The sequence below is a fragment of the Winkia sp. UMB3158 genome, from assembly GCF_030217145.1.
Classification (GTDB): Bacteria; Actinomycetota; Actinomycetes; order Actinomycetales; family Actinomycetaceae; genus Winkia; species Winkia anitrata.
On sequence record NZ_JASONH010000008.1, the window covers coordinates 1 to 99,010 of the forward strand.

General features: G+C 54.6%; 94 protein-coding genes, 2 tRNA genes, 1 other RNA gene and 1 riboswitch. Of the genes, 26 read left to right on the top strand and 71 right to left on the bottom strand.

Translation table 11 applies throughout. From position 1 onward, the window contains the following. Positions 1-209, top strand: a 209-nt coding sequence (locus tag QP400_RS09070; RefSeq protein ID WP_285444631.1) for a hypothetical protein, incomplete at its 5' end; no start/stop codon positions are given. Between the two features lie 211 nt (positions 210-420). Here QP400_RS09070 and tyrS read toward each other — a convergent pair. The 7 genes from tyrS to pheS form a co-directional block, all read right to left on the bottom strand. Next, complete coding sequence (gene tyrS, locus QP400_RS09075; protein WP_004806341.1) at positions 421-1,683, bottom strand: tyrosine--tRNA ligase; 1,263 nt, start codon at positions 1,681-1,683, stop codon at positions 421-423. Between the two features lie 90 nt (positions 1,684-1,773). Continuing rightward, positions 1,774-3,177, bottom strand: a complete 1,404-nt coding sequence (gene argH, locus QP400_RS09080; RefSeq protein ID WP_004806340.1) for an argininosuccinate lyase — start codon at positions 3,175-3,177, stop codon at positions 1,774-1,776. A gap of 9 nt (positions 3,178-3,186) precedes the next feature. Then, entirely contained in the window at positions 3,187-4,419 is a 1,233-nt protein-coding gene (locus QP400_RS09085; RefSeq protein WP_040315060.1) for an argininosuccinate synthase, read from the bottom strand. 13 nt (positions 4,420-4,432) lie between these two features. Next, on the bottom strand, positions 4,433-4,942 hold the full coding sequence (locus QP400_RS09090) for an arginine repressor (protein WP_004806336.1): 510 nt from the start codon (positions 4,940-4,942) through the stop codon (positions 4,433-4,435). 119 nt (positions 4,943-5,061) lie between these two features. Next, positions 5,062-5,568, bottom strand: a complete 507-nt coding sequence (locus tag QP400_RS09095; RefSeq protein ID WP_004806334.1) for a flavodoxin domain-containing protein — start codon at positions 5,566-5,568, stop codon at positions 5,062-5,064. Positions 5,569-5,685: 117 nt separating this feature from the next. Then, positions 5,686-8,241, bottom strand: coding sequence for a phenylalanine--tRNA ligase subunit beta (gene pheT, locus QP400_RS09100; protein WP_004806332.1), 2,556 nt, complete (start codon positions 8,239-8,241; stop codon positions 5,686-5,688). Continuing rightward, entirely contained in the window at positions 8,241-9,317 is a 1,077-nt protein-coding gene (gene pheS / locus QP400_RS09105; protein WP_004806330.1) for a phenylalanine--tRNA ligase subunit alpha, read from the bottom strand. Before pheS ends, pheT begins: the two co-directional genes overlap by 1 nt. A 101-nt stretch (positions 9,318-9,418) precedes the next feature. Between pheS and map the strand changes: the two genes are divergently transcribed. After that, positions 9,419-10,306: a type I methionyl aminopeptidase gene (gene map / locus QP400_RS09110; protein WP_004806328.1), complete on the top strand. Its 888-nt coding sequence runs from the start codon at positions 9,419-9,421 to the stop codon at positions 10,304-10,306. A 12-nt stretch (positions 10,307-10,318) separates the two neighbouring features. Beyond that, entirely contained in the window at positions 10,319-11,065 is a 747-nt protein-coding gene (gene ppgK, locus QP400_RS09115) for a polyphosphate--glucose phosphotransferase (protein WP_004806327.1), read from the top strand. Positions 11,066-11,108: 43 nt separating this feature from the next. Here ppgK and rnpB read toward each other — a convergent pair. The 3 genes from rnpB to QP400_RS09130 form a co-directional block, all read right to left on the bottom strand. Continuing rightward, an RNA gene (gene rnpB / locus QP400_RS09120) (RNase P RNA component class A) lies at positions 11,109-11,458 on the bottom strand. 37 nt (positions 11,459-11,495) lie between these two features. After that, positions 11,496-12,230: a zinc ribbon domain-containing protein gene (locus QP400_RS09125; protein WP_004806325.1), complete on the bottom strand. Its 735-nt coding sequence runs from the start codon at positions 12,228-12,230 to the stop codon at positions 11,496-11,498. A 9-nt stretch (positions 12,231-12,239) separates the two neighbouring features. Beyond that, positions 12,240-13,106: a Nif3-like dinuclear metal center hexameric protein gene (locus QP400_RS09130; RefSeq protein ID WP_065420872.1), complete on the bottom strand. Its 867-nt coding sequence runs from the start codon at positions 13,104-13,106 to the stop codon at positions 12,240-12,242. A 103-nt stretch (positions 13,107-13,209) separates the two neighbouring features. Between QP400_RS09130 and QP400_RS09135 the strand changes: the two genes are divergently transcribed. Both QP400_RS09135 and QP400_RS09140 read left to right on the top strand, forming a co-directional pair. After that, positions 13,210-14,568, top strand: a complete 1,359-nt coding sequence (locus tag QP400_RS09135; protein ID WP_004806320.1) for an NAD(P)/FAD-dependent oxidoreductase — start codon at positions 13,210-13,212, stop codon at positions 14,566-14,568. Between the two features lie 9 nt (positions 14,569-14,577). After that, positions 14,578-15,339 carry a YaaA family protein gene (locus QP400_RS09140; protein WP_004806317.1) on the top strand — a complete coding sequence of 254 codons (762 nt, stop codon included), beginning with the start codon at positions 14,578-14,580 and terminating at the stop codon, positions 15,337-15,339. Here QP400_RS09140 and QP400_RS09145 read toward each other — a convergent pair. After that, positions 15,319-16,641, bottom strand: a complete 1,323-nt coding sequence (locus tag QP400_RS09145; protein ID WP_004806315.1) for an APC family permease — start codon at positions 16,639-16,641, stop codon at positions 15,319-15,321. The genes QP400_RS09140 and QP400_RS09145 overlap by 21 nt on opposite strands. A 103-nt stretch (positions 16,642-16,744) precedes the next feature. Here QP400_RS09145 and QP400_RS09150 point away from each other — a divergent pair, with 103 nt between their 5' ends. Beyond that, on the top strand, positions 16,745-18,190 hold the full coding sequence (locus QP400_RS09150; protein WP_004806313.1) for an LssY C-terminal domain-containing protein: 1,446 nt from the start codon (positions 16,745-16,747) through the stop codon (positions 18,188-18,190). Here the strand turns inward: QP400_RS09150 and hisC are convergent. From hisC to QP400_RS09165, 3 genes are all read right to left on the bottom strand, one after another. After that, a complete protein-coding gene (hisC, locus tag QP400_RS09155; protein ID WP_004806311.1) occupies positions 18,182-19,243 on the bottom strand; it encodes a histidinol-phosphate transaminase in 1,062 nt (353 codons plus the stop codon). The two genes, QP400_RS09150 and hisC, sit on opposite strands and share 9 nt — an antisense overlap. A gap of 152 nt (positions 19,244-19,395) precedes the next feature. Then, positions 19,396-19,469 (bottom strand) — tRNA-Val (locus QP400_RS09160). Between the two features lie 46 nt (positions 19,470-19,515). After that, entirely contained in the window at positions 19,516-19,926 is a 411-nt protein-coding gene (locus tag QP400_RS09165) for a DUF3052 domain-containing protein (RefSeq protein WP_004806309.1), read from the bottom strand. A 221-nt stretch (positions 19,927-20,147) separates the two neighbouring features. Between QP400_RS09165 and aceE the strand changes: the two genes are divergently transcribed. Next, positions 20,148-22,895, top strand: a complete 2,748-nt coding sequence (aceE, locus tag QP400_RS09170) for a pyruvate dehydrogenase (acetyl-transferring), homodimeric type (protein ID WP_004806308.1) — start codon at positions 20,148-20,150, stop codon at positions 22,893-22,895. A gap of 227 nt (positions 22,896-23,122) precedes the next feature. Here the strand turns inward: aceE and QP400_RS09175 are convergent, their stop codons facing one another. The 24 genes from QP400_RS09175 to QP400_RS09290 all read right to left on the bottom strand — a co-directional run bounded on the left by QP400_RS09175 (position 23,123) and on the right by QP400_RS09290 (position 45,534). Continuing rightward, positions 23,123-23,443: a hypothetical protein gene (locus tag QP400_RS09175; RefSeq protein WP_004806307.1), complete on the bottom strand. Its 321-nt coding sequence runs from the start codon at positions 23,441-23,443 to the stop codon at positions 23,123-23,125. Next, positions 23,443-23,946 (bottom strand): DUF3145 domain-containing protein, encoded by a 504-nt coding sequence (locus QP400_RS09180; RefSeq protein WP_285462649.1) that lies wholly within the window; start codon positions 23,944-23,946, stop codon positions 23,443-23,445. The genes QP400_RS09175 and QP400_RS09180 overlap by 1 nt, the downstream gene beginning before the upstream one ends. Before the next feature lie 143 nt (positions 23,947-24,089). Then, positions 24,090-24,581: a peptide deformylase gene (gene def, locus QP400_RS09185; RefSeq protein ID WP_004806305.1), complete on the bottom strand. Its 492-nt coding sequence runs from the start codon at positions 24,579-24,581 to the stop codon at positions 24,090-24,092. Then, complete coding sequence (locus QP400_RS09190; protein ID WP_004806303.1) at positions 24,581-26,362, bottom strand: proline--tRNA ligase; 1,782 nt, start codon at positions 26,360-26,362, stop codon at positions 24,581-24,583. Before QP400_RS09190 ends, def begins: the two co-directional genes overlap by 1 nt. 56 nt (positions 26,363-26,418) lie before the next feature. Continuing rightward, positions 26,419-27,570 (bottom strand): flavodoxin-dependent (E)-4-hydroxy-3-methylbut-2-enyl-diphosphate synthase, encoded by a 1,152-nt coding sequence (gene ispG / locus QP400_RS09195; protein ID WP_004806302.1) that lies wholly within the window; start codon positions 27,568-27,570, stop codon positions 26,419-26,421. Positions 27,571-27,621: 51 nt separating this feature from the next. Beyond that, complete coding sequence (locus QP400_RS09200; RefSeq protein ID WP_004806301.1) at positions 27,622-28,884, bottom strand: M50 family metallopeptidase; 1,263 nt, start codon at positions 28,882-28,884, stop codon at positions 27,622-27,624. A 1-nt stretch (position 28,885) separates the two neighbouring features. Next, positions 28,886-30,055 carry a 1-deoxy-D-xylulose-5-phosphate reductoisomerase gene (dxr, locus tag QP400_RS09205; protein WP_048707026.1) on the bottom strand — a complete coding sequence of 390 codons (1,170 nt, stop codon included), beginning with the start codon at positions 30,053-30,055 and terminating at the stop codon, positions 28,886-28,888. Beyond that, positions 30,052-30,603 carry a DivIVA domain-containing protein gene (locus tag QP400_RS09210; protein WP_004806292.1) on the bottom strand — a complete coding sequence of 184 codons (552 nt, stop codon included), beginning with the start codon at positions 30,601-30,603 and terminating at the stop codon, positions 30,052-30,054. The genes dxr and QP400_RS09210 overlap by 4 nt, the downstream gene beginning before the upstream one ends. Further along, positions 30,600-31,784 carry a dual-specificity RNA methyltransferase RlmN gene (gene rlmN, locus QP400_RS09215; RefSeq protein ID WP_004806290.1) on the bottom strand — a complete coding sequence of 395 codons (1,185 nt, stop codon included), beginning with the start codon at positions 31,782-31,784 and terminating at the stop codon, positions 30,600-30,602. Before rlmN ends, QP400_RS09210 begins: the two co-directional genes overlap by 4 nt. Position 31,785: 1 nt before the next feature. After that, positions 31,786-32,658: a phosphatidate cytidylyltransferase gene (locus tag QP400_RS09220; RefSeq protein ID WP_285462650.1), complete on the bottom strand. Its 873-nt coding sequence runs from the start codon at positions 32,656-32,658 to the stop codon at positions 31,786-31,788. Between the two features lie 15 nt (positions 32,659-32,673). Further along, on the bottom strand, positions 32,674-33,231 hold the full coding sequence (gene frr, locus QP400_RS09225) for a ribosome recycling factor (RefSeq protein WP_004806285.1): 558 nt from the start codon (positions 33,229-33,231) through the stop codon (positions 32,674-32,676). Then, positions 33,228-33,962 (bottom strand): UMP kinase, encoded by a 735-nt coding sequence (pyrH, locus tag QP400_RS09230; protein ID WP_004806284.1) that lies wholly within the window; start codon positions 33,960-33,962, stop codon positions 33,228-33,230. Before pyrH ends, frr begins: the two co-directional genes overlap by 4 nt. Positions 33,963-34,033: 71 nt before the next feature. Beyond that, positions 34,034-34,876: a translation elongation factor Ts gene (gene tsf / locus QP400_RS09235; RefSeq protein ID WP_004806283.1), complete on the bottom strand. Its 843-nt coding sequence runs from the start codon at positions 34,874-34,876 to the stop codon at positions 34,034-34,036. A 14-nt stretch (positions 34,877-34,890) separates the two neighbouring features. Continuing rightward, complete coding sequence (gene rpsB, locus QP400_RS09240) at positions 34,891-35,757, bottom strand: 30S ribosomal protein S2 (protein ID WP_004806280.1); 867 nt, start codon at positions 35,755-35,757, stop codon at positions 34,891-34,893. 237 nt (positions 35,758-35,994) lie between these two features. Further along, positions 35,995-36,459 carry a M23 family metallopeptidase gene (locus QP400_RS09245; protein WP_081499169.1) on the bottom strand — a complete coding sequence of 155 codons (465 nt, stop codon included), beginning with the start codon at positions 36,457-36,459 and terminating at the stop codon, positions 35,995-35,997. Between the two features lie 76 nt (positions 36,460-36,535). After that, entirely contained in the window at positions 36,536-37,444 is a 909-nt protein-coding gene (locus QP400_RS09250; protein WP_004806278.1) for a tyrosine recombinase XerC, read from the bottom strand. Between the two features lie 12 nt (positions 37,445-37,456). After that, entirely contained in the window at positions 37,457-38,572 is a 1,116-nt protein-coding gene (gene dprA / locus QP400_RS09255) for a DNA-processing protein DprA (protein WP_004806276.1), read from the bottom strand. After that, positions 38,565-40,091, bottom strand: a complete 1,527-nt coding sequence (locus QP400_RS09260; RefSeq protein WP_048707024.1) for a YifB family Mg chelatase-like AAA ATPase — start codon at positions 40,089-40,091, stop codon at positions 38,565-38,567. The genes dprA and QP400_RS09260 overlap by 8 nt, the downstream gene beginning before the upstream one ends. Continuing rightward, positions 40,088-40,432, bottom strand: coding sequence for a YraN family protein (locus QP400_RS09265; RefSeq protein WP_004806270.1), 345 nt, complete (start codon positions 40,430-40,432; stop codon positions 40,088-40,090). The genes QP400_RS09260 and QP400_RS09265 overlap by 4 nt, the downstream gene beginning before the upstream one ends. Before the next feature lie 86 nt (positions 40,433-40,518). Further along, positions 40,519-40,818 (bottom strand): DUF2469 domain-containing protein, encoded by a 300-nt coding sequence (locus QP400_RS09270; protein ID WP_004806268.1) that lies wholly within the window; start codon positions 40,816-40,818, stop codon positions 40,519-40,521. 7 nt (positions 40,819-40,825) lie between these two features. Next, a complete protein-coding gene (rnhB, locus tag QP400_RS09275) occupies positions 40,826-41,503 on the bottom strand; it encodes a ribonuclease HII (protein WP_004806265.1) in 678 nt (225 codons plus the stop codon). Next, on the bottom strand, positions 41,500-42,192 hold the full coding sequence (lepB, locus tag QP400_RS09280) for a signal peptidase I (protein WP_004806264.1): 693 nt from the start codon (positions 42,190-42,192) through the stop codon (positions 41,500-41,502). Before lepB ends, rnhB begins: the two co-directional genes overlap by 4 nt. Positions 42,193-42,260: 68 nt before the next feature. Beyond that, positions 42,261-44,198, bottom strand: coding sequence for a DNA primase (dnaG, locus tag QP400_RS09285; RefSeq protein ID WP_004806262.1), 1,938 nt, complete (start codon positions 44,196-44,198; stop codon positions 42,261-42,263). 43 nt (positions 44,199-44,241) lie between these two features. Next, positions 44,242-45,534: a deoxyguanosinetriphosphate triphosphohydrolase gene (locus QP400_RS09290; RefSeq protein ID WP_004806261.1), complete on the bottom strand. Its 1,293-nt coding sequence runs from the start codon at positions 45,532-45,534 to the stop codon at positions 44,242-44,244. Between the two features lie 108 nt (positions 45,535-45,642). Between QP400_RS09290 and QP400_RS09295 the strand changes: the two genes are divergently transcribed. Continuing rightward, positions 45,643-46,893 carry an alpha-amylase family protein gene (locus tag QP400_RS09295; protein ID WP_004806258.1) on the top strand — a complete coding sequence of 417 codons (1,251 nt, stop codon included), beginning with the start codon at positions 45,643-45,645 and terminating at the stop codon, positions 46,891-46,893. Here the strand turns inward: QP400_RS09295 and dusB are convergent. The 5 genes from dusB to QP400_RS09320 all read right to left on the bottom strand — a co-directional run bounded on the left by dusB (position 46,890) and on the right by QP400_RS09320 (position 53,158). After that, positions 46,890-48,098 (bottom strand): tRNA dihydrouridine synthase DusB, encoded by a 1,209-nt coding sequence (gene dusB / locus QP400_RS09300; protein ID WP_285462652.1) that lies wholly within the window; start codon positions 48,096-48,098, stop codon positions 46,890-46,892. The genes QP400_RS09295 and dusB overlap by 4 nt on opposite strands. Continuing rightward, positions 48,092-49,474 carry a glycine--tRNA ligase gene (locus QP400_RS09305; protein ID WP_004806255.1) on the bottom strand — a complete coding sequence of 461 codons (1,383 nt, stop codon included), beginning with the start codon at positions 49,472-49,474 and terminating at the stop codon, positions 48,092-48,094. The genes dusB and QP400_RS09305 overlap by 7 nt, the downstream gene beginning before the upstream one ends. Positions 49,475-49,562: 88 nt before the next feature. Next, positions 49,563-50,441, bottom strand: a complete 879-nt coding sequence (locus QP400_RS09310; protein WP_004806254.1) for a sugar ABC transporter permease — start codon at positions 50,439-50,441, stop codon at positions 49,563-49,565. Next, positions 50,442-51,968, bottom strand: a complete 1,527-nt coding sequence (locus QP400_RS09315) for an ABC transporter permease subunit (RefSeq protein ID WP_101485668.1) — start codon at positions 51,966-51,968, stop codon at positions 50,442-50,444. It abuts the gene before it with no gap. After that, on the bottom strand, positions 51,965-53,158 hold the full coding sequence (locus tag QP400_RS09320) for a sugar ABC transporter substrate-binding protein (protein WP_004806250.1): 1,194 nt from the start codon (positions 53,156-53,158) through the stop codon (positions 51,965-51,967). Before QP400_RS09320 ends, QP400_RS09315 begins: the two co-directional genes overlap by 4 nt. Positions 53,159-53,280: 122 nt before the next feature. On the opposite strand from QP400_RS09320, the gene QP400_RS09325 reads away from it, so the two are divergent. From QP400_RS09325 to QP400_RS09345, 5 genes are read left to right on the top strand one after another with little or no spacing between them, the layout of a single operon-like run. After that, on the top strand, positions 53,281-54,198 hold the full coding sequence (locus tag QP400_RS09325) for a metal ABC transporter substrate-binding protein (RefSeq protein WP_004806248.1): 918 nt from the start codon (positions 53,281-53,283) through the stop codon (positions 54,196-54,198). After that, positions 54,183-54,971 (top strand): metal ABC transporter ATP-binding protein, encoded by a 789-nt coding sequence (locus QP400_RS09330; protein WP_004806246.1) that lies wholly within the window; start codon positions 54,183-54,185, stop codon positions 54,969-54,971. Before QP400_RS09325 ends, QP400_RS09330 begins: the two co-directional genes overlap by 16 nt. Then, positions 54,964-55,893 (top strand): metal ABC transporter permease, encoded by a 930-nt coding sequence (locus QP400_RS09335; protein ID WP_004806243.1) that lies wholly within the window; start codon positions 54,964-54,966, stop codon positions 55,891-55,893. The genes QP400_RS09330 and QP400_RS09335 overlap by 8 nt, the downstream gene beginning before the upstream one ends. Next, positions 55,832-56,227 (top strand): Fur family transcriptional regulator, encoded by a 396-nt coding sequence (locus QP400_RS09340; RefSeq protein WP_004806241.1) that lies wholly within the window; start codon positions 55,832-55,834, stop codon positions 56,225-56,227. The genes QP400_RS09335 and QP400_RS09340 overlap by 62 nt, the downstream gene beginning before the upstream one ends. Before the next feature lie 17 nt (positions 56,228-56,244). Next, positions 56,245-56,748, top strand: coding sequence for an SNARE-associated domain-containing protein (locus QP400_RS09345; RefSeq protein WP_004806239.1), 504 nt, complete (start codon positions 56,245-56,247; stop codon positions 56,746-56,748). Here QP400_RS09345 and QP400_RS09350 read toward each other — a convergent pair. Together QP400_RS09350 and recO are read right to left on the bottom strand one after the other, a co-directional pair. Continuing rightward, entirely contained in the window at positions 56,745-57,506 is a 762-nt protein-coding gene (locus QP400_RS09350) for an isoprenyl transferase (protein WP_004806237.1), read from the bottom strand. The two genes, QP400_RS09345 and QP400_RS09350, sit on opposite strands and share 4 nt — an antisense overlap. Then, positions 57,503-58,237, bottom strand: coding sequence for a DNA repair protein RecO (gene recO, locus QP400_RS09355; RefSeq protein WP_004806235.1), 735 nt, complete (start codon positions 58,235-58,237; stop codon positions 57,503-57,505). Before recO ends, QP400_RS09350 begins: the two co-directional genes overlap by 4 nt. A gap of 161 nt (positions 58,238-58,398) precedes the next feature. On the opposite strand from recO, the gene QP400_RS09360 reads away from it, so the two are divergent. Continuing rightward, complete coding sequence (locus tag QP400_RS09360) at positions 58,399-59,907, top strand: peptide MFS transporter (protein WP_004806233.1); 1,509 nt, start codon at positions 58,399-58,401, stop codon at positions 59,905-59,907. A gap of 42 nt (positions 59,908-59,949) precedes the next feature. Here QP400_RS09360 and leuA read toward each other — a convergent pair whose 3' ends face one another. From leuA to ribD, 12 genes are all read right to left on the bottom strand, one after another. Next, positions 59,950-61,716, bottom strand: coding sequence for a 2-isopropylmalate synthase (leuA, locus tag QP400_RS09365; protein WP_004806231.1), 1,767 nt, complete (start codon positions 61,714-61,716; stop codon positions 59,950-59,952). Between the two features lie 162 nt (positions 61,717-61,878). Further along, positions 61,879-62,829 (bottom strand): GTPase Era, encoded by a 951-nt coding sequence (era, locus tag QP400_RS09370; RefSeq protein ID WP_081499172.1) that lies wholly within the window; start codon positions 62,827-62,829, stop codon positions 61,879-61,881. Between the two features lie 26 nt (positions 62,830-62,855). Next, positions 62,856-64,124, bottom strand: a complete 1,269-nt coding sequence (locus QP400_RS09375) for a hemolysin family protein (protein ID WP_004806228.1) — start codon at positions 64,122-64,124, stop codon at positions 62,856-62,858. Beyond that, positions 64,121-64,576, bottom strand: a complete 456-nt coding sequence (gene ybeY / locus QP400_RS09380) for an rRNA maturation RNase YbeY (RefSeq protein WP_004806226.1) — start codon at positions 64,574-64,576, stop codon at positions 64,121-64,123. Before ybeY ends, QP400_RS09375 begins: the two co-directional genes overlap by 4 nt. Next, positions 64,566-65,444: a PhoH family protein gene (locus QP400_RS09385; RefSeq protein ID WP_101485665.1), complete on the bottom strand. Its 879-nt coding sequence runs from the start codon at positions 65,442-65,444 to the stop codon at positions 64,566-64,568. Before QP400_RS09385 ends, ybeY begins: the two co-directional genes overlap by 11 nt. Before the next feature lie 112 nt (positions 65,445-65,556). Then, positions 65,557-66,312 carry a 16S rRNA (uracil(1498)-N(3))-methyltransferase gene (locus QP400_RS09390; RefSeq protein ID WP_004806222.1) on the bottom strand — a complete coding sequence of 252 codons (756 nt, stop codon included), beginning with the start codon at positions 66,310-66,312 and terminating at the stop codon, positions 65,557-65,559. Beyond that, positions 66,309-67,412 carry a molecular chaperone DnaJ gene (gene dnaJ / locus QP400_RS09395; protein ID WP_004806220.1) on the bottom strand — a complete coding sequence of 368 codons (1,104 nt, stop codon included), beginning with the start codon at positions 67,410-67,412 and terminating at the stop codon, positions 66,309-66,311. Before dnaJ ends, QP400_RS09390 begins: the two co-directional genes overlap by 4 nt. Positions 67,413-67,424: 12 nt before the next feature. Beyond that, a complete protein-coding gene (gene hrcA, locus QP400_RS09400) occupies positions 67,425-68,432 on the bottom strand; it encodes a heat-inducible transcriptional repressor HrcA (protein WP_004806218.1) in 1,008 nt (335 codons plus the stop codon). A 102-nt stretch (positions 68,433-68,534) separates the two neighbouring features. Next, positions 68,535-69,002, bottom strand: coding sequence for a 6,7-dimethyl-8-ribityllumazine synthase (gene ribH / locus QP400_RS09405; RefSeq protein WP_004806217.1), 468 nt, complete (start codon positions 69,000-69,002; stop codon positions 68,535-68,537). Then, positions 69,002-70,264, bottom strand: a complete 1,263-nt coding sequence (locus QP400_RS09410) for a bifunctional 3,4-dihydroxy-2-butanone-4-phosphate synthase/GTP cyclohydrolase II (protein ID WP_004806216.1) — start codon at positions 70,262-70,264, stop codon at positions 69,002-69,004. Before QP400_RS09410 ends, ribH begins: the two co-directional genes overlap by 1 nt. Beyond that, positions 70,257-70,847, bottom strand: coding sequence for a riboflavin synthase (locus QP400_RS09415; protein ID WP_004806215.1), 591 nt, complete (start codon positions 70,845-70,847; stop codon positions 70,257-70,259). Before QP400_RS09415 ends, QP400_RS09410 begins: the two co-directional genes overlap by 8 nt. Positions 70,848-70,851: 4 nt before the next feature. Continuing rightward, a complete protein-coding gene (ribD, locus tag QP400_RS09420; RefSeq protein WP_004806214.1) occupies positions 70,852-71,853 on the bottom strand; it encodes a bifunctional diaminohydroxyphosphoribosylaminopyrimidine deaminase/5-amino-6-(5-phosphoribosylamino)uracil reductase RibD in 1,002 nt (333 codons plus the stop codon). 53 nt (positions 71,854-71,906) lie between these two features. Continuing rightward, positions 71,907-72,025, bottom strand: a riboswitch (FMN riboswitch). Positions 72,026-72,112: 87 nt separating this feature from the next. On the opposite strand from ribD, the gene QP400_RS09425 reads away from it, so the two are divergent. Beyond that, a complete protein-coding gene (locus QP400_RS09425) occupies positions 72,113-72,970 on the top strand; it encodes a DUF3097 domain-containing protein (RefSeq protein ID WP_004806209.1) in 858 nt (285 codons plus the stop codon). Here the strand turns inward: QP400_RS09425 and hemW are convergent. The 4 genes from hemW to QP400_RS09445 form a co-directional block, all read right to left on the bottom strand. After that, a complete protein-coding gene (gene hemW / locus QP400_RS09430; protein ID WP_196793453.1) occupies positions 72,967-74,127 on the bottom strand; it encodes a radical SAM family heme chaperone HemW in 1,161 nt (386 codons plus the stop codon). The two genes, QP400_RS09425 and hemW, sit on opposite strands and share 4 nt — an antisense overlap. After that, complete coding sequence (gene trmB, locus QP400_RS09435; RefSeq protein WP_101485664.1) at positions 74,120-74,848, bottom strand: tRNA (guanosine(46)-N7)-methyltransferase TrmB; 729 nt, start codon at positions 74,846-74,848, stop codon at positions 74,120-74,122. Before trmB ends, hemW begins: the two co-directional genes overlap by 8 nt. 35 nt (positions 74,849-74,883) lie before the next feature. Further along, on the bottom strand, positions 74,884-76,734 hold the full coding sequence (lepA, locus tag QP400_RS09440) for a translation elongation factor 4 (protein ID WP_004806203.1): 1,851 nt from the start codon (positions 76,732-76,734) through the stop codon (positions 74,884-74,886). Positions 76,735-76,803: 69 nt separating this feature from the next. Beyond that, the gene (locus QP400_RS09445) at positions 76,804-78,660 is read right to left on the bottom strand and encodes an acyltransferase family protein (protein ID WP_081499167.1); all 1,857 of its coding nucleotides are present in this window, start codon (positions 78,658-78,660) and stop codon (positions 76,804-76,806) included. 253 nt (positions 78,661-78,913) lie between these two features. On the opposite strand from QP400_RS09445, the gene rpsT reads away from it, so the two are divergent. From rpsT to QP400_RS09460, 3 genes are all read left to right on the top strand, one after another. Further along, complete coding sequence (gene rpsT / locus QP400_RS09450) at positions 78,914-79,180, top strand: 30S ribosomal protein S20 (protein WP_004806199.1); 267 nt, start codon at positions 78,914-78,916, stop codon at positions 79,178-79,180. A gap of 101 nt (positions 79,181-79,281) precedes the next feature. Continuing rightward, entirely contained in the window at positions 79,282-79,983 is a 702-nt protein-coding gene (locus QP400_RS09455) for a Rossmann-like domain-containing protein (RefSeq protein WP_004806198.1), read from the top strand. Continuing rightward, a complete protein-coding gene (locus QP400_RS09460; protein ID WP_004806196.1) occupies positions 79,980-80,327 on the top strand; it encodes a hypothetical protein in 348 nt (115 codons plus the stop codon). The genes QP400_RS09455 and QP400_RS09460 overlap by 4 nt, the downstream gene beginning before the upstream one ends. Here the strand turns inward: QP400_RS09460 and QP400_RS09465 are convergent. The 5 genes from QP400_RS09465 to QP400_RS09485 all read right to left on the bottom strand — a co-directional run bounded on the left by QP400_RS09465 (position 80,324) and on the right by QP400_RS09485 (position 85,458). Next, positions 80,324-81,304: a diaminopimelate dehydrogenase gene (locus tag QP400_RS09465; RefSeq protein WP_004806195.1), complete on the bottom strand. Its 981-nt coding sequence runs from the start codon at positions 81,302-81,304 to the stop codon at positions 80,324-80,326. The genes QP400_RS09460 and QP400_RS09465 overlap by 4 nt on opposite strands. Positions 81,305-81,382: 78 nt before the next feature. Beyond that, entirely contained in the window at positions 81,383-82,348 is a 966-nt protein-coding gene (gene holA, locus QP400_RS09470) for a DNA polymerase III subunit delta (RefSeq protein ID WP_004806193.1), read from the bottom strand. A 3-nt stretch (positions 82,349-82,351) separates the two neighbouring features. Beyond that, the gene (locus QP400_RS09475; RefSeq protein ID WP_160309223.1) at positions 82,352-83,722 is read right to left on the bottom strand and encodes a ComEC/Rec2 family competence protein; all 1,371 of its coding nucleotides are present in this window, start codon (positions 83,720-83,722) and stop codon (positions 82,352-82,354) included. Between the two features lie 56 nt (positions 83,723-83,778). After that, a complete protein-coding gene (locus QP400_RS09480) occupies positions 83,779-84,438 on the bottom strand; it encodes a ComEA family DNA-binding protein (protein ID WP_004806189.1) in 660 nt (219 codons plus the stop codon). An 87-nt stretch (positions 84,439-84,525) separates the two neighbouring features. Further along, positions 84,526-85,458, bottom strand: a complete 933-nt coding sequence (locus QP400_RS09485) for an aldose 1-epimerase (protein ID WP_004806187.1) — start codon at positions 85,456-85,458, stop codon at positions 84,526-84,528. Between the two features lie 124 nt (positions 85,459-85,582). Between QP400_RS09485 and QP400_RS09490 the strand changes: the two genes are divergently transcribed. The 5 genes from QP400_RS09490 to QP400_RS09510 are packed head-to-tail and all read left to right on the top strand — an operon-like array spanning position 85,583 to position 90,750. Then, the gene (locus QP400_RS09490) at positions 85,583-86,677 is read left to right on the top strand and encodes a DUF7847 domain-containing protein (protein WP_004806185.1); all 1,095 of its coding nucleotides are present in this window, start codon (positions 85,583-85,585) and stop codon (positions 86,675-86,677) included. Then, entirely contained in the window at positions 86,678-87,346 is a 669-nt protein-coding gene (locus QP400_RS09495; RefSeq protein ID WP_004806181.1) for a DUF4129 domain-containing protein, read from the top strand. Further along, positions 87,343-88,518, top strand: coding sequence for a DUF4350 domain-containing protein (locus tag QP400_RS09500; RefSeq protein ID WP_004806180.1), 1,176 nt, complete (start codon positions 87,343-87,345; stop codon positions 88,516-88,518). The genes QP400_RS09495 and QP400_RS09500 overlap by 4 nt, the downstream gene beginning before the upstream one ends. 13 nt (positions 88,519-88,531) lie before the next feature. Continuing rightward, on the top strand, positions 88,532-89,461 hold the full coding sequence (locus QP400_RS09505) for an AAA family ATPase (RefSeq protein ID WP_101485809.1): 930 nt from the start codon (positions 88,532-88,534) through the stop codon (positions 89,459-89,461). Beyond that, positions 89,458-90,750, top strand: a complete 1,293-nt coding sequence (locus tag QP400_RS09510) for a DUF58 domain-containing protein (protein WP_004806178.1) — start codon at positions 89,458-89,460, stop codon at positions 90,748-90,750. Before QP400_RS09505 ends, QP400_RS09510 begins: the two co-directional genes overlap by 4 nt. An 8-nt stretch (positions 90,751-90,758) precedes the next feature. Here QP400_RS09510 and QP400_RS09515 read toward each other — a convergent pair whose 3' ends face one another. Next, positions 90,759-92,060: a L,D-transpeptidase gene (locus QP400_RS09515; protein ID WP_285462655.1), complete on the bottom strand. Its 1,302-nt coding sequence runs from the start codon at positions 92,058-92,060 to the stop codon at positions 90,759-90,761. Between the two features lie 122 nt (positions 92,061-92,182). Continuing rightward, the gene (locus QP400_RS09520) at positions 92,183-93,178 is read right to left on the bottom strand and encodes a stage II sporulation protein M (RefSeq protein ID WP_004806176.1); all 996 of its coding nucleotides are present in this window, start codon (positions 93,176-93,178) and stop codon (positions 92,183-92,185) included. Positions 93,179-93,212: 34 nt separating this feature from the next. On the opposite strand from QP400_RS09520, the gene QP400_RS09525 reads away from it, so the two are divergent. Then, a complete protein-coding gene (locus QP400_RS09525) occupies positions 93,213-94,001 on the top strand; it encodes an RDD family protein (protein ID WP_048707004.1) in 789 nt (262 codons plus the stop codon). 78 nt (positions 94,002-94,079) lie between these two features. Here the strand turns inward: QP400_RS09525 and QP400_RS09530 are convergent, their stop codons facing one another. Then, positions 94,080-96,971: a leucine--tRNA ligase gene (locus QP400_RS09530; RefSeq protein WP_004806173.1), complete on the bottom strand. Its 2,892-nt coding sequence runs from the start codon at positions 96,969-96,971 to the stop codon at positions 94,080-94,082. A 125-nt stretch (positions 96,972-97,096) separates the two neighbouring features. Between QP400_RS09530 and QP400_RS09535 the strand changes: the two genes are divergently transcribed. Next, positions 97,097-97,534, top strand: coding sequence for an HIT family protein (locus QP400_RS09535; RefSeq protein WP_004806171.1), 438 nt, complete (start codon positions 97,097-97,099; stop codon positions 97,532-97,534). Here the strand turns inward: QP400_RS09535 and QP400_RS09540 are convergent. Beyond that, entirely contained in the window at positions 97,527-98,186 is a 660-nt protein-coding gene (locus QP400_RS09540) for a metal-dependent transcriptional regulator (RefSeq protein ID WP_101485663.1), read from the bottom strand. The two genes, QP400_RS09535 and QP400_RS09540, sit on opposite strands and share 8 nt — an antisense overlap. Then, on the bottom strand, positions 98,187-98,771 hold the full coding sequence (locus QP400_RS09545) for a vitamin K epoxide reductase family protein (protein WP_004806168.1): 585 nt from the start codon (positions 98,769-98,771) through the stop codon (positions 98,187-98,189). It abuts the gene before it with no gap. Positions 98,772-98,936: 165 nt separating this feature from the next. Here QP400_RS09545 and QP400_RS09550 point away from each other — a divergent pair. After that, positions 98,937-99,009: transfer RNA gene (locus QP400_RS09550), tRNA-Lys, on the top strand. The last annotated feature ends 1 nt before the right edge of the window (position 99,010 follow it).

Here is a 99,010-nt window from a genome sequence, read left to right on the forward strand (position 1 = left end):
TTAAGCACGCCGTCAGCGTTCGTCCTGAGCCAGGATCAAACTCTCCAAACAAAAACATTCAGAAAACACCCCAAAAAGGGCAATCCCAACCAAAAAAACAAAAAAAGACCAAACACAACCAAAACAGTTGCGCAAAGCCCACACACAAAAAAGAGCAAAAACAAAAACACACTATCGAGAACAAAAACAACCACACCACGAACCTCTAGAATTAGAAGTTGGGACGCTGCAGTTCCGCAGCACGGGAATCTATCCTAGAAGAATTCCCTGAAGCTTGTCAAGTAGATTCTCGCAGAAGATTTATTCCCTTGTCCGTCGCGGCGAACCGCAACGGGTAATACTATAAGCAGCTACTACCCCAGAATACAAAATTCAGGCACGGTGAGCCTGAACACACCGCGCCTGAACTGGGGTAATACTCTATTCTGCCGTCGCTACAGCCAGATTTCGCTTCCCCTTGCGCACTAGCACCTTTCCGCCAGATAGCAGATCTGTTTCGGCGATCACATAATCGACGTCCTCTACCTTCTGATTATTCAGGTAAGCGCCACCGGACTTGATCGTCCTCCGGGCGGCTCCCTTCCCCTTCTCTAATCCTGTACCAACTAGAAGATCGACAATTGTGGAGGTGCCTACTTCAAGTTCAGTTGCCGGAAGGGACTCTGTAGCCGAAGCTAGAGTCGACGCATCGATCGATGCCAGATCGCCCTTACCCCACAGAGCTTCAGTAGCAGCAAGAACCTGATCCGTTACTTCATCGCCATGGACAAGTCGGGTTACGGATTCTGCAAGCTCCTTTTGGGCCGCCCGCAATTGAGGCTTCTCCGCAGTCAGCTTCTCTAGCTCTTCAATTTCCTCGCGAGACTTGAATGTAAACACCTTCAAGAAACGAATTACGTCTGCGTCCTCGGCAGTAAGCCAGAACTGATAGAAGGCGTAGGGTGACATCATTTCGGGATCTAGCCAAATAGCCCCGCCCTCAGATTTGCCAAACTTCGTTCCATCCGCCTTAGTAATGAGCGGCGTAGTCATAACGTGTACGGATTCGCCCTTCACCTTACGGATCAGGTCCATGCCACCGACCAAATTACCCCACTGGTCGTTGCCACCAGTCTCCAGGGTGCAGCCGTAGCGCTCAAACAGCTGCAAGAAGTCATTCGCCTGCAAAATCTGGTAGGAGAACTCCGTGTAGGAAATACCTTCTTCGGACTTTAAGCGCCTCGCTACCGCATCCTTCGAGAGCATGGCCCCCATGCGGAAATTCTTCCCCAGGTCTCTTAGCAGATCGATCGCCGAGAGCTCACTGGTCCAATCAAGGTTATTCACCATGACTGCCGCATTGTCGCCCTCGAAAGACAGGAAGTGAGCGATCTGACCGCGCAACCGCTCTACCCAACCTTCCACGACCTCGCGTGACTGGAGAGTACGCTCGCCCTTCATTCTAGGATCGCCAATGAGTCCGGTCGCTCCCCCGACAAGTGCAATCGGCTTATGCCCGGCATTTTGCAAATGACGCATCATAAGCACCTGCACCAGATGCCCGTGGTGGAGCGATGCAGCAGTAGGATCGAAACCACAATAGAAAGTGACAGGTCCCTGCGCCAGGGTCTTGCGCAGTTCTTCTAAATCCGTGTGCTGGGCGATGAGACCACGCCATTGCAGCTCGTCGATAATATCCGTCACTGTCATTCCTTCCAGAAAATGGTTTCTTATTCTCTTAGTAGTTTCTCGCATAGAAGTAGCTAAATGCCAACTCCACAGCAAAGATATTCGCTATTCGGCCCGAAAACACTTTGCCAGTTGCTTTGCCTCAAGCAACTGTTCTGCAACTCGACAAGGTGCTGTACCACCCACCCCATTACGAGAGGTCACCGAGCCTTTCGCGCTGAGTACAGCCCTTAGCTCGGGTGTCAAAGCAGGAGAAATAGTCTGGAATTCCTTATCCGTCAGCTCCCACAGCTCACGGCCGGTTGCATCAGCAAGTGCAACGCATCGCCCCGAAATGGAATGCGCGTTCCTAAAGGCCATACCTTGGCGCACCAGCCATTCAGCGACATCTGTCGCCAGCGAAAAACCCCGCGGAGCCAGGTAGCCCATTCGATCAGTATGAAGAGTCATCGTCCTAACCATTCCAGCCATAGCTGGCAACAGGACATCCAACGTGTCTATCTGGTCGAATACCGGTTCTTTGTCCTCTTGCAGATCCCGGTCGTAAGCCAGGGGAATTCCTTTCAATACAACCAGCAAGGTCTGCAAATCCCCAATAAGTCTGCCTGCCTTCCCGCGAGCAAGCTCAGCTACGTCAGGATTCTTCTTCTGCGGCATAATCGAGGATCCAGTAGAGAACGAGTCAGCAAGCGTGACATATCCGAACTCCACGGTATTCCAAGTAATTATCTCTTCTGCCAGGCGTGATAGATCAATACCTATCTGCGCGCAGATAAAAGAGAACTCCGAGACGACATCGCGGCTAGCTGTACCGTCTATGGAATTCTTGCAAGGAGCAGCAAACCCGAGTTCATCTGCAATATTCGAAGCATCCAGTCCCAAGGTATTGCCTGCAAGCGCCCCTCCCCCGTACGGAGAATATTGCGCTCGGCTATCCCAGTCTCGGAATCGGCCCAGATCACGCAGCAACGGCCAGACATGGGCTAGCAATTGGTGGGCTACCAATACGGGTTGAGCATGTTGCATGTGAGTGCGCCCCGGCATAATCGCGTCCCCAACACGCTCGGCCTGCTCAATTAGCGAGTCCACGAGATCCAGCACCCGTCCGTGAAGATGTGTTGCCTGCTCACGCAGATACATTCGGATCAGAGTAGCAATCTGGTCATTTCTGGATCTACCAGCACGCAGTTTCCCACCGAGCTCATCGCCCGCAATCTCAAGGAGCCCCCTCTCGAGGGCGGTATGCACGTCCTCGTCCGACGCCAGCGGAACAAAGGTGCCAGCTAGAACCCGCTCTCGCAATGTCAAAAGAGCTTCTTCCATCTGGGAGTGTTCTAAGTCAGTCAAGAGTCCTACTCGGTGTAGTTCCCTCGCATGCGCAAGTGAGCCAGCAATGTCGTAAGGTGCCAACCGCCAGTCAAAATGCGTAGATCGAGACAATGCGTCCAGTGCCTCAGAAGGCTGACCCGAAAATCTACCTCCCCATAGACTTATCTTCTTTTCTTGCATCGATGCACCCTACAAATTGCCTATACCGAAATCCACGCCGTGCCCAAACTTCACGTCACGAGCCGCAGCTAGCTTCGCCGGCAACCCGTAGATTTCAATGAACCCCTTAGCATAGGACTGGTCAAACGTATCCCCAGTCTCGTAAGTTGCCAGATTGAAATCGTAGAGCGAAGACTCCGAACGACGCCCAGTCACAGTAGCCCTACCCCCATGTAGTTGTAGGCGAATATCCCCAGTCACATAGGTTTGCGTGTCTTTGATAAAAGCATCCAAAGATTTCTTTAACGGACTAAACCACTGGGCGTCATAGACCAGCTCTGCCCAGCGCCGATCCACCTGTCTCTTGAATCGCGCCTGCTCGCGCTCGATGGTGACATTCTCTAGTTCTCTGTGAGCTTCGATCAGCGCGATCGCACCGGGAGCCTCGTAAATCTCTCTGGACTTGATGCCCACCAGGCGGTCCTCGACAATATCGATTCGACCTATCCCCTGGGCTCCCGCCCTGGTATTCAATTCCTGAATAATCTGAAGCGGATTCATTAGATTTCCGTCAATAGCAACGGGAATTCCCTTCTCGAATGAGATGACTAACTCGTCGGGAAGCGGCGGGTAAGTGGGATCATCCGTGTAGGTATAAACATCTTTAGTGGGCGCGTTCCACAGATCCTCCAAAAATCCTGTCTCTACAGCCCTGCCCCACACGTTTTGATCGATTGAGAACGGATTGTGTTTCGTTGTTTCAATGGGCAGCTGGTGCTCCTGGCCATATTCAATCGCCACGTCCCGCGTCAGTGCTAGATCCCGCACCGGAGAGATACAACTGAGATCGGGAGCCATAGAGGTAAAGGAGACCTCAAACCTAACCTGGTCATTTCCCTTGCCGGTGCACCCATGCGCCATCGTGTCAGCGCCAAACTGCCTAGCTGCACGAACAAGATGCTTCACAATTAGCGGCCTAGAAATGGCCGACACCAGCGGATATTTATCTTGGTACAACGCGTTTGCCTGCAGAGCAGGCATGCAGTATTCGGAAGCAAATTCTTCTTTAGCATCAGCGACGTAAGCTTCCACCGCTCCGCAATCCAACGCCCTCTGTCTGATTACCTCGAGGTCTTCCCCGCCCTGGCCGACATCGACTGCAACGGCAATAACCTCGGCTCCAGTTTGTTCACCAATCCAGCCGATCGCTACCGAGGTATCTAGGCCACCGGAATAGGCTAATACAATCCTTTTCTTTGACATCTCATACTCCCCCTCAATTTTCAGTTCCACGCGACTCTGCGAAATTCATTAGATATTGGGTCACTTCTTCGGCTTGCTCCGGATCGACACAGATGATGAGGACGGTGTCATCGCCCGCAACACAGCCCACCACGCCTTCAAGCATCGCCCCATCGATGGCAGAAGCAAGCAGCTGGGCAGCACCAGCAGGCGTCCTAAGAACCACCTGATGGGCCACGGCCGTAGCTGCCACCACTAGGTCTTGGCTCCATCGTCGGAGCCTCACTTCACCCGATTCTGTAGATACCTCTCCAGGCACAACCCGGGTAGTCGAGAGACCGTAAACATAGTCCCCCGATTCGTTACGAACCTTTGTCGCATGCATCTCGACCAGGTCTCGAGACAAGGTTGCCTGAGTAGTAGTGATTCCACGGGCCCCTAGAGCATCACGGAGCTCAGATTGAGATCCAATAGTTTCCGATGCAAAGATCTCGGCAATCGCTGCCCTACGCGCAGCTTTAGTTCCTGGCCTAACCTGTCCCATTCGCGTATCTCCTTCAGAAAGACTGTGCGCATAACTATACATTATTACGCATAATCATGACAATGAGGTTAAACCAAGGTGGACGGCCAAAGCCGCCCACCTTCGAGTATTACTAACTGCTAATTCTTCTTGGCTTCGAGCTCATCAAGCTTAGAAGCCACCTGCTGAGCCCACTTGCGGATGCGTTCCCACTCGCGGAAATCGCCCTCTAAAGCACCGCCAAGACGGGCAACGGTACGTTCACGCAAATTCAGCACAGTGGGATCCAACTTGCCCTTGAAGGTGACATAATCGATCGGTTCCATAGACAGAAGAACTGGCCCTACCCTGGAGGGATCTTGGACATTGCCCTTAGGAACCCCCGAAAGACCGACCGAGAATGCCCACATAGGCAATGTGCGAAGCTCTTCACCGAACTTCTTTGCAAAATCACCTGCCCCTTCGAGCCACTGAGTCATGTATACCGCACTACCCAAGACTACGGCGTCAATGCCGGATAGGTCGCGGACTTTACCTGGATCAACCCGTTTTGCCTCGTGACCTGCGTTTCGCAGCTCATCGACGATGACGTCACCGATTTCACCTGTGGAACCATGTTTTGTCGCAACTGCTACTAACGTCTTCATGCGTTAAGTATCGCTCCAAAGTTTCGATATTGCGTAATAAAAAGTCCCAATAAATGAAATTCCGCGCCCCCAGCCGGGGCGCGGAATCTTGCTCTTGGGTCCTCTTACCTAAGCAAACTAGCTACGAAGCTCAGCTCCAAACTTCTTGCCAGCCTTCTTCACTATTCGCTTACGCAAAGAAGCTGTTTCTTCCGCTGTCAGCGTGCGATCCGCAGCGCGCATCTTCATCGAGAAGGCAAGCGACTTCTTCCCTTCCCCAATGTTCGCACCACGGTAAATATCGAAGAGGCGTACTTCTTCACAAACATCACCAAGCAAAGTACGAATGAGCTGTGCTACGTCCTCGGCAGGAAGAGATTCATCCACTACGAGCGCAATATCTTCCTTCGAAGGCGGGAAGGTAGAGACAGCTTTAACCTGCTTAGGCTCTTGCGAAGCCTTCTGCAAAACAGCCGACAGGTCTAGCTCACAAGCAACTGCGCGGGCAGGCAAGTGATACTCAGTCACTACCTGCGGGTGCAATTCACCTGCTCGACCAATTTCCTTACCTTCTACACTCAGCCGTGCGACTCGGCCTGGATGGAACGGTTCGGGCAATTCGGCGAGTGCCTCAACGTCCATTTGCACCCCGGCAATGCGGCAAATACTGCGCGCCAGCTCAATTCCATCTGCCCAGTCAAAATTACGGACGCTCCCGAGAACACCGGTTGGCCCTGCCTGACCGGCAAGAATTATCCCGACGTGCTGCGGCTGGCTCGGTACCCCCTTGTGTAGGGCGGCAATGGTTTGCTCATCCGGCCTTTTATCTGCCCTTGGCAGTGACGCAGGCACAGTTCCCTTAGCGAAGTAGACCTTTCCTACCTCGAAGATTGCTAGAGATTCAGTGCCACGGGCGATATTCAGTTCCGCCACAGGCAGGAGCGAATCGAGAATTGAAGTACGCAGATAAGGATGATCAGCGGCCAGCGGGTTAGCAAGCTTCACCGCATCCCTGCGCGAATCCTGCTCCTCTAGGCGCTGCCTATCAAAAGCATCCCCTACGAACGGGTACGACAGCACCTGGGTAAGACCAGAAGCAGCGAGACCGTTTTGCACATCGCGACGGACAGCCTGAGAGAAAGAAAGGCCAGTTCCTGCCGGAGCATGCGGCACAATCGACTCAATCTTGTCGTAGCCATCCAAACGAGCGATCTCTTCTACCAAATCCGCCGGCCCGGTAAGATCGGGACGCCACGACGGCGCAGTAACACGAAGCTGGTCCCCATCCTGATCTACCTGCGCACCAATCATCTCGAGCAGCTCAGTTATTCGGCCAACACCGTAATCGACGCCCGTGAGCCTGGAAGGATACGACTGGCCCATAGCAATCGGGGTCGGCTCAGGAACGTTGTTCAGATCAGTAATATGACTGTCTGCTTCTCCGTGACCGTACTCGACCAACAGATCAACCGCGCGCTGAGCGGCTACCGCCTGCAGCTGTGGGTCCACCCCGCGCTCGAAGCGTTTTGCGGCTTCGGTAGGTAGCTTGTGCCGCCGCGAGGAGCGCGCAATAGACACTGCGTCAAAGTGGGCTGCTTCGAGCAACACATCGGTGGTGCCCTCCTCGACCTCGGTATCCGCACCACCCATCACACCTGCAATGGCAAGCACTCGGTTTCCCTGCGCACCGTCACAGATAAGTAGGTCTTCGGGATCCAATTCGCGCTTTACCTCGTCAAGAGTAGTTAGGCTCTCGCCTGCCTTAGCGCGACGCACGTGCAAAGCCTCGTCTACCTTAGACAGATCGTATGCGTGCATTGGCTGTCCAAGATCCATCATCACGTAGTTAGTGACGTCTACGGGCAAAGAAAGCGAGCGCATCCCAGCTACCTCTAGACGATGAACCATCCACTCAGGAGTCTTTGCCTGCGGATCGACGCCACGCACCACGCGCGTTACGAAACGATCGCAACCAATGTTCCCGCGAATGGGGTTCTGGTCCGAGATCTTTACGCTGAATCCCTTACCATCAGCCTCCGGCACGGGAGCAATACCTGGGTCCTCAAACGGCTGCCCTGTGGAATGAGAGTATTCCCTGGCAAGACCACGCATCGAGAAACAATAGCCCCTATCAGGGGTGACGTTCACTTCCAAGATCTCTTCGCCGAAGCCAAACAGATCCATTAACGACTCGCCTGGCTCAGGTATCTGCTCCGGAGAATAGCGTTCTGTAAGCACCAGAATGCCATTATGTTCATTCGAAAGCCCCAGCTCGCGCTCAGAGCAGATCATGCCGTCAGAGATGTGTCCGTAAGTCTTCCTAGAGCTAATAGAAAATGGACCCGGAAGGACCGCTCCAGGCAACACAACAGCAACCAGGTCACCCGGACCAAAGTTATGCGCGCCGCAGATGATCCCCCGCGAAGGCAGATCCGACGGTTCTTTGCCCTCACCGGGAGCGTCGTTGTGTACCCCGACGTCTACACGGCAGTAGTTGATAACCTTGCCGTTCTTCTGTTCCTTTGGCTCCTGAGTCAGCACCTTGCCCACTACCAGCGGACCCTGCACCTGCGAGGCATGGATCTCTTCTTCTTCGATACCCACCTTCACCAGATCAGCTGCAAGTTGAGCTGCATCTGTTCCTTCGGCGATCTTGGTGTGCTCGCCAAGCCAATCCAAAGTTACGTACGGCATCAATTGCCCCTTCCGGTAGTACCAAATTGACTCGAGAAACGGACGTCGCCCTCGACAATGTCATGCATGTCAGCAATTCCATGCTGCAGCATCAATGTACGCTCAATTCCCATGCCGAATGCGAATCCCGTATAGACGTCGGGATCGATACCGCAGGCGCGTAAGACATTGGGATTGACCATGCCACAACCGCCCCACTCGATCCAGCCGGCGCCCCCCTTCTTCTGCGGGAACCACAGGTCCATTTCGGCACTTGGCTCGGTAAATGGGAAGTATGAGGGACGCAACCGAGTCTTTGCCTCCGGGCCGAACATCGTCTTGGCAAAGTGGTCCAACGTCCCCTTCAGATGAGCCATAGTGATGCCCTTGTCAACTGCCAAACCTTCAACCTGGTGGAACACTGGCGTGTGAGTAGCATCCAGCTCATCGGATCGGAAGACCTTGCCTGGGCAGGCAACGTAAACGGGCGGCTCTTTATCGAGAAGCACTCGAGCTTGCACCGGGGAAGTATGAGTACGCATGACTAGGTTTCCCTCGCGCACAGATTGTCCGCCAATAGAGGTCCCATCGACGTAAAAAGTATCCTGCATCTGCCGGGCCGGATGATCAATATCGAAGTTGAGCGCGTCAAAATTGAACCATTCGTGCTCAATTTCAGGACCATCTGCAATATCCCACCCCATCGAGACGAAGAAGTCGGATATTTGTTCCATGAGCGTTTCTAGTGGGTGACGGGCTCCCGTTAGTGAACGGTCGGTAGGCACCGTAACATCCACTACTTCCTGTGCGAGTGCACGCTCTTCAGCCTCCCGCGCAAGTTCTTCATTCCTCTTAGCAAATGCACTTTGCACGGCGCCACGGGCTGCACCCATGCGCTTTCCCGCCTCGGCCTTTTGCTCCTTCGGCACCTCTCGCATCATGCGATTGGCCGACGCGATTGGAGAACCATCGCCAATATGTTGCGCCTTCAGAGCCTTCAATTCTTCTAGATCAGTAGCTGCTGCGAAAGCTTCCAGTGCTTCCTTAACCGCAGCCTCAATACCTGGCCCATCTAATGGGGTGAGCTGGCTAGTCATAAAAACTTTTCCTCCACCAAGTTCCTTTGCACACCAAGGTTACCGCGACAGGGGCCTGCTTATGAATTCAGTCCGCCCCTATGGGGCTTTAGAATGGGAGCATGAATAATCTTGCTAACCGTGCACCCTTAGGAAACACCAAGGCGGGCCAGCTTTCTCCGAGGCTCGCAGTACCCGGACACATTGAACGCCCTGAGTACATGTTCCATGATGGCCCAGAGGTCGTAACTGCCTCTGACACCAAGGATCCAGAGACCGTAGAGAAGATTCGAATTGCAGGACGCATCGCTGCCGATGCGCTCGCCGAAGCAGCCAAGGCCGTTGCCCCCGGTGTTACTACAGATGAGCTAGATAAAATAGCCCACCAATACATTATCGACCACGATGCCTACCCGTCCTGCCTGGGTTACATGGGATTCCCCAAATCTATTTGCACTTCAGTAAATGAGGTAATTTGCCACGGCATTCCGGATGATCGCCCACTCGAAGATGGCGACATCGTGAACCTCGATGTCACCGCCTACAAGAACGGAGTCCACGGCGATACCTGTGCAATGGTCGAGGTAGGTAATGTAGACGAGGAGTCTAGGCTACTAATCGAGCGCACAGAAAAAGCAATGATGCGCGGCATAAAGGCCGTAAAGCCGGGACGCGAAATCAACGTCATTGGAAGGGTAATTGAGTCTTACGCTAAGCGCTTCGATTACGGAGTAGTTCGCGACTATACCGGCCACGGAGTTGGGGAAGCATTCCATTCAGGACTAATCGTCCCCCACTACGATGCTTCGCCGGGCGCTAACGAAGTGATGGAAGTAGGGATGGTGTTCACCATCGAACCCATGCTCACTTTGGGTAGTATTGATTGGAAACAATGGGACGACGACTGGACAGTTGTTACAGCTGATCGTTCCCGCACCGCACAGTTTGAGCACACGATCGTTGTGACTGAGGACGGGGCCGAGATCCTGACCTTGCCGACGCAGAACTAGAAAGGGCAATCAATGGCGCTTGCATTCGGAGTTGACGTAGGCGGTTCCGGCATCAAAGGAGCTTTGGTAGACCTAGAAACCGGCGAGTTAGCCCAGGAACGCCAGAAGATTAAGACTCCGATTCCCGCGACGCCAAAAGCAGTAGCGGAAGTAATAGGCGAGCTAATTCGCAAGTGCGAAGTACCGGAGGGCACCCCGATTGGGGTTGCCTTACCGGCACCACAGCGCCACGGCACGGTCATGTTTATGGCAAATCTTGACCAGTCGTGGGTAGGTGTAAATGTCTGCGACGCAATCGAGAAGTACACCGGCTATAAGGTGAGATCAGTAAATGATGCGGATGCCGCTGGCTACGCCGAGGTCGCATACGGTGCCGCAAAAGATAATCATGGTGTTGTAATTGTGACCACTCTAGGCACCGGCATCGGTTCTGCCCTAGTAGTAGACGGAGTGCTAGTGCCGAACACCGAGCTCGGGCATATCGAAATTGATGGTCATGATGCTGAGCAAAAGGCTGCTGCCTCAGTACGCGAAAAGAAAAAGCTTTCTTGGGATAAATGGGCAAAACGGTTACAGAAGTACTACTCCACTTTGCAGATGCTCTTCACCCCTGACCTTTTCGTTGTGGGCGGCGGAGTATCACGACATCACGAGAAGTTCCTTCCGAAACTGGATTTGAAGACTCCCATAAAACCGGCCGAGCTACGTAATACTGCTGGAATAGTCGGCGCAGCGATCCTAGCTGCAAAAGACAAATAAAAATATGGGTTGTGGGGAACCTGCAGGTTCCCCACAACCCATATTTTTGAGCCGGCCTATAAGCCGGGTTCTGTACCTCATTGAGAGGCGACGGCCATCCATCTACCCCTGTCGTTGCCGACAGGATCTAGCAACCTACCTGCAAGGGTAAGCGGACCACCTTCCTTGCTACTTGGTCTTGCTCCGGGTGGGGTTTACCATGCCGCTTCAGTCACCTGCCGCGCGGTGAGCTCTTACCTCGCCTTTTCACCCTTACCTACTAGACGTTGTCTATAGGCGGTATTTTTTCTGTGGCACTAGCCCGCGGGTTACCCCGGGTGGCCGTTAGCCACCACCCTGTCCTGTGGAGCCCGGACTTTCCTCGACTCACGCCGCGACCGTCCGGCCGGCTCGTCCACACAGTTTACGCGCATGCAAGCCCCTGGCAAAGTCAGAGCTGCGGCAACCTGACAATAAGGTATTCGTACTCCTCGGAATAGATCAGCTCGTCCGGAGAAGCTGAACGAATTTCTTCCCACTCTGCCGGCGCGAAATCGATATGAGAATCAACCACATTGCGGCCCCGAACACAAACTATTCCAACACCACCGGTGCGTTCACGAATCCGTTCATATTCGGCAACCAAATCAGGATCAATGTTGCTGATCAGTTCCTCGCGCTTGTCCTCTAGATTGCCAATCTGCTCGTCCAGGTCGAGGCCAGATTCGCCGACCTTCTGCTCAAATTCCTGAATCCGTTCATCTAGCTGGGTAATCTTGGCGGTAGAATTATCCACCTGCTGTTGCAACTGTTCGGCCTGCTCCATGGCCTCGAGAGCGATGGCTTCCAACTCTGCGCGCCTTCTCGCGAGCTGATTTAGCTCCCCCTGCAATGAGGACAATTCCTTATGCGATGCCTCGCCTGAATCTAGGCGAGATTGCTGCAAATTCTGCCTGGAGACTACCTTCTCTACGTCTACTTCAGCATCACGTTGGCGCCGTTGTGCATCATGCGTACGCGTCTTTACAGATACTTGCGCCTCTACCAGGGATCGCCGCTCCTCCCTCAACTTCTGAATCTGTTCCAGCTCCGGGAGAGTTTTCTTCTGATGCCGCAATTTCGCGAGCTTCTGATCTATTTCTTGAACGTCTACAAGCTTAATCTGCTCCGATGCCGCTACCTTCATTGTTCCCCTCTATTCTGCTGGAAAATACTCGACCCATGGATCTGTAATGGTACGGGATACATATACCTGTATACCAAGTCCTACCTTTGCGAGTTCACCGGAAATGTCCTTCGCAGCTATTGGCAGCCATGGAAATTCAGTCGCGTAATGCGATCCGCAAAGTAAAGCACAGCCGCCGTCCTCAATATGTTCGGAGCTTGGATGGTGCCGCAAATCCGCTGTCAGATAAGCCTGCGCGCCAGAGCGCGCTGCCGCTTCAAGTAGGGAGTCGCCCGCGCCCCCTGAGACAGCAAAGGTTTCGATTCTTGTAGCCGGATCACCGGACATTAGGATTCCGGAGCTGCCCACCGGCAACACCCGTGCAGCTTCGCGCGCGAGCTGGGCAAGCTCTACCGGCTCAGGCAACCTGCCAACTCGGCCAAGCCCAAGAGTGGGATCATCCTTCGAAGGCGCGAGCGGCCTCGTCTCCCTCAAGCCAAAAGCCGCGGCGAGCGCATACGCCACGCCCCGCGACGCAGAATCAGCATTAGTGTGGGCGTTAGCCAACGCTATTCTATTCATTAGTAGATCAGTTACAGCCTTACCTTTATAATCTGTCGTTGCTAGGAAAGACGTGCCGCGCAAGTACAGCGGATGGTGGGTGATCACCATATCCACCTCGAGATCGATCGCCTCTTTGACAACTATCGGCACAGGATCGACTGCAAGTAGAATTTTTCGGACCGGCCAGTCCGGATCCCCCAGGATAAGGCCCACCTTGTCCCACTCTTCTTTGAGTTTATATGGATATAGGAATTCCATTACCTTAATTACATCTTGCACGCAACCGCGGTGGCCTTGCAGGTCAATAGCTAGTTCCGGTCGAGAAATATACATACTTACACCTTGCATTAATCCTACTCGAGCTGGCACAATCAAACCGCTGCGAGTGCTTACAGCCCAAAAGTAGCATGTTGATAAGTCCATAAAAGGAGTTCCCGTGGCAAAAGCTCACGTTGTCATTGTCGGTTCCGGATTCGGAGGCCTATTCGCGGCGAAAGCCCTCGCTAAAGAAGACGTAGCTATCACACTGATCGACAAGACCAGCCATCACCTATTTCAACCTCTGCTTTACCAGGTTGCAACCGGCATCTTGTCCCCTGGGCACATTGCCCCTTCAACTCGCGAGATTCTGCGGCGCCAAAAGAATGTGCGCGTATTGCTCGGATTAGTCGAAGACATCGACGCGAAATCAAAAACCGTAATTTGGCGAAACCACTCAAACCGTTACCACACCGACTATGACTATTTAGTTGTAGCAACTGGTGCTGGTCAGTCATACTTCGGCAACGACCAATTTGCTAAGTTCGCTCCGGGTATGAAAACAATCGATGATGCACTGGAGCTGCGCGCCCGAATCTTCGGAGCATTCGAACGCGCTGAACTGGAGGAAGATCCGGTAAAGCGACGTAGACTACTTACTTTCGTAGTCGTTGGCGCTGGTGCCACCGGCGTAGAGATGGCTGGCCAGATTCGCGAACTCGCATCTAGGACCCTCAAGAACGAATTCCGGAAAGTAAATCCGGAAAATGCGCGCGTTGTCCTAGTGGACGGCGCGCCCACCCCGCTGCCCGCATTCGGAGAGAAACTGGGAGGCGTAACCCGTAAAGAGCTAGAGAAACTTGGCGTCGAAATACGTATGAACCAAATGGTTACCGATGTCGATGCAGACTCGGTAACCATCAAAGACAAAGACGGCAACACCGAAGTTATAGAATCCATCTGCAAAGTTTGGGCAGCTGGCGTCAAGGGCTCTCCACTCGGCCAGAAACTAGCAGAAGCGACTGGTGTAGAACTGGACCGCGCAGGACGCGTAAAGGTAAACGACCGTCTACAAGTGCCTGGTTTCGAAGATATTTATGTGGTCGGAGACCTCATGTCTCGCGAAGGCGTTCCCGGAGTGGCACAAGGTGCGATTCAGTCCGGTCGGTACGTCGCCAAAGCTATAATCACCAAGCTCTCCGGTGGCGAACCAACCCCATTTGAGTATTGGGACAAAGGTTCAATGGCTACCATCGCAAAATTTAGTGCCGTAGCATCCATCGGGAAAGTCAAGTTCCACGGATTCCCAGCGTGGCTCTCCTGGTGCTTCCTGCACTTGCTCTACATCGCCGGGTTTAAGGCGCGAGTGGGAACTTTGCTGCACTGGCTCATCTCGTTCCTCTCCAATGGTCGTTCGTCGCGCACTACCACCAATCAGCAGCTAGTGGGCCGACTCGCCCTCGAGCGCTTCGGTAGCGGCGCCTCAGGAAAACTACTTCGCGGTGAAGACCTCAACCTGGACGGTAAGCGTAGCTAGAATCAAAACATGATCGTTCTGCTCCCTTCCTCAGAAGGCAAAAGCTCCCCCACTGGGGCCGACTTCGACCTAGATAGGATCTCTCCCTTCAATAGAGAGTTGAGGGCTGCTAGGGAGCAGGTTCTAGCAGAACTAATAGAAACCAGTGCGCGCCCGGACGCGCTGGAAGTGTTGGGGGTTGGTCCCCGCGCTGCCAGCGCGGTCGGAGCTAATACCAAACTAAGAACAGCAGCGACGGGTCCGGCCTATACTGTCTATTCCGGTGTCTTGTATGAAGCCGGAAATCTTGCTCAGGCAGCAGCCAATGTCGGCCCCCAGAGCCAGGTGGGTCTTTATGTCCAATCGGCACTGTTCGGCATAGTCGACCTCTTCAGTGCCATCCCCGCTTACCGCCTCTCGATAAACACAAAGCTGCCAACCCTAGGTAGCCTAGGTTCATTTTGGCGCGACCACTTGGCGAACCTCATGAATGCACAAATCGGCTCACAGACCGTCATAGACTGCAGATCTGCCGCATATGCAAAAGTATGGCCAGGCCCAGACCACAACCTCTTCAGCGTGGGAGTACGCGCGCTGCGAGATGGCCGCGAAAAAGTTATCTCACACATGGCAAAGAAATATCGTGGACTACTTGCTACTGCCCTCCTCGAAGAAGGCAAAGATCTGACCATAGACGAGGTCTTAGAGCTATCCCGAACCCTGCCAGAAATACGCGACGCCCGATTAGAAGAGCTGCCGCGGGCTACCGCACTAACTCTTCTTGTGAAATAGGCCGCGCCCAGCCCGCGCCAGTAGGCCCAGTACTGCCCATCCGGCGGCGATCAACAGTGCAGTGTGCGAAGCATCGATCAAAAGAACAAGAACAACTGCCATCCCCAGCACCGGTATCACTGCTGCGCGAACGCCCTCGCCCTTCGAAAAAGCATAGTAACCAATCACAGAAGCGTGAAGGAACAGGAAGGCAACCAGAGCACCAACTGTAACCATGGTTGAAAGCGTTTCCAAGCCTGAAGGCGACAAAGCAGCAAGCGTCGAAACCACCAACGTCACGCCCGCAGACAACAACGTTGCATTCTTAGGCACTCGTTCCTTCTGTTCTACCTCGCCAAGAAATGTAGGCAAGTCTCCCCCACGTCCCATTGCGTAAAGAAGACGAGACGCCGCAGCCTGGGCGACAAATGCTGAGAAAATCGGACCAACCGCCCTCATAAGGGTGATGGGCAGATGCAGCCATGTTCCTATCTGCCTATCCAGCATGTCGTAGAAAGCAGTCCCCTGTACCTCCGGATGGCTCCTTAGGAATTCAGGACTGTAGGGGCTAAGCAAAGACGCCAAATAGGTCTGCAGAATAAATAATGCAGCAGCAACAATTAGACACACCCCCAATGCCTTACCGACGTCCTTAGTATCTCCGGTAGTTTCTTCCGCAAAAGAGGCAATCGCATCAAAGCCCAAGAACGCCAAGGCCGCCACCGTAGCGGCCCCAAACATTCCAGACCAATCAAACCGACCAAAACCCGCAATAGGACTGCCAACGCTGCGCACTGCTCCACTAGTGCACAGGACGTAAATGGCGGAAGCCACGAAGGTTGCCAGCATGATTATTTCGACCACCAGCACCCACGTTCCAACCTTCGCAGCTAAGCGCACCCCCAACAGGTTCATCACGGTGATGGCCACAACCGCGCAAACTGTAAAGCCCCAGGTAGGAATTGCTGGGAATAACGCATTGAATGCTATTCCCATGAACAAGACCGCCATTGCCGGAATAAATAAGTAGTCAAGCGTAAGCATCCATCCGGATGCCAATGCCGGAAACTTCCCTAGCCCAGCTTGCGCATAGGCATAAACCGAGCCCGCCTTGGGAACAACATGCGACATCCGCGCATACGAATACGCCGTCGCCCCCATCCCAAGTGCCGCCACGGCAAAAACTAGCGGAGTAACCCCATCAGAACGGGCGTCTAGAACGCCGAAGGTCCCCATAGGCGCGGTAATGCCAATAAAAAGCATTCCATAAACCACAAGGTCACGGATCGAAAGAGAACGGCGAAGAGTGGGCTTTTCAGACATAGTTCAATTGTCCCGTTAGAACCGCAAATATCCAACTCTGTAGCAAGGCGAAGTACCTGCTAAGCACCTCTTTTCCTTGCACAATGCGCGATAAGATCAAGGAGTGTCTAAAGGTAAGCAACGCGTCCGCAATTTCCGACTCAAGCACACCAAGGCAGGCTTGATCGATAAAGTCTTCTTCATTCTTGCCTTCCTGGCCGGACTGTGGCTCAACATATTTCTGCTGATAGAGGTGTGGTCACGAGGTTGGTGGGCCATTCTGCTCGCCCTCCTTATATGGGGCGTCGCCTCCTACCTAACGCTGCCGCGGCTACACTCCATCCTCACAGATATCTACGTGCCAAATTATTTTATTGGGCGGGCAAAAACCTCTGACGGCCTATTAGGTGACCCAATCAACCTGGCGGCTCACGGATCCGCTCAACAGATTCACGCCGCGATGCGAAAAGCCGGATGGACTCTGGCTGACCCGATCACGGCCACCTCGGCTTGGAAGATGGTTCAATCAACACTGACGCGCAAGTCCTACCCGGAAGCCCCCATTTCCCCCCTCCATCTGTTCGAACGAAAACAAGATTTTGCCTACCAGCAAGAGGTAGACGGCAACCCGAAGGCCCGCCATCACGTGCGCTTCTGGGCGACTCCGAAAGACTGGTTGCTGCCCGGTGGTAAAAAAGTCGATTGGCTAGCCGGAGGTACATTCGACAAAGCCGTGGGTCTATCTATCTTCACCCTGCAGGTGACGCACAAGATCGACGAAGACACTGACATCGAACGCGACCACATCGTAGATACGGTCACGGAGGCTAATCCGAACGCCCAGGTTGATGTACTTGAAGACTTCTCAACCGGCTACCATTCTAGAAATGGCGGCGGAGACCAAATAAAAACCGACGGGAACCTCCCCATTATGGATCTGCGTGAAATCGAAGCCGAAGACATAGACCGGGAACGCGCCCGAAAAACTCTCGAAAACATGAAGGCCCAGGAAGCAGCCGGAGCAGACACGGATTCCTCGTTTATGGAGGCCTTCAAACTCCATGGAAAGCACTCCATCGGCGATGCGTCCAGACTCACGAAAGACCTCGCCAAGACCCGGCCGCTATCAGCATTTTTAGGGGTGCTGACTGTACTTGCCTCAGCCGCGATAGGGATTCTTACCTTTGCCTGGACTCTGTGGCACTGGGACCACTATGTGCACGCTGCAGTTGCAAATCAGATTCTAGACAAACTACCTGTCTCAGAAATTCACGAGGCAGCCCCCATGCTGGCTACAGCTGGTGCAGGGGTCATGGTGGTGCTACTGCTCGTCGAATTCCTGCTCTGTTGGCGAATGATGAACGGATCGGGCCTTGCCCGCCTTCTACTGATGGCTGTTATTTTGGCCCAGCTCGTTATGTTCTCAGTAGGCTACTTCCTGGCCTGGAAAGCAAACTTTGCTGTAATCGTCCTGCACGTGGGCCTACTGACTATTGCCCTAATGCAACTCTCCGAGCCCGATACAAGAAAGTTCGTATCGATGCGTTCCCTGGAAGCCCAGTCAGACTAGGAGATCGCCAACCAGAGCCAGAAAACGGTCGTTTTCTTCCGGTAAGCCAACAGAAACCCGCAGTCCCTCCGGGAACGGACGCAGCGCTACCCCACGCTCCAAACATTGGTCAGCAGCAGTAAAAGTCTCATCACGAAGAACTTCCTTAGGTAACCAAATGAAGTTGGCCTGAGACTGCCCCGATACCCCGAATGTGGCCAGCACCTTCAAGATCCTGTCCCTCTCGCCTCGGATCTTTTCTACAGATTGGGCAACTACCTTCTGATTAGCCATAGCTGCCTCAGCAAGCGCCTGCGCGGGCGCTGATACACCAAATGGTGTAGCAACCGCCGAGATAGCCCCTAGAAGCTCTTCGTCACCTACCAAATACCCAACGCGAGCACCGGCTAATGCATACGCCTTTGAAAAAGTTCTGCCAACGACCACATTCGGGAATCTCTTAAGCGAGCCAACGATGCTCGAATAGGAATCATCAGCAAAATCGATATAGGCCTCATCTACTAGAACCAGAACAGTGGGGTCTATTCTTTCAATGAAATCCATTAGCTCCGGTAAGGCTATAGCCGCACCTGTTGGATTATTCGGGTTGCAGATTATAACCGCTTTCGTGCGCTCCGAGAGAGCCGCGGCCATTGCATCTAAATCGTGCCTGCCCTCCACCAAAGGAACCGGCACGGCCGTAGCTCCCACAGTAGCGGTGGCTATCGGATAGGACTCAAACGAGCGCCACGGGTACACTACTTCGTCTCCCGGTCCTGCCACAGCGGCTAGACAATGAACAAGTAAAGCTGAAAGTCCAGTCCCGCAAAGAATCTGAGATGCAGACACTTCGTGGTGCTTTGCAATCACCTCGCGGAGGCTAGTACAGAACATATCCGGGTATCGATTTACCGATTCCACCGCTTCTTTTCCAGCGTGAACCACCAGCTGTTCGGGCAAGTATGGGTTCTCGTTGGAAGAAAGCTTCACCGGGTCTTGCCCCGGCGCCTTCTTCCCAGGCTGATAGCGCGGAAGAGTGCGGACCTGAGGAAGAACGTTTACTGTCAGTGTCATAGTTTCACCCTAGTTCGTCGGCCTTCCGACTAACGCACGAGTCCGCGCTTCGACCACTGCTAGCTGCCTACGCCCTGCCAAATACGACGGCAGAAATCTATGTAAACAAAAATGAAGAGCCTCGGCTGCACCGAGACTCTTCATTCTTACTGTGGGCCCAGAGGGACTCGAACCCCCGACATCCACGGTGTAAACGTGGCGCTCTAGCCAACTGAGCTATAGGCCCTGGAGCCACAACAATAACTTACTGTGGCCTCAAAAGGAAAATCCACTTATGCTCGATCGCGGGTCTGAACCCTAATTCCTGCCCAATCCGGAGCCACCACCACTGAGGAGGTAGCGTGCAGACCTGCCACCTGAGCTGCGCTTTCAATGGTAAACGGAGATACGTGGCCCGGCAGAGCAGACTTAGGTGTGATTACCCACACTACTCCAGGTCCGGCAAAATTTTGAGTGGCATCCACCAAACAATCGGTCAAGTCGTCTACTTCACCGTCGTCCTCGCGCCACCAAATAATGGCCCCATCGACGAGGTCCGCATAATCCTCATCTACTAATTCATTGCCAGTTTGCTCAGCAACTGCTTCACGCAGCGCCTCGTCGACATCTTGATCCCAAAGAAACTCTTGGACAATCTGACCGTCTTTGAAATCGAGCGGCTTTACAGCCGACTTCTGGGACACCTTTTTCTCCTTGAAACAATAAAACGGGTACGTGTCTGTGTTCACTTTACATTGTCACGCCCCCCAATGGGACATCTCACCCCCACTTGGGACACGAATATCATCCTTCCGGCCGAACTTTTCCGGGACTTATGGCACAATTCAAAGTGAACGAGGGACTTTTGTGCCCCTATCCGGCAAGGACGCCTCCTCGGGGTGTCCTTTTAGAGGAAAGAGATGACGTGCCCGAACAGAACCAGTCGAGCCCGCTTGTTGACGGTTTGTTAGTACAGATCCCTGACAACGATCCTGAAGAAACAAGCGAGTGGATTGAATCACTAGATGATCTGATCGAGGAGCGGGGTGCAAACCGCACGCGGTATGTCATGCTTGCAATGCTGAATGCAGCACGCCGCAAGAACGTGTCGGTTCCCGCATCCTTCACCACCCCATACATCAACACTATTCCAGCGCAGAACGAACCCTACTTCCCAGGCGACGAAAACACTGAACGCGCATACCGTCGCTGGATTCGCTGGAACGCGGCAGTACAGGTGACCAGGGCACAGCGCCCAGGCATTGGCGTCGGCGGCCACATTTCGTCCTACGCTTCTGTGTCCACCCTGTATGAGGTCGGCTTTAACCATTTCTTCCGAGGTAAGTCCCATCCCGGCGGAGGCGACCACATCTTCTTCCAGGGTCATGCCTCCCCCGGCATCTATGCGCGCGCATTCCTTGAAGGCCGCATCAGTGAAGAAGAAATGGACGGCTTCCGCCAGGAGGTTTCCACGCCCTCGGGACTGCCGTCCTACCCCCACCCAAGGCAACGTCCCGATCTTTGGGAGTACCCAACCGTGTCCATGGGATTAGGACCTGCAGAAGCAATCTACCAAGCTTGGTTCGACAAGTACCTGCACCTAAATGGCATCAAGGACACCTCTGAGCAGCACACCTGGGCGTTCCTTGGTGACGGTGAAATGGACGAACCGGAATCTAGGGGCATGCTCCAGACCGCCGCCGCCCAGAACCTCGACAACCTCACCTTTGTTGTCAACTGCAACCTGCAGCGACTAGACGGCCCCGTCCGCGGCAATGGCAAGATCATTCAGGAGCTGGAATCCTTCTTCAAGGGAGCCGGCTGGAACGTAATCAAGGTAATCTGGGGCCGTGGCTGGGACGGATTGCTCGCAGCAGACAAGGACCACGCGCTCGTACACCTGATGGACGAGGTACGTGACGGTGATTACCAGACTCTTAAGGCCAATGACGGCGCCTACGTGCGCGAGCACTTCTTCGGTCGCGACCCACGTACGAAGGAATTGGTAAAGAACTGGACTGACGAGCAGATTTGGGATCTTCGCCGCGGTGGCCACGACTACCGCAAGGTATATGCCGCCTACGATGCTGCTCTGAAGCACAAGGGCCGTCCTACCGTGATTTTGGCCCATACGATTAAGGGCTATGCACTCGGGGAACACTTTGCTGGGCGAAACGCAACTCACCAGATGAAGAAGCTTACCCTTGAGGATCAGAAGGCACTGCGCGACAGGCTACAGATCCCGATCACTGATGAGGAACTAGAGAAGGATCCGTACAAGCCTCCGTACTACATGCCTGACAAGGACGATCCAGCTCTTCGGTACATGCTCGAACGTCGCGAGGCCCTAGGCGGATACCTACCCTCGCGCCACCACGAAGATCCGCACCTTGAGCTTCCCGGCGATAAAGCCTACAAGATGATGACCAAGGGCTCTGGGAAGCAGAAGGTTGCTACCACCATGGCGCTGGTACGCCTCCTCAAAGAGCTCATGCGCGACAAGAACATCGGTAACCGCTTCGTTCCGATTATTCCGGATGAAGCACGTACCTTCGGCCTCGACGCTATGTTCCCGACCGCAAAGATCTTCAACGTTCACGGCCAGAACTACACGGCGGTAGATCACGACCTGATGCTGTCATACAAGGAATCCGCTCAGGGTCGACTAATGCACACCGGCATTAACGAAGCCGGTTCTGCTGCACTAATGCAGGTCGTTGGTACATCGTATGCAACCCATAACGTTCCGATGATTCCGTTCTACATCTTCTACTCGATGTTCGGATTCCAGCGTACTGGCGACCAGTTCTGGGCAGCGGGCGACCAGCTAGCACGCGGATTTGTGATTGGCGCTACTGCCGGTCGCACCACCCTAACTGGCGAGGGAACTCAGCACATGGACGGTCATTCGCCCGTCATTGCTGCAACCAACCCCGCCTTTGTCCACTACGATCCCGCCTACGCCTACGAAATCGGGCACATCTTCCGCGATGGCCTGCAGCGTATGTACGGAGATCCCGGCGACCGCGATCCAAACGTAATGTACTACCTAACCGTGTACAACGAGCCGATTGTGCAGCCTGCCGAGCCGGAAAACGTGGACGTCGAAGGCATTCTCCGCGGCATTTACAAGGTGGATGAGGCACCGGAAGATCGTCCCACCGTCAACCTGATGGCTTCTGGCGTTGCCGTGCCATGGGCCCGGCATGCTCGCGAACTACTGCTGAACGACTGGGGCATCGGTGCCAACGTGTGGTCAGTCACCTCATGGGGTGAACTCCGCCGAGATGGCATGGAAGCTAACCGGAAGAACTACCTGGATCCGGATCACTACACCAAGCCCTACGTGACACAGAAGCTCGAAAATACCGGTGGCCCATTCGTCGCGTCCACCGATTTCGACCACATGCTCCCGGATCTGTTGCGCGAATGGATTCCCGGAAGGTACTACACCCTCGGTGCAGACGGTTTCGGCTTCTCCGACACTCGCCCAGCCGCTCGTAGGCACTTCCTGATCGACGCGGAATCGATCGTAGTTCGGGCCCTACAGGCAATGGCTGACGACGGAATGATCGAACGCGACCTAATCCGTCAGGCCATTGAAAAGTATGACCTGATGAACGTCAATGCGACCTCGCATCGAGTTGACGATTCCGATGACTCGGTAGCCTAACGGCAAAGACAATTTGGGGGATGTTCCGCGGAACATCCCCCAAATTTTTGCCCAAATGCCGTGTCCTAAGTGGCTGCGTATTCGCGCCGCGGTACGAAGCTGGACTCGCTTCTTAAACGTTAAAATCTAGACGCCAGTATTGCCATCAAGATAGAGCCATAGGAATTCGTGCTTTCGCGAACCTTTGCAAAGAATAGCTACTAACTGTCGGAAACTGAGGAGCCGAACTACTTTTGATTACTGGCGAAAGCTCCGATCAGATCAGCAACGCTCTTCGCGCTATCTACATCTTTATCCATGGCTACATAGCCTTCATCTTCTACTCTCGCCACAACGGCCCAGAGCTGAAGGTCAGTAAGACCAAGAGATTCTAAGGTGTCGTCCTCTTCGACAACATGCCCCACTTCCCCGGCCAACGCCTGGCGAACTTGGGTTCGCAGTTCTTCACTGTGAGAAGTAGTTCGCCCGCTACCACCCTCGCCGGATTCACTGAAGTCTTCGTCCTGTAGTGCCGCGAGTTTAGCTAAAGCCTCTGCATCTAGTGCCATTACCCCACCCTATGCAACCAGCGGACGGGGGCTCCAGATCCTGCATACCGGAATGGCTCCAGCTCTTCGTCCCACGCTACGCCTAATGCGACGTCAAGTTTCTCCTGGAGCAAAGTAGCATCTCCCCCTGCCTCTTCCAGCGCCGCTCTAATCCTGTTCTCGGGTACAACAACATTCCCGGCGACGTCAGTTTGTGCATGGAATATTCCGAGGGACGGAGTATGCGACCAACGACCTCCATCTGCTCCAGCAGAAGCGTCCTCAGTCACCTCGTATCGCAAATGCTCCCACCCGCGCAGAGCAGACGCGAGTTGGACACCGGTGCCAGACTTCCCCGCCCAGCTGAATTCAGCACGGAAAGTGCCCTCTTGTGCGGGCTGTTCTGTCCAATCCATGGATACTTTTGTCCCCAACACGTCGGAGACAATCCACTCCACGTGAGGGCAGAGTGCACGCGGGGCTGAATGCACGAAAAGTACACCGCGCGAGAACGTTCCATTCATTTTGGACCTCCATAATACTGAGGGACGTCTTCCCCTACGACCTCAGGGTGATCCATTCGGCGGTGTGCAAAACTATTGAACACCACACCTATACGAAATAACAAGCCGGCACGCCGTTAGCAGCGTGCCGGCCCGAAAACTTCTTAGAGCCCCTGCTCGCGAAGTTCCTTCATCGCTTTCCGCCGGTATTTCTTAGACAACCGATCCAAGTACAGATGCCCATCCAGGTGGTCGCACTCGTGCTGAATGCAACGGCCCATTAGTTCTTCGCCCTCGACTACAACCTTCTTGCCATCAAGATCAATACCCTCTGCCCTGGCGTACCAGGCGCGCTCCGTTGGGAACCAGAGTCCGGGCACCGACAAACAGCCTTCGTCGCCATCTTGATATTCGTCCTCGGACAATTCCACAATCTTCGGATTCAAGATGTAACCGATCTCGCCATCAATATTCCAGCTGAAAGCGCGCACGCCCACACCAATTTGGTTAGCGGCGAGGCCAGCGCGGCCATCCATATCAACGGTCTCTAAAAGGTCCTCGACGAGTTCCTTGATCGAGTCATCAATATCAGTAATCGTCTCGCACTCAGTGCGCAAGATAGGGTCACCAACAACCCTAATGTCTCGAAGTGCCACTAGTCCTCCTTAGCGGAAATAATCGTGTAGGCGATTTTGTCCACGGCGTCTTCATAAGGCAGCTGGGTACGCTCACCAGTTGCTCTATTGCGCAGTTCCACTACGCCTTCTTTTTCGAAGTCTCGTCCGACGACAATCGAATACGGCACGCCGATCAGTTCCGAATCCTTGAACTTGACGCCCGCCGAGACCTTCTGCCGGTCGTCATAAATGACGTCTAGACCGCAACCATGCAATCCTTCGGCCAAGTTTGCAGCGGCTTCAAATACTCCTGCGTGTTTGCCAGTAGCCAATACGTGCACATCAAATGGTGCAATCGCGGGATGCCAGATCAACCCAGCATCGTCATGTCCAACTTCTGCCAGAGCTGCCAGCACACGAGAAACACCGATCCCGTAAGAGCCCATGGTCACGACCTGAGCCTTACCGTTCTGATCCAGAACTTTCAGGTCCAGTGCCTTGGCGTACTTGCGCCCTAGCTGGAAAATATGTCCAATTTCGATACCACGGGCCAACTCCAGTGGGCCAGATCCATCCGGTGCCTGGTCGCCCTCTCTGACCTCAGATGCCTCAATAAAGCCGTCTGCAACGAAATCACGACCATATACAAAGTCGTAATAGTGATAGCCGGCCTTATTACCACCAGTAATCCACGCGGAGCCTTCCGCGACATGCGGATCCAACAAGTATTTCGGACCAGTGGAATTGCCCTCGGCATCCTTCGGCGCGTTAGGGCCGCACACCGATGGCCCGATATAGCCGGGAACTAACCCCGGGAAAGCAGCCAGATCCTGCTCGTTAGCGAACTCAATTTCCGCAGGCGATAGAGCAGCCTCAACGCGACGAATGTCCACCTCTCGGTCACCAGGTATACCGATCACAATGACTTCGCGGTGACCGTCGGGATGCACTGCCGTTAGCGCCACGGATTTCAGTGTATCCGCCGCATCCCAGTCGCGGTCATCGCGACGGTAATGAGCATTAGAATAATCGACTAATGCTGCGATGGTGCCGGCACCCGGAGTTTCCTCCAAGTGTGCAGCAGGAGACTGTTCAGTAATTGGCTCCGGCCGAGGGGTCGTGACCGCCTCAACATTGGCGGCAAAACCACCTGCAGAACGCACAAACGTATCCTCGCCAATTTCGCAGGGGAACAAGAATTCCTCGCTACGAGAGCCTCCCATAGGGCCCGACATGGCCGAACAAATTACATACGGCAGATTCACGCGTTCAAAAATCCGCTGATACGCCTTACGCATAGACTCGTAAGACTTCTCTAGCCCCTCATCATCAATGTCAAAGCTGTACGCGTCCTTCATGACAAATTCTCGGCCGCGAATCAGACCAGCACGAGGACGAGCTTCGTCACGATATTTCGTCTGGATCTGGTACAGAGTAGCCGGCAAGTCCTTGTAGGAGGAGTACATGTCCTTCACCATCAAGGTGAACATTTCCTCGTGAGTCGGAGCAAGCAGCATGTCCGCGCCCTTGCGATCATTCAGCCTAAACAGGTTCGGGCCATATTCTTCCCACCTGCCGGTAGCCTCATAAGGCTCTTTCGGCAGCAGGGCAGGGAACAAGACTTCCTGGGCACCCGCCCGTTCCATCTCTTCGCGCACAATCGCTTCTAGCTTACGAAGCACACGAATCCCCAAAGGAAGCCACGTATAAACCCCCGGGGCTACCCTGCGGATATAGCCCGCGCGGACTAACAGCTTATGGCTTGCGACCTCGGCGTCGGCCGGGTCTTCACGTAAGGTTCGTACGAAATACGATGACATCTGAGCTAACACGCCTACAACTTTAGTAGACGTGGCCCAGATATAGCTACTTCGTCCTATACCAGGACTTGAACCCCTTCGCCTTCGCCCTCGGGCATGTCTTCGGCAAGCTTGTTGGCATACCGGATCAGTGTAGGCACAATATCGGTCTCGGGGACTGTCTCGACGACCTTTCCCTTAATAAAGATCTTGCCCTTTTGATTGCCGGAAGCCACGCCAAGATCAGCCTCACGAGCTTCACCCGGGCCGTTGACGACACATCCCATAACCGCTACTCGGAGCGGAACCTTCAAATCTTTCAATCCCTCTGTAACGGCATTCGCCAAAGTGTAGACATCCACCTGGGCACGCCCACACGACGGACACGAGACAATCTCGAGCGTACGGTCACGAAGACCCAGAGACTGTAGGATTTCAACCCCTACCTTTACCTCTTCAACGGGAGGAGCAGACAGGGAGACGCGAATCGTATCGCCAATGCCCTGGCGCAATAGTGCACCAAAAGCGGTAGCGGACTTAACCGTCCCCTGCAGAGCAGGACCCGCTTCAGTCACTCCAAGATGTAGCGGCCAGTCCCCCTTCGAAGACAGCAGCTCATAAGTCTTAATCATTGTGACCGGATCGTGGTGCTTCACAGAAATAGCAAAATCGTGGAAATCATACTGCTCAAAAAGCGACGCTTCCCAGACGGCGGACTCCACCATTGCTTCCGGAGTAGCCCCTCCATACTTCTTGTAAAGTTTCGGGTGCAAAGAACCTGCATTGACTCCGATACGCAGAGACGTCCCGTGGTCCCTAGCCGCCTTGACAATATCTTCAATCTGATCGTCAAACTTGCGGATATTTCCCGGGTTCACACGCACCCCTGCACAGCCGCCCTCGATAGCAGCAAAGACGTACCTGGGCTGGAAATGGATATCGGCAATAACCGGAATGTTTGACTTCTTCGCAATAATTGGAAGCGCTTCGGCGTCATCCGCAGACGGGCAGGCAACTCGCACAATATCGCATCCTGCAGCAGTCAACTCTGCGATTTGCTGCAAGGTACCGCCAATGTCGGTGGTCTTAGTAGTGCACATCGACTGCACCGTGACCGGAGCGTCGCCACCAACCCACAAATTACCTAGTCGGACCTTACGGGTCTTCTTCCGGGGGAAAACGTTCCGAACTTCTGGCATTCCTAAAGATACAGCTTCACTCACAGACATAAGTATGCCCAACTGAGGCTCAATTGTCGCCCGGCTTCGCCGCGAGCCATATCACGAAAGCTGAATCGGGACCACAAAATCTGCAACAACAAGAAGCACGGTAAGCAAAAGAAAAACTCCAAATACCCCGTACGTAAGTGGCATTAGGCGCGCAGTATCAACAGGTTGCGGCTTTTTCTGCCCCCGCATACGTGCCAAAAAATTACGCACACCTTCCCACAGCGCTCCTGCAATGTGCCCGCCATCAAGAGGAAGTAGTGGAATTAGGTTGAAAGCGAACAAAGCCATATTCACTCCGCCCCACAGGGAAATAAGCATAGCGATGCGGTCCGTTAACGTAACTTTTGCCGTGGAAGCTACGTCTCCGGCAATGTGTCCTACGCCGACCACAGAAACGACGCCATTCGGATCGCGCGGAGCTCCAGTAAAGACTGACTTGCTAACTTCAAATACCTGAACTGGCAGTTTCCCGATTACCGCTAAGGTTCCTGTGAACTGTTGCCACACACTCTGGGCTACCTGTGAGGCACTCAGACGTTTCCTGCTTGTCGCAGCGGTAATGCCAATAGGTCCATCACTAGGTATAGTCACTCTAACAGTTCTAGTATGACCGTCTCGGATAACTTCAAACGGGGTTAGCTGGCTACTGTGCGCCTTAATTTGCCGCGTAATATCTTGCCATGAATTCGTCGGGACTCCGCCTATGGAGGTTATCTTGTCCCCTGATCTCAAGCCCCCTTTGAAAGCCGCTTGGTGACAGGACGCATCACTACAGCTATCAACACTTGCCAGCGAAGTTTCAGGCACTGCAACCCCTATGCCTGCCAATGTAACCACCGCACAGCCAACGGCGAGCAATAGATTCACCAGGGGGCCTGAAAACATGACCACGATTTTTTTCGAGGCGGACAACTGCCAAAAGGCTTTGCGGCCATGCTGATCTAGCAGGTCAGCGGCAGAAGCCTCACGGGCCTCCTGGGCCAGTGTGAGGCGTACGTCCTGCTGCCGGCTTCTATCCATCAGTTCGTAGTCAGCAGCCCTAATGGGTTCACCGTCAATGGAGCCAATTACCTCATCGGCTCTAGCGGGTGGGAACATTCCTCCAATACGCACATAACCGCCCAGCAAAATAGCCTTTATGCCGTAGACAGTTCCACCAACTCGTTTAGCCCAGAGGGTGGGCCCAAACCCGACCATGTATTTAGGGACGGCCGCACCAAATTTCTTTGCGGGCAGCATATGTCCGCACTCGTGTAGAGCAACCGAGACGATGAGCCCGATTACTACGACAAGAACGCCAAGCAAGAAAGACATATCAGTTCAGTAGTTGTTTCGCTCTAGTTCGCGCCCAATTTTCAGCTTCATGAAGCTGAGCTAGATCAGGCTCGTCAACTCCTGAAAATTCCGCTACAACCTTTTGCACCGTGTCAACTATCGCCAGGTAGGGCACCTGTCCTGCCAAGAAAGCATCTACCAATACCTCATTCGCGGCGTTAAACACCGCGGGGTGGGCAGCGGAAGCTGCGACAGCCTGCCGAGCAATATCTATAGCAGGGAAGGTTTGACTATCGATCGGCTCGAAGGTCCAAGCACTAGCTTTATCCCACTGCAACGCCGGTGCCACTTCTACCAGTCTCTTTGGCCAGGTGAGGCCAAGGGCAATTGGAATCTTCATAGATGGAGGGGATGCTTGCAGCAATGTCGCACCGTCTTTGAAGGTGACCATGGAATGCACAATGGACTGGGGGTGTACTACAGGAATAATATTCTCGGGCGCGATATCGAAAAGAAGATATGCCTCAATCAGTTCGAGGGCCTTATTCACCAGGGTAGATGAATTAATAGTTACCACCGGCCCCATTGCCCACGTAGGGTGGTTCAACGCTTGCTGCGGGGTTACTGCCGAAAGTTCAGCCCGGCTCTTCCCCCTAAAAGGACCCCCGGAGGCGGTAAGAACGAGCTTGTCAACCTCTGAATGGCCATCCTGATTCTGGCTAGTAAGACCACGGTTATGGACTCCACCCGACAGCGATTGGGCAATAGCGGAGTGCTCAGAATCCACCGGAACAATCTGGCCCGGCCGCACCATAGCCGCTCGCACAAGCGAACCGCCAACCACAAGCGACTCTTTGTTAGCCAGTGCGAGCGTCGCACCACTTTGCAGAGCAGCGAGTGTAGATTCCAATCCCACGGCACCATTTATCCCATTTAGTACCGTTCCATTAGGAACAGCCTTAGCCGCACGAACTACTGCTTCAGCGCCGAAATCAACATTCGAGATGTCGGACAGCTTTTCCTTCGCAAGTGGGTTAGCTACTGCAACAAACGCAGGTTTGAACTCGTCAATCTGCCTACGCAACAGCTCTACATTAGAACCGCCACAGGCTAACGCTATGACTTCGAATTCACCAGGATGGGTCCTAATGACCTCCAAAGCCTGCGTACCGATGGAGCCCGTAGAGCCTAGTATTGATATCTGTTTCATTCTACCGACAGCAATATCTCAATAGCCCGATTCAGATAGGCGTCTACTACGCCCTCTTCATACGCTTTAGTACCGCGAGCATGCTTGAAGGTGACGCCCCTGATCTGATCGGCGGTAAGTACTTCCCCATCGTCAAAAAATGAAGCGATTCGATCTAGGAACTGATCGACCTGCTCGGCATCATAGCCCTTTCCAGAAGCAGGATGGTCAAAGCGCTCCCCCGCCGGACGCAGCAAGCGCGGGTAAAGCGTGGTAGCCCTCGAAGCTACCCGATCCAACCAGGCTTGTTGCCCGTTTACTGCCACGTGGTCGGCTCGGTCGCGTTTCACGAAGGCGGCTTCAAGTCTATCCAGAGCCCCATCTACGACCTCGGTAGCATATCCGCCACGAACCATAGAAAACCGGACTGCTCTAACCTCGGGAGAACTAAATTGCTCGGCCGGCATACCGCCCTCGTAGGCAGCCCGAGCTCTTTCAAAAAAGCTGTCTACCTCATTTTGGGTGTAGCCCTTCTTAGGCCATCTAGCTTTCGGAAAGACCTCGCTCATTGCTGCTCCTTCATTTTCTTTTCCACTGCTGTGGCCAGCTGACCGCAAGCCCCATCAATATCGGATCCGCGCGTGTCACGAATAGTTGTGGCCACACCGTTCCTTCTAAGAGTATCTACAAATTTTTGCTGGGCAGCCTTTGTCGAGGCCGTCCAGATAGAACCGGGGGTCGGATTCAATGGGATTGGGTTAACGTGAGCCCAACCGCTACCGCGAGAATTCAGTTCATCAGCGAGTAACTGCGCTCTCCAGGCATGATCATTCATGTTCTTGATAAGCGCATATTCGATGGATACGCGTCTACCAGTTACCTCGAAATATTGGTGCGCCGCATCCAGCAACTCACCTACTTTCCATCGGGAATTAATAGGAATAAGATCATCGCGCAAGTCATCATCGGGAGCGTGTAAAGAAACTGCCAGTGTTACCGGTAGGCCCTCTTTAGATAGCTTCTTAATCGCAGGGACCAACCCCACGGTAGAAACAGTAATGTTGCGAGCAGAAAGCCCGAACCCTTCCGGTGCTGGATCGATAAGACGGTGTAGCGCTCCCACGACCGTCTTGTAATTCGCCAACGGTTCTCCCATCCCCATGAAGACAACGTTGGTGAGTCTAGTTGGCCCCCCAGCAAGATCACCATCACGTGCGGCCTGACTAGCCCTGCGAACCTGATCTATTATCTCGCCAGTGGATAAATTCCTAGTAAGCCCCATCTGACCGGTGGCGCAAAATGGGCAAGCCATGCCGCAACCGGCTTGGGAAGACACACAAAGCGTTGTCCTGCTCGGATACCGCATCAGGACAGACTCAACACGGGCTCCATCAAAAAGTTCCCAAAGATGTTTCACTGTGCGACCATCGTCTGCCCTAATTGCAGCTGCCTCTTGGATAAGGCGCGGAAGCAGGAGCTCACAGATCTGGCTCCGCTGCCCGGCGGGCAAATCTGACATATCTGCCGGATTGGTAGTCAAGTGAGTGAAAAAATGCCTAGACAGCTGGTCGGCACGAAAGGCAGGCAGTCCTGCTTCCTTCAGAGCAGCCTTCCTACCAGCCAGATCGAAATCAGCTAGGTGGGTTGGTGCCTTACCGCGGCGCTTGGCTTTAAAAGAGAGAACTGGGCGAGCATCCGGGTGGGTAGCCCCCTCCGGCGCCTGATCCGTAGGCCTAACCTGTATGTTCATGTCACCAACCAAACGCAACGCGGAAGATAAAATAGCAAACTGGAGTCGCCAAAAGAATGGAATCCAACCTGTCCATAACACCTCCGTGTCCGGGCAGGAGCCATCCCATGTCTTTTAGACCGAGGTCCCGTTTTAGCAGAGATTCACCCAGATCGCCAAGTGAGCCAAATGTGGCAGCTGCAACGCCGAGCAAGATTCCCCAGAGCGGTGATGCACCCAACAACCACATGCCGACGGTTCCCGCCACTACCGCAGCTACCACCGATCCTGCGAATCCCTCCCAGGACTTCTTCGGCGAGATCTTTGGTGCCATTGGGGTCTTCCCCCACTTAACTCCTGCCGCATATCCGCCCGTATCGGAGCACACCGGCAACAGCACAGCTAACGCAACGGGCCACGTACCTTGCGGCGAAGACCCTATTAGAACAAGAAAACTTCCAAGGAATGGAACATAAGTTGTAGCGAAGACAGAGACTAAGATGTCCCGCATCGCTGACTGATCAAGTGACTCAACAGAGCGCCACAAGACCAGCGCCAACAAAGTAGCGAAATAGGCACCCATCATCCCTTCAGGGCCAATAAAGTACGCGCACACGACCATGCCCACCATGCCGACCCATAGGGGCGGCAACATTACCTCGCTATCTGATCGCGCAAATGCCCCAGCTAATTCGTAAAGCCCTAAAGCGCCAGCGAGGATGATAAGCACGGCAAGTGGGAACGGGTGCAGCAAAGAAAGCAAAAGTGCGCCAATGAGCGCAGCGCCCACACCAATCGCCGCAGGCAAATTCCTTCCGGCCTTTCCAGTAGGGGCAGCTTTTGCCCGCTCTTGGGTAGCTTTAGGCCGCAGAATGTTCTTCGCTCGTTGACGCACTTTCCCTACCTGAGACTAGATAGTCAGCAGTTCTTCTTCTTTCGCTTCCATGACTTTGTCGACCTTCTCGACATAGGTCTTGGTTAGGCCTTCGAGATCCTTTTGAGCACGCTCAACGTCGTCCTCGCCTGCGTCGCCATCTTTCTTGATCTCGTCGAGTTGATCCATGCCCTTGCGACGAATACCGCGCACCGCGATGCGGCCCTCTTCGGCCTTAGTCTTAGCAAGCTTCACGTATTCCTTGCGACGCTCCTCGGTGAGGGCAGGCAGGGTAACACGGATAATCTTGCCGTCATCAGTGGGGTTAACGCCAAGGTCGGACTCACGAATTGCCTTGATAATGGCATCCATGGCGCCCTTGTCAAATGGGTTAACAATGACGGTGCGAGCTTCAGGAATGTTGAACGAGGCAAGCTGCTGCAAAGGAGTAGGCGCCCCATAGTAATCAACCTGAATAGAATCGAACATCGAAGTGTTGGCGCGCCCCGTGCGAATGTTAGAGAACTCTTCGCGGGTAAAGGCCAACGCCTTTTTCATTCGATTTTCGCAATCGCTAAGAACTTCCTTAATCACTTGCTTGTCCCTTCGTCTGCAGTTACCAGTGTTCCAATCTTCTCACCTAATAAGGCGCGAGTTACGTTCCCTTGCCCATTCATGCCAAAAACACGCATGTTCAGACTGTTCTCGCTGCAAAGACCGAATGCAGTTGCGTCAACGACGCGAAGTCCTTCAGCCAGAGCCTCACGGTATGTTACTCGGTCGTAACGCACCGCATCTGGATTTGCCTTAGGATCATCGGTGTAAACACCATCCACGCCATTCTTTGCAACTAGTAGCTCCTGGCAGTGGGTTTCCAGAGCTCGCTGCGCGGAGACAGTGTCGGTGGAGAAATATGGCATGCCAGCGCCAGCGCCGAAAATGACTACGCGACCTTTTTCCATGTGCCTGATGGCTCGAAGCGGGATGTATGGCTCAGCGACCTGGGTCATAGCAATCGCCGACTGGACCCTGCAGGTAACTCCCGCCTGCTCTAGAAAATCCTGAAGAGCCAGGGCGTTCATCACCGTACCAAGCATGCCCATGTAATCTGCGCGCGCTCGGTCTAGGCCCTTGGTGACTAGCTCAGCACCACGGAAGAAATTTCCGCCGCCCACAACGACTGCCACTTGCACGCCCTGCGCGACGGCTTGCGCGATCTGCTTTGCAACACCGGAGACTACCTCGGAATCTAACCCTACGGCGCCTCCTCCGAACACCTCCCCAGACAACTTCAGGAGAACTCGGCGAGGTTGTTGTGCAGACATAGCTAGCCTTTCTTTGCTGTAAACATGCCGGTGGCCCCGAGCCTACCGCCCGGGGCCATCCTTTGCTGGACTTAAGCGCCTACGTGGAAGCGGACGAAGGACTTCACTTCGCCGCCTGCCTGTTCAACGATCTGACCCACCGTGTGCTTGGGATCCTTTGCGTAATCCTGATCAAGCAAGCAGTGATCCTTGTAGAAGGACTTCATACGCCCCTCAACGATCTTCGGCACAATCTTTTCGGGCTTGCCCTCGTTGATTGTGAGTTCAGTTAGAGTCTGACGTTCCTTCTCGAGATCCTCTGCGGGAACATCGGATTCAGAGAGGTAATCAGGCTGGTATGCCGCAATGTGCATTGCCACATCGTGCGCAATCTGCTCAGCAGCGTCGTCGGTACCAACTAGAACGCCAACCTGCGGGGGCAGATCCGGGTTCGAGTAGTGCATGTACTTGGTGACCTTGGGCGCTTCAACGCGGGCCATACGAGAGACCTCAATCTTCTCGCCAATTACGGCTGCAATTGCGTCTACCTTGTCCTTGACGGTTCCCTCTTCAGCCTTAGCTGCAAGCAGCTCTTCGGCGTTGGTTGCACCGGACTCGACAGCGGCTTCAAGTACCTCGTTGGCAAAATCAATGAACTTCTGATTCTTTGCCACGAAGTCGGTCTCGGAGTTTACCTCGACCATGACGCCAACCTGGCTGCCATCGACATCAGCAATGTGAGCCAACACTAGGCCAGCAGAGGCCGAGCGATCTTCACGCTTGGAGATGGACTTCAAACCCTTCAGGCGGATGATCTTCAGAGCTTCGTCGTGATCACCATTGGCCTCGTCAAGAGCCTTCTTGACATCAAGCATGCCCGCGCCAGTTTCCTCGCGCAGAGACTTGATATCTGCAGTGGTGTAGTTCTTTGCCATTTTGTTTCCCCTAATTACTTTGCGGAGGCAGCATCGGCTGCCGGGGTCTCAGACTTGGACTCTTCTCCCTTGGCAGCCGACTCCGACTCTTCAGCCTTAGCTTCTTCCTTGCCTTCGGAACCTTCCAGAATCTCGCGTTCCCAGTCGGCCAGAGGCTGGCCTTCCTCGTCCTTGTTAGAGGACTTCGAGTTAGAGCGAGCTAGAAGACCATCAGCTACTGCGTCAGCAATGACGCGAGTCAGCAATTCGACAGCGCGGATAGCGTCGTCGTTGCCAGGGATACGGTAGTCAACTTCGTCAGGATCGCAGTTGGTATCCAGGATGGCGACAACGGGGATGTTGAGCTTGCGGGCTTCAGCAACCGCGAGGTGTTCCTTCTTGGTGTCGACAATCCAAACAGCCGACGGCACCTTGGCCATGTCACGGATGCCACCAAGGGTGCGGGCGAGCTTGTCACGCTCACGACGCATCATCAGCAGTTCCTTCTTGGTGTAAGAGGAGCCAGCGACGTCGTCAAAATCGATCTGCTCAAGTTCCTTCAGGCGCTGCAGACGCTTGTTGACGGTGGAGAAATTAGTCAACATACCGCCGAGCCAACGCTGGTTGACGTAGGGCATGCCGACGCGGGTTGCCTGCTCAGCAATAGCTTCCTGAGCCTGCTTCTTGGTACCCACGAACAGCAGGGTGCCGTTGTGTAGCACGGTCTGCTTCACGAAGTCATAAGCCTCGTCAATACCGGTTAGGGTCTGCTGCAGATCGACGATGTAGATGCCGTTACGGTCAGTTAGAATGAACGGCTTCATCTTCGGGTTCCAGCGACGAGTCTGGTGCCCGAAGTGAACGCCAGCTTCAAGCAGCTGGCTCATGGTTACTACTGCCATGATAATTCCTCTCTGACGCGCCAAAGCGCGCGGGGCCTTTGCCCCTAGTTTCGGTTACGTTTCAACGGTTCCTGGTGCAACGAACGCCAACACCCCGAAGGGACCGCTGTCGGCGCACCGGCAAAAGCCGAAAATTGCACGCGAAGTCACCCACCTACGGTGAGTGCTATGAAGCAGTTTAGCTGAGCAAGTGAGTACTTCCAAGCCCGCGGCCGTGAATTTCGCCTCCGCTTTCTTCTATAGCGGTTTTAGCCTTATGGGTCCGAAGAGAAATTGAAGAGGGTTTATATACCGATCTCGTCCCACCAGAGCTCCCCAATGCAATGCGTCATGATGCCCTGGCATAAGCGTTCCTATAAATTGTCCTTTCTTAACGCTTTGGCCCTTTTTCAGATCCGATCGCACAGGTTCATACGTTGTGCGAAGGTGCTCTGAATGCTTTATTGAGATCACATATTTCCCGGCAATGTTGCCAGAAAAATAGACGGTTCCTGCCGCCGGCGCAAAGATTTTCCTGCCGCATGCCAAATCAACTCCCCTGTGCCCTGCAAGCCACTTCTTTGCTGGCGGAGCAAAACTGCGGACTACCCGGGACTTATATCCGCATGGCCACAGAAAACGATAGTGTGGAACGGCACTGCTTGTGGGGCAACGGCTCAGAGCGAAAACTAGACAGGTACATACACAAAATAACTTCTTCATAGTCTTAACTGAAGAATAATTATCCTCTGATTGAGGGGCTGAAAACCACTAACTGTGGATCGTAAACTGTGGATGCTTAGGCTCGGGGATGTGCCTGCAAAAATGCGGCTCTAAGACGAGCATCATCAATATGCGTGTATCTTTGAGTAGTTTGCATTGAGGAGTGCCCAAGCAGTTCTTGGACGGCTCTAAGATCGGCTCCCCCCGCCAATAGCGAAGTTGCCGCAGAGTGCCGCAGTCCATGTGGCCCGACGTCCGCTAGCCCCGCGAGCGCGCTTATTTTCGTGACCGCTCGCCGTACTGCTCGGTCCGAGAGACGAATTCCTCTATTAGATATGAATAGGGCTTTCGTATTCTGCTTCGATTTGCCAAGCAGCCTGTCTCGGTTCTGCCGCAGATAACAGCGGAGCGCATTCCTTGCTGGTATGCCAAAGGGTACTGTGCGTTCCTTTGCGCCCTTGCCGAATACCCGGATAACGAGTTCGTCCATGTTGAGATCTGGTAGATCTAGTCCTACCAACTCTGAGACTCTAATGCCGGTGGCATATAGCAGTTCTAATGCGGCCCAATCACGGATAGAGGCAGGATCATCGCCAACCTTCTTTGCTACCGCAAGGAATAAATCTGCCTGTTCTGAGGTATATAGCCCGGGGAAAGTTTTCTGTAGTTTCGGCGATTTCAGTCTTGCGGCAGGGTTATCTGAGATAATCCCCCTGCCCTTAGCCCAGGCACAAAAAGAGCGTAGAGCCGCTGCCCTGCGCGCAAGTGAAGCACGGGCACTGCCATGCTCAGCATAATTTGCCAACCAATCTCGTAAGTTTTGTAAAGACAGATCCTCTGGCCTAAGCGACTGGTTACCGTCCTTATCTACAAACGCGAAGTAATCCCTTACGTCGCCTGTATAGGCTCGCACGGTGTTCTGACTCATAGAGCGAGCCGAACGCAAATAATCGGCATATGCCGTCAGAGTTTCTTCTACTTCCACTATGGGCAAATTCTACTGCATGCGCCTATAGGATTTCCCATTACGACTAATGCGGCCAGCCATCTCCAGTGTTCCGAGGGCAGCGCTTACCTCAATTGGAGGGATCCCGGATACAACCACCAGCTTTTCGCAGGTTGTAGAACCTACCTTCGGAAAAGCATCCAGAACTCTGGATTCTCGTTCGTCAAGATCGTCAAGAAGACTGCCACATGATGGAGGACGCGACAGGCTCTCCCGTTCTCCCAGTATTTCCATAATGTCGTTCTGATCGGTGATACAGGTTGCGCCCTCCTGGAGCAACCTATTAGTACCTTTAGACATCTCGGAAGTAATGGGCCCAGGAACGGCCCCCAGTTCTCTGCCTAGCTCAAGGGCATGGCGAGCAGTATTTAGGGCTCCTGAACGAGACGCTGCTTCGATGACGACAGTTAGTGGGCACAGAGCAGCAATAAGACGGTTTCTGTCTAGAAAGCGCCATCGCGATGGCCGTCGTCCTGGTGCGATTTGCGAGATTATTCCTCCGTTTACCTTTATCTGTTCGAACATCTGAGAGTTCATCTGCGGGTATAGCCGATCTAGTCCTCCAGCTTGCACTGTAAGCGTGTTTCCTGCTGCAGAAAGAGCCCCTCTATGTACTGCGGCATCGATGCCGTATGCCCCTCCAGAGATCGTAGTTACTCCTTTTGCTGACAGTGAGTGTGAAAGTTGAGCCGCTACTTCGTCTCCGTACCGGGTAGATGCTCGGGCACCCACAAGTGCAGCAGAAGCATCTAGTCCTCGGAGAATCTCCTCGTTTCCTATAAACCAGAGGCCGAAGGGGGCCTGTTCTACCAACCGTCTGCCGGTTAGAGGCCATTCTGGGTCGGAAGGAATTAGGAACCTATGCCCCTGAGTTCCCCATCTAGCCAAGAGCCCCGCAACCTCGCTTGGATTTAGCCGGGCCCGCCAGGCCTCTGCCCGCTGCGAAACGAGCTTTCCCATCTTCCCCGAAATTGGCGGAACCTTCTGACTAGAGAGCAACCATTCATATGACTGCACTACACCAACCTCGGTTGCGAAGGAGAGCGCTACCGTATCCGCTGGTTCACTAACCAATGCCCAACCTAGCCTTGCCTCGCGCTCATCCATTTTGTCCTCCGTTCCTGGTGCGTAGTATGAAGGCCTTGGCTATGTCGTCGGCCTCCAAATTGTCACGCCCCGCCAGATCTGCAAGAGTTCGCGCTACTCGCAGAATTCGGTCCTTTCCACGCATCGTTATGACCGACTGCTCAACTAATTCATCAAGTTTTAGATTCTGCTTTGCACTCACAAACTTCCTTAGCACCGGTCCCTTCAGGAAAGCGTTTAGGCAGCCACTACGCTCGCGCTGTACCTGCCTTGCCGCTTCGATCCGGGGGCGGATACTAGCGGAAGACTCTGGTGCCGGCCCTGCAAGAGTGCCAGGTTTTGGTGGAGCCATATCAACATGAATGTCCATTCGGTCTAGCAGCGGACCAGAAAGTCTAGTTAGATATCTTCGGCGTTGATAGGGAGTACATACACACCTACCAGAAGTATCTCCGGCATACCCGCAGGGGCAGGGATTAGCAGCCATTATCAACTGGAACTTTGCCGGAAGGGTAACTGCCCCAAGACTGCGATGAATAGTAAGCGATCCTGATTCAATTGGCTGTCGCAAGGCGTCTAATACCGACGGGGCAAATTCGGGTGCCTCATCCAAAAACAGCACCCCATTGTGAGCAAGAGAGATAGCGCCTGGACGCGCAAGACCACTGCCACCTCCAATCATTGCCGCCATAGATGCATTGTGATGGGGCGCGATGAAAGGAGGCGCGTATATCAACCCTTCACTAGGATCCAACGTGCCAGCTACCGAATGAATAGCCGTTGTCTCGATTGCTTCTTTTTCCGACAATGGTGGCATTATCGTTGGCAACCGTTTCGCCAACATAGTCTTGCCAGATCCCGGAGTGCCGAGAAAGAAGATATTGTGTCCTCCGGCAGCGGCGACCTCTAGAGCCAATCGCCCTTCAAATTGGCCATACACCTCGGCCATGTCTATCGCATCTAAGCTAGTTTTTGCAGGCATGGCTAAAGGTTCAGAATCGGGATATACGACTTCGCGAGCCGGTTCAATTCCGAGGTGATTAGCTAGATCCCCAAAGTTGCGCACCCCAATTGGCCGAGCTCCGGGTACTAAAGAGGCCTCTTCCAGATTCTGGATTGGGACCACTACCCTCGGTTTACCTTGTTCTACCGCCGCAATCACTCCAGGGAGAACGCCAGTTACTGGATGTATAGTTCCATCCAAACCGCATTCACCTAGATACACACACTCACGCGCAATATTTCTGCACTTTGCACTTGCAGTTGCAATAGCAGCCACCGCAATCGCTAGATCGAAACCAGTTCCTGCCTTCTTTAAAGATGCCGGTGCTAAATTTACAGTCAGATGCCCACTCGGAAATGGTAAAGCTCCACTTGAGATAGCCGCCCCCACCCTGTGAGAGGCCTCCCGCAAAGCAGAATCGGGCAAACCTATAACTGTAAAGCCTGGTAGCGAACGTGCCCTCTTCGCCTCAACCCTAACTACATGACCAGTAGCTCCTAAGACTACGACTGACCAGGTGTGCGTGTAATTGCTCATTGCACGCCCCGTATGTAGGTAACCCTCGGAGGAATGACGCAGTCTATTCCAACCACATCAATCCGCATCAGCGTTGGACCATGGCGGCGAATCCATTCTGAAGCAAGCGCTCGCAGATGTACCATCTTTTTGTGATCAACGGCCTCGACGGGGGCTCCGGCAACACGAGATCGACGAGTCTTTACCTCGCAAATAACAGTTGTTCCCGCAGCCGGATCGAACGCAACAATATCGGCCTCCAAGTGCCCCGCGCGCCAGTTGCGTTCCAATATGACTAAGCCCGCATCAGTGAGGACCTTGCAAGCTAGGGATTCCCCCGCATTTCCAATTTCACCGCTCATACCTCGAGTCTGGCCACCGCAGCCAGCTCTTGCATCCAAGAGACGCCACAGCTGTGGAAAGTGGGGGCGTTATTTTCTGTGGATACTTATAAGTTGAGTTCAGGTTTATTCAGCTCTTCTACATTCACATCTTTATAAGTAATGACACGAACGGATTTTACGAATCTTGACGTCCTGTAGATATCCCAAACCCAAGCATCTGTCAGAGTTAGCTCAAAAAAAACGTCAGTTCCCGCGGTGCGCGCTTGTACGTCCACTCCATTAGCCAAGTAAAAGCGACGTTCAGTCTCGACGACATACGAGAAAAGGCCCACAACATCGCGATATTCGCGAAAAAGCTCTAGCTCTAAATTGTTCTCGTAGCTCTCTAGGTCTTCAGCACTCACGCAAGGATTATTTCAGATGATCTTCCGAAATTCCTGGAAGATGCCAGGAGCGTCTATGGAACGAAGAGACGCCCAGTTCTGCCAGACCAGCCTTATGGGCAGCTGAGGCGTATCCCTTATTCGATGCCCAGCTATAACCAGGGTCAGGCAATGATTCCATATACCGGTCACGGTCAACTTTTATTAGCACCGAAGCAGCAGCGACAGCGCAACAGTTAGCATCCGCTTTGACCTGGGTAATGACCGGCGGCACCTCTGGCAGCGACGTATCTAAGTCAGGATGGTCGACGGGCGTAAGCAGGTCGGGAGAAGGTATAGAAAGCCAGTTGTGGGACCCATCCAAAAGCACTACATCCGCCTTCGACACCTTCGCCAAGGCCCGCCGCCCAGCTAAGCGCAGTGCGGCAACGATTCCCCACCGGTCAATCTCGGAATTCGAAGCATAGCCCAGCCCATACTCGACAGCCCAGCTCGTTATTGCGTTAACAAGGCCGGCGCGCGCTTTAGGGCGAAGCATCTTTGAATCAGCAAGTCCCTCGGGGACAGGTCCCATGAGCTCTTTCACTAGGACACATCCGACGCCAACCGGACCTGCTATGGCCCCGCGGCCGACCTCGTCCATAGCCGCAACAGTCCCGTACTTCTTAGCGAGGGCGACCTCGGTAGTCCGATCTGGCTGGATCATTTCACCGACTCGAACACATCTTGCGCCCCCAAGGACCCCCACCGACCTACTGGCCACATGATCCTCTTAGCGGGACCTACGATGTCTTCTTGCGCAATAGCCCCCGACAGTGGACCTGACATATGCAGTCTGGAATCTCCAGAGTTATCGCGGTTGTCACCCATCATCCAGTAGGAATTTGCAGGGACTTTCACATCAAATGAAAGCAAGGACGGATGTGAACCGGGCTTTAGATAGGGTTCAGTTATTGCCTTGCCGTTGACAGTAATCTTCCCGTCTGCAGTACAACACTTAACCCGGTCACCGCCTATGCCAATGACTCGCTTTATCAGGTACTGCTTAGGCTCCTCGTTCTTACCTACTGCTTTGAAAGCAAGCCGGCGGAGCTGATCTGAAAAAGACTCCGGAACATCCTGACCGTTTAGCCACCCCTGCGAATCTTCGAAAACAGCAACATCGCCTCGTTTTAGCTCTTTGTTGATCTTTGTAACCAACACCTGATCGCCTATTAGCAATGTGTTTTCCATGGACGAGGACGGGATCCGAAATGGCTGCGCAACAAAGGTATTTAGCCCCACCGAGAGCAGAATCGCCACCACCACGATTAGAAGAAACTCTTTTACCGAAGAAAGAAACGGGTGCTTCGGCTTGGCAGCAGCTGCTTCTTCACCCTCAATGTGCTTACCCATGGTGTCCTTTCAAAAGTTTTATGCGTTCATCTTAGCTGGCATCCCTACGGAGGGCATTTATAATGCCTCTACGAGCGCAAAGCTCTCTTTTTCTTCTCGATTTCCATAAGCTGACTGAATACCTCAGAATAGCTAGGATCATTCGGTTTCAGTCTTCCGAGCTGAGATCGAAGCACTCCAGCGCTACGGGTCAGCGACATGCCAACGAGTGCTTTTACGATCCCCTGCACGTAGGAACGCATTCTGCCCGGATCATCTTGCGCTAGCGGAGTTACTGCTAACTGCCGCACTAGCGGGGCTATGAATTCCCCGCCCTCTTCAAGAACGGATTCGAGCCATTTAGTTTGCGCTGCCCGCTGTCCCGCCTCATCAGAAGGTGGGGTGAGAGATGAAGCCTTCGCAAAGGCCGCCAGCCCTCCAGCGGCCCGGATGGCATCGTGAATCGCCTTGTGAGAAGGAGCCAAAAAAGCCTCTCCATCCAATTGGTCGAAGCCGGCGCCAATAGCATCCGCAGGTCGTTGCAATACAACCTCCAGGCACTGCCTTTCTAGCCTGGTAACCGGGTCAGCAGGAGGCACTGCCGGTGGCGCCGCCGGCCTACCAGCACCAGCCATCTGCACTCCCGGACGATTCGCGGGGCGATAAGACGACGAATGCCTCACAGCCTGCATTACTTCCGCCGAGTCCATTCCTAGCCAGCCAGATAGCTCACGCGCATACTCCCGTCTTAGAGCCCGATCCTTTATCTGGGAAACAACGGGGGCCGCAGCCCGCAACCCGGCTACCCGCCCCTCTGCCGTATTCAAATCCAACGAGGCAAGTACCGACCGGATCACAAAGGCAAACAGCGGTTCGCGCGACTCCACTAGGGCCCTAACTGCTTGGTCGCCCTTGGCCATCCTCAAATCACATGGATCTAGCCCATTCGGCTCGACGGCAACGAACGTTTGCGAGGCAAAGTTCTGATCTTCGCGGAATGCGCGCAACGCGGCCTTCTGCCCAGCAGCATCCCCATCGAAGGTAAAGACCACTTCCCCGCCGCGAGCCTTCCCCGAAGAAAGAATCACTCCTGCAGCCGGATCAGCCGAGTCGCCTATAAGGCGACGCGCGATACGCACATGCTCAGACCCAAAAGCCGTACCGCAAGTTGCTACTGCCTGCTCTACACCCGCCAAGTGCGCGGCCATCACATCCGTGTACCCCTCAACCACAACCAACTTGCGCGAAGCAGCAATCTGCTTTTTTGCAAGATCGATGCCGTAGAGAACCTGAGATTTCTTGTAGACCGCCGTTTCAGGAGTGTTCAGGTACTTCGGCCCCTTGTCGTCGTCCCCTAGACGACGTGCCCCAAAGCCCACCGTGGCCCCGGTCAAATCCCGAATAGGCCAGATCAAGCGGCCACGAAACCGGTCATAGAGCCCGCGCGAGCCTTGCGAAGCAAGTCCCGATGCTTGAATCTGGGCTTCTGTAAACCCATTCGAGCGGAGCACTCGAAGTAGCTCATCCCAAGAGGCGGGGGCATAGCCCACCCCAAAATGGGCAGCCACCTCTGGACCGAAGCCACGCGATGCCAAAAAATTGCGTCCGACCCTAGCCTGCTTCGTAGAAAGCTGAGAGACGAAGAATTCTTCAGCCACCCGGTTGGCGTCCAATATCCGCGAGCGCATCGACGTTTCTTCGCGCGAAGGCCCTGAGGCGCCGTCCTCGTAATGGAGAGTTATGCCTGCTTTTGCGGCTAGGTATTCGACGGCCTCGGTAAAAGAAATGTGGTTGATGTTCTGAACAAACGAGATTACGTCACCGCCCTCGCCACATCCGAAACAGTGCCACAGACCCATCTGAGGGCGAACGTGGAAGGAAGGGGTACGTTCGTCGTGGAACGGACAGAGTCCCTTCATTGAGTCAATTCCGGCGGGGCGTAAAGTTACATGGTCGGAGACGACCTCGTCGATGCGGGTGGCCTCGCGCACCGCATCTATATCCTCACGTTTGATTAATCCTGCCACGAGTCTCAGTCTACGGTGTTTCGGCTCTTAGATGACACAGGCATTAGATACCAGAGAGCATTCCGCAGATGCGACCATGCCATTGGTAAGCAGATATGTCTGTCAAAGAAGCTACCTGATCTATTACCACTCGCAGTTTTTCTGCATCGGTATTGCAAGCGCGCCAAGAGTTAGCGAAGGGTACCTCAAGAAGCTCAGGACCGCCCTCGTAAAGCGCATCGACCAGATCAAAGAGTGTTGTGCGCTGGTCAAGGTATACCGGTTCCATTTCGCGAGGAGCCATTACGTAGTAGACCGCAATTCCTTTCAGCACCAGAATCTCAGCCAAGGTTTGTTCAGGGATCACCAGATCCGTGTCATAGCGGGTTAGGGGCCCATCTCCTGCTGCCAACCTGGTTGCGTCGTGGGCTGCCCCGCAAAAACGCCCGATAAGTTCCGAGGTAAGATCCTTCAAAGCTGCCTCTGCGCTGTATGTCCAGTCGAATTCCCGCAGCCAGAAGTCGGTCCTCATCAGCCTGTCGAGGGCATCGGCTAGCTCATCAACCTGGATCTTGTCTCCGTACCACTGCCGAGTGCAGTCGAATATTTTTTCCTGCACCTGTTCGCATGCCAGTTCCGGAAGCTTAGCCTTGCCCATTGCGATCGCGTCCTCAACGTCGTGAACAGAGTAGGCAATGTCGTCCGATAGATCCATGATCTGGGCTTCTATACACCGGCGTCCCTCTGGCGCGCCCTCTCGAGCCCAGGCGAAGTAGTGCGCATCATCCTGATAGACGCAGTACTTACGCAGGGATTTTTCTTGGTTAGTCCCCTGGCCTTTCAGCCACGGATACTTCAGCACTGCGTCAAGGCAGGCGCGAGTCAGATTTACTCCTGCCGGGTTTCCCTCACTATCGGCTACCTTCGGCTCGAGCCGGGTCAGAATGCGAAATGTTTGCGCATTGCCCTCAAATCCGCCGCATTCAGTGGCAACCTGATCGAGAGCGCGTTCCCCATTGTGCCCAAAGGGTGGGTGCCCTATGTCATGAGACAAGCAGGCAGCATCGACAATGTCAGGGTCGCACCCCAGTTCTCTGCCGAGGGTTCGGCCCACCTGGGCTACTTCCAAAGAATGTGTCAGACGGTTGCGAGCAAAGTCCGAATTAACCGGCCCCATTACCTGCGTTTTGGCAGAGAGGCGGCGGAGCGCGGAAGAGTGCAGGATGCGCGCTCGGTCCCGTTCGAATTCGGTTCTGCGCTGGGATTTAGGGGCCTCTGGTACGTACCGTAGGCGATCATCTTGGCTGTAAGCGGTAAAAGCGGGTGGGAAAGTAGCTGCCTCGTATTCGTCCTTCACGAGGTCAGTGTATCGGCTGAAGTCATTTTTTCAGTTCTGCCAGGCCTATTTGTCCGCTCATGGGAGAGTCCGGTTTCTTTTTCTGGTGCGTCGGGTCACAATAGTAAGGTGAGTATTCCGTTTTCATTGCCGGGTACAGTTTGTACCCACCGCATCCATCCCCCTACCCGGGGAAGGCAGCCGTGGTGGCGCAACGGACTCATCTACGACTTCCGTGGATTCTGCAATGCAGCAGGTGTCCGCGCTGCAATTGAGCATCTCCCCTGGGTAGCCAAATTAGGGGTTGATGCTGTCGAGATTCGTCCATCTTTCGTGAGGATAGACAAGGACCCCTGTGTAAAGGACTTCATTGCGGCAGCACACAGGGCGAAGTTGAAGGTGGTAGTGCGCGTTTCGGGCAACATTCACACCCATGAACCGGTTGCGCCCGACAATCCCGCCTGCGCCCTCGGATACGAGGCTCCCGACCCTGTAAGGCATCTAGCTGCAGCCCTAGAGTCCGGAGCAGACGGCATCGATCTTGGGATGCTAGCTAACGATTCCTCCGCTCCCGAGCTCTTTAGCTGGTATAGCGAATACATGCAAAATGCCCGCTCGGAGGTAGGCATCTACATTCCTGAGGACGGTCTGCTTGCAGCCAGTGCCACCACGAACACGCAGGAAGGCCTACAGGGCCTTCTGACTGCCGACTACCTCGACCAGGTCCGCGACGACGGCCTCATCCGAGTTGAGTTCGAGGCCATCGACTTCTTATCGACAATCGTCACAACTATCCGCGAGCACAATACATCCGGCTCAGGTTTAGCGTGGTCTACCACCCCACCATCGACAGAACGGTGGAAACTTGGAGTATTCGACGACTTAGCTTGGTATAAGCCAGAACACGAAAAGATCTCGGAGCGCATACGCGCCGTCACTTCTTTAGTGCTAGCCCTGCCCGGATGCGTTTATTTACGCTCGGGGGAAGAAACGGCGAAGCCGGAGCTAATTACCCCGGGTTTTGCCCCCGAAGAGGGCGAGCATTCGACAGAGCTCATTGCCGCAACTACAGCCGAATGCGCCAGGCAAGCAGCCGATTCCTCGTCCGCATATTCGACGATGGTGCAGGCTACCTCTTTGCGCGCAAAGTATGGACTTGGGGAATCATCCTGGTCCTGGGTAGAGGCGGAGGCATACCCGCGCAATCAGGTACTGGTTGGTACCTCAGGATCGCTAATTACGGTCTTCAACACGTCTAATACCACGCAATACATTCCTCAATCAATGAAGCGAGTACACGTTTCTTCGCCCTCGGGCGTAGAAGCCATTCCTTCAATTGATCCGGGTACCTGCGCCTGGTTCAGCCCGATGAAGGCTTAGCCCCCGTCGGCCACCCGTGCCTCGGCAGCAGCCACCATTTCGAGCTGCCCGGCAGACAATTCCCTGGACGAGAGCCACCCTTCCGGCAGATGGGGCTGCCTAGGCCTACCTTTCCTGCCCCTGGCGCCCTTCGCAGCAGCTGGGTACGGCTGATCCAGATCTAGTTCGCCAAGAAGGTCCTCCAGTTCGGCTACGCTTCCCACGAGATTGAGCTTGCGACGTTCTTCCCCACCAACAGCAAAACCGCGCAAATACCATCCAACATGCTTCCGCATCTCGCGCATTGCTCGGTCTTCGTTGTGATTCCATTCCACCATTAGCTGCGCATGCTTTAGCAGAGTCTGCGCTACCTGTTCCAGGGAAAGAGCTAGCCGTTTTTTGCTTCCGGAAAGACAATAGGCGATATCGGCGAATATCCACGGTCGGCCCTGGGCTCCCCGCCCGACTACGACGCCGTCGCAGCCAGTTTGAGTCATCATCTGCAGAGCATCGTCACCGCTGAAAACGTCGCCATTGCCGAACACGGGTATGTCCATCGCGCTCTTTAGCTTAGCGATCATGTCCCAGTGGGCACTGCCCGAATAGTATTCAGCGGTAGATCGTGCATGTAGTGTTACCGAGGCACAGCCGGCATCTTGGGCTATCTTTGCAGCATCAAAGATGGTCTGGTGGTCGGCATCTATCCCGGTGCGCATCTTTACGGTTAGGGGGATCCTATCCGGCCCCGCCTCTTTATCTAAAGCCTTACGAGTGCGCTGCAGAATATCCTGCAGTAGACCTAGCTTCCACGGGAGGGCACTCCCGCCGCCCTTCCGAGTAACCTTAGGTACCGGGCAACCAAAGTTCAGATCAATATGCTCAGCCGCCCCCATTGCCACTGCGCGCGCGGCAGCAGCCGCGGTGGTGACAGGGTCCACCCCATAAAACTGGACTGACCTGACCGGATCGGTGGGATCAGGGGTGATCATGTCCAAGGTACGGGAGTTTCCCTCGACCAGCGCTCGAGCAGTAATCATTTCGGTGACATATAGCCCAGCTGGGGCCCAGTCCGGCCGGGCAGTCAGATCCTGCCCCATGTCATGCAGAGCTTCCTCCGCGAAATTACGGCACAGTCGCCGAAACGGCACGTCGGTAACGCCCGCCATCGGGGCCAACATCATTGGTACCCCGAGGGCGAGCGGACCGATCCTAACTGAACTTAGCAAATCCCGATTTTGTCGAGCAGGTAGTTCTTCACCTGGTCGATCGCTATGCGGTCTTGGGCCATGGTGTCACGGTCACGCACGGTGACCTGCCCATCTTCGAGCGAGTCGAAATCGTAGGTGATGCAGTACGGCGTACCAATCTCGTCCTGCCTGCGGTACCGGCGTCCGACGGCACCTGCATCGTCAAAGTCCACGTTCCAAATGGTGCGCAGTTCCTTGGCGAGGGCGCGAGCAGGCTCCCCCAGCTGTGGCTTGCGAGACAGCGGAAGAACTGCTGCCTTGACGGGAGCCAGGCGCGGGTCAAGACGCAGCACGGTGCGCTTATCTACGCCGCCCTTAGTGTTAGGAGCTTCGTCCTCGGTGTAAGCCTCAACGAGGAATGCCATGAGAGAACGGGTCAGTCCTGCTGACGGCTCGATTACGTACGGTGTCCACCGCTCGTTGTTAGCCTGGTCGTAGTAGTCGAGTTTCGTACCTGAAGCCTTCGCGTGGGTAGACAGGTCATAGTCAGTACGGTTTGCGATACCTTCCAGTTCGCCCCACTTCGAGTTCTGGAATCCGAATGCGAACTCGATATCTACAGTGCGCTTGGAGTAGTGAGAAAGCTTTTCCTTCGGGTGCTCGTACAGGCGCAGGTTCTCTTTAGAGATGCCGAGGTCGGTGTACCAGGACATGCGCTCGTCGATCCAGTACTGGTGCCATTCTTCGTCAGTTCCCGGGGCCACAAAGAATTCCAGTTCCATCTGTTCGAATTCGCGGGTGCGGAAGATGAAGTTACCGGGGGTAATCTCGTTTCGGAAGGACTTTCCGATCTGGGCGATGCCGAACGGGGGCTTCTTACGGGCAGAAGACATGACATTCGCGAAGTTTACAAAGATCCCCTGTGCCGTTTCGGGGCGTAGGTAGTGCAGGCCGGATTCGTCGTCGACCGGGCCCAGGTAAGTCTTAAGTAGGCCCGAAAATGCTTTCGGCTCAGTCCATTTGCCGCGGTTGCCGCAGTTCGGGCAAGCTAGGGCGGAAATGTCTACCTCGTCTTCGCTGATGCCCTTCTTCTCGGCGTATTCTTCGATGAGCTGATCTTCGCGGAGCCTCTTATGACAAGCCTGGCATTCAATTAGCGGATCGGTAAATGCCTTGACATGCCCAGAAGCTTCCCAGACCTGCCGCGGCAGGATTACAGAGGAGTCGAGGCCGGCAACGTCGTCACGGCCGCGAACAATACGGCCCCACCAGGCCTTCTTGATGTTTTCTTTTAGCTCTACCCCGAGCGGACCGTAGTCCCAGGCGGAGCGGGTGCCGCCGTATATTTCACCGCACGGGAAGACGAACCCGCGTCGTTTCGCTAAAGAGATTACTGAATCTAGGCGAGATGCCACGTTGACTCCTTCAATGTTGGCGCACCTGGCTGGTGCGTGAACCTGAAAACCAGTCTACCCACAACGGGTATCTCAGCCTAAACCGGTATTACCCCTTTACCGAGCCGGCGGTCAGTCCGGAGACAATGTACCTTTGTAGGAACAGGAACAATAGCAGCACGGGTACCGCTGCCACTACAGCGCCTGCAGCGAACTGTCCCCACGGCGCATTGCGTTCGTCAGCTGCCCACTGGAACAACCCCACAGCCAGAGTTAGTTTCGATTCGTCTTGCAGTACTACCTGTGCGATAACGAAATCACCAAAAGTAGAGACGAACGACAGCAAGCCCACCACTGCTAGAACTGGGGTTACCAACCGCATGATGATGCCCCAGAAGATCTGGGCATGAGAAGCTCCATCGATGCGCGCGGCCTCGTCCAAAGACTTCGGAATAGTGTTGAAAAAGCCGTACATCAAGAATGTATTGCCGCCCAAGGCGCCGCCCAAATACACACAGATCAGCGTCAGTAGCGAGTTGAGCCCCAAAGAGGGAAATACCTCGCCTATTGCCAATAGCAGCAGGTAGATTGCAACGAAAGCCAGCATCTGTGGGAACATCTGCACCAGTAGCAGGAATGTGAGCGTTGCCCGCCGCCCTCGGAAACGGAACCGAGAGAACGCATATGCCGCGCAAGCACCCATGATTACCGCGCCGATAGCGGTAACCCCAGAAACTAGCAGCGAGTTGAGCGCCCAAGTCCAAAACTTTGTTTTTCCTAATGCGGCGAAGTTTGCCAGAGAGAACGACGCGAATAGGTTATTAGAACCGGTAAGCGTCGCATTTTCCTGCAGCGCGGTGGAAAGCACATATAGCAGCGGCAACAAGCAGTAAACGATTACCGCCAGTGCCAGCAGATGCTTCCATCCAACCTGCTTCATCCGGTTGCCGAATCCCTTCTTGCGGCGGGACGGGAGGGTGGTACTCATTTAGATTTCCTCCAAAGTCTTGGTGCGCCTAAAGGAGATCCAGGCGATCAGTCCAACAATTATGAAGATGACTAGGGACATGGCAGAAGCCAAGCCGTAGTTCTTTGCCCCCGAGTCGAAGGCGATCGTGTAAACGAAAGAGATGAGGATGTCGGTCTCGCCCACCCCGAGCGGGTTGCCCGGATACTGGGGCCCTCCCCCGGTAAGCATGTAGATGAGGGCGAAGTTGTTGAAGTTGAAGGCAAAAGACGAGATCAACAATGGGGTGGTTGCCACCAGTACCAGAGGCAAGGTAATAGAACGCAGCTTGCGCCACCACCCGGCACCATCAATAGTTGCCGCCTCCATTACGTCGTCAGGCAGCGCCTGCAATGCTCCGGTGCAAACCAAGAACATGTAGGGGAAACCCAACCAGAGGTTTACACCTAGAATCGCTATCTTCGCCAGGGTTCCGTCTGAAAGCCAGGGAATCTCTGCTCCCTGCAGCAAAACGGTGTTTATGAAGCCAAACTTCTGATTCAGCATGCCCTTCCAGACGAGCGCAGCTAAAAAGCCCGGGAACGCGTAGGGCAAGATGAACAGGGATCGATAGATCTTCCGCCCGCGCACTCGTTTGTCGTTGAAGATGAGTGCCAGCAGTAGGCCGAACGCGAAAGTCGAGGCTACAGAGACGATCGCAAAGACAAACGTCCATATCAATGACTTGAAGAAGGGAACCCCTATGTCGGTTCCTGACACCATTTGTTTGAAATTATTGGCTCCAACAGCTACTCGCCAGCCCGGCGAAAGAGCCGTGCCGTCAGCGGCGGTAAAAGCCCCGTCATCGGTGGCCTTGTAAACCTTGCCCGTCTGCGTGTCGGTCATAGTCTGTTTGCCAGCATCGTATTTCATGCTGGAGCGCGATAGATAGGCATGCTCGCCATCTTCAGTGCGCCAAGCTGCACCGTCTGCAGCTGGCAGTCGCATCTGCGTTATTTGCATTTGGTTGTCTACTACATCTGCAAAATCGGCGACTTTCCAATCTGGCACCGAGACAATCTGGCCGTCTTTGACCTTGGCCCCGGGGGCTGGTTCCAGCGCCTTGCCATCCTCGCCTACGTACACCTTGCCGTCTTTGACAACTGCAAGGCCCGTCTTCGATATCGATGTCACAACCTTTGCGGGTACTACCGGCCCCACGCGCGTCTCATACTTCGCGGTAATGGCAGCAACGGCGTCCTCTTTGGTTGAATTATGCCCGCTGCCGTAGTTGGTAAAGGCGATGTAGCCGGTATAGATCATGACGAATAGCTGGAATACCAGCAGAAAGACCATTCCGGGAATCAAGTATTTTCCGGGTAAGAATCGCTTCGAAAAATACACTACGTCAATAATGATCAAGGAGATGAGGACGGCGACGAACACAATCGTCGAGCCCGCCATCCAACATGCAAACAGGCAGTACAGCCCGAAAGCATTGACCGCTGCCATGAGCAGGAGCTTAATAAGCCAGCCGCCTGATAGACGTGTCGAAGATGCCTGCATCATTTAGCTCCGATCTCGTTTACAATGTTGGCGTTCATGCGATCCCACCCCTTGGTAGGATCCTGTTTTCCAGTGAGAATGTTTAGTTCCGTTCCACCCCAGAACTTCCAGACGGAGCCCATCTGGGGCAGCGCCGGCATCGGCGACGCGCCTTCTCCGGCTGTGAGGAAACCTCTAAGGACCGGATCTTTCATGCTGGCAGCGATCTTGGTTTGTGCCGGCACGCGAGGATCAAGTTTGAATAGCAGCTTCTGGCCCCTCTCGGAGGCTACATAGTCGAAAAATTTCCGCACCAGTACCGGATTAGAAGTCTTGTTAGAGGCGAAGAATACCTGCACGCCCAAGAACGGAGAAGCTTTCTTGCCTCCTGCCGACGGGATGGGCAGGACGCTGATGTGTCTGCCGGCTTCTTCGTAGGCACTGGTATTCCAAGGTCCAGTGATTTGGAAAGCGACTTTGCCATCCATGAAAAGCTGCTTTGATTTGTCGCCAGTAATGTGCGCATCAATGGAACCATTCTTTCCCTGCTGGGCAAGCCAATTGGCAAAGTTCTTTCCCTCTTTGCCCGCCATCCCCAGATCTGTGGTGTAGCCGAACTTGTCCGATTTGAATACCGGCGCACCGAAAGAAGTCTGGAAGGGATACATGTGATAGGGGTCGCCCAGCTCAGGATCCTGATCGATGACGAACGGGTACTCCGCCCCACTTTGCCGACCCGCGTCGATCATCTCGGTAAAGGTCTTCGGCTCCGCCTTAGTTAGATCATCGTTGCGAACCAGGCCCAGGTTCTCTGTTGCATAGGGAACTCCGTAGATTTTCCCGTCGTAGGTAACCGCCTTAATGGCCTCTTTACGGAATCTTTCGGTGGGAATGTCTACCGGATTTACCACACCGTTTTGAACTAGTTTGCCGAGTCCGTCGTGGGCGGTAACAATCAAGTCAGGCCCCTTGCCCGAGGGAACTTGTTGGACGAAATCATCGGTAACAGCATCACCCTTGCGCACCACAACATTGATCTTGATATGGTCTTGTTTCTCAAAATCCGCAGCCAGCTGCTTCATCGCATCAAGGCGAATACTATCGGTCCAAAGAGTCAGCGGACCGTATGCGTTATCGGAGTGAGTAGCCGCCGAACAGCCTGTCAAAGCCAACAATGTGGCGCAGGCGGCAGCAAGCAGTACACGTGCGCGCATGGGGTTCCTTCATCGGTGAAAAGAAATGTTACATAGAAACCTTACCGCCGCTCTGGACAATTTTTGATCACTAGAAGAAACCTCTTTTTGACAACCGTTTTCATTACCCTTACTCTGCCACTATGAAGAGATTCGCCTTCCTTGCCGCAGCCTGCCTAGCCCTCTGCAGCTGTCAGGGCACAACAGCCCAGCCGCAGCAAGGATTGGAGGTATCGACCGCGTTCTACCCACTGCAGTACTTAGTAGAGGAGATAGCAGGGAAGGAAGCCCATATCACCTCTTTAACTCCCGCTGGAACGGAACCTCACGACCTCGAACTGGCTACCAAAGATTTGGTGCAACTACACAAAGCTGACCTGGTGCTATATCAGAAGGGATTCCAGCCAGCTGTGGACGAAGCCATAAGGCAGGCGGAACCAAAAACCGCATTAGACATCTCCACAGCCGTTGCCCTGGTCCCCACCACCGCACACGAGGGCGAACACGCTCTAGTCGGGATCTCTAAAGCCCACGAGCACGCTGAGCTGGACCCCCACTTTTGGTTAGATCCGCTAAGAATGGAAGCCGCGATTGCCCCCATCAACCGGGCACTTACGCAGGCAGACCCAGAGCATAAGGAACAATTCGCAGCCAACGCAGCAGCACTGAAAAAGCGGCTGGACGACTTGGACTCCTCGTACCGGCAGCGGCTGCGCAATTGCGGGCTTTCCCAGATTATCGTCTCCCACGAAGCCTACGGCTATCTAGCTGACAGGTACGGTTTCTTACAGGTCGGCCTTTCAGGATTCGACCCGGAGCAAGAAGCCTCCCCCACCCAGCTTGCAAAGATTGGAAAAATCGCCGCCGACGCGGGCGTGGAAGTCATCTTTTCAGAGAACCTACTCAACCAGAAAAGCGCTAAGACGCTGGCAGCTGATCTTGGCATAAAATCTGAGGTATTGGACCCCATCGAAACTAAAGTCGGCAAAGCCGACTATCTTGACACAATGAAATTAAACCTAGACAAGATTGCGAACGCCCTCCAGTGCAAGACGAAGTAGCTTTAGACGTAAGAAATCTTCAAGTCGCCCTATCCGGCAGAACGATATTGCATGACCTCTCCTTTCAAATTCGAAAGGGCGAAGCCGTAGCGCTGCTCGGGGGAAATGGCTCAGGCAAATCTACCCTGGTAAAAACGCTGGTAGGAATCAACCCTCACCAGAGCGGGAGCATCAGCTTCTACGGACAAAAACTGGCGCGCATTCACCAGTCCTCCGACTGGGCCCGAATCTCCTATGTTCCTCAACGAGTCAGTGCCGCCTCCGGCGTTCCGGCTACCGCGCTGGAAGTAGTGCTTTCAGGCACCCTAGGACGAGGGCGGCTCCGGTATAGAAAGGGAGATAAGGAACGAGCCCTTACTGCCCTCGAGCGGGTAGGGCTGGCTTACCGGGCAGACGAATCAGTACAGACCTTCTCGGGTGGTCAGCAACAGCGAGTCCTCATTGCCCGCGCGCTTGTCCGCGAGGCCGATTTCATCATCATGGACGAACCCGCAGCAGGCATCGACCTCCACTCCCTGGACACCCTTGCCAAGACGCTGAACAATCTGCGCAGCCCAGCGAGATCCTTCCTGATAGTGATGCACGAGATGGGACCGCTTGCCACCTTCTTCAATCGCGCCATCGTCTTATCTGGAGGCCACCTCGCCCACTCTGGCAACTTTGACCAAACTCATTCCCACGGCGACAGCCATGCCCATATGGGCCCTTCAGGAGGCGACTTCTCGCCAGAGGTAGCCGCAGGACCGATCGATACGGGAACCCCGAATGCTTGACACTCTACTTACCTTGTTTTCCACGCCTTTCATGCAACGCAGCCTCATTGTCGCTGTGCTGGTAGGCGTTTCTGCTCCCATCATGGGCACCTACCTGGTCCAGCGGCGCCTCGCTCTTCTCGGTGACGGGATTGGCCACGTGGCACTTACCGGCGTCGCCCTCGGATGGCTGGTCGGGAACGCCATGAACCTGACTTCCTCGGATGCGCTCGCAGTGCCCGGTGCGGTAGTTGCTTCGGTTGTGGGAGCCGTCTTGATCGAGATCGTTCGCGAACGAGGGCGCACCTCCGGCGACGTGGCCCTGTCACTGTTGTTCTACGGCGGCATTGCCGGCGGCGTGCTCCTAATCGGGATTGCCGGCGGCACCACCGCAAACCTAAACGGGTACCTGTTCGGCTCTATCGCGTCGGTGTCATGGGCAGACGTGCTGCTTACCGCCCTCCTTGCTGCGCTGATTCTGGGCGTTGGCCTCGGGCTTCGCCCAGCCCTATTCTCGCTATGCCACGACATTGAGTTTGCGCGCGCTAGCGGATTGCCTGTGCGCATGCTGACCACCCTGATAGCGATAGTTTCTGCCTTGACTGTTTCGACGGCAATGCGAGTCGTCGGCGTCCTCTTGGTCTCGGCAATCATGATTGTTCCGGTGGCAATCGCTCAGCTGGTGACGGCTTCATTCCGTTCCACGATGGCGCTTGCCGCAGCAATGGGAACATTGCTGTGCCTTGCCGGACTCGTGGTTTCGTATTTCTATCCGGTCTCTTCCGGAGCCACAATTGTAGTTCTGGCTATATTGCTTTACGCTATCGTTGCGTTTGCGCGTCCGTGTATCCTAACTCTGAAGGATCGTTGCAGGAGGAAGAATGGCGGAACAAAGGAACACCAGACAGAAGGAAGCAGTACTGCAGAATCTGCGCACCTCTGACAGTTTCCGTTCTGCACAACAGATTTTTACCGACCTAACGCTTTCGGGCTCGAATGTGGGACTCACTACCGTCTATCGCAACTTGCAGCGACTTGCTGAAGCTGGCGAGGTAGACGTTATGAAGAATGACGAGGGCGAAGCTCTTTACCGCATTTGCGATACTGAAAGTCATCATCATCACATCGTGTGCCGAAACTGCGGCAAAACCATAGATGTTTCCGGCCCTGAGTTCGAAGAATGGGTAGCTAAAATAGCAGCTCAAACAGGGTTTAGCGAGGTCAATCATTCTGTCGACCTACTGGGAATATGTCAGGATTGCTCTAAACGTCACTAAACAGCTAACCTGAGCCTATGAGTGGTGTTCCTGGCTTTCTAGAGGGTTTTCCCTGGGTTTTCTTCTTCGCTTTCCTAGTAGTGGTTGTGGCCGGGCGCTCGCAGGCTACCTATTGGCTAGCGCGCGGATCAGTGGGAGCCATTCGCAAGGGCGCTTCCAAATCACACAGCCACCTCGCTCAAACCATCACCGCGAAGATGGACTCAGATGGTTTCGACAAGGCAGTACGCTTCATCAATAAATGGGGTCTACTAGCTATCCCCCTGTCGTTTTTGACCATCGGCTTCCAAACCATGATCCACCTGGCCGCTGGCTCCCTGGCAATGAATTGGACCCACTACACCCTGGCAGCAATTCCCGGCTACCTTGCTTGGGCGGGTATCTATTCGACCGTTGGGATGGCCGCCTTTTACGCTGCCTTCTCTGCGCTAGCAGGCAGTCCCTACGCGATCGTGGCTGTGCTCGCCGTAGCTGCAGTTATCGCCCTCGTTGTATACATGCGCAAAAAGCGCACCGCCTAAACTCGGTCTACGGCTCCCCCAAAACGGCGCTCCCGACCGGCAAAGGCCAGGCATTCATCCCACAGATCCTCGCGGCGGAATTCGGGCCAGGGCTTTGGAGAGAATGCCAGCTCAGCATAGGCGCATTGCCACAGCAGAAAGTTCGAGAGTCGACGCTCGCCGCCGGAGCGAATCAACAAGTCTACATCGGGAACATCCGGCAAATAGAGATTCTTTCCCACGGTTGCCTCGCTTATCGAGCCTGGCTTCAACTTGCCCTGTGCAACGCGGGAGGCAATCTTATTCATCGCATCGGCCAACTCAGCGCGGCCTCCATAATTGAGGCACATCACCAAGTCCATCTTGGTGTTATTCTTGGTGAGCTCCTCGGCCGCCTGCAGCTCAGTTATCACTGACTTCCACAGCTTTGGCTTGCGCCCTGCCCACCGCACCCGCACGCCCCATTCGTGCAGCCTATCGCGCCTTTTCCGTAAAATGTCGCGGGAGTATCCCATAAGGAAGCGCACCTCTGCCGGCGACCGTTTCCAGTTCTCTGTAGAGAAGGCATACACAGACAGGTACCGCACTCCCGCTTCTAGAGCCCCGGCAATCGTGTCCATAAGAGCCACTTCGCCTCGCTTATGGCCTTCTGTGCGTGGCAGCTTGCGAGCATTAGCCCACCTGCCGTTCCCATCCATAATGATTCCCACGTGCGTTGGGGCGACCAACGAGGACGGAACCCGCCTCTCGCCCTCGGCAGGACCTGCTACTTCATTCATATTCCTCGCTCCAATACTGCTAGAGATTTCAGACGCCGTTCCAGGTGCCACTGGGCGTACGCTGCCACCAGCCCCCCAATCTTAGACCGAGCAGGCGACTGAGACTTCAGTGCTTCCTGCCAGTTCCCCGTTAGCAAAGCAGCGGCTAACGCAACTTCTTCCGGCTCCAGGCTCACAGAAGCAGGAGGACGACAATTCCCGCAAACCACTCCCCCTGCGGTAGTAGAGAATGCCTCGCCAGGGCCGGGTGCCCCGCAGATAGCGCAATCCCAGCACGAAGGTGCCCACCCAGATAGGGCAAGACCGCGAAGAAGATAAGAATTCATGACCAGCTCTCGTGGCAACCGCCGATGCGCAAGAGCGTGAAGCGCACCACGCAACAGGTTGAAATGGGCTGGTGAAGAAGCCCCTTCCACAGTTAATTTTTCCGCCGCCTCAACCATGACAGTGGCAGCTGTATACAGCTCGTAGTCGGCAGCAATCTGCCGACCGTATTCGGCAATTGGCTCTACTTGCGTGAAGGTATCTAGGTTCCGCCCTCGGTATGCCTGAAAGTCAATCACCGAGAAAGGTTCTAAGCGCGCCCCAAGTTTAGATTTGGTTCTTCTAACGCCTTTGCCTACCGCGCGTATTTGCCCGTAGTTACGGCTAAGCACCGTGATAATGCGATCAGCCTCGCCCAACTTATGTGTGCGCAGGACAATGGCATAATCTCGGTAAGTCCTAACCAATTACCCCTCCGTGATTAAGATCACCCTATATGCAAAATTTGCGTCTCAGTTTGCATAAAAGAGCGTATTAGGCGAACAATGCTATCTGTGTCATAGCCATGATAAAGACACGTCGCGTCAACTGGCGACGCGACCCACCTATTCCTGGAAGGAAAGACCGCATGAGCGAGCAATCGTCGCCCGTCAGCCGGTCCGAACACCCCAACAAGGTAAAAACATTTTTTGGGCACCCGTTTGGGCTTACAACAATCTTCTTTACCGAGATGTGGGAACGCTTCAGCTACTATTCAATGCGTGCGATCCTGCTTTACTTCTTGGTCGACACCGTTGCTAACAATGGTTTGGGGCTTGAGCAGTCCCTTGGCGAATCACTAGTTCAGGTTTACTCAGCATCGATCTTCTTGATCGCTGTTCTGGGCGGCTGGGTGTCCGACCGCCTCTGGGGCCCGCGGCGGTCTACACTCTACGGCGCCATCATCATCGCGCTGGGCCACGCGTGTCTTTCTCTTCCCATGCAGACCTCTGCATACGTTGGCATCATTCTTGTAGCTATCGGCTCCGGCGTTCTAAAGCCGAACACCGCGACCATGGTCGGCCAACTCTACGACGAGACCGACCCCAAGCGCGACGCAGGCTATTCACTGTTCTACATGTCCGTCAACATCGGATCTTTCGTTGCGCCCTTCGCGGTTTCCGCAGTGCGTTCTTTTGGTGGCTACCACGCCGGATTCTCGCTTGCTGCAATCGGCATGGTGCTGGCACTAGTTTGCTTCGTAGTTGGGCGCAGGTATCTGCCAGCTGAAGCCGACACCGTGCCTACTCCAGTTCGCGACGAAGAAAAGAGCCGCATCACCATGATCTGCGCGGCCGGACTGGTCGCCGTTGTTGTTCTGTTCCTTATCGTTCACATGGTCACTGGAAACTCGTTCCTAGTAAACGTGATCGATACGCTGACCATAATTTCGTTGGTTGCACCGATCGTGTACTTCATTGTCATGTTCCGTTCCAAGCAGGTAACGGCAGATGAACGGTCTCGTCTCCGCGCCTTCATTCCGCTATTCATTGCCGCAATGATGTTCTTCATGATCTTTGAGCAGGCCTCCTCTTCCATGGCTTCGTTCCAGAAGAACAACACCGACCTGAATACCGGCCTCTTCAACATGTCGCCGGAGCTCTTTGCAGCTGTAAACCCGATCTTTATCGTGCTACTTACCCCCTTCTTTGCACGCTTCTGGGAAACACGAGGCCGCAACATTTCAACCGCAGTCAAGTTCACCGTCGGCCTCGCGCTGGCTGGCCTGTCTTTCATCTGGCTGGGCGCATTTGCCTTCCACTACCTGAATATGAAGGCTCCTTGGTGGGTAATCACCATCTGCTACATCATCCAGACTATTGGCGAGCTATGCCTCTCCCCCGTCGGACTGGCAGCAACCACCCTGTTGGCTCCCAAGGCATTCCGGTCGCAGGCACTATCGCTCTGGTTCTTAGCTTCCGCAGCCGGACAGTCAATTGGTGCCCAGGTGCTCAAGGCTACCGGCGAGTTGCCGGCACACCAGATGTTCCTGGTTGTCGGCGGCATCGCAGTCGTTCTTGCCGTGGTTCTTGCAGCCTTGTCCCCATGGATCTCAAGGCACATCCACGCCGGACAGAAACTAGCACCGGCTGAATAGCAATCAGCTACATGTTGTGGGGCCCTCGGGCCCCACAACTGTTTAACGCAGTGAACGGTTCACTGCCGAGATAATGGCCTTATAAGAAGCCCTGGTAATAGACGGATCAATGCCGACTCCCCACAGCACCTGCCCATCTACGTCAGCCTCGACAAATGCGGCTGCAACCGCGTCATGGCCAGAAGACATTGCGTGTTCGAAATAGTCGAGCACGTGAACTGCAATTCCCTCCTCGCCAAATCCACGGCAGAACGCATCAATGGGACCATTGCCACGAGAGGTAATACTGCAAGGAATTCCCTCGTCCGTATAGTCACAGGTGACCTCTACAACCTCGTCATTGCCGTCAGTAAACGTGATAGATGAAGCTGCCCGCAGCGCAAATCTACCCCACGGGCGCACGCTTTCATCCTTAGCCGCACCATACGGCAGATATTCATCGACAAAAATGTTCCACATTGCGTCGGGGTCAATCTCGCCGCCATAAGTGTCAGTATGCCGCTGAATAATCCGGGAAAATTCAATCTGGAGCCGGCGCGGCATGTCGATGTTGAACTTCGAAGCCATGACGTAGGCCACCCCGCCCTTGCCGGACTGCGAGTTGACCCGCACTACCGCCTCATAGGACCTACCCACGTCATGCGGATCGATGGGTAAATACGGGATTTGCCAGGGCACGTCCTCTTCAGAGCCGGCTTTAGCAAGCTGGTCCTTTCGCGCCGCAAAGCCCTTCTTAATCGCGTCTTGGTGCGAGCCCGAGAACGACGTGTAGACCAAGTCCCCCATGTAGGGAGCACGATCCGGCACCCGCATCCCTGTACAGTGCTCTACAGTTCGCCTTACCTCGTCGATATTCGACAGATCGAGCATTGGATCCACGCCCGAACTAAACAAATTCATAGCAAGGGTGACTAGATCAACGTTCCCCGTGCGCTCCCCCTGCCCAGCGAGGCATCCTTCAACGCGATCGGCTCCCGCCATAATTGCCAGCTCAGCGGCAGCAACAGCACTGCCGCGGTCATTATGAGTATGAACAGAGAGGGCGATGTGCTCCCGGTGAGCCAAATTCCGACTCATATACTCAACCCGGTCCGCAAACACGTTAGGGCTCGTACGTTCCACAGTAGCCGGAAGGTTTATTATCAATTCCCTATCCGCATCGGGGTGCCACACTCCCGTAACGGCATTACAAATTTCCAGGGCAAAATCGATCTCGGCATCCACGAAAATTTCAGGAGAATACTCAAAGCCGAAAATCGTCTCCTCGCTAAGTCGCTTCTCTGCCGTAGCGATTATCTGCTGGGCCCCAGTAACGGCCAAATCCACCGTAGCCTGTTTCGAATTCTTGAAAACTACCTCGCGAAACAATGGGGAGATGGCATTGTAGAGGTGCACAGTCGCCCTCGGCAGACCATCGATTGCATCAAAAGTGCGGTCAATCAGATCTGCCCTAGATTGAGTCAGAACAGAGACTGTCACGTCCTCTGGTACTGCACTGTCCTTTACCAAGGAACGTACAAAGTCAAAATCTGTCTGCGAAGCCGCAGGGAAACCGATCTCGATTTCTTTGAAGCCCATGTTCACAAGCAGCGAGAACATCTTTCGCTTTTGCTCCGGCGACATCGGTTCGATAAGTGCCTGGTTGCCATCGCGCAAATCCGTCGATAGCCACCTTGGAGCCTTAGTGATCGTCTTGGCCGGCCACGTCCTATCGGGCAGAGACAGTGGGTTAGTCTCACTGGCAGGACGGTATTTAGATACCGGCATGGCCGAAGGTTGTTGGGTAGAGCTTCTCCCGGTCGTTCGCATTAGTATTCACTTCCACATAGTCGTTTCGCCGGTACGGCTAACTCCACGACGAGGAACCGGCACATCAGGACTCGCCGCGGCAACTAAGCAGAAGGAACAACCTCATAAAGTAAAAACTAACACCACTTTATGTATTGGATTGCTAAAGTCCGCCTTTTGACACTAAAGGCCGAGCCTACCTAACATCTTCGGATCGGACTGCCAATCTTTAGCAGTGCGAACATGCAGATCAAGATAAACCCGCCGATTCAAATACTCTTCGATGTTCTGCCTAGCGTTCGACCCGATCCACTTCAGCCGTGAGCCTCCCTTGCCAATGATTATTGCCTTCTGGGAGTCTCGTTCTACGTACATGTTGACGTGGATGTCGAGCAGCGGCGGCTTCTTCTGCCCTTTTACCGGCTTGCGCTCAATTACCTCTTCCACCTGGACTGCTAGAGAGTGAGGCAGCTCCTCGCGCATCCCCTCTAGCGCAGCTTCGCGAATAAACTCCGCGATCATCGTGTTGTCAGATTCATCCGACTTGGCATCCAAGGGGTACAGCGGCATCGATTTTGGCAAATATTTCATGGCAACCGAGATCAGGTCGTCAACCTGCCTCCCCTTGGCTGCCGAGGTGGGCACGATCTCGGCCCAATCCCCCAACTTCGAGACAGCATCAATCTGAGGTAGCAGCCGCTCTGGACCCACCAGATCAGACTTGGTTACCACGGCTATTACCGGCACCTTCACCGATTTCAACTCGCGCGCGATAAAACGGTCACCCGGACCAATCTTCTGATCAGCCGGGATACAGAAGAATACCAAGTCGACCTGCGTTAGTGCCTCGCGCACCTGATCGTTGAGGCGCTTGCCCAGCAGGGTTCGAGGGCGGTGGTAACCGGGAGTATCCAGCAACACGAGCTGGCCTTCGTCGCTGGTGTGTACCCCACGCACGGTATGCCTGGTCGTTTCTGGACGCATCGAGGTAATGGCTATCTTCTTGCCTACGATCGCATTGGTAAGTGTGGACTTGCCAACGTTAGGACGCCCGACGATCGTCGCAAAACCGGCTACAAAGTCCTCTGGCGTCTGCGGTAGAGACATTCCCTCTACAGCGGAAGGGCCAGCCATTAGCTCTTCGTCAGATGGAAAATCAGTCACTTGTCCTCGTTTCTACACCGTGCGATCACAGTAGTAATGGTGCGGCGTCGCCCAGTTGCTTCACCAGCTGTCAAGTCTAGCCCCTGCGCGGGGGCACTGGCACCGGCCAGTGGCACTTTCCCTAGTGCCTTTGCCAACAATCCCGCCGCGGTGTCTACGTCTTCATCTTCAATTTCCAAGTCGAATAGCTCGCCTAAATCATCCAACGGGAAGTTTGCCGGAACCTCCCAAGTGTCGGGAGCAAGCTGGCGCGGTTCCGCCTTGGAATGGTCGTGCTCATCGGTAACGTCGCCCACAACCTCTTCAATTAGATCCTCGAGGGTGACGAGGCCGGAAATCCCTCCGTACTCGTCTACCAGCATCGCAATATGGTCGCCAGAGGCCTGCATTTGCCGTAACAGGTTATCGAGTAAAACCGTCTCGGGAACAAACAATATGGGGCGCATCATTGTGTGAACCGGCGCCTGTTTGGATTCACTATGCCGGTGAACCCTGCCCAAGAGATCCTTCAGTACCAGCACTCCCCGCACATCGTCGGTGTCTTCACCGGTAACTGGAAGACGCGAGAACCCAGACTTCACAAAAAGGCTCATTGCTTTGTAAGCCGGCGTGTCCTTATCTACCGTAATCATTTCGGTGCGAGGGACCATTATCTCGCGTACCAAGGTAGTTCCCAGCTCAAAGACAGATCGCAAAAGTTCGCGATCCTCGTCCTCGATCTCGAGGCTTTCTTCCTCGCCCATCTCGTCTACCATCTCGCGAAGATCGTCGGCCATTACCTGGCGCGCCTCTGCCTCAGTAAGGGCAGACTCGGGGCGAAGCCACAGGTAAGCCTTGGTCGCAGGGGCAAGCAGATAGGTCGCGGCCCACACCGGCTTCGCAGCCAGAAGGGCTACAGATTCCGGATTGCGACTGCCAACGGAATCACCGAACAACCCGGAGATGAGCCAGGCTGCTCCCGCCGAAATTAGCACTGCTACTAGAATCCGCACCCAGGTAGGCCACCACGGAAAATTAACAGCGAGCACAATAATGACGGTCGCCAAAGTAGAGAATATGATGCGCATTCCCCTGGTTGCAGTAAGCGACAACGCCTTGTGCTCGATAATCTTCCGCACGACCTCGGCGCCCTCGCGTCCGTCCTCTACAAGGTCCTCAACTCTTGCCCTAGACAGGCGTAAGAATGAAGTCTCTGCGGCCGAGAAGAATCCGGTAAGAACTAGGCAAACTAGGGCTAGTACGCCCAGCCAAATTACTTCCTTCAATCTTTCTCCGCTAGGAAAGTAAGCAGCAACTTCCGCTGCAGGCCAAACATGACCTTCTTTTCCTCTTCTTCAGCATGGTCATATCCAAGCAGATGCAAAATGCCGTGGACGGTCAGTAGGAGCATTTCCTCGGTAGTCGAGTGTCCGGCAGCGCTAGCCTGCTTTTCGGCAACTTGGGGGCACAGCACAATATCCCCCAAAATCCCTGCCTCAGTGGGATCTTCAGCGGTGCCGGGGCGCAGCTCATCCATTGGGAAGCTCATCACGTCCGTTGGCCCTTCCAGACCCAGCCACCGCACGTGCAATTCCTCCATGGGTTCAGGATCAATGAACATGATAGACAGTTCCGCACTGGAAGAGACATGCATCTTCTGCAACACGAACGCTGCTAGCGCAGCAAACTCTGCTTCGTCGACCTCGTAGGAGGTTTCGTTACATACCTCAGTACTCATGCTTCAGCCTCTCTTTAGCACTGTCTCGCCGATCGTAGGCGTCAATAATGGCCCTGACAGTGGCGTGGCGCACTACATCCGCACTGGAGAATTTACAAAACTCGATGCCGTCAATCCCGGCCAACACGTTCACCGCATCCACTAAACCTGACAGGTTGCCCTTGGGAAGATCGACCTGGGTCGGATCTCCTGTGATCACCATGGTCGAGTTAAACCCAAGCCTGGTCAAGAACATCTTCATCTGCATCTTGGTGGTATTTTGCGCCTCATCAAGGATGATGAAGGCATCGTTTAGAGTACGCCCGCGCATGTAAGCCAGCGGTGCCACCTCGATAGTGCCCGACTCACGCAGTTCAACCAAGGTTTCGGGCTCAAGCATATCCCCGAGCGCATCATAAACTGGGCGTAGATACGGATCCACCTTCTCGGTAAGCGAGCCAGGCAAGAATCCCAACGACTCTCCGGCCTCGACGGCAGGACGCGTAACAATAATGCGTCGTACTACCCCATCGAGCAGTTGCTGTACTGCTTTAGCCATTGCCAGGTAGGTTTTGCCAGTACCCGCCGGGCCGATCCCGAACACCACAGTCGACTCGTCCATTGCCCGCACGTACTTGGCCTGCGTCTCGCTTCGAGGACGAATTGCGTGGCCACGCGCAGAAAGAACAGCCGCGGAAACGGTAGCCTGCTTCTCTTGGGAAGCTTGCAACAGCGAAACCGCGTGCGCCACCTCATCGGGCCCCAAAGGAGAACCGGATTCGGCAAGCGAAATTAACTCCTCAAAAAGTGCGGTCACCGCCTGCACCACGCCGGCAGGCCCTTCCACGTGGATCGTGCGATCTTGCACCCGAATATCGACACTCGGCATGCCGTCTTCTATTGCTCTAAGTGCGCTATCGCCAGCGCCGAAAAGTGTTACCGGAGCTAGTCCCTCCGGGATGGTTATAGTGCTCAGGGTTCCTCCTTGCTCTGGAACTATCTTAACTGTTCCATGCCCCGCACGTACCGGCAATATAAGCCAGTGCTGCGGGCCCGGCACTTGAGGTGCGTAAAATTGTGCTCCCTAATTTGCAAGTGCGAGCGCCACTTTTTACAAGCAGCTCGGTTTCTGCCTGTCCTATGCCTCCCTCTGGGCCAACTATCAACCATATACGATCAGCTTCTTGGAGCGGCTGTTGCATCAAGGGCGTCTCGGCCTCTTCGTGTAGGAGCAGCACCAAGGTGTTATTTGCTACCGCTTCCTCTATCTGCTTGGCCAGTGCCTTAGTGCCCACAAGGGAAGCGACTTCGGGGATGTAAGAACGTCTAGATTGCTTGGTAGCTGCCGCTACCTTGGCTTGCCACTTGCGCACTCCTTTTTCAACCTTTGGCCCATTCCATCGCACAGTGGACCTATCGGCCTGCCACGGAATCACCGCGAAGACATCCAGCTCGGTGGCGGTCTCGATACTCATCTCGTCTCGCCCACCCTTGGCTAGAGCCTGCACCAGGGTGATTTGTTTACCCGGAAATGCCTCGTTCACAGTAGCCAAGACCTTGACCTGCACCTGATTCTTGCTGGCCTGAAGGACCTCGCCGCGAGCGCGCCGCCCCTTCCCATCTACCAGAAAGATTTCCTCGCCCGGGCGGATTCGCATCACGGAGGCGGCGTGATGACCTTCCTCGCCAGCCAAACCTACAGTGGCTCCCTCAACCAACTCATCGGTGTGCGGGAAAAGGAAAGATTGCAGGCTCATCGAGTGAACCTGTCACGCAACTTAGCAAACATGCCCGTGTCCTCGCCCTCGGCGATTATCTTTTCTTCACCGCGTAGCTGCGCGAGCTGCTTGAGCAATTCCCGCTGCTCTTCGTTCAAGTGCTTCGGCACTTCAACGTTTATATGTACGTGAAGATTTCCTCTAGTAGAACGCCGCAGGTGGGTGACGCCGAGTCCGCGCATGAGCACGTCTTCGCCCGGTTGCGTTCCCGGTTCGAGCGTCAGTTCTTTGTCGCCGTCAAGAGTGGTAAGCGTGAAGGTGGTCCCGAGCGCCGCAGCAGTCATTGGCACCCTCACCTCTGTGTGTAGCTCGTCGCCCTGCCGCTTGAACACCGGGTGAGGCTGCTCATGGATCTCGAAATAGAGGTCTCCCGCCGGACCGCCGCCAGGGCCGACCTCGCCGCGTCCTGCCATACGAATGCGAGTACCGTGCTCGACTCCGGCAGGAATATCCAACTTGATCGTCTTCTTAGTGCGGATCCGTCCTTCCCCGGCACATTCTGGGCACGGATCGGGAATGATCGTGCCATGCCCCTGGCAGGATGCACAGGGAGCCGAGGTGACCATCTGCCCCAAGAAGGAACGCACAGTACGCTGCACAGCCCCTCGTCCTCCACAGGTCTCGCATTTCCGAGGCGAAGTACCGGGCTTACAACAGGAACCATCGCAGTTCGAGCACACCTCAGCAGTATTGATCTCGACATCCTTAGTGGCGCCGAAAGTAACATCTGCCAGGCTGGCTTCGACAACGGTAAGGGAATCTTGTCCACGCCGCCCTCGGGGCACGGGGCCAGTCCCTGCGCTAGCGGCCCCACCACTACCGAAGAAGGTTTCAAAAATGTCTGAAAAACCGCCGAATGCGTCACCGAAATTGCCGGTGTCGCCTCCCATGTCGTACTTGCGCCGCCGGGACGGATCAGACAGGGTTTCATAGGCTACTGAAACCTCTTTGAAGTCCTCTTCATGACCAGGACCTGCAACGTCCGGGTGAAGCTTACGAGCAAGCTTGCGGTAGGCACGCTTGATTTGCTCTGGTGAGGCATCACGCGGCACTCCCAGTACTTCGTAGTAGTCCTTCAACCGTTATTCCTTTCAGTTGGATAGGAAATGTGTCAGGTACCGGGAAATCGCTCCTACAGAACGCATCGTTCCCGGGTAATCCATTCGAGTTGGACCAACTACCCCCACGTGGGCAGTCAGTCCGTCCTCGCTTCCGTATGTTCCGCTTACCACCGAGGCCTCAGAAAGACCATCATGGCGGTTCTCAGAGCCAATCGAGACAGCAACACTACCCTGCTCCATTTCAGCAAACAACCTGAGCAGAGCCACCTGTTCTTCGAGAGCGTCCAAAACAGGGCCAATAGTGTGTGCGAAATCGGTGCCAGCCCGAGCTAGGTTTGCCGTGCCCGCCATTACGATCCGATCTTCGGCAGTAGGTAAAGCCACCAACAGGGCATCTATGATAAGGGCAACCAGTCCAGCTACTTCGGGCGGAAGCGCAGATACTAGTTCCTTGCCCTCTTCTAATTCGGTTGAACCCTTGCCAGCAAAAGTCTGGTTGATCCAGGCTGCCGCGGCCGTCAACTGGGCGGGATTTACTTGCTCCGGTACCTCGAGCGGATGCTGTTCTACCCGGCCCACCTCGGTAATTACTACGAGCAAAACATATCGGCTTGCAATTGGCACAACCTCAAGGTGGCGAAGTTTGTCGCGGTGCATAGACGGATACTGCACGACCGCCACCTGCCTAGTTAGTTGTGCCAGGACCCGCACCGTTCGTTCCATGACGTCGTCAATATCGACTGCCCCAGCGAGCAACTTCTCAATGGCGGTGCGTTCCGGTTTTGAAAGCGGCTTCAAATGTGCGATCTGGTCGACGAAAGCCCGATACCCCTTGTCGGTCGGGACTCGCCCAGCAGAAGTGTGTGGTTGGTAGATGTAACCGGCTTCTTCCAGTGCCGCCATATCGTTGCGGATAGTAGCTGAAGAAACACCCAAATCGTAGCGTTCAACCAGAGCCTTCGATCCCACCGGTTCCCTGTTGTTTACGTAGTCGGAGACGATGGCGCTTAGAACCTGCAGCTGGCGAGAGCTACCCATATCCTCATCTCCTTTTAGCACCCGGGGGCCTCGACTGCTAATCTTACGCGGTCGAGGCCCCCAGCTACCACCTGGGCACATTTATTTCACTGCGGGCGAGAGCTAGGCACCTACCTGCTCTAAAGTGGCCACCATCGCCATTGCCGCCTCAGCAGCTTCATACCCCTTATCTTCGGCGGAACCTTCCAGTCCCGCCCGATCCAGCGCCTGCTGTTCGTTGTCGCAGGTAAGAACCCCAAACCCGATTGGAGTGCCAGTTAGCAGCGACGCCTGCGTTAGCCCGTTGGTAGCCGCCTCACAGACATAATCAAAGTGTGGGGTGCCACCCCGGATTACCACGCCGAGGGCGACTACCGCATCCGCCTTCTGTGCCGCAGTCTTGCATGCCAACGGCAACTCAAAAGAGCCGGGTACTCGTACTGTCATTGCCTGCGCACCGGCGTCTGCACACGCACGCTTGGCGCCCTCGATAAGACCATCCATTACTTGCTTATGCCACTGTGCCGCCACAATGGTAACTTTCAGGCCCTTCCCATCAACCTTCAGAGAGGGGATTCCACTTCCTGCCATTATTTTTGTCCTTCCATCGAAAAAGAATCCAGGTTTAGGGTGTGCCCCAACCTAACTTTGGTCCGCAAATACTCAATATTTTCTGGTCCTACCCCAACTACAAGAGGTACTACCTCTTTCACCTCTACTCGGGAGGTATCGAGCCTCACTTTGTCGGGATTATTGGTGAGTAGGCGAATTTGAGTAATTCCCAGATCTTCCAAGATCGCGGCGGCAGCGCCATATTCACGCATATCTACAGGCCAACCAAGCGATAGATTCGCCTGAGCCGTATCTTCGCCCTCATCTTGGAGGCGATATGCACGCACCTTCTCGGATAGTCCTATGCCGCGCCCTTCGTGGCCACGCAAATAGACAATCGCCCCACCCTCGTTAGCCACCTGCAGCATGGCTTCGTGCAGCTGCGGACCGCAGTCGCACCGTTTCGAGCCAAAAGCATCCCCAGTCAGACATTCTGAGTGCACCCGCACAAGCGGCAGATGCTCACTTTTCTTTACAGGCACCAGCGCTACATGTTCGGCACCGGTAGTAAGATCGCGATACGAGGTGATGGTGAATTCGCCAAAATCAGTGGGCAATTTCGCCTGCGCAATTCGCTCAACTCGAGGGGCAGCTTCCACGGGAGCCACCCCCGCTTCTCCGGCAGATTCACTTTGCCTTCTAAAAGTAACCAGATCGGCAATAGTGATTACCTTTAGTGAGTATTCCTCAGCCAGCTTGCGCGCCTGCGGCAGGCGCATCATAGTGCCGTCATCATTGACCAACTCGCAGATTCCGGCTACCGGCACCAAGCCTGCCAACCTAGTCAGGTCAACTGCAGCTTCAGTATGTCCACTACGCTCCAGGACTCCCCCATCTCGGGCTCTTAGCGGCACCACATGACCAGGCCTTATTAGTGCTCGCGGATCAGGCTCTTTGCGCGCCAACGCTCGCAGCGTCGTTGTCCGATCAGCCGCAGAAATGCCTGTGGTGACCCCGCTAGCGGCGTCACAGGTGATCGTGTAGGTAGTCCGCAAAGAATCTTCGTTTTGCTCGACCATAACCGGCAGCTCTAAAGCATCGGCTCGGTCATTAGTCATTGGCGCGCACAGGTATCCGGAGGAATGCCTGATCACCCACGCGGTTGTCGAGGGAGTAGCGGTCTCAGCAGCAAATATCGCATCGACCTCATTTTCGCGGTCCGCATCGTCCGCTACCAGGATCGGCTTGCCCTTACGTAGTTCTTCTAAAGCCTCTTCCAAGGCAACACGAAATTCAGTCATCGTATCCTCCCAGACGGGCAACATATTTTGCAATAACATCAGTTTCCAGGTTGACTGCGTCGCCCTCTTCAAGCAGTCCCATGTTGGTTTCACGCATAGTGGTTGGAATCAGCGCTACCCCGAAGGAGGCTTCGCCCGCCTCAGTCACGGTGAGCGATACCCCATTGATCGTGATTGATCCCTTTCGCGCGACATACCTTGCCAGCTCGGTCGGCAGAGAGAAGGTGAGCTCGTCCCATCGCTGCCCACGGCGCCTAGTAACTAATTTGCCTACTCCATCGACGTGTCCTTGAACCAGGTGGCCACCTAGGCGATCCTGAAGGCTGAGGGCGCGTTCTAGGTTCACAACTTGCCCTTTTTCTACTTCTGCGAGGTTGGATGCTCGCAGCGTCTCTGGCATGACGTCAGCAGTGAATCCGTCTTCAGCAAAATCGACCACTGTCAGGCACACGCCATTTACCGCCACAGACTCCCCGTAGCTCAAAGATGACGCGAACGGTGCGCTTATCTTGATGCGTTTGCCGCCCTCGTTGTCGGTAACGGCCAGTATTTTCCCTGTTGCTTCTACTAATCCTGTAAACATTTTCCTACTCCGTGAGGGCGAGGCACACTAGCCAGTCCGGTCCCAGCTGCGTGATCGTTGCCTTTGCGTCGATGGCGTCTGCCACCGTTGTTATGCCTAAATCTGCGAAGGAGGCTTTGCCCTCGCCTAGCAATTTAGGTGCTGTATAAACGTGCAGTTCATCCACCAGACCTTCTTTGAGGGCGGCGCTTACTAGCGTCGGTCCGCCTTCGAGCAGAATCCGGGTATTGCCCTGTTTGAACATGTCTTCAAAGAAGGTACGCAGGTCATGCGTGCGTACCTGAGTGAACTGGGCAGGCAGTGACAGATCTGTGTTGCCAATGACGAATTTCTTCGGTTGGTGTGGGTCCTTCACATTTGCTGGCCGCGCCGATAACTGGGGCGAATCTGTCAGGTACGTTCCGGTACCGACACAGATCGCATCAACCGTCGCACGAATCTGGTGGCCGTGCTCGCGAGCCTGCGGGCCGGTAATCCACTTCGAGGTGCCGTCGCTGGCAGCTACTTTGCCATCTAGGGTTTGGGCTACTTTCGCGATAACCCAGGCTCGGCCTCGTTTTTGAACTGTGCGCCAGGCAGCAGTGATCGCCTGTGCCCTAGCTACCAATCCTTGGTCTGCACCCGCCGCGAGCGCGGTGGCCACTTCTATGCCATGGCTTTGCAGGTAGGCAGCTCCTCCCGCAGCCACGGGGTTGGGATCTGCCTGGGCATATATGACTCGGCTGATCCCAGCTGCAAGTAGGGCGTGCGAGCATGGGCCGGTTTTCCCGGTGTGGTTGCATGGTTCTAGCGTCACTAGAGCGGTAGCGCCGCGCACGCACTTGCCTCTTTGGTGGGCGTCTTGGATAGCAGCTACTTCTGCGTGAGCGCTACCGCTGCCACGATGGAATCCTTCAGCGAGGATTTCCTTCTCGCTGTAGATTACGCAGCCGACGCGTGGATTGGGCCCGAATTGTGGCCCTTTTTCTGCCAGAGTGATTGCTCTGGCTAACGCGGTGTTTATCATTTTCCCCCTTTCTTGCATAGGGGGCGTACGCCCAAGCGCGACTTGCTTAGGCGTGTAACATTCTCCCTTCCGGACTTTTACCGTCGGTGCCGGAATTTCACCAGCTCAACCGCCTTAGCGGGTCGCGGACTATAACCGCCGGTTCAGACTTTCACTGACCCCGAATGCGTATATATCGATTGTGCCACATTAGAAGCGATTAATACTAACCGCGTTGGCAGGTGCGCTCTTTTCGGTTATTTCTAATAGGATTTAGGGCGTGTTCGACAGATATGGCAGCGACGTTTTAGCAAATGATCCTCACCGAAGGCCCACCTCTACCGAAGTTCCCGCCAAGGTGGGATTGGTTGTCGAGGACGTGGAGTCCGGGTGGGTTGGCGCCATCTTGCGTACCCAGAAAATTGGGGGCATGCACGTGGTGGAGCTAGAAGATGCGAAAGGGCGCGTGCGTTCCTTCCCGCTGGGGCCGGGTTATTGGATTGATGGCAAGCCTGTGACACTCGTGCCGGTAGCTAAGACGCGCCAGAGCGGCCTCCGCTCTTCTACGGGGCGCAAGCTTACTAATTCCGGCTCCTATGCGCTCGCCCCTGAGCCCGCCAAGGTTGCTAAGGCCTCCAGAATTTGGGTGGAGGGAAAGCATGACGCCGAGTTGGTAGAGCACATTTGGGGCGATGATTTGCGCCATGAAGGTGTAGTGGTTGAACTTCTTGAGGGCGTAGACAACTTGGAGTGCGTACTTTCCGCTTTTTCACCCTCCCCCTCCCGAAAGGCGGGCGTGTTAGTGGACCATTTGGTGGCAGGATCAAAGGAATCACGTATTGCCGCTAGTATTGGCAGGAAATATCCCGATTCGGTACTGGTATTGGGGCACCCATTTGTTGACATCTGGCAGGCGGTGAAGCCGGCCCGGTTGGGGTTGCGCGCCTGGCCGAATATTCCAAAGACAACAGATATCAAGAAGGGGACCCTCGCCGCCTTGGGTTGGCCGCATTCAACTCAGGCCGACATTGCTCAGGGCTGGAAGCGGATTTTGCGTACTGTGCGCACGTACAAGGACTTGGAGCCAGCTTTGTTGGGCAAGGTGGAAGCACTGATCGATTTTGTGACCTGCCCTTAGCTTCCCAACAGCGTGAGCGTCATTGAGTCGGCCATGAGTCGCCCTTGCAATGTTGCCACTACCCGTCCTTGTTTCAGGGCGTACTCGTCTACCCATCCCAGTTCGCGGCATCGCGAAAGTCCTGCGGCAGACACGTCTGCTTTGGGAAGTCCTTCCGAGATGCGTACGCCCAGCATTATTCGTTCTAGTTCTTTCGTGGTTGCATCTAGCCGCTCTTCTCCAAGTACCGTAGACCGCCCTTGCCGCAGCGCGTTTGCGTAAGCCAGCGGGTGTTTAACGTTCCAGAACCGACGATCTGCCAGGTGGGAGTGGGCGCCGGGGCCAAATCCCCACCAATCCCAGTTTCGCCAGTATGCCAGATTGTGTTTGCATGCGTTTTCTAGCTCGGTACTAACCTTGTGTTCTTCGCCCTCTTTCGGGCGGGCCCAGTTCGAGATTTCGTACCATCTAAAACCAGCGTCGGAAAGGCGGGCGTCGGCTAGGCGATATTTTTCTGCCTGCACATCTTGATCGACCGGCGCGATCTTACCGTGACGCAGGTCGTTCGCCATTTTTGTGCCGCCCTCTATGACGAGGGCGTAGCAACTCACGTGGTCTACGTCCATGCCTATTACCGCATCCAGGGAGGCATTCCAATCTTCAATGCTCTCGCCTGGGGCGCCGTAGATTAGGTCCAGGCTTACTGCAAAGTTAGCTTCCTTTGCCCACTGGACGACCTGAGGCACGCGCTCGGGACGGTGGGTGCGATCCAGGGTAGCTAATACTCTTGGGACGGCAGATTGCATGCCGAAACTCACCCTAGTAAAGCCGGCCTTCGCTAGTTGGAATAGATCATCGCGACTTACAGTTTCGGGGTTTGCCTCGGTTGTTACCTCTGCCTTCGAGGCGAGCGGGAAAGCCGAATCCAACTCACTGAGGATACTCGCCAATGCCGCAGCCGGAAGCATTGTAGGAGTGCCGCCTCCAAAGAATACAGTCTGCAGTTGCCTAGGCCCTAGATGCGCTTTCGCGCGCCCAATTTCGAGGGCGACGCTTTGGTCGAAAGTTGTCCGGTTCGCTCCCGGTCCGAAGTCGGCGACGTAAGTGTTGAAATCGCAGTAACCGCATCTTGCCCGGCAGAATGGGACGTGAACGTAGGCCGAAAATGGTCTAGTCACGGACCGCAACCAGATCGTGCACTGTGCGTCCCGCCTGCAGTCCCTTGTTTTCGAAGGTAGTCATGATGCGGCCATCATAGCGCGGAGCAAATCCTCCCCTGTTGCCCGCTGGATCGTCCAGATCGGGATTCTGCCCGGCATATTCGTTGCGCAGCACGGGGACGGATTCGATTACGTCTCGCATCCACCAGGCGTAGTCGTTCCAATCCGTAGCCAGACGCCAGCGCCCACCGGGCACCAACCAAGTGGCTACCTGAGTGGCGAACTCCGTCTGTACAAGCCGCCGCTTGTGGTGCCGGGATTTTCGCCACGGATCCGGGAAAAATGTCCACAGTTCCGACACCGAAGAAGGTGAAAGCAAAAGAGGACCAGCCTGGGCCACGTCAGCTTCCACAAACCGCACGTTGGTAAGCCCGTCCAGTTTATTTAGGGCCTTCGCAATTCCCGGTACCCAGACCTCAAAGGCAAGATAGTTGTTCTGCGGATTCTTTCTAGCTGCCGTCAGGATCTGATCCCCAGTGCCCGAACCAATCTCGACTACCAGCGGCGCCTTGCGCCCAAAGAGAGCCTCAAAATCAAGTGGTTCGTGGTCTTCAGCAACCGTTGTGTACCCCTCACCGCGGCGCACAGGCACAATGAAGTCACCGCTTTCTTCCCACGCCCGCGCGAGCGCCCCTTCCAAGGACCTGCCGCGCCTAGTGAAGGACTTCGTACGTGCCATGAACCTTCCAGGGTCCGGAGAATTCTTTGCGGGACTCACTTAGCCTCCGCATCAGAAGTTAGCGCAGCAATAAAGGCATCCTGCGGCACATCCACGCTGCCGATAGCCTTCATCCGCTTCTTACCTTCCTTCTGCTTCTCCAACAATTTTCGCTTTCTGGAAATGTCGCCGCCGTAGCACTTAGCCAGCATGTCTTTGCGCAGTGCCTTGATAGTTTCGCGAGCAATGACTCGCGCCCCAACCGCTGCCTGCACAGGAATTTCAAATTGCTGGCGAGGAATCAATTCCTTCAGCTTCTTCGTCATCTTCACGCCGTAGGCGTAAGCATTGTCGCGATGCACAATGGCACTAAACGCATCTACCCCATCGCCATTTAGCAAAATGTCTACCTTCACCAGGTCTGCTACCTGTTCGCCCTCGACGTCATAGTCCAGGGAGGCATAGCCCTTGGTACGGGACTTGAGTTGGTCGAAGAAGTCCAACACAATCTCGGCCAACGGCAGCGTGTAGTGAATCTCTACCCTCTCTGGAGATAGGTAGTCCATCCCCTTCATGACACCGCGGCGCCCCTGACAAAGCTCCATCACCGCTCCCACGAATTCCGAGGGCGTAAGGATAGTCGCATTTACCACGGGCTCGCGAACTTCTCGAAGTTTCCCATCCGGATACTCGGACGGGTTCGTGACCTGAACGTGAGTACCGTCCTCGGTAATGACGTTATAAACAACAGAAGGCGCTGTGGCAATAATCGATATGCCCGCTTCTCGTTCGATGCGCTCGCGGATGATCTCTAGGTGCAACAGCCCCAGGAAGCCGCAGCGGAAGCCAAAGCCTAGTGCTGCAGAAGTTTCCGGCTCGTACGATAAGGCAGCATCGTTTAGACGCAACTTGTCTAGCCCTTCTCGTAAGGCCGGAAAATCCGACCCGTCAATCGGGTAGATCCCCGAGAAAACCATGGGCTTGGGATCCTGGTAGCCGGATAGTGGCTCGCTCGCCCCAGCGTGGGCGTCGGTAACCGTGTCACCGACCCTGGATTGACGTACATCTTTCACGCCGGTGATCAGGTAGCCTACCTCACCCACACCTAATCCTTCACTGGGAATAGGATCGGGCGAAATAACACCTATCTCTAGCAGCTCATGAGTCGTAGAAGTAGACATCATCTTGACTATTTGCCGCGGTTTGAGCGACCCGTCTACGACGCGCACATAGGTAACTACGCCCCTGTAAATGTCATAGACGGAGTCAAAGATCAGGGCCCGGGCGGGAGCGTCCGCATTCCCCCTAGGAGCGGGGACATCAGAAACTATCTTGTCCAGCAATTCTGCGACGCCCTCGCCGGTCTTTGCTGACACCTTTAGTACCTCGGATGGGTCGCATCCGATCAGGCCAGCAATTTCTTCAGCCTGCTGTTCAGGCTGGGCGGCAGGAAGGTCAATCTTGTTCAGCACAGGAATGATCTGCAGATCGTGTTCCATTGCCATGTACAGATTTGCCAAGGTCTGTGCCTGGATCCCCTGGGCAGCGTCTACCAGCAAGACCGCTCCCTCGCAGGCTGCCAGTGACCGGGAAACTTCGTAGGAAAAGTCCACGTGTCCGGGCGTATCGATCATGTTGAGGGCGTAGGGATGGCCATCTACCTTCCAGGGCATGCGCACGGCCTGCGACTTGATAGTGATGCCTCGCTCGCGCTCAATATCCATGCGGTCCAGGTACTGATCACGCATTTCTCGCGTTTCAACTACGCCAGATAGCTGGAGCATCCGGTCGGCAAGAGTGGACTTACCGTGATCAATATGGGCAATAATGCAGAAGTTACGAATGAGCGAAGGGTCAGTCTTCGCCGGGGAAATCTGGGGGTCCAACTTTCCTTTTTGCGCGCTCACGCGGCCTCCTTAATATGCGTAGTCACTTCTAGTTTCCCACGTCCAAATGAACAATCCTAACTGGTCGTGTCATTTCTTGGGGGCCCCGCCCACCTGTTTCACACCGGGGAAGGACTTGAGGGCGCCCACCAGGGTGTCGCGCCAAAGCTTTGCTCCGTCCTCGTCCGGATGGATGTAGTCGCCGGCAAGCCAGTCAGTATGTGCCTTTATCGCCTCATCCCAACGGACAACTACCACTCTGTCTGGATGTGCTTTGCCGAAGGCAAGGATGTTTGCATTATTTTGATCGATCCACTGTTCGGACTGGTACTGCGGACCAAATCCGGTGACAAGCACTAGGCGGCGCTCCGGTCCAAGCTGTGCCAGCGCCGCGTTTAGGTTGTCCGTGGTGACGGTACCGTTCGTTGCGAGCGACAGCACTACCCACCTACCCAGGCTCTGTTCTGCCTTGTACTGGTCTATTAGCGCTACCCCATCGTCCCAGTGTCGCGACACTTCTGCGTCGACGAGGGCGCCGGGGAACGTTTCTTGTAGCGGTTGCAAAGATGCTAACGTCACCGAGTCTCCAATGACGGTGATATTGCCGCCTACCGGTTGGTTGTCGCCTAGATCTGGTGGGGCCGGCTTCGGCTTCGGAGTTGGCCTAGCTGCCACCTTCCCCTTCTCTACCGCGATCTGCGCCGAGCTCTTTGGCGGTTGGATCATGACGACGGTGCTTACTCCAATTAGTGTCGCTGCAGCCACACCCCACGCCACGTACCTAGAAAGGTCGCCGTAACGGGAGGAGCTGCGTAGGTATAGCCACCTGGAGAGGACAGCCATGATCCCTTCTTTACGCATGGGAGTCTCTACATACGTGTAGGAAACGGCCGCTACGAGGATCGACAGTCCGGCTACGACGAGGGCGAGAACCCAGATCTGCGTGGAGGGGAAGGCTTGACGCATGATTACGAGCACTGGCCAATGCCACAAGTAGAGGCTGTAGGAACGTTCTCCCAACCACCGCAGCGGTTTTACGTCCAGTACCTGAGCCAGCACTCTGGATGCTCGCGCTCCGGGAGCGGTCTCTTGCGCCAGGGACGCAATGGTGGCCCCTGAGCATAGACATACCGCAACGGTGAGGAATGGATAGGTGGCTTTAGATGAATCCGACACTAAAAAGAAGGATGCAATCATCCCGCCCAGGCCTACCCAGCCGAGAATCCCGCGGAGCCTGTACCCCCTTGGATTTGAAGGCATCGGCGAGAGCGGATTTGTTTGCAGGCAGGCCAGTGCAGAACCAATCATGAGCGAGAAGCCGTGCGTGTCCGAGCCCATGTAGGCCCGGGATATGTCCCCACCGCTCAGGACAATTGTGGCCATAAAAATCGCCGACGCGACTGCAAGCAGGATAGGCACCAGGAATCGCTTAGTTGGACGCATGTAGACAATTAGGGTGACTACAAGCGGCCAGATCACATAGAACTGCTGTTCTACAGCTAAGGACCACAGGTTTCGAAAAAGCGGCGGCGATCCCTGATTGAAATAGCTATTGCCTGCCCATATTTCTACCCAGTTGTAGGTGAAGGTGGCGGCCCCGAACAGTTGTCTGCGGATCCCTACCAGCAGATCTGTCGATACCAGAGCAGCAATGAGTGAGGTAGCGACGACGGTGGACGCCACCGCGGGAAAGAGTCTGCGGACTCGCCTCAACCAGAATGCGGGGATGTCAATCTTGCCGGAGCGCTCTTGTTCCTTCACCAGCAGACCGGTTATAAGGAATCCCGAGAGTGCAAAAAATACGTCAACGCCCAGAAACCCTCCGGGAGTACCCGCCTGGAAGAAGTGATAGGCAAGTACCGCACAACACGCGATTGCACGTACGCCATCGAGCCCACGGACCCGGAATCGTTGAGAGCTGGTTGGCGACTGCATAGGTAACATCATAGGGTTACTTTCGACGCCTTTCCTGCCTCTTTTTAGTTGTGGAGCTAAGTGTCACCCGCTCCACATCGCCCTCCCAGGTGAAAGCGCGCACATACCTTTGTTACGACCTACATTTCTGCTACAGTGGATAGCTGGATTGCCGCCTGGTCGGGTGGTGGTCCGGTCATACACCAACCACGGCCGCCCCACGGCCTCAGTCCGGTTATGACACACCCTCACCGACCGATGTAAGAACGTACAGAGAGCGAAATCCGTGGCAAATATCAAGTCTCAGATCAAGCGTAACCGCACCAACGAGCAGCGTCGTCTTCGCAACCGCGCCGTCAAGTCCGAACTAAAGACTTACGTGCGTCACACCCGCGAAGCCGTCGAGGCCGGAGACCGCGAAGAAGCAGAAAAGTTCCTGCAGATTGCCTCCCGCAAGCTGGATAAGGCAGTCTCCAAGGGCGTGATTCACAAGAATCAGGCTGCAAACCGCAAGTCGAAGCTGGCTCGTCGTGTGAACAAGATGTCAGCTTAAGCTGATTGTTCTTCGGGTGGGCGCAACCGATCGGTTGCGCCCACCTTTTACATGTAAGTGCTCCAGGTTGATTCAGGAATTTTTTCTCGGACAATGGAGGTATGAATCCCTTCGCACTTTATGACGACTTGATTGCCGCTATTCCGGAAGATGTGCTGGTTCGCCGTGCTCTTAGCGCTAACGCGGCTTGCGTAGAGTCCGAGGCAGGAGTTGGGGTTGCCGCTGGCCTGGGTAGCTTCGATGCGGCTCCCCTTCAAGGACGCCCTTTGCGAGAGGTGGCAGCCATGGCGAAGAGCTGGGATTTTGCCCGGGCAAGTCTCGGAGTGGCTGCGATGAATAGCTTTTACAATCGCTGCGCTAATCCAGGAGAATCCATTTTTACAGCGGCACGCCAGGAATTAGCCGGGAAGAAAGTCGTAATGGTAGGGCATTTCAGTACTGCCATAGCATCGCTGGAGAAGATATGTTCTTTAACCGTACTCGAGCGGAAACCCACCGGTGGCGATCTACCAGACTCTGCCTGCGAGTACGTACTACCTGACGCGGAAGTAGCACTGATTACCGCCATGGCACTTACTAATAAGACTTTGCCGCGTCTGCTCTCGTTGGCTAAGAGGGCGAAAACTTACGTAATCGGCCCTTCTCTACCTGCAGCAGTGCAAGCGTTTACTGGACGAGCTAACGTATTGGCTCCGTCCGCAGTTATAGATCCGCACTGGGTCATGCTCCAGGTCGAAGCAGGGGCATCAGTATCGAAGTTGAAGCCAGGACTAAGCCACTTTTCATTGGAGCTTGCAAAATGAGTATTCCCGTCCCGTTTACCTCGCTAGCGCAGGTACTGAAGAACTACAACAGTGCCACCCTAATCACTCTAAGAGAAGGTGGATTCGCCAAGGTCATGACGGTCGACCCAATCCTAAAAGGAGGAAAGATACTGGTTGCCAATCCGCGGCAGTCAATCAAGCAAAATGTTGCGGCGAACAACCACGTGACCCTTCTCTGGCAGCCTCTGCAACGCCACGGCTGGACGTTGATAGTGGACGGCTACGGCACCATAGTTGCAGATTTGCTTGAAATCCAGATGCATTCCGGAATGCTGCATAGGCCGCGCGCCCATGGCGATGGACCCGCGGCCACTGTCTACTAGAGCAATTCGGAGCGCAGCTGCTCCGGCGACTTATCCGATAGGTATGCTGCAGGCACGTCAAGGATTGTAATTGCGCCTGTCTTACCTTCTTTGTGCAACCGATAGACAGCCCGGGCGGAGGCAGCTAATACCGCCCCAGTGAACTCCGGGTTGGAGTCCAGATGCAGCTGGAAGGAATAAACCTGGTTGGTCCCCTGCGACGTCTGTCCCTGCCTAATCACTCGCCCACCATGAGGCATCCCAGAGTGATTCTTTTTGAGCTCATCGATGGAGATGAAGTGCACCGTCGTATCATAGTCAGCAAAGTAGTTAGGCATTGACACGATGTCACGCTCAATGCGCTCTTTATCAGCGCCCTCTTCAGCTACTACGTAGCATTCGCGCCGATGCATTTGGCGGGCGGTCAAAGTCTGGCCGTTCCCGTCGTGCGCAGCTTGCACAGCAGCGTCCAGCGGAATGGTGTATTGCACTCCTGCTACTACTCCAGCTACTCGCCGAATTGCATCTCCATGGCCTTGGGAAATTCCCGGCCCCCAAAATGTCCAGGTATTTCCAGTGGGAATAATTGCATCTCCTAGCACGCGGTTGAGCGAGAATAATCCTGGATCCCAGCCGGAGGAAATCATCCCAAGGTGACCGGTTTCTTTTGCGGCTTGGTCCACCGCGGCATAGTACTCAGGAATCTTCGCATGGGTATCGAAAGAATCTACCGTGCTAAAAAGTTTCGCGGCTGCAGGACCTGCGGCTTGCATATCCGTAGCAGAACCTCCGCAGTTTACGCAGATGTCTACCTTATCTTCCCAATCCGCCATCTGGTCCACTCTGACCACTGGGGTTCCGGAGGTTTTCACGGATGCCGGGTCTCGACGGGTAAAGACAACTACTGGTTCCATGTCAGTTGCTGCGCTAGCGGCTAATTCCACCGCCTTACCCAAATTGCCATACCCATTGATTGCGACACGGATCTTCTCAGCCATTACATTCCTCCTTAGTTTTTCTGTAAAAAGTAGACCAAGAGGTACTTCGGTGTTGGTTCGGGTCACATAATGGAATTGTTAGTGGCGCCCATGCGCAGCCCCGACCCGCAGAAGGGCTCGCTCAAAAGCAAATTCGGGGTCGCGGGAGGCACCTTTTATTTCTTCTTCTCCTGCCGCAACAGCCGCTATCGCCTCGGCTAGGCCTACCTGCGACCAACCGCGGGCCTCGCGGCGGGCCCTGTCAGCTTGCCAAGGTGCCATCCCAAGTTCGCGGGGGTTACGTGCTCCGGAAGATACCTTCGCGATATTACGCACCTTTAGTGCCAGTGCTCCCATCATCGCTACCGGGGCAGCACCTGTGGCAAATCCATGGCGGGCAAGTTCTATGGCTTTGCCGCTGTTTCCGGCTACTGCCGCATCGGCTATTGCGAATCCCGATGCTTCTACCCTGTTGCCGTAGAAGGTGTGCACATCCTGTTCAGTGATCTTGCCTTCCTTGTCCGAGAAGAGTTGGGCGAGGGCGGCGCACATTTCTTGCAAATCGGATCCTAAGGCGTCAACTAGCGCCTCAACAGCAGCCGGTTCAATGCTTCGGTGTGCTCTGCGTGCGTCGGCTTTCAATAGATCGGCCTTATCGCGGGCAGATTTTATTGGATCGCATTGCACCACGGGCATGCCTGCCTTGGAAATTGCCTCCAGCAGTTTCTTTCCCTTTTGCCCCTTTGCGTGGCGGGCAAGAATCCAAACGTCAGGTTCAGGAGCCTTCAGGTATTCCAGCAAGTCCTTCGCCAGCGACTCTGACAGCGTCTCTAAGTTGTGTATCCTGATTAGTCTGGCCTCGCCAAACAGGGAAGGGGCAGTGTGCACTCCTAACTGACCGGCCTGGTATGTGGCTGCTTCTACATCGATGATCCCTACGTTGGGGTCTGCTTTGTTCGCCAGATCGCGAACGCGTGCTTCTGCCCTGGAAGCAATGACTTCTTCGGGGCCGCGGATGAGCATCACCGGTGCTAACTGCAATTTATCCCATGTTGTTTTGGCCATGGGTTAACCATGCCATGAACCACCCCCATCTATTGCAGCGAAGTGGCGGTGTACCGCAAATAGAATGCAGAGCACGCTGAATGCGAGTGCCACCGCTCCCGCCGGTCCTCCTTGCCAGGGCAAGACAGCCCCAGGTAATGCGCTGATTTTGTTGGCTACGGTAGCTATCCACCAGGCTGCTAGCTTTGCTAGAGCTAATATCGGCTGGGCCACTGGTCGAGGCAATAGTGCCCCAAGCAAACCTAGTAACGTCGCTGGAGCGATGGCCGGTGCGGCCAATAAATTGGCAATCGGGGCATATAAGGAGGTACCTGGCGATAGTAGGAGCAGCAACGGTCCAGAGAAACTTTGTGCAGCAATTGAGGTTGACACTGCTTTAGCGATGCCCTTCGGAAGTATGCTGCGTAGGGGCGCCTCAATTCGTTCAGACAATGTGAGGACGGCGAATGTGGCACTTACTGAAAGGGCAAAGCCAATATCGGCCGCATAAGTCGGGTGGGTTATTAGCAGCCCCATCGTTACTAGTGCCAGTGCACCCGTTGCGCTTCCGGGCCGGCCTAATGCCATCCCTGCGAGGGCAATCATTCCCATTGCGCTAGCTCTTGCCACCGTAGGCATAGGCCCCACTAAGATCACGAAGCCAACAAGTACTGTTGCAGCGCTCAGCAGCCGAAGTCGCCGCTTCAGAAAAGCTAGCAGACCCCAAAACGTGCTAATAACAATAGCCACGTGAGTACCCGAGACCACGGCTAGATGGGCTAGCGCGGCTCGTTTCATGTTGGCAGAGGAAGTTGGCGACAGATACCTGTTGTCGCCCAGTGCCATTGCACAAACTAAAGCCCCCGCTGCGGAATTGCCGAGCCTTGAGTGTAATTTTTGTCTGCGCGAATTCGCCCAGTGAGTCCATGGATCAGCACGGCGAATTATCTTGCTTCTGGAACAGGCCAGCATTATCCTTCCCAGTCCACTGTGCCGCTTCCACGTACACTTTGCTCTGATCGTCTGTCCGGGATGGGCATGGAGGCGCTTTTCAAAAATTAACGCGGGCATGGATATTGGCCGATCTAAGACGGATATTATCTGCGCCTTAGCAAAAGCGGTGCGCTCGTTTTGTTTTGTCTCGGTAACTATTTTTGCGACTACTTGCCCCGCAGTTTGTTGCCCCAGTGGCGAAGCACTCACTTGTGATGCCTTGAGCCAGGCAGGTCCCGCGAGCGCAACCATGGAAATGAGAAGCAGGATGACCATGCCGTTAATACGCCCGACGTTTGCCTGCAGGTGCCGGCCTCCCTTGTTCATCCAAGCGCCGCCGACGGCAAGTATGGATCCTGCAGCAAATAAGAGAAGTACCAGTCCGGAAACATATTGGCTCATTAGGATAAGCAGCCAACCACCTATAGCCGCTGGCAAAAGGCGCAAGTCGGTAGTTCTCATACGCATGCCTGTCCGGATACTTTCTGGACCAACGCCGGGCCTATCCCAGACACTTGCTGTAGGTCTTCAACTTTGGTGAAAGGCCCCTGGCTTTCCCGGTGATTTACAATTCTTCCGGCCAGGGCAGGGCCTACGCCGTTTAGTTCTTGAAGATCTTTCTCGGAAGCAGAATTTAAATTTATGCAATCGGATTCGGCAGTCTGCGTACCAGGGGATTTAGGCTGAGAGAGTGCCGGTACTACTATTTGTTCCCCGTCCGTGAGGGGGCGGGCAAGATTGATAGCAGCAAGGTCGGCTCCCTTGCTTACTCCGCCAACCTTCTTGATCGCATCGTCAACCCTTGCTCCCCGTTTTAGATGTACCAAACCAGGTGTGGCCACCTTGCCGACGACGTGCACGATTACTTCGTCACCAGCAGGCGCAGAGGCCGCTTCGCTCACCTGCTGTTTAGGCGAGGAATTAGCGGGTGTGTCTGGATTGTCCATGGCGCTACCAATGCCGCACACGATCGCCACCAGCGCGATTATTATGCCCAATACTAGTGCAGAGGTAGGCCCTGGGAGAAGCCGCAACCGGCTTTTAGGAGCTCGTTCCGGTTGCGGCTTCACCGCTTTGAAGGCAGCGTTAGCTAGAGTTTCCACCGGAATTTGTTTCATGCCTCGAAAATAGGCTTACTCGCCCCTAGTTAGCTCAGCAGAAACACACCGGTTGTGGACACCTAGCCTCGATCTGCCTGTGGATATTTAGAACTCATGTATTAACGCAGCTCGCAGCTCTCTTGTGTGTCCTGGCTGAAGTAGAGCAGTGTCCCCAACCGCCTCCCGATTGAAAGCGTCTGTCATAAAGTGGCACGGTTCCATGGCAAAAGATTCGCCGGGCCGGTACTGCAACGTATCTCCGGTGAATATGTGGATTATCCCCACACCATCCTTACCACCTTCAAGGAGGCCCTCTAACGTAGTGACAGAACCGTCTGGGTGAGTCAGCCTAGTTCGCACTACACCATCTGGGTCTGGAACCAAATTCGTATATGCCAAATCAATTCCGGCTAATCCTTCAAAGTCGATTCGGCGCTCTTCGCCTCGATCGCTGAAGGTATGCGGCTCCTGCAGAGGTATAAGCGCATCGTCCACGTTTACCTTCGTACGCGCGGGAATATCTACAGTGCATGGCCCGCTCCCCTGGTACGCCAGGTACGGGTGCCACCCCAATCCCACTTTTATGGCTCGATCAGAACAGTTTGTGCACCGCAGTTCCAGCTCGAGCCTTCCACCTTCCCGAATGGTGTACGTAGCCTGCAACTTGGTAGGCCACGGATACCCTGGTACTCCCTGATTTTCAGCCTCAATGGTGACAGAATCGGGAAGAAGACGGACGAGGCTGAAGGTGGCGGACGCATACAACCCATGCAGGCCTTCGCGCAGTCCAGACGGATCGACTCCCAGATCAAATTCCTCGTTCTCGAAAGTGAACCGAGCATCAGATATACGGTTCGACCACGGCGCCATCAAGGCTCCACGGTACCCATCCAAGGACTGCATCTCTGCCTCGGTACAGTAGCCATCAATTAGTTCGTGTTCTACTCCGTCGCGCTCAATAATCCACGAAGTAACAACGCCTCGGAAGGCAGAAACGCTAGCTCGCGCGTCCGCGCAAGAAATTACCCAATCATTCATAGAAACAAGATTACTGTCTTGATGAAGAAGAGATTAGAAAACTGTCCAAATTCGTTTTCCTGGAGCCAGTAGCCCGCATCTTCAGTACAGTGGAAGGTGGAAGCAACAAATACAGGAGGTATTAGTGTCGGATTTCACTCTCCCGTCGGGCCCGCGTCCCCCAGAGAATCAGCAACACCTGCCTGAGACCCCACAGCCTCGATATGGGCAATACGCTCCCAGCGAGCACAGCTCTAACGGCTTCCCCAATGCTCCCCAGGGCCCCCTCCATTATGATCAGCTCCAACCGGGCATTATCCCACTGCGCCCACTATCGGTAGGAGACATCTTGGGCGGAGTATTCAAGCTCGCCCGCATGAATCCAAAAACTGTTTTTGGGCTAACTTTCCTTGTAGAGATCGTCCTCTTGGCAATGCTCATGCCTGTGCTCATATCCGCTCGCATGGGCTGGATTCCCCACTTCGATTTTAATAACGACAATTCCCTGGCTATGGAAGGCACTCAGCTAATCTCCTATTTACCTATCTTTATTGGCCAGATCTTGCTGATACCGCTGATGGTCTTCGTGGTAATGAAGGCTGTTGAAGGACAAAAAGTATCTATAGGGCAAACTTGGAAAGCGGTAGGCAGAAAAATATGGCGCTACCTCGGCGCGTCTATAATCCTATGGTTAGTAATGATGCTCATCTTAGTTGTAATCACCGCAACTATTGGTGGGATATTTTACGCCAGTGGAGCGTTTGAGACCATCGGAAGCGGAGGACTCGCCATCTTGTTCCTGCTTATTTTAGGAATTGGTATCCTTCTTGCTATCTCAATTGTGGCCGTTCGCTTCTCCTTCTACGGCCAGGCCATAGTCATTGAAGGAGCCGGCGCATTTGCTTCTTTAAAGCGCTCTTGGCAATTGATGTCTGGATATTTTTTGCGCTGCCTGGGAATTACTTGGCTTGGACAATTCATAATTGGCATCATTGCAGCATCCATAACTACCCCAATATCTGCTGTCTCCGCCCTAATAGCCGTGGCGATCGGCTCTGGCAACGCAGCTTCGCAGATGACGATCATTCTGGTGTTGTCAGTAATTACTTCTCTACTTGCTTCAATAATTACGCTGCCCCTGCAGACTTCCTTGATGTCACTGCTATATGTAGACGTGCGCTTCCGCAAAGAAGGGCTGGACGTAGCTCTGATCCAATATCTGACTAGCTCCGGACGATAAATGTTCCTCTTGTACTTGCCAAGTATTGCGCCATCTCCAGATGACGCCCGTCAGGCGCTTGAGGACGAGCTAGCTAAACCGGGCTATTTCGATCTTGGTGCTCTCTTAAGATATTTCTGGGAACAACTCCTAAGCCAGCTCAATCTGGCAACCATCGAGCCACCCTCTCTGGGCTGGGTACTCCCCACAATTATTATCCTGATTGTTCTGATAATAGGGTTCTTCATTATTCGGCGACTACGCAAGAATCTATCAAAAGGCACCCGTCATGACTCTGCCGCCTTGGTAGATCCGTCGATACCTGCCGAAACATATTTGGCCCAAGCAAAGAATAACTATCCCGACGCTCCAGCCCTCTCAGTGCAAGCGGCCTTCCGGGCTATTGTCCAACGAGGCGTCGAGCGCGGGCTGATAGAGGCGGTACCAGGCCAAACAGCGGGCGAGGTGAGCCGGCAGCTAGAGGCACTATTTCCTAATAATTCACCGCAAATTGCGCACGTGAATGCCTCGTTTGACGAAGCCACATACGGGCATGCCTCACTTGTTACTGAAGTCGATGCGCGCGCAGCGATTAGCCTTTACGACGAGTTATCCGCCCTCTCTCCCAGTAGCACCGCCGGTGCCGCCTCAAGCATGCCTATTCCTGCAACAATGAGGCAGGGATCATGACCAAGATGAAGGCTGTTGGTGCGCATCCAAAGGCAATATTCCGATCGAGCGCCACGCTGTTGGTGGCATCTTTCATCCTGATCGCTTTGGGGCTTTATGTACTCTGGCCCTCCGAAAAACCTCTTCCGCTAGACCCAATGAACCCAAAGGCGGAAGGCAGTCAGGCTCTTGCCCGCGTTTTAGCTAGACAAGACGTAGACCTTACTATCGTCCGCACAAAGAAGGACTTGGAAAAACAACTCTCCAAGCAGGAAAACGTCACTGTCGTCATATCCGACAATAGGGTTGGGATCGGCGAGGGCGTACCTGAGTTACTAGTCAGCAAAAAAGTAAGGCGTTCTGTAGTACTTGCACCGACAGATGAGGTGCTCGGCCAGCTGAAGACTGACATGGCTGTGCTCTCAGAGGGCATGGCCGTAGCGGATCCGCCGTCGCACTGCAACAATCTGCTTGGAAAAGCCAGGACTGTATCCAAAGTCGGACTCATGTATACCCCTATGGGTGTTATGCCCCAGGGAAGTTTCCAATGTATGAGCCAGCCCGGCGGTGCTCAGGTTGTGCTCCTCCCCCGGACTAAAGACCATCCTGAAACACTGTTACTGGGGTCAGCTAGTTGGTTCGTAAATGGTTCCATTACAGAAGATGACAATGCCGCAGCTGCGTTGGCGGCCCTCAGCCCGACCCAAAACGTAGTGTGGTACTCCCCGTCGGAATCAAACACGGCAGCCACCGGAGGCATTGGTTTTACCACGCGAGACCTGCTACCTAACTGGGTACAGCCTATGATGATCCTTCTGGCATGGGTATTCCTCCTATTTGCCTTCTGGCGAGGGCGCCGCTTCGGCCGCCTAGCCACTGAACCACTTCCTGTGGTGGTAAAAGCTTCCGAAACTACCCAATCTTTGGGCAGAATGTATGCGCAAGCCTGTGAACCCGAGCCGATGATTGCAGCCTTGCAAGAACAGTTACGCCCCCGTCTGGCGAGAGCACTTTACTTGCCCAGCTCGGCAGGCCAGCAGGCACTTGTGAGTGCACTTGCAAGGCGAAGCGGGCGCAAAGAACAAGAATTGCTTTATCTACTCTATGGCTCCCCTACAACCGAATCTGAAATGGTTTCCATGGCGCGTGGACTCACCGCCCTCGAACAGGAGGTAATCCGTGAACGAAAATAACGCCCGCGAGGCAATGATCCGCGTGCGCTCCGAAGTTGGAAAGGCTGTCGTAGGCCAGGAAGGGGCAATAACCGGACTGCTCATCGGCTTACTCACCCGCGGCCATGTGCTTTTAGAGGGCGTGCCTGGTACGGGTAAGACGCTTCTTATCCGATCCCTCGCTAGGGCCTTGGACGTAGACTTTTCCCGCATCCAATTCACCCCTGACATGATGCCAGGCGATGTGACGGGCTCGCTGATCTATGACCAAGAGAAGAAAGACTTTACTTTCAGACCAGGTCCTGTATTCACAAATCTGCTGCTAGCCGACGAAATCAACCGTACTCCGGCAAAAACTCAGTCGGCCTTGCTAGAAGCAATGGCTGAACGGCAGGTTTCCGTAGCGGGGACCGCTCGCCGTCTTCCCAGCCCTTTTATTGTCGCGGCTACCCAAAACCCTATCGAATCTGAGGGCACCTACCCACTGCCCGAAGCCCAGTTAGATAGATTCTTGCTGAAGATCCAGATGCCTGCTCCAGAGCGGGATCAAGAGATCGAAATCGTGCGCAGGCACGCTGATGGCTTCAACCCGTCCGATATAAAGGGTGCCGGACTCGAGCCCGTCGCCAGTGCGGCCGATATTGAGGAGGGGATTCGCCAGGTCTCCCAGGTGCAAATAAGCTCCGAAGTGATTGCCTATATTGTAGATATCGCCAGGGCCACCAGGCAGGCCCCCTCGCTCTCGCTCGGGATGTCTCCTAGGGCGGCTACTGCCTTGCTCGCCGCTGCCCGCGCCTGGGCCTGGTTATCCGGCAGGGATTTTGTTACGCCCGACGATGTGAAGGCACTCGTGATGCCAACCATCGCACACCGTCTGGTCCTACGTGCTGAAGCTGAGCTCGAAGGTGTTTCCATCGAGGCAGTCCTAGCTGGCGCGCTCGATTCTATCTCGGTACCGCGATGAGCATATCTTGGCGGGTTCCATTCTTAGCAGTGCTTTGCCTGCTCCCCCTGTTCTTTTTTCCCAGGCTAGAGCTGGTATATATCTGGCTCGCGGTCGTTATAGGGCTGACCATCATAGATCTGGTGGCAGCACCTTCACCACGCAAACTGCAGATACGGCGCACTGAAAACGAACCACTTCGAGCATTCGAGGAGGGTAGCGTAGGGCTTTACCTGTCCCTTCCCGGATCTCGGAAGATGAAGGTAGAGGTGCGCGACGCGTGGCCACCCAGCGTACAAGCCAAGGCCAACCGCCACCGCCTCGTCCTAATTCCTGGTAAAGAGGCAGAGGTAACTACTCCCGTCTGTCCGAAGAAGCGTGGTGTAGCCCACCCGGATTATGTGACCGTACGTTCATGGGGTCCTATGCGCCTAGCCGCTAGGCAAGTTTCCTTTACTCTACCCGGAGAACTCCGTGTACTTCCGGAATTTCCCTCTCGGAAACACTTGCCGGCAAAACTCGCCAAATTGCAGGCTGTAGAAGGTCGTGCACGGTCGCGGCAGCGCGGCCAAGGCACGGAATTCGATTCCCTTCGCGAATGGGTAGATGGCGACGACGTTCGGTCAATTGACTGGCGAGCTTCAGCCAGACATAACGACACTGTAGTCCGTACCTGGCGCCCAGAGCGAGACAGGAAGGTAATGCTGGTCCTGGACACCTCGCGTCTGTCAGCCGGCCGTGTCGAGGACGTGGCCAGATTGGAATCCGAGATGGACGCTGCCTTGTTGCTAGGCGCGGTGGCAGGACGCGCAGACGACAACGTAAGCCTGTTGGCAGGAGACCAGCTAGTACGCGTTACGGTGCCGCATACTTCCCGCACTAGTGTGCTCTCAGACTTCTCAAACGCGATGATGCCGCTAGAGGCAAAGCTGGTTGAGGCGAATTGGACAAAGCTGGCCTCGGCGATCATTGCGCAGGCCCCGCAGCTCTCCTTGCTAGTGCTGCTTACTCCCCTAGAGCCCGTTGCAGCTGCAGAAACATTGCTGCCCACGCTAGTCCACCTAGCTAAGCGGTATCGGGTTGTTATTGCTTCGATAGCTGATCCCGAGGTCGAGCAGATGCGACGGCAAACTACCGATGCCGATTCGGTTTATAGCGCCGCTGCTGCAGCGAAGACACAAGTACAAAGGCAAAAGCTGATAAATGCGGTGGCGCAGATGGGCGTCCACGTCATAGATGCCCCGCCCGAAGAAGTTCCTACGAAGCTTGTTGACCACTATCTTGCTCTCAAATCGCGGGGGCTGCTCTAGCAGTACGGTTACTTGTGGACCCTCACTACGGTGTCAAGTTCACCAAAGTCAAACATCTCTTTTGCTTTTTCAGGCGGTAGCTGTACGCACCCATGCGAGCCTCCGAAGCCTACGCCCGGACCAAACTGATGCTGCCAGTATGCGCCGTGGATTGCGTATGAGTAATGCCAGTACAAAATCCATGGCACATTCGGGGCGCGGTATGCTAGCGAGCCGTCATCGTTGTAGCCGACCATGGTTTGTATAGGCCGCTTAATGTAAACCTTATAAGTTCCCTGCGGCGTTGGGTGCTGTGGACTGCCCGGAACCATCAGGTAGGGACCTATCACCTTGTCTGCGCCTTGGTAGGCGGCAATTGTGTAGTCAGTTAGGTTGATATCGAACCATTTTTCGCCCTTGCTGGCCTGATATGGAAGCTTCTCTGCTCCAGGAGCAATCACCTTGTCCTGCCACTTTGCCGGCGCCGAAACCATGTCAAATGAGCCCGAGAACGGCTTTGTAGTGGACAATGCTGCAGCTATCTGCTGCGATAGTGCGGGGACATTATTTGCTTTTGTTCCGTCGACCTTCTTCTTTACGACCTGGGTGACATTTCCGTCCTCGGTAACGTTCCGGCATCCATCTTGAGGAACCTTAGCAGCTTCCTTTTCTTTGCTTCTGAGCCATTTTTGTACCTTTGCCGCATCGGCTGTGGCTCGTTTTGGAGCTTTCCCCAGTTTGGAGGGCGAAGTAACCCATCCAAGCTTGTCAGTCTCTGCCGCTTCGAAGGTTTTGTCGGCAGCGGCAACTTTGATTGCTACCTGCGCGAACTTCTTCGCTGACGCAAGATAGGTTTGTAAATCGCTAGCCGTGTTTAGAGGTTTCACTACCCCAGCGGAAAGATTTATCTTCTGCGAATTGCCCTCGCGAAGTACCTTTGTGAAGCCTTCGGATAGCTTTGTAGGCGCAATGCCGCGCCCTTCTTTGCCCTCCTGAATCGTGAGCGTTCCCGCGGCAACGACCAGTTCCGGTTCGACGGCCTCTTTGTAGTCTTTGGTAAGTCCCGCGGCGGCTTCGATCAAAGCGGGATAAGCATAATCCACAACTAGGTCCTCGGTGCTTCCGCTGACAGGTATTAGGAAGTAGTCCCAGAACGAGCGGTGCGCGAATACCTTTTTCGCGCTCTCCTCTGCGCTGACACTAGCCCCCAATTCCTTTCCAGTGAAAGAGCGAGATTTTACGCCTTGACCGGTAACCTCAAGGGAGGCATTTTGGGCATGTTTACGGATAAGGGCAGCTACCTCAGACTGATTTTTTCCCGCAATAGACACCCCGGAAATGCTCTGCCCAGGGAGCCCTTTGTCATGAAAATAAAACCAGTATGCTCCGCCTGCTGCCAGGGCTAATGCTAAGGCCAACAGCGGTAAAAAGATCTTCGCCCTCCGCGACATATTCACCCAACTCTTATTTCTTTATCTTCCTGCCAAGACTTAGTGATGTCTCCATCGTTACCGTGATTGTAGGCATATCTTCCCAGTCCAAACACATACACGAAGAAAAGCACCTCAGCAACGATACCAATGCCAATGCGGACGGCGGTGGGCAGTCCAGAGGGCGTAACGAACCCCTCTAGTGCGCCGCATACGGCTAGGACTAGTACCAACCCAATTGCAATTCCGGCAACTGTGCGTCCCGCATTAGCAAGGGCCTCGCCTCTAGTTCTATCTTTCGGACTTATCCACGACCAAAAAAGGTAGAGACCGGCCCCGCCCGCCACGAACACGCTAGTGAGCTCCAGTGTGCCATGCGGCAAAATCAATCCGAAGAACTGTGCTCCTGCCCCATGATTTATTAGTATTGCCGCAGAAACGCCCAAGTTAGCCACATTTTGATAGAGCAAAAAGATCACCGTGAGCCCCAGCATGCCCGTAGCAATACAGGTAGCGGTAACCCACGCATTATTGACCCACACGCTGAAGGCAAAATGACTGGCAGCATACTCGGAGTAATAATCTGCAAAGTCATGCTCTACTAGTTGTCGAATTCGTTCCGGCGTACCAATCAAACTCTCGAGAGACGGATCATGAATGATGCGCCACGCTATAAAAATGCACACTGCTAGGCTTGCCGCCATCGTTGACATCCACCACCAACGCAACTTGTAGAGTGCTGCTGGGAAAGTCGAGGTCAAAAAATGCGATGCCATCTTCAAGGACGGACGAGTCGCAGAGCCCATCCTGCGTCTGGTCCTAGCGAGCAGCATCGACAGTGAAGCCACTAGGGACGGATCAGGCTCAGTTGTGCGCAGCTGCGACAGATGCGTGCTAGTTCGCTGATAAAGCTCTATAGCCCTATCTGCTTCAGCAGCGGTGAGCTTCCTCTTTTTAGTAAGCTTTTCGAGTTCTCGCCACCGCGGTTCGTGTATATTTGCATACGCATCTATGTCCATGCCTTTAGCTTACCGAACCTGTATGCTCGAAGGCGTGGCGACTAACGAAACAGACGAACTCATTGCAGGCGAGGGCGTAGCCCTGCTGATTCCTCCGGCTGCACCCGTAATCCGGATCTGCTGTGGCATCTTGGACCTGGTTCTCTACGCCTCTCTGGCTATCCTCATGCTGTACTTCTTCATAAAGTACGGCCCCAGCTTGGACGAGGCCCTTGTCAAAGCAGCACTTATACTTCTTATGGCTTTTTCTATCCTGATTCTTCCTGCCACAGTCGAGTACCTGTCAAAAGGCAAGTCTTTGGGGAAGCTGATTGGCGGAATGAGGGTAGTTCGGATAGATTCGGGCCCAATCGTCTGGCGCCAGTGCTTTACCAGGGCGCTCATGGGGCTAATCGAAATCTGGACCATACAAGCTATCTCTGTCGTTTCAGTCCTAGTGGAAAAACGTTCTCGGCGAGTTGGTGACTTGGCAGCAGGCACTTACGTAATCCGCGAACGCATGCCACTGCGCATCCCCACTCCTCCGCAGATGCCCCCGCAACTTGAGGCATGGGCCAAAACTGTCGATCTTGGAGGCATCAGCCCTGGGCTCGCCATTGCCATGAGGCAATTCATAACCAGACGCGACCTATTTAGCTCCGCCGGCGGACGTTCCCTCGCTGAGCAGATTATGAGGCAGGTATACGTAGCGGTACTGCCACGGCCGCCACAGGCACCGCCAGAACAGATAATTGCCGCTCTTCTTGCTGAGCGCACCAACCGGGAATCTACCCGCCTACAAGCGGAAGAGCGTATGCGAACCCACCTGCTAGGAACTAAATAAACCCCTTACAGTTGGGACAACCTTTCGACAGATAATTAGTGGGGCCAGCGCTAGCTGGCCCCACTAATTATCTAGAGCCTATTTCTTCGGAAGTACGACGTTCACCAGCTTCGGTGCCTTGACGATGACACGCATGGGCTCGCGGCCACCTAGTGCCTCCTTCACCGCGTCCGTCGAAAGCGCTGCCTCCTGCAACTCTTCAGCAGAAATTGAGGGCGACACTGAAAGCCTCTCGCGCACCTTGCCTTGAATCTGCACAATACAGGTAACTTCGTCCTCTTCCAGCAAGGACTCATCAGTTACCACGGGGAAGGACACGCGGGCGATGGAGTCTTCGTGTCCCAAAATCTGCCACAATTCCTCGGCGATGTGCGGGGCGACAGGCGAGAGCATGAGCACTAGCGGCTCAACTGCCTTTCGCGGTACCTGCTTCAAACCGGTCAGGTGGTTATTCAGCACGATCATCTTGGCAATCGCCGTATTGATGCGCATATTGTCGTATTCGACAGTCACATCGGCAATCGTGCGAGCCAGAAGCTTTGCAGTCTTCCGATCAAGTTCTTCCTCGGTGACAGTTACCTCTCCGGTGTTTTCATCGAGGACGTTTCGCCACAGTCGCTGCAAGAATCGTTGGGAACCAACAACGGCGCGGGTCTCCCAGGGACGGGACATGTCAAGCGGCCCCATCGACATTTCGTATACGCGGAACGTGTCGGCACCGTATTCTTCACACATCTGGTCGGGAGTAACGATGTTTTTGAGGGACTTCCCCATTTTGCCGTATTCCTGGGTGACTGGCTCTCCTTGGTAGGTGAAGCCAGATTCCTCGTCGCCCTCGACCTCGTCTGCGGGCACATATTGACCGCGCCCGTCAGTGTACGCGTATGCCTGCACATAGCCCTGGTTGAAGAGCTTGTGGAAAGGCTCCGAACTAGACAGATAACCAAGGTCAAAGAGCACTTTGTGCCAAAAGCGAGCGTAAAGCAGGTGAAGCACGGCGTGTTCCACGCCGCCCACATACAGGTCAGTTCCGCCAGAGGCACCATCTGAGCGCGGACCCATCCAGTAGGCTTCGTTCATGGGATCCACGAACTGGCCGTCATTATTCGGGTCAGTGTAACGGATCTCGTACCAACAAGAACCCGCCCAGTTCGGCATCGTATTTGAGTCGCGATAGTAGGTTTGCTTACCTTCGCCCAGGTCAAGTTCTACACTCAACCAATCTCGTGCCCGTCCAAGCGGAGGTTCTGGCTCCGACTTAGAATCGTTGGGATCAAAGACTCGCGGGTTGAAATCATCCAGTTCCGGCAAGGTCACCGGAAGCATGTCCTCGGGGAGGGCATGAACGCGCCCATCCTTCGAATAGACCACCGGGAATGGTTCCCCCCAGTAGCGCTGCCTAGAGAAGAGCCAGTCACGCAACCTGTAGGTGGTGGCGGCATGACCATGGCCGGTCTGCTCCAGCCCCTGCACCATCGCCGCGATTGCCTCTTTTTTGTTCTTACCGTTCAGGTCAATAGAATCGTTGGCAGAATTCATGAGCACGCCGTCGCCGGTCCAGGCTGCTTCACTGGGGTCAAAACCTTCTTCCGGCGAAATGGTGGTGATGATATCCAGATCAAACTTCTTAGCGAATGCGAAGTCGCGCTCATCGTGTGCTGGCACCGCCATAATGGCGCCCGTTCCATAGCCCCAAAGCACGTAGTCGGCCACAAACACTGGAACCGGGACACCACTGACCGGGTTCGTAGCAAAGATACCGGTGAATACGCCAGTCTTTTCGGTTGCATCACCACGTTCTTCGTCACTCTTCGCAGCGGCCTGGAGCCGGTATGCCTTCACAGCCTCCTTCGGGGTCGCCGCACCGCCGGTCCACGCCTCCCTGGTACCCTCAGGCCACTGAGCTGGCACATGCAGGTCGTCATTTTGCGGATCCGAATCGCCCAGCAGAGGATGTTCAGGAGCAATAACCATGAAGGTTGCTCCAAACAGAGTGTCCGGCCTGGTCGTGTACACCTCTAGGGAAGAAACATCAGATCCGGCAGAATCAGCCAAATCGAACGTTACGTTCGCCCCATGCGATTCACCAATCCAGTTCTCTTGCATTGCCCGCACCTTGTCGGGCCAATCAATAGTTTCCAGGTCCTTGGTAAGCCGGTGGCCATATTCCGTAATCCGCATCATCCACTGGCGCAGCTTCGACTTGTAGACCGGGTAATTGCCACGTTCGGAGCGGCCCTCGGAAGTAACTTCCTCGTTTGCGAGCACAGTGCCAAGGCCAGGACACCAGTTGACCGGCGCATAGGACACGTAGGCGAGCCGGTAGCTATCTACGATATCGGCCTGTTCCTTCTTAGACAGTTCTGCCCACTCGCGACCATCTGGTGTCTGCCGAGTTCCGTCCTCGAACTGGGCAATCAGAGTCTCGATAGGCCGCGCACAGCCCTTGCCGCCTTCACGGTTTTGCGCATCCGGGTCGTACCAGGAACTAAAAATTTTCAAGAAGATCCACTGAGTCCACTTGACGTATTCGTTGTCAGTAGTGGCGAAAGAACGACGCTTGTCATGAGAGAGGCCGATCTGCCGCAGCTGCCTATTCATGTTTGCAATGTTCTGTTCGGTAGTTACCCGAGGATGCTGCCCGGTCTGAATCGCGTACTGCTCAGCAGGCAGGCCGAAAGCATCGTAGCCCATGGTGTACAGCACGTTCTTGCCGAGCATTCGCTGATACCTGGCAACCACGTCAGTCGCGATATAGCCAAGCGGGTGCCCCACGTGCAGCCCTTTCCCTGAAGGGTAAGGGAACATGTCTAGGAGGAAGAAAGGATCGGCCTCGGCCAGAGGGCCTGCAAGGTCTCCTACCGGGTTATCGGCAGCAAAGGTCTGTTCAGTTTCCCATTTGTCCTGCCATTTTCTTTCAATCTGGCCTGCCAGAGCGGCGGTATACCGGTGAGCAGTCTCTTCAGCCATGAATCTTGTCTCCTCCTTGCGGCGTTATCGCCTCAATCCTAGGTCATTTAGCCCCAACCATTGAAACTAGCTCACAATCCGACTTCCAAATTCATAAGATTGAAGCGGTATAACAAGGAGGATAAATGTCCGTTTTCACCCAAATCATCGATGGGCAAATTCCCGGCACTTTCGTCTATGCGGACGACGTGGCGGTTGCGTTTATGACTATCGAGCCGGTAAATGCCGGTCACACTTTAGTTGTTCCCCGCCAGGAAGTGGAGAGCTTCTGGGAGGCTGACGAAAAGCTTTTCAGCCACCTTGCCGTGGTTGCTAAGCGGATCGGCGCGGCCCAGCTAAAGGCTTTCGACTGCGAGCGCGCTGGTTTAGTCATTGCCGGTTTCGACGTTCCACACCTGCACCTGCACGTCATCCCGGTTCATGGTGAGGGCGAACTCAACCTTGCTAATGCAGCACAGGCTTCCCCTGCCGAACTGGACGAGGCGGCCACCAAACTCCGCCGCGCACTTGTGGATGCAGGTTTTGAGAAGCTCGTGCCAAAGGATCTTCACTCGCTCAAGTAATGGCACAAAAGATGGCGGCGGCCACCGGGTCGCCGATCGTCTTTTCTTTTCCATTTACCACCACTTGCATAACTCCGGCGTACGTCTTGTGTTCAGCTACAAAGACTTCCGCACCGGGTAACAGCTCCTGTGCAATTACTTCCTTCAGGATTAGCGGATCTTCGTCGGAGACGCGTTCTATGCGTGCCAGCGCTCCCTTGTCGACCGCGCTCAGGCGAACCCATTGGGCGTCCTCGACACTGCCGTCAGCTGCGGGAATCGGGTCACCGTGTGGATCGCGTCTAGGGTGGCCCAGGACCTTGTCAATGCGCCCTAAGAGGCGCTCCGTGACAGCGTGCTCCAAAATCTCGGCTTCCTCGTCTACTTCCTCCCAGGTGTAACCAAGAATGTCCACCAAGAAGGTCTCCAGTAGCCGGTGCTTGCGCACGAGCTGCACCGCCAGTTCGTACCCCTGTTTCGTTAACCCTATGCCGCGGTAACGTTCGTGTTCGACCAGTCCGGCGTCCACCAGACGACGAATATTTTCCGAGGCCGTAGAGGGCGCCACGGCCATTGCGGCAGCTAGAGAGTTGGTTCCTACATGGGCATCTTCAAATTCTGTTGCCGAGTAGATGTATTTCAAATAGTCCTCGGCCATCGCAGAAAGATCCATTTACAACACCAACGCAATCTGGTCCGCCATTGCCAAGACGACCACAACCGCGCCAACGAGATAGGTAAGCACAGTTGGAGCCCACGGGTAAGCGGACAGGAAAGAACCCACCGCCCCGTCTGGATTGCAAAGGCGCGCAGCCTTACCAATTAGCATCCACGCCATAGCAATGGCGACCACCCACACCACAAGGCAGTAGGGGCACAGTGCCCCAAAAACGACAATGGACTGGTAGAGGAAGAACGCCACAGCCCCCAATCCCACAATTCCACCAGCGGCACCCAAGAACCAAGCTACCTTCGGCAAGGCAACGTCCATGGCAAGTAGAAGTGCTACCGCGACTGCAAACGCAAAGATCGCAGTTCCGACTAGGGCGTTGGGCACCCCAAGCAAGTGCGCTGCCGGCGACATCAGGGACTTGCCACACCCCACCAGTGGGTTGATGTCGCAAGCCAAAGCTGCATCTGGATTCTTTAGATGCGAAAGCTCTGCCTTTACCAGGGCAATGGAGGCCGCCATCCCGACTACCGAAAGCAGCAGAAAACATTCCGCCCAAGTGCGGCCTACCCCGCTATGCTCGTTCAAAATCTCTCCAAACACTCTTCCAATCTGAAGCTAGTTTAACCGGGATTGACATCCCATTGCGCTACAGCTTCAGGGCAACGCGATGCATGTCACAGGGAGCCAATTTGATATCTGAACAGACGTAGCGCTACAGTAGTTCTCGGACGTTTTGAGAAACAAACGCCTGCGCCATTAGCTCAATTGGCAGAGCAGCTGACTCTTAATCAGCGGGTTGGGGGTTCGATTCCCTCATGGCGCAC

Bases quoted from the DNA above. Each gene is read 5' to 3' on its own strand.
- argH (WP_004806340.1), bottom strand. From the start codon at position 3,177: ATGCAAGAAAAGAAGATAAGTCTATGGGGAGGTAGATTTTCGGGTCAG.
- QP400_RS09085 (WP_040315060.1), bottom strand. From the start codon at position 4,419: ATGTCAAAGAAAAGGATTGTATTAGCCTATTCCGGTGGCCTAGATACC.
- QP400_RS09090 (WP_004806336.1), bottom strand. From the start codon at position 4,942: ATGGGACAGGTTAGGCCAGGAACTAAAGCTGCGCGTAGGGCAGCGATT.
- QP400_RS09095 (WP_004806334.1), bottom strand. From the start codon at position 5,568: ATGAAGACGTTAGTAGCAGTTGCGACAAAACATGGTTCCACAGGTGAA.
- pheT (WP_004806332.1), bottom strand. From the start codon at position 8,241: ATGCCGTACGTAACTTTGGATTGGCTTGGCGAGCACACCAAGATCGCC.
- pheS (WP_004806330.1), bottom strand. From the start codon at position 9,317: ATGACTAGCCAGCTCACCCCATTAGATGGGCCAGGTATTGAGGCTGCG.
- map (WP_004806328.1), top strand. From the start codon at position 9,419: ATGAATAATCTTGCTAACCGTGCACCCTTAGGAAACACCAAGGCGGGC.
- ppgK (WP_004806327.1), top strand. From the start codon at position 10,319: ATGGCGCTTGCATTCGGAGTTGACGTAGGCGGTTCCGGCATCAAAGGA.
- QP400_RS09125 (WP_004806325.1), bottom strand. From the start codon at position 12,230: ATGAAGGTAGCGGCATCGGAGCAGATTAAGCTTGTAGACGTTCAAGAA.
- QP400_RS09130 (WP_065420872.1), bottom strand. From the start codon at position 13,106: ATGTATATTTCTCGACCGGAACTAGCTATTGACCTGCAAGGCCACCGC.
- QP400_RS09140 (WP_004806317.1), top strand. From the start codon at position 14,578: ATGATCGTTCTGCTCCCTTCCTCAGAAGGCAAAAGCTCCCCCACTGGG.
- QP400_RS09145 (WP_004806315.1), bottom strand. From the start codon at position 16,641: ATGTCTGAAAAGCCCACTCTTCGCCGTTCTCTTTCGATCCGTGACCTT.
- hisC (WP_004806311.1), bottom strand. From the start codon at position 19,243: ATGACACTGACAGTAAACGTTCTTCCTCAGGTCCGCACTCTTCCGCGC.
- QP400_RS09175 (WP_004806307.1), bottom strand. From the start codon at position 23,443: ATGGCACTAGATGCAGAGGCTTTAGCTAAACTCGCGGCACTACAGGAC.
- QP400_RS09180 (WP_285462649.1), bottom strand. From the start codon at position 23,946: ATGAATGGAACGTTCTCGCGCGGTGTACTTTTCGTGCATTCAGCCCCG.
- QP400_RS09190 (WP_004806303.1), bottom strand. From the start codon at position 26,362: ATGTCATCGTATTTCGTACGAACCTTACGTGAAGACCCGGCCGACGCC.
- ispG (WP_004806302.1), bottom strand. From the start codon at position 27,570: ATGTCTGTGAGTGAAGCTGTATCTTTAGGAATGCCAGAAGTTCGGAAC.
- QP400_RS09200 (WP_004806301.1), bottom strand. From the start codon at position 28,884: ATGTCTTTCTTGCTTGGCGTTCTTGTCGTAGTAATCGGGCTCATCGTC.
- dxr (WP_048707026.1), bottom strand. From the start codon at position 30,055: ATGAAACAGATATCAATACTAGGCTCTACGGGCTCCATCGGTACGCAG.
- QP400_RS09210 (WP_004806292.1), bottom strand. From the start codon at position 30,603: ATGAGCGAGGTCTTTCCGAAAGCTAGATGGCCTAAGAAGGGCTACACC.
- rlmN (WP_004806290.1), bottom strand. From the start codon at position 31,784: ATGAACATACAGGTTAGGCCTACGGATCAGGCGCCGGAGGGGGCTACC.
- pyrH (WP_004806284.1), bottom strand. From the start codon at position 33,962: ATGTCTGCACAACAACCTCGCCGAGTTCTCCTGAAGTTGTCTGGGGAG.
- tsf (WP_004806283.1), bottom strand. From the start codon at position 34,876: ATGGCAAAGAACTACACCACTGCAGATATCAAGTCTCTGCGCGAGGAA.
- rpsB (WP_004806280.1), bottom strand. From the start codon at position 35,757: ATGGCAGTAGTAACCATGAGCCAGCTGCTTGAAGCTGGCGTTCACTTC.
- QP400_RS09245 (WP_081499169.1), bottom strand. From the start codon at position 36,459: ATGAAGAAGTTATTTTGTGTATGTACCTGTCTAGTTTTCGCTCTGAGC.
- dprA (WP_004806276.1), bottom strand. From the start codon at position 38,572: ATGGATGAGCGCGAGGCAAGGCTAGGTTGGGCATTGGTTAGTGAACCA.
- QP400_RS09260 (WP_048707024.1), bottom strand. From the start codon at position 40,091: ATGAGCAATTACACGCACACCTGGTCAGTCGTAGTCTTAGGAGCTACT.
- QP400_RS09265 (WP_004806270.1), bottom strand. From the start codon at position 40,432: ATGAGCGGTGAAATTGGAAATGCGGGGGAATCCCTAGCTTGCAAGGTC.
- rnhB (WP_004806265.1), bottom strand. From the start codon at position 41,503: ATGATCCAGCCAGATCGGACTACCGAGGTCGCCCTCGCTAAGAAGTAC.
- lepB (WP_004806264.1), bottom strand. From the start codon at position 42,192: ATGGGTAAGCACATTGAGGGTGAAGAAGCAGCTGCTGCCAAGCCGAAG.
- QP400_RS09310 (WP_004806254.1), bottom strand. From the start codon at position 50,441: ATGAGTACCACCCTCCCGTCCCGCCGCAAGAAGGGATTCGGCAACCGG.
- QP400_RS09315 (WP_101485668.1), bottom strand. From the start codon at position 51,968: ATGATGCAGGCATCTTCGACACGTCTATCAGGCGGCTGGCTTATTAAG.
- QP400_RS09320 (WP_004806250.1), bottom strand. From the start codon at position 53,158: ATGCGCGCACGTGTACTGCTTGCTGCCGCCTGCGCCACATTGTTGGCT.
- QP400_RS09325 (WP_004806248.1), top strand. From the start codon at position 53,281: ATGAAGAGATTCGCCTTCCTTGCCGCAGCCTGCCTAGCCCTCTGCAGC.
- QP400_RS09335 (WP_004806243.1), top strand. From the start codon at position 54,964: ATGCTTGACACTCTACTTACCTTGTTTTCCACGCCTTTCATGCAACGC.
- QP400_RS09340 (WP_004806241.1), top strand. From the start codon at position 55,832: ATGGCGGAACAAAGGAACACCAGACAGAAGGAAGCAGTACTGCAGAAT.
- QP400_RS09345 (WP_004806239.1), top strand. From the start codon at position 56,245: ATGAGTGGTGTTCCTGGCTTTCTAGAGGGTTTTCCCTGGGTTTTCTTC.
- QP400_RS09350 (WP_004806237.1), bottom strand. From the start codon at position 57,506: ATGAATGAAGTAGCAGGTCCTGCCGAGGGCGAGAGGCGGGTTCCGTCC.
- QP400_RS09360 (WP_004806233.1), top strand. From the start codon at position 58,399: ATGAGCGAGCAATCGTCGCCCGTCAGCCGGTCCGAACACCCCAACAAG.
- leuA (WP_004806231.1), bottom strand. From the start codon at position 61,716: ATGCGAACGACCGGGAGAAGCTCTACCCAACAACCTTCGGCCATGCCG.
- era (WP_081499172.1), bottom strand. From the start codon at position 62,829: ATGGCTGGCCCTTCCGCTGTAGAGGGAATGTCTCTACCGCAGACGCCA.
- ybeY (WP_004806226.1), bottom strand. From the start codon at position 64,576: ATGAGTACTGAGGTATGTAACGAAACCTCCTACGAGGTCGACGAAGCA.
- QP400_RS09385 (WP_101485665.1), bottom strand. From the start codon at position 65,444: ATGCCGAGTGTCGATATTCGGGTGCAAGATCGCACGATCCACGTGGAA.
- QP400_RS09390 (WP_004806222.1), bottom strand. From the start codon at position 66,312: ATGAGCCTGCAATCTTTCCTTTTCCCGCACACCGATGAGTTGGTTGAG.
- hrcA (WP_004806218.1), bottom strand. From the start codon at position 68,432: ATGGGTAGCTCTCGCCAGCTGCAGGTTCTAAGCGCCATCGTCTCCGAC.
- ribH (WP_004806217.1), bottom strand. From the start codon at position 69,002: ATGGCAGGAAGTGGAATCCCCTCTCTGAAGGTTGATGGGAAGGGCCTG.
- QP400_RS09410 (WP_004806216.1), bottom strand. From the start codon at position 70,264: ATGACTGAATTTCGTGTTGCCTTGGAAGAGGCTTTAGAAGAACTACGT.
- QP400_RS09415 (WP_004806215.1), bottom strand. From the start codon at position 70,847: ATGTTTACAGGATTAGTAGAAGCAACAGGGAAAATACTGGCCGTTACC.
- ribD (WP_004806214.1), bottom strand. From the start codon at position 71,853: ATGATAAACACCGCGTTAGCCAGAGCAATCACTCTGGCAGAAAAAGGG.
- trmB (WP_101485664.1), bottom strand. From the start codon at position 74,848: ATGGCACGTACGAAGTCCTTCACTAGGCGCGGCAGGTCCTTGGAAGGG.
- QP400_RS09445 (WP_081499167.1), bottom strand. From the start codon at position 78,660: ATGATGTTACCTATGCAGTCGCCAACCAGCTCTCAACGATTCCGGGTC.
- QP400_RS09455 (WP_004806198.1), top strand. From the start codon at position 79,282: ATGAATCCCTTCGCACTTTATGACGACTTGATTGCCGCTATTCCGGAA.
- QP400_RS09460 (WP_004806196.1), top strand. From the start codon at position 79,980: ATGAGTATTCCCGTCCCGTTTACCTCGCTAGCGCAGGTACTGAAGAAC.
- QP400_RS09465 (WP_004806195.1), bottom strand. From the start codon at position 81,304: ATGGCTGAGAAGATCCGTGTCGCAATCAATGGGTATGGCAATTTGGGT.
- holA (WP_004806193.1), bottom strand. From the start codon at position 82,348: ATGGCCAAAACAACATGGGATAAATTGCAGTTAGCACCGGTGATGCTC.
- QP400_RS09475 (WP_160309223.1), bottom strand. From the start codon at position 83,722: ATGAGCCAATATGTTTCCGGACTGGTACTTCTCTTATTTGCTGCAGGA.
- QP400_RS09480 (WP_004806189.1), bottom strand. From the start codon at position 84,438: ATGAAACAAATTCCGGTGGAAACTCTAGCTAACGCTGCCTTCAAAGCG.
- QP400_RS09485 (WP_004806187.1), bottom strand. From the start codon at position 85,458: ATGAATGATTGGGTAATTTCTTGCGCGGACGCGCGAGCTAGCGTTTCT.
- QP400_RS09495 (WP_004806181.1), top strand. From the start codon at position 86,678: ATGTTCCTCTTGTACTTGCCAAGTATTGCGCCATCTCCAGATGACGCC.
- QP400_RS09500 (WP_004806180.1), top strand. From the start codon at position 87,343: ATGACCAAGATGAAGGCTGTTGGTGCGCATCCAAAGGCAATATTCCGA.
- QP400_RS09505 (WP_101485809.1), top strand. From the start codon at position 88,532: ATGATCCGCGTGCGCTCCGAAGTTGGAAAGGCTGTCGTAGGCCAGGAA.
- QP400_RS09510 (WP_004806178.1), top strand. From the start codon at position 89,458: ATGAGCATATCTTGGCGGGTTCCATTCTTAGCAGTGCTTTGCCTGCTC.
- QP400_RS09520 (WP_004806176.1), bottom strand. From the start codon at position 93,178: ATGGACATAGATGCGTATGCAAATATACACGAACCGCGGTGGCGAGAA.
- QP400_RS09530 (WP_004806173.1), bottom strand. From the start codon at position 96,971: ATGGCTGAAGAGACTGCTCACCGGTATACCGCCGCTCTGGCAGGCCAG.
- QP400_RS09535 (WP_004806171.1), top strand. From the start codon at position 97,097: ATGTCCGTTTTCACCCAAATCATCGATGGGCAAATTCCCGGCACTTTC.
- QP400_RS09540 (WP_101485663.1), bottom strand. From the start codon at position 98,186: ATGGATCTTTCTGCGATGGCCGAGGACTATTTGAAATACATCTACTCG.